An 82,113-nucleotide genomic window follows, 5' to 3' on the forward strand; every position below is an offset into this window, starting at 1 on the left:
TGGCAGGCACTCGAAGACGCGGGACGCGACCCCGCCGCCGAGACCGGGCCGGTCGGGGTGTTCACGGCGACCTCGGTGAACCGCTACTTCCTGTTCCACCTGTTCGGCAACCCGGCGGTGACCGGCGACGTCGACCCGGACGACTGGGAGGGGCGGCTGACCGGCCGCCAGCTCACCGACCACCTGCCCGGCCAGGTCGCCTACCGGCTCGGGCTCACCGGGCCGGCGGTGGCCGTGCAGAGCGCGTGCTCCAGCTCGCTCGCGGCGGTGGCGCTGGCCGCGCAGAGCCTCGCGGACTACCGGTGCGACGTCGCGCTGGCAGGCGGGGTGAGCGTGACGTGGCCGCGGTACCGCGGTGGCGGGCTCGTCTCGCCGGACGGCCGGTGCCGCGCGTTCGACGTCGCCGCGGCGGGCGCCGGGTTCAGCTCGGGCGCCGGGGCGGTCGTGCTGCGGCGGCTGGCGGACGCGATCGCCGACCGCGACCACGTCTACGCCGTGCTGCCCGGCTGGGCGATCACGAACGACGGCCCGGACCGCGCGGGCTACGCCGTGCCGGGACCGGCCGGGCAGGCGGCAGCGGTGGCCGAGGCGCTGGCCGTCGCGGAGGTCGCCCCGGACGAGGTCGCGCTGCTCGAAGCCCACGGCAGCGGCACCCCGCTGGGTGACGCGATCGAGGTGGCCGCGCTGAACCGCGTCTACCGGGACGCGCCTCCGGAATCGTGTGCGCTGGGCTCGGTGAAGACGAACATCGGGCACCTCGACGCGGCGGCCGGTATCGCCGGGCTGATCAAGGCCGTGCTCTCCGTGCGGCACGGCGTCATCCCGCCGAACCCGCATTTCACGGCCCCGCATCCGGAGGTCGACCTGGCGGGCGGTCCCTGGTACGTCCCGGCGAAGGCCGCCGACTGGCCCGCCCGCGAGCGGCGGGTGGCCGGGGTCAGCTCGTTCGGCATGGGCGGCACGAACGTGCACATGATCGTCGAGGAGGCGCCTGCCGCTTCGCCACGGCCCGCGGCGAGCGGCCCCTTCGTCCTGCCGGTGTCCGCGCGTGACCCGGAGGCGTTGCGCGAGGCGGTGTCCCGGCTGCGCGATCGGCTCGCCACGGACACGCCGGACCTCAGGGACGTGGCGTACACGCTGTCGGGCCGAAGGGCGTTCGCCTGCCGGGCCGCCGTGGTGGCGGACTCGGTCGCGGCGGCGGTCGGCGCGCTCGATGCCTTGCTGGCGAACGGAACCGACGTCGAGGGCCCGGCCGGGCAGGAGCGGGAACTCGCTGCCCACTGGACAGGGGGCGCCGACGTCGAGTGGAGCGCGGACGGCGATCCCGGCCGCGTCCCATTGCCGGGCTATCCGTTCCAGCGAGAGCGGTACTGGATCGAACCACCGCACCACACAGCCGACCAGGAGACCCCTCGGTGACCGACACCTTGCCCGTCACGGGCGGCCATGGCCCGCCACTGTCCTATCCGGACACCACGCTCACGGAGCTGATCCTCGCCCAGGCCGCGCGCACCCCGGATGCCGTCGCCGTCCGGCAGGGTGACACCCGGCTCACGTACCGCGAACTGGTCGCTTCGGCGACCGGCGTCGCCCGGCTGCTTCGCGCCCGGGGTGCCGGACCCGGCGTCCGCGTCGGTGTCTGCGCGGACCGGCGGCCGGAGCTGATCTCGACCGTCGTGGGGGTGCTGCTGTCCGGGGCCGCCTACGTGCCCCTCGAACCCGGCGGCCCGAAGGCGCGGCTGGCCGAAATCGCCGCGGACGCCGGGATCTCGCTGGTCGTCGGTGACCGCGCGAAGGCCGAATTCGGGGCAACGGAAGGCATCGAGGCGCTCGACGTGCCCGCACCCGTGGACGGGCCCGTCGAATGCCCCGCCGGGCCGGACGACCTCGTCCACCTCCTCTACACCTCCGGCTCCACCGGACGGCCCAAGGGCGTGCTGACCAGCCACCGCAACGTGGTCGCGTTCGTCACCGGGTTCCCCGCCGCCCTCGGGATCCGGCCGGGCACCCGGACGCTCGGCATCTCGTCGCCCGCCTTCGACGCCTTCACCATGGACGTGTTCGTCCCGCTGGCGCACGGCGGATCGGTCCAGCTCACCAGCGCCGCCGACCGGGCCGACCCCGAACGGCTGCGGCGGTTCCTCGTCGAGCACGACGTCGAGTGGGGCTTCGTCACGCCGACGCTGCTGTCCATGGTGGACCCCGCGGCCGTTCCCGGCTGGCGCGTCATAGCCTGCGGTGGCGAGACGGTGCCCGCGGAGCTCGCCGCGCGCTGGATGCCGGGGCGGCGGTTCTTCAACGCCTACGGCCCGACCGAGAGCACCGTCGTGGTCGTCACCGACGAGGTCACCGGCATCCCGGCCGACCCGCTGCCGCTCGGCCGTCCGACGCCGAACCACCGGGCATTCGTCGTGGACGCCGAACTGCGGCCGGTCGCGCCCGGCGAGATCGGTGAGCTGCTCATCGGCGGCCCGGGCGTCGCGCTCGGCTACCTCGGCAGCCCGGAGTTGACCGCCGCGAAGTTCGTCGACGATCCGACCGCACCGGGGGAACGGCTCTACCGCACCGGCGACCTCGTCCGCGAGCTGCCCGACGGCCGTCTCGAATTCGCCGGTCGCGCCGACCGGCAGGTGAAGGTCCGCGGCCAGCGGATCGAGCTGGGCGAGGTGGAGGCCGCGCTCTCGAGTCACCCGGACGTCGACGCCGCCGCGGTGGTGGCCATCCCCGGGCCGGCGGGCACCCGGCTGGTGGCCTTCCTCGCACCGGCGTCCGCACCGTCCGATGTGGACGAACTCGGCCGGGACCGGCTCACCGCCGCGATGCGCCCGGCCGCGGTCCGGGTACTCGACCGGCTGCCGGTCAACCCGCTCACCGGCAAGATCGACCGGCCGGCGCTGCGCGACCTCGCCGAAGCGGCGCTGGCGGGACAACGGGCGGACCTCGGCCCGCTCGGCACCCCGGCCGAACGCGCGGTCGCGGCCATCTGGCGCCGCGTGCTCGGCTCCGGCGCGGGGACGGATTTCCTGGCCTCTGGCGGGAATTCGATCGCCGCGATGCGGCTGGTCGCGGCACTGCGGGCGGAGCTGGCCGCGGATGTCGCCACGGAGGACGTCTTCACCGGCGGCACGCTCGAAGGGCTCACCCGGCGGGTCGCGTCCGCGCCGCCGTTGACCGGGCCGGGACTGACCACGGGGCACGCGCCCGTCCTGTCCCCGCAGCAACGGCGGCTGTGGTTCCTCGACCAGCTCGCCCCGGACGCCGCGCCGTACAACATCGCGATGGCGTTCCGGCTGACCGGCGCGCTGGACGTCGACGCGCTGCGCCACGCCTTGCGCGCGGTCGCCGAGCGGCACGACGTGCTCCGCTGGCGGATCCGGGCCGTCGACGGAGCGCCGGTGGCGGATCGCCTGCCGCCGTCGGACGTTCCGCTGCCGGTGGCACCGGTGACCGAGGACGGTCTGCGGGCCCGGCTGGCCGCCGACGCCGCGACCCCGGTGCGTCTCGACCGCGAGGCTCCCTGGCGCGTGCGGCTCTACCGGCTCGGTGAGACGGAGCACGTGCTCGGCTTCACGCTGCATCACGCGGTGTTCGACGGCTGGTCGCAGGAGCTGCTGTGCGCCGACCTGTCGGCGGCCTATCGGGACGAGCCGCTGCCGCCGCCGGTGGCGTCCTACGCGGACTACGCGGTGTGGCGGGCCGGACGCGACGAACGCCGTGAGGCCGTGGATGTCGCATGGTGGACAGAACATCTCGCCGGTGCACCGGCCACAGTGGACCTTCCGCGCGACCGGCCGCGCCCGATCGTGCAGACCTACCGTGGTGCGAGCCTGCGTCAGTCCTTTTCGGACAGTGTCGCCGAGTCGGTGCTGGCGGTGGCCGCCCGCACCGGCACGACGCGTGCCGGGGTCCTGCTCGCCGCGTTCGGCCAGCTGCTGCGGCGGCTCACCGGCGCGACCGACCACCTGGTCGCCACGGTCGTCGCGGACCGGCAGCTCGCCGAGTGCCAGGAGGTCGCCGGGTTCTTCGTGGACATCGTGCCGGTGCGGCTGCGGGCCGACGACGCCGCGGACTTCGCCACGCACGTCCGCGACGGCGGCGCGGAACTCCTCGCCGCGACCGCGCATCCGGCCGCGCCGGTCGAGCGGCTCGTCGAGGCGCTCGGCGTGCCCCGCGACCCCGCGCACGCCCCGCTCGTGCAGGTGATGTTCAACGTCCTGAACTTCACCGAGCCTCGGCTCGACCTGCCCGGCGTGGCCTCGGCGTGGTTGCCGGTCGACAAGCCGGGGTCGCCGTTCGACCTCACGGTGTACGTCCACGACGACGGCGTCGAACTGCTGTACAACCCGGACCTGTTCGACCACGCCCGGATGGCCGGGCTCGCCGAGGACTACGTCGCGCTGCTCGGCGCGCTGGCCGCGGCGCCGGACGCGCCGGTCGGGACCAGCGTGCCGGAGCTGCCGCGGGCGGACGTCCGCACCGCCGCGCCGGCCGCGGCGACCCGCGTCCGGGCACGGCCGCCAACGGTGGCCGCGGACCCGGCGGCGCTGGCCGCGACCGAGGCCGTGATCGCGCGTGCCTGGTGCGACGTCCTCGGTGTCACCGAAGTCGGGCACACCGACAATTTCTTCGACGTCGGCGGGAATTCGCTCGCCCTGGCCCGGGTCCACGCCCAGCTCACCGACCGGCTCGCCCGCCGGATCCCGATGGTCGACCTGTTCAGCCATCCCACCGTCCGCGCCCTAGCCGCGCACCTGCACTCCGGTGCCGCCGCCAGCCCCGAACTGGCCCGTGCCGCCGAACGCGTCGCCGCCCGCCGCGGCCGCACCCAGTCCAGAAGACCCCGTCGCACCGCCGGCCCCACCGGCCCTTGATAGGAGCACCACCGTGACCCACCACCCCGAAACCGGTACCGGCGATCCCGGAGCCGAACCGATCGCGATCGTCGGGCTCGACGTGCGCGTGCCCGGCGCGCGAGACGCGCACCAGTTCTGGCGCAATCTCGTCGACGGCGTCGAGTCGATCGTGCCCGCCACCCGCGAGGAGATGATCGCCCGCGGTGCTTCACCGGACACAGTGGACGATCCGAGCTGGGTGAACGCCACCGCCGTGGTCGACGGCTTCGACGAGTTCGACGCCGAACTGTTCGGGATGACCAGCCGTGAGGCCGAGATCACCGATCCGCAGCATCGGCTGTTCCTCCAGTCGTGCCACGCGGCGCTGACCGACGCGGGCTACGACCCGGCCCGGTTCAGCGGCGCGATCGGCGTCTACGGCGGATCCGGGGGCACCGGATACCTGACCGAGAACCTGATGCGCAACGAGCGGCTCCTCGCCTCGCAGCACGGCGGTATCGGCATCTCGACCGGTAACCAGCCGAGCTACCTGACGACCTCGGTGTCGTACAAGCTCAACCTCCGCGGCCCGAGCCTCGCGGTGTTCACCGCCTGCTCGACGTCACTGGTCGCGGTGCACCTGGCCTGCGAGGCGCTGCGCAACGGCGAGTGCGACATGGCGCTGGCCGGCGGGGTCAACGTGGAGATGCCACACGGCGTCGGCTACATGGGCGTCGACGGTTTCACCTCGCCGGACGGCCACGTGCGCGCGTTCGACGCCGGAGCCAACGGCACGGTCTGGAGCAGCGGCGTGGGGGTCGTGCTGGTGAAACGGCTCTCGCAGGCGATCGAGGACGGCGACCACATCCGCGGAGTCGTGCTCGGCAACGCGATCAACAACGACGGCGCCACCAAGGTCGGCTTCTCCGCGCCCAGTATGTCCGGGCAGACCGAGGCGGTCGCGCAGGCCGTCGGCATGGCCGGTGTCGACCCGCGCACCATCGGCTACGTCGAGGCGCACGGCACCGGCACCGCGCTGGGCGACCCGATCGAGATCACCGCACTGTCCACTGTGTACGGGAACGGGACCGAGGACACCGGCTGGTGCGCGATCGGCTCGGTGAAGTCCAACATCGGCCACCTGTCGCAGGCGGCGGGCGTGGTCTCGTTGATCAAGGCCGTGCTCGTGATGGAGCACGGGCTGATCCCGCCGACCATCAACTACCACGAACCCAACCCCGGTATCGACTTCCCGGCGAGCCCGTTCTTCCCGGCGCGTGTGGTGACGAAGTGGGAGGCGGGCCAGGCGCCGCGGCGCGCGGGCGTCAGCTCGTTCGGTGTCGGTGGCACCAACGCGCATGTCGTCCTGGAGGAGGCGCCGGTCCCCGAGCGGTCCCGGACGCCGCACCCGGCGCACCTGCTGCGGTTGTCGGCCAACACCGAGGAGGCGCTCTCGGCCGCGGTCGACCGGCTGGCCGACCGACTGGCCGGGGACGTCGACCTCGATCTCGCCGACGTGGCCCACACCCTGGCCGCCGGGCGCACCGAGTACCCGCATCGCGCGATCGTCGTCGCCCGTGATCTGGAGGACGCGGTCGACGGCCTGCGCGACTCCCGGCGTCTCGTTTCCGGGCAGGCAGGGGAGACGAACGTGGCGTTCCTCTTCCCCGGGCAGGGTTCCCAGTACGCGGGGATGGGCGCCGAGCTCTACGACGCCGAGCCGGTGTTCGCCGCCGCCGTCGACGAGTGCCTGCGGCTGCTCGAATCCGAGCTGCCGGAGCTGCGCGACCTGATCTTCGGGCGCGGCGGCGAGCAGGCGCTGCGGGAAACCCGCGTGACCCAGCCCGCGCTGTTCGTCGTCGAGTACGCGCTGGCGATGCTGTGGCAGAGCTGGGGCGTGCGGCCCGCGGCGATGATCGGTCACTCGGTCGGTGAGTACGTCGCCGCCACCGTCGCCGGGGTCTTCACCCTGCCGGACGCGCTGAACCTGGTCGCCACGCGGGGCCGCCTGATGCAGTCGATGCCGGCCGGGGCGATGCTGGCCGTCCAGCTCGACGAGGAGGGCGTCGCCACGCGGCTGCCGGAAAACCTCGCGATCGCCGGGGTGAACGGGCCCGGCACCTGCGTCGTGGCCGGGCCGTCGGACGAGGTCGCGGAGTTCGCGGGGACACTCAAGGCCAGCGGCGTGCAGTGCCGCGAGCTGGTGACCTCGCACGCGTTCCACTCGCCGATGATGGACCCGATCCTCGCCGAGTTCACCGAGGCCGTCGCCGCCGTCGCCCGCACCGCGCCGGCGCTGCCGTTCCTGTCGAACGTCACCGGCGAGTGGATCACCGACGCCCAGGCCACCGACCCCGCCTACTGGGCGTCTCACCTGCGTCAGGCCGTCCGGTTCGGCGACTGCGTCAAGAACCTGTTCGTGCGTGGCGGCCGCTGGGCGCTCGTCGAATGCGGTCCGGGTCATCAGCTGTCCGGGCTGTCCCGCGGCCAGGTTCCGAAGGGGATGCCCGCGCCGCAGCCGAGCCTGCCTGGCCGCAACGAGCGCATCGGCGACGTCGAAACGCTGTACGGCGCGGCCGGTCTCTTGTGGACGAACGGGGTTTCCCTGGAACCGCGGACGTTCGGCGCGCCCGGCCAGCGGGTGCCGCTGCCCGGCTACCCGTACGCGCGCAAGCGGTATTGGGTCGACCCGGATCCGGTCACGGCGACCCAGCCCGTGCGGCCGAGCGGTCCGCTGCCGCTGTCCGAATGGTTCGCGGTCCCGGCGTGGCGGCAAGCGGAACCGGACCTGAGACGCGAGCCGTTCGCGAACGCGCTCGTCTTCGCCGCCGACGACGTCCTGCCCGGCCTCCTGCGCGACGCGGGTGTGACGGTCACCGAAGTGCGCCCCGGCGACGGATTCGCCGCGACGGAGACCGGATTCACCGTCCGGCCCGGGGTGCGCGAGGACTACGACGCGCTCGTGGCCGCGCTGCCCGCCCGGCCCGAGCGGGTCGTGCACGCCTGGACGCTGGCCGGGGAGGAGCGCGGCATGGCCGCACAGGACCTCGGGTTCTTCAGCGTGCTGAACCTCGTCCAGGCCTGGGGTGAGCCGGTGCGGATCGACGTGCTGAGCACCGGCACCGCCGACGTCACCGGCGCCGACCTGACCCGTCCCGAGCACGCGACCCTCGCCGGTATCGCGCGGGTGGTGCCGCTGGAGATCGCGGGCACGATGGTGCGCCGGATTGACACGGATAATTCCCAGGACGTCGTCGCCGAGCTGTTCCGCCCGGCCGACGCGGCGGCCGAGGTCGCGCTGCGGGCCGGTCGTCGCTGGGTGCTGGACTACACCCAGCTCGAACTGCCCGCGGCCGCCGAGCCGGTGCTTCGTGACGGCGGCCGGTACCTGATCACGGGCGGGACCGGCGGTATCGGCATCACGCTCGCCGAGGACCTCGCCCGCCGGGTGCGGGCGAAGCTCGTGCTGGTCACCCGCGCCGGGCTGCCACCGCGGGCGGAGTGGGACGCACACCTCGCCGCGCACGGCGGCATCGACCGCGCCGGGCGTGCGATGCTCGCCGTCCGGCGGATGGAGGCGGCGGGCGCGGAGGTGCATGTCGCCGCCGCCGACGTCACCGACGCGGCGCGCCTGCGTGAGGTGCGTGAGCTGGCCGAGCGCGAGTTCGGCGGCCTCGACGGGATCGTGCACGCCGCCGGGCTGCCCGGCGGCGGCGTCGCCGAGGTGAAGGAGCGGGCCGCGGCCGAGGCCGTGCTGGCCCCGAAGATCGCCGGGACGCTGGCGCTGGCCGAGGCGTTCGCCGACCTGCCGATGGACTTCGTCGCGCTGTGCTCGTCGATCACCGCGGTGGCAGGCGGCATCGGCCAGGTCGATTACTGCGCCGCCAACAACTTCCTCGACGCCTACGCGCGAGGTGACCACGGCTGGCGAGCTCGGCTCGTCTCGCACGCCTGGGGTGGCTGGGACGAGGTCGGCATGGCCGCGGAGGTGGCCGCGCCGACCACGATCCGCACCGCCCGGTCGCGGGCGCTCGGTCCCGTCGAGCACCCCGTGCTCACCACGCGTTCCGAGGACGGCGCGCACGGCCTCGTCTCGGCGGCCACGCACTGGCTGCTCGACGAGCACCGGATCGCCGGGGTGCCGGTGGTTCCGGGGACGGGACACCTGGAGACCGTCCGCGCGGCGGTGGCCGCGGCGTTGCCGAAACCCGGCGACGGACACGTCGTCGAGCTGCGGGACGTCGCGTTCCTGGAGCCGTTCGGCGTTCCGGACGGCTCGACCGCCGAGTACCGCGTGGAGTTCGACGGCGACGACTTCACCGTGACCAGCCACGTCGCCGGCGCGAGCCGGACCCACGTCCGCGGATCCGCCGGCTGGGTCGCGGCCGGGGCGACGTCCACTGTGGACATCGAAGCGGTGACCGCGCGGACCGAGCCGATCGACGACGGGCACGGCTTCGGTACCGGCCGCACCAGCATGGTCGCCTTCGGCCCGCGCTGGGCGGCGCTGCGCGAACACCGCATCGGCGCACAGGAGGAACTGGCCACGATCACGGCTCCCGACGCGGCGGCGGGCGACATCGGGGCGTGGGGGCTGCATCCGGCGCTGCTGGACGTCGCGACCGCGTTCGGCCGCGGCCGGGGGAGCGGCACCTATCTGCCGATGAGCTACGGCCGGATCGTCGTGCACGACGCGCTCCCGGCGAGTTTCCGCAGCCACCTGCGCTACCGCGACTCCGGCGGCGACCAGGTGGTGGCGGCCGACCTCTCGCTGTGCGACGAGACCGGCCGCGTGCTCGTCACGATCGAGGATTTCGTGCTGCGCCAGGTCGATCAGGAGGCGGTCGGCGGTGGGCTGAATGCCGCGTCCGCTGTGTCCACTGTGGACAAGACGTCGACCGGGATCCGGCCGGTGGACGGCGCCGAGGCGTTCGTCCGGGCGCTGGCCCCCGGCCTCGGCGGGCAGGTGGTGATCAGCACCCTCCCGGTGCGGGAGCTGATCGAGCACCGGGTCACCGCCGAGGAGCTGGACGAACCGGGCGAAGCGCCGGTGATGGTGTCGGAGGACGACTACGTCGCCCCGCGCACCGACCTGGAGGCCGAGATCGCCCGGCAGTGGACCGAGCTGCTCGGCGTGGAGAAGATCGGCGTGCACGACGACTTCTTCGCCCTCGGCGGGAACTCGCTCGTCGCCATCCAGCTCATCGCCCAGGTGCGCAAGGCGACCGGTACGCGGCTGGCGATGAAGACGCTGTTCGAAGCGTCCACAGTGGCCACTCTGGCCGAGCGGATCGAGGAACTGCGCGCCGGCAAGACCGAGGCGCCCGCCGAAGAACCCGCCCGGACCACCATCCCGAAGCTCGAGCGATGAACCGGTGAAGGTTATCGAGGGTAAGGCAAAGGCGGCGTGGGGCGCGGTGCCGGGCCGTGTGGATTTTGGGGCGTTGGATGACCCGAAATCCACACGGTCCGGCGAGACCGTCCCTGTAACGACCGGTTCAGGCGGGGTGTGTGGAAATAGGGACACTCAACGTCCCTATTTCCACTGTGTGGAAATAGGGACACTCAACGTCCCTATTTCCACACACCCCCAACCGGCGCCACCTTTGCCTCCCCTCTCGCGGTCGCGGCTTCCCCAACAGACATTGAGAACAGGAAATCATGAGCGACACGAAGGAATGGACGTTCCCGGCCTCGTTCGGCCAGGAGCGGATCTGGCTGTCCGGCCAGCTCGACCCGGCGTCCCCGGTGTACAACCTGCACTGCCAGGCCCGGCTGGACCGCCCGCTGACCGCGGAGCAGTGGCGTGCCGCGCTCGGCCTCATCGTCGGGCGGCACGAGGCGCTGCGCACGTCCTTCCGCATGGACGGCGGCGCGCTCATGCAGGTGGTGCACGCCGAGGTGCCGATCGAGCCCGAGGTCCACGACCTGCGGGATCTGCCCGCCGGCGCCCGTGAAGACCGGCTCGCCGAACTCGTCGGAGAGGTGTCGCGCGAGGCCATCCCGCTCGACTCGCCGCCGCCGTGGCGGGCCCAGGTGTGCCGGATGGCCGACGACGAGTGGGTGCTCACGTTCGTCGTGCACCACACCGTGTTCGACGCCGGTTCGGTGCTGGTTCTGGGGACCGAGCTGGGCGAGGCGTGCGACGCCGTGTTCGAGGGCCGCGAGCCGAAGCTGCCCGAGCTGGCCATCCAGTACCCGGACTTCTCGGCCTGGCAGCGCGGGCAGCTCGAAGCGTCGAGTGAACAGCTGGACTACTGGCGCAAGCAGCTCGCCGGGCTGCCGCCGGTGCACGGCCTGCCCACCGACCGGCCGCGGCCGTCTGAGCTGACGTTCGCCGGTGACCAGGTGCACTTCACCCTCCCGGACGGACTGATCGACCGGGTCGGCGAGCTGAGCCGGGAGCTGTCGGCGTCGCCGTTCATGGTGCTGCTGGCCGGCTATGCGGCGCTCCTGTCTCGACTGTCCAGAGTGGACGACATCGTCGTCGGCGTCCCGGTCGCCGGCCGCGACCTGCCCGAGCTGGCCGATCTGATCGGCATGTTCGTCAACCAGATGGCCGTGCGCGTCGACTGCTCGGGCGCGCCCGCGTTCACCGAGCTGGTCGGCCGGGTCCGGACCACGCTCCTGGAGGCGATCGACCACAGCCAGGTGCCGTTCCAGGCGGTCGCCGAAGCGGTCGGGGCCGAGCGCGATCCCGGCGTGCAGGCGCTGTACCAGGTGGGGTTCAACTTCCTGCCCGACTCGGGGCTGGAGCCGATCCGCTCGGCCACCGCGAAGGACGACATCGCGATCGACCTGACCGCCGTGGACGGAAGCCTCGTCTACCGTACCGACCTGTTCGACCGCGAGACCGCCGAAGCCGTGGCCGAGCGCTACGTGCGGCTGCTGACCGCGGCGGTCGCCGATCCGGCACAGTCGGTCGCGGATCTGCCGCTGCTGTCGGACGCCGAACGTGAACTGGTACTGACCGGCTGGAACCCGGAAGTGTCCACTTCGGACACGAAGACCGTGCACGCCAGGTTCGAGGACCAGGCGCGGCGAACCCCGGACGCACCCGCCGTCGACTTCGGCGGGGTTCGCCTGACGTACAGCGAGCTGAACGCGCGTGCCAACCGCGTCGCGCACCGGCTGCGCGAGCTGGGCACCGGTCCCGGCTCCGTCGTCGGCGTATGCGTGCCGAACTCGGCGGACCTGCTGACCGGCGTGCTCGGGGTGCTGAAGAGCGGCGCGGCCTACGTCCCGCTGGACCCGGCCAACCCGGCTCCCCGGCAGGCGCTCATCCTCGCCGACGCGGGTGTGCCGTTCGTGCTGGTCGCCGGTGAGTCCTCTTTGGACACCAAGACGCTGGCACTGGACGATCCGGCGGAGTGGTCCGCCGCGGCCACCGAAGACCCGGAACCGGCGGCCGGGCCGGGCGACGTCGCCTATGTGATCTACACGTCGGGCTCGACCGGGCGGCCCAAGGGCGTCGAGGTCGAGCACCGGGCCGTCGACACGTACCTGGCCTGGGCGCGTGAGGCGTACCCCGGCCTGGCCGGGCGGGCGTTGCTGCACACGTCGGCGTCGTTCGACCTCACCGTGACGACGCTGCTCGGCACGCTCACCGCCGGGGGCGCGGTGGTCGACGGCGGCCGCCCGACGTTCGTCAAGGCCACGCCGACACACCTCGCCGTTCTCGCTGAGGACCTCTTTCCCACAGGCGAGCTGGTGCTCGGTGGCGAAGCGCTGATCACCGAGACCGTCCAGCCGTGGCGGGACCGCCACCCCGGCACGCTCGTCGTCAACGAGTACGGCCCGACCGAGGCCACGGTCGGCTGCGTCGTGCACCGGATCGAACCCGGGGACACGCTGCCTTCCGGACCCGTTTCGATCGGTCGTCCGGTGCCCGGCACCCGTGCGTACGTCCTCGACGAGCGGCGGCAGCCGGTGCCGCCGGGCGTCCCGGGCGAGCTGTACGTCGCCGGGCCGCAGCTGGCCCGCGGCTACCTCGGCCTGCCGGATCTGACCGCGGAGAAGTTCACTGACGGTCCGTCCGGCCGGATGTACGCGACCGGCGACCTCGTCCGCTGGCGCCGCGACGGCACGCTCGACTACCTCGGCCGCATCGACGAGCAGGTGAAACTGCGCGGCTACCGCATCGAGCCCGGCGAGGTCGAAGCGGCGCTGCGTGAGCTGCCGGAAGTGCGCGACGCGGCCGTGGCGGTCCGCGGCGACACGCTCGTCGGCTACGTCGTCGGCAGCGCCGGGGGAGTGACCGAGGCACTGCGGAAGACGTTGCCGGAGTACCTGGTGCCGACCAGGTTCGTGACTCTCGACGCGCTGCCGATGGCGGCCAGCGGCAAACTCGACCGGGACGCGCTGCCGGATCCCGAACCCGGCGAGGCACTGGCGTACGTCGCACCCCGGACCGCGGCCGAAGAACTCGTCGCCGAAGTGCTCGGCGAGTTGCTCGGCATCGACGATCTCGGCGCGAACGACGACTTCTTCGCCCGTGGCGGCAACTCGCTGCTGGCGATCCGCGCGATGGCCCGGATCCGCAAGCAGGTCGAGGTCGACATCCCGGTGCGGGGGCTGTTCACCCTCACCACCGTCGCCGGGCTCGCCGCCGAGATCGAGCGGCGGCTCTCCGAAGACCTCGACCAGCTCAGCGACGAAGAGGTCCAGCGCCAGCTGGCCGAAGGCGAGAACTCATGACCGCGATCGACGAGACCAGCGCGGCCGCGCGCCGCGCGCTGCTCGAACGACGGCTGCGACGGCGCACGGAGACGGCCGCGACCATCACACCGCGCCCCGCCGACGCCGCTGTCCCGCTGTCGTATCAGCAGGAACGCGTCTGGTTCATGGAGCAGTTCGCGCCGGGCACCGGGTCGTACCACATCCCGGTGCCGATCCGGCTGACCGGCAGGCTCGACGTCGCCGCGCTTCAGTCCGCTTTGGACTCCCTTCCGGCGCGGCACGAGGCCCTGCGGATGCGGTTCCCGGAAGGGGAGGACGGGCAGCCGACCGTCCACATCGAACCGTCGGTATCGGTCGCTCTGTCCATAGTGGATGCAGGCGGCGAGGAAGCCGCCCGCGCCGCGGTCGACGCCGCCGCGGCCGAGATGTTCGACCTGGCCACGGGTCCACTGCTGCGGGCGACCCTGGCCAGGGTGTCCGACGAGGAACATCTGCTGGTCCTGTGCACGCATCACATCGTGGGCGACGGCTGGTCGGTCGACCTGCTGCTCCGTGACCTCGCCGCGCAGTACCACGCCCTGAGCACCGGCGGCACCGCCGAGCTGCCCGCGCTGAGCATCGGGTACGGCGACTTCGCGCACTGGCAGCGCCGCACGCTCACCGGCGGCGAACTCGACCGGCAGCTCGAGCACTGGAAGGCGCAGCTCGCCGGAGTCGAGCCGCTGGAGCTGCCCACGGACCGGCCCCGGCCCGCCAAGCAGAGTTTCGACGGCGAGATCCACGAGTTCTTCGTCGAACGCGATCTCGCCCGCGCCCTCGGTGAACTGAGCCGCGAGCACGGGGTCACGCTCTTCATGACCCTGCTGGCCGCCTACCAGGTGCTGCTTTCGCGGTACTCGGGCCAGGAGGACTTCGCGATCGGCTCGTCGTCTGCCGGGCGCGGCCTTCCCGAGCTGGAGGGCGTGGCGGGCATGTTCATCAACATGTTGCCGCTGCGTGCCCAGCTCGCGGGCGACCCGACGTTCGCCGAACTGCTCGAACGCACCCGGCGGCACGTGCTGGACGCGTTCGATCACGCCGACGTCCCGTTCGAGCGGCTGGTGAACGCGCTCGGCGTGCCCCGCGACGTCAGCCGCTCGCCGGTGTTCCAGGCGATGTTCGTGCTGCAGAACTACGAGATGGGCCGGATGGGCGCGGCCGGGGAGTCCGCCGTGGACTTCCGCTGGCTGCCGATGGACCTGCCCGCGACCCGGTTCGACTTCGAGTTCCACGCGATCGAGGTCGAACGCGGGCTGATCGGCAAGCTCGTCTACAACACCGCGCTGTTCACCGAGGACACGGTCGCCGGGATGGCCGGGCGGCTGGTCACACTGCTGCGCTCGATCGTCGCCGCCCCGGACCGGCGACTGTCCGAAGTGGACATCCTCGACGACACGCAGCGCGAACTCGTCCTGGAGCGCTGGAACGCCACGACGGCCGAGTTCCCGCAGACCACGCTGCACGCGCTCGTCGAGGAGCAGGCCGCCCGGACGCCGGACGCGCCCGCGGTGACCTTCCGCGGCGCGTCGCTGACCTATCGCGAGCTGGACGAGCGGGCCAACCGGCTCGCGCACCGGCTGCGTGGCCTCGGCGTCGGGCCGGGCGTGCTCACCGGCGTGTTCGCGGAGCGGTCGTTCGAGCTGGTCGTCGCGCTCCTCGGTGTGCTGAAGGCCGGTGGCGCGTACGTCCCGCTCGACCCGGAGTACCCGGCCGACCGGCTGGCGTTCATGCTGCGGGACGCGGCCGCTCCCGTCGTGCTGACGCAGGCGGCGTTGCGCGAAACGCTGCCGCCGGGTGACGCGACCGTCGTTGTCGTAGATGACGCTGCCGATCTCGCCGAGACGACAGAGCCGCCCGAGCCGCTCGCCGGCCCGGAAGACCCGGCGTACGTCATCTACACCTCGGGCTCCACGGGCCAGCCGAAGGGCGTGCCCAACGGTCACCGCGGCATCGTCAACCGGCTCGACTGGATGCAGCGCGCGTACCGCCTCGACGGCACCGATTCGGTCCTGCAGAAGACCCCGGCCGGTTTCGACGTGTCGGTCTGGGAGTTCTTCTGGCCGCTGATCACCGGCGCGCGGCTCGTGCTCGCCGAACCCGGCGGCCACAAGGACGCCGCGTACCTGCGTGAGCTGCTCGCGTCCGAAGGCATCACCACCGCGCACTTCGTGCCGTCGATGCTCACGCTCTTCCTGGCCGAACAAGGCGTCGAGAGCTGCACGGCGCTGCGGCGGGTCGTGTGCAGCGGCGAGGAGCTGCCGCTCGACGCCGCCCGTGAGTTCGTCCGACGGCTGCCGGACTGCGAGCTGCACAATCTCTACGGCCCGACCGAAGCTGCCATCGACGTCACCGCGTGGCACTGCACGCCCGCCGCGCTCGCGGAGGTCGCGTCGGTGCCGATCGGGGCGCCGATCCAGAACATCCGGATCTACGTCCTCGACCGTGCCGGTCGGCCCTGCCCGGTCGGCGTGCCCGGCGAACTGCACATCGCCGGTGTCGGCCTCGCGCTGGGCTACCACAACCGTCCGGAGCTGACGGCCGAGCGGTTCGTGCCCAATCCGTTCCACAGTGGACGGATGTACCGCACCGGTGACCTCGCGCACTGGCGCCCGGACGGGACGATCGCGTTCCTCGGCCGGATCGACCACCAGGTCAAGCTGCGCGGACTCCGTATCGAACTGGGGGAGATCGAGACGACGCTACGCGCCCAGCCGGGCGTGCGCGACGCCGCCGTGATCGTCCGCGAGGACACGCCGGGGGACAAGCGGCTGGTCGGGTACGTCGTCGGCGACGCCGAGCCCGGCGCGTTGCGGACGGCGCTCAAGCAGAGCCTCCCCGACTACATGGTCCCGCCGTCGTTCGTCGCGCTCGACGAGCTGCCGCTCACCCCGAACGGCAAACTCGATCGGAAGGCGCTCCCCGCTCCGGTCGCGTCGCGGGACGCGACCAAGGAACTGGTCGCGCCGTCGACCCCGGTCGAGACCCTGCTGGCCGAGATCTGGCGTGACGTGCTCAAGGTGGACGAGCTGGGCGTCGACGACGACTTCTTCGACCTCGGCGGCCACTCGATGCTGGCCACCCAGGTGGTGGCGCGGATCGGCAAGGCGGGCGCGGGCCAGGTCGGCGTCATGGACCTGTTCCAGCACCGCACGATCCGCGAGCTGGCGTCCTTCATGGACGGTGACGACACCGACCGGCCGCGGCACCTGCTCTACGAGCTGACCAAGCCGGCGAAGCAGCGGACATTGACCTATGTCTGCTTCCCCTACGGCGGCGGCAGCGCGATCGTCTACCAGCCCTTGGCCGACGTGCTCCCGGAGGGCTACTCGCTCTACTCGGTCGCCATCCCCGGCCACGACGTCGGCTTGTCCGAGGAGGCGCTGCCCTTCGACGACCTGGTCGAGCGGCTGGCCGACGAGATCCTCGACCGGATCGACGGCCCGCTGGCCATCTACGGCCACTGCGGTGTCGGCAACGCGCTCGCCGTCGCCGTCGCCCGGATGCTCGAAGAGCGCGGCCGCGAACTGGAGGTCGTCTACATCGGCGCGATTTTCCCGTTCGCCCGCATGAAGGGCGCGGTGGGCACGCTGCGCACCCGGCTGGAGAAGCTGCGCAGCAACCGGTACTACTCGAACTGGCTCAAGGGCATGGGCGTCGACACCGACGACCTCGACCCGGCGCAGGCCGACCGGATCATCACGAACATGCGCGTCGACAGCCGCGCCGCCGAGGAGTACTTCAGCGGCCTGCTCGACGCCCGCGTGGCCAAGCTGCGCGCGCCGATCGTGTCGGTGGTCGGCTCCGAGGACCCGGTCACCGACTTCTACGCCGAGCGGTACCGGGAATGGGAGTTCCTCACCGACACCACCGGGCTCGTCGTACTCGACCAGGCAGGGCACTTCTTCCTGCGCTACCGGGCCGAAGAACTCGCGGAGATCGTCACGCGCGTGCACCCGGCGCTGGACGATCCCGGCGAACTCGACGTCCGGGTCCGCGGCGAGGACGCGGGCTGGGCGGTGCACGAGACCCATAAGGCCACCGTGGACGAAAAGCCCGTGGTGCGGCCGAGCATGGGCCGGTTCGTCACGATCACGATCGGGCAGCTGGTGTCCTCGACCGGTTCGGCGCTGACGTCGTTCGCGGTGCCGATCTGGCTCTACACCCGCACGGGCTCGGTCGCCGACCTCGGCCTGCTGTGGGCGCTCGCGCTGCTGTTCGGCGTGCTGGTCCTGCCGGTGGCGGGCGCGCTGGTCGACCGTGGCGACCGGCGGCGGATCATGATCGCGGCCAGCAGCATCGCGGGCGGGATCCAGCTGATACTGGCGTTGCTGCTGATCACCGGGCACGTCCAGCTGTGGTTGTTCTACGTCCTGATCCCGCTCGGCTCGGTGGCCGCTTCGTTCCAGCGCATCGCCTATCAGTCCTCGGTGGCGCAGCTGGTGCCGAAGCAGTACCTCGGTCACGCGATGGGTCTCGCGCAGCTGTCCACCGGATTCGCCCAGCTGCTGATGCCGGTGATCGCGGCCGGGCTGCTGGCGACGATCCAGCTGTCGGGGATCCTGATCCTGGACATGGCGAGCTACGCGTTCGCGATCGTGGGCCTGCTGCTGGTGCGGTTCCCGGACATGCTGGGCTGGCGCCCGCGCGAACCGCTGCTGACGGCGATCGCGGGCGGGCTGCGGTACTCGTGGAACCACCGCGGTTTCCGCACGATGCTGCTGTACTTCGCGCTGGCGAACGTCTTCCTCGCCCCCGCCCTGGTGCTGCTGTCGCCGCTCGTGCTGTCGTTCGGTTCGGTCACCGACGTGGCGCAGGTGGCGCTCGCCGAGGCCGTCGGCGCGGTCGCGGGCGGCATCGGGATGGCGCTGTGGGGCGGACCGCGGCACCGGCGGATGGTCGGCGTGCTCGTCGGCAACGTCGGGATCGCGCTCGGCAGCCTGGTGATGGGCCTTAGGCCGTCGCTGATCGTCGTCGCGGCCGGGGTGTTCCTCCTCGCCGCCGCGATGTCGGTGTCGCAGGGCATCTACGCGACGCTGGTGCAGGTCAAGGTGCCGCAGCGGTTCCACGGCCGGGTGTTCGCGATCAACCAGACGATCACGTGGTCGACGCTGCCGATCGGGTTCGCCGTGCTGGCGCCGCTGGCCGTCGGCTGGTTCTCGCCGCTGCTGGCGCCGGGCGGCGCGCTGACCGGATCGGTCGGCGCCGTGCTCGGCACCGGCGAGACCCGGGGCATCGGGCTCGCCTACGTCGTCTTCGCGCTGATCCTGCTGCTGATCAACGTGGGCGGGTTCTCGCTGCGGCTGCTGCGCCGGTTCGACACCGAAGTGCCCGATTCGCTGCCTGACGACCTGGTGGGTGCGCAGGAACGGGAGCGCAAGCTCGCCGGGAAGGAAGCCGCATGAGTACGGCAGTGCTGGTCAGGGAGGCCCGCGGGCACTGGGTCGGCGAGGTCGCGCCCGCGATCCGGGCGGCCGGTCACCGCGTCGTGCTGCTCGCCCCGCCGATGGACGCGGCCGAGCGGGCGGCGCTGGACGGCGTGGTGGACGACGTCGTCGCCCTCGACGACGTCCACGATCCGGAGGCCGTCGCGGCCAAGGTCCGGGAGATCGACGGCGGTGCGCTGGCCGGCATCTTCACCGGCTCGGACGGCGCCATCGCGAGTACCGCCCGCGCGGCGGAGCTGCTCGGGGTGGCGCGCTGTCCGGCGTCGGTGTTCGCCTTGTGCGCGAACAAGTTCGCCGTCCGGGAGGCGCTCGCCGCGGCCGGGCTGCCAGGACCCGCGCACGCCCTGATCTCGTCGGCCGGCGAGGCGGCTTCGGTCGCGTCGGCGGTCGGGTTCCCGGCGATCGTCAAACCGGTCAACGGAGCGGGCAGCAACCTCGTCCGTACGGTATCCACTGTGGACGAACTGACGGCCGCGTACGAGCATCTGGCCGCGCGGTTGCCCGAGTCCGCGGATCCGCGTTACCACCGTCCACTGGGGACACTGGACCCTTCGGTGACGTTCCTCGTCGAAGGATTGCTGTCGGGCCCGGAGTACGCGGTGGACGTGCTGGTCCGTGACGGGGTGGCAGAGCCGGTCGAGATCCTCGACAAACCGTTGATCGACGAGCGGAAGTTCGAGCTGGCGCTGTCGTGCCCGCCCGCCGGGCTCACCGCCGGCCGGGCCGAGCTGGTCGCCACGGCGGCGGTCGCCGCCGTTCGCGCGCTGGGGCTCGACAACACCTGCGCCCACGTCGAGCTGATCGACGACGCCGACCGCGGCCCGACGATCGTCGAGGTCAACGCGGGCAGGCCCGCCGGGTCGATCATGCCGCTGCTGGCGAAGCTGCGGACCGGGATCGACGTGTTCGCCGAGCTGGCGGCGCTCGCGGTGGGCGCTCCGCCGCCGGTGCGGGAACCGGCGAAACTGCCGATCCCGCTGGGCATGCTGATCCTCTACGCGGCCGGTTCGGGCCGGTTGACCGGCATCGGCGGGCTCGACGAGATCGCCGAGCTGCCCGAGGTGATCGACGTCGTCACCACCGTCTCTCCGGGGCAGGTGCTCACCGACGAACAGGAGATCTACGCGGTCAACCTCGTCGTGGCCGGGTTCGCCGATCACGACGACCTCGCCGCCCTGCACGCCGAGGCGAGCAAGCTCGTCCGGCTGGAACTGGAGGACGTGTGAACACCGCGTTCGTGGTCTGCGAGACCGCAGGGCAGTGGATCGCCGACTTCGTGGCCGCCGTACGCGCGAGCGGGCCGAGGGTCGAACTGGTCACGCAACCCCTCGAACCGGCCGAGCAGGCACAGGTCGCGGAACTGGTCGACGGCGTCGTCGTGGTCGACGACGTCCGTGACGCCGAAGCCGTGGCCGCGGCGATCCGGGAGCGGACCGCGAGCCCGGCCGGGGTCATGACCGCCGCCGAAGGGATCATCGCGAGCGTCGCCCGTGCGGCCGAGCTGCTCGGTGTCGCGCGCTGCCCGGCGTCGGTGTTCACCGTGACGCACAACAAGTTCGCGGTCCGGCAAGCGCTGGCCGCGGCGGGGTTGCCCGGCCCGCGCTGCGCGCTGATCTCGTCGGCCGCCGAGGCGGTGTCGGTCGCCTCCGCGGTCGGGCTCCCGGCGATCGTCAAGCCGGTGAACGGCGCGGCGAGCAATCTCGTCCGCACGGTGTCCACTGTGGACGAGCTGGCGGCGGCGTACCGGCTGCTGGCCGAGCGGCTACCGCTGTCGGAGGACGCCCGGTACCACCGGCTCGTCGGCGGCGGACCGGATCCGATCGACCCGCTGAAGGTGTTCCTCGTGGAAGGCCTGCTGCGCGGCCCGGAGTACGCTGTCGACGTCCTGGTGCGCGACGGTGTCGCGAAACCGGTGGCCGTGGTGGAGAAGCCGCTGATCGACGAGCGCAAATTCGAACTGGGCATGGTCTGCCCGCCGCTCGAACTGTCCGAAAAGGACACCGAACGGCTGATGGCGGCCGCGACGGCCGCCGCGCTCGCGCTGGGCCTGGACAACACCTGCGCGCATCTCGAGCTGATCGACGACGCCGAGCTGGGCGCGACGATCGTCGAGGTGAACGCGGGCCGCCCGGCCGGCGGCGCCCAGCCGGTGCTGCTGAAACTCGCGACCGGCATCGACGTCATCACCGAAGCCGTGTCGCTGGCACTGGGCACGCCGCCGCCCGCGCGAGGTGCTGGCCTGCCGGTTCCGGTGGGTTACCTGATCTTCTACGCCGAGGGCACCGGGCGGCTGGTCCGCGTCGACGGCACCGACGAGGTCGCCGACCTGCCCGAGGTCCTGGAGGTCGTCACGATCGTGCGCCCCGGCCAGCTGCTCACCGACGACCAGGAGATCTACGCGGTGAACGTGCTCGCCGCGGGGTTCGCCGACACCGAAGACCTCGCCGCGCTGCACGCCGAGGCCGCCAAGCTGATCCGATTCGAACTGGAGGAGTCATGACCGCCGAACTCGCGGCGAACCTCGGCCACATCGAGGGAAACGAACACACGAAGCTCACCGTGTACGCGGCCACGGGCCTGGACTGGGTGCGCGCGCACCGCGAAGTGCTGCAGGACCGGCTGCGCGAGCACGGCGCGATCCTGCTGCGCGGGATGCCGGCCGACCTGACGGTGTTCAACCAGATCACCGAGGAGATCGGCGGCTCGCTGCTGACGTACACGGAACGGTCGACCCCGCGGTCGGCGGTCTCGGGCAACATCTACACCTCGACTGAGTATCCGCCCGCCGAGTCGATCCCGATGCACAACGAGAACTCCTACTCGGCGCACTGGCCGGACCGCCTGTTCTTCCTGTGCGACACGGCGGCCGAAACCGGCGGCGCGACGCCGATCGCCGACAGCCGCGCGATGTACCGCCTGCTGCCGGAGGACCTGCGCGAGCGCTTCGCGGGCGGCGTCACCTACACCAGGGCGTTCCGCGAAGGCCTCGGGCTGACCTGGCAGGAGGCGTTCCAGACCGACGACCGCCAGGTGGTGGAGGACTACTGCGCCGCCAACGGGCAGACGTTCGAGTGGACCGACGAGGGCCTGCGCACGCGGCACGTGCGTCCCTCCTTCGCCGAGGAACCGCACACCGGCGCGATGGTGTGGTTCAACCAGGCCAATCTGTTCCACGTGTCGAGCCTGGGGGAGGAGGTCAGCGAGGCGCTGCTGGAGCTGTATCCCGTGGAAGACCTGCCCCGCAACGCTTTCTTCGCCGACGGCTCGCCGATCCCGCAGGCGGACCTGGACGCGATCAAGGCGGCGTACGACGAGGTCGGCTACGCGTTCACGTGGCAGCCGGGAGACATCATGGTGATCAACAACATGCTGATGGCGCATGGGCGGGAGCCGTTCACGGGCAAGCGGCGGACGTTGGTCGCGATGACGTGACCTTCGGTCTGGGGCGGGGTCGGTGGCCCCGATCGGATGCGCGGCTGCTGTGGTGTCGCGAAAGCCACTTTCGGGACGTGTGATGTCCCGAAAGTGGCTTTCGCGACATGCACAGCCGAGCCTCAAGCCCGGTCGATGACCGCCTTGAGGAACCGCCGCGTCCGGTCGTGCTCCGGATCGTTGAACAGCTTGTCCGGCGTGGCGTCCTCCNGCGAAAGCCACTTTCGGGACGTGTGATGTCCCGAAAGTGGCTTTCGCGACACGCGTCGAGGCCACTCACGTTGCGAACGCCACTTTCCCACCTTCAGTGTCAGGGTCTCGGTGAAGTCGAGATGGTGCAGCCCAAGAGTGTCCACAAGGGACACTTCCTGACGGATGGATATCCGGTTGATGTACATATGCGCTGTTTTGTGAGTGGTAAAGGAGGTTAGAACGACCCAAGACACTCACGACCCCCTCCCCGGGGCGTCAAATCGAGTCCCTTGTGGAAAGTCGAGATCTCCTGGATGAGCCGCTCCTGCCGCCACTGTCGCAGACCGAGTGGCAATGCGACTGCCAACTTCCAATGTCCCGAAAGTGGCTTTCGCGACACGCGCCGAGGCCACTCACGTTGCGAAAGCCACTTCCCCAACCTCCAATGTCCCGAAAGTGGCTTTCGCAACACACCCAGGTGCCTACCCCGCACAACCTCACGCCCGGCGAGCGGGCATCGTGACGACGAATCCCGTGCTGCGCCCCAGATCGTCCAGCAGCCAGCCCATCCGTTTGGCCGTCCGCAGGATCAGGGCCGAGTCGGCGACCGACAACGGGGCCAGGTCCTGTTCCAGATGTTCCTGCATCCGCATCGATTCCTCGATCGAGCGCATCCAGGTGGTCACCAGCAGGTTCGCCGGGCCGGGCAGGCTCGCGATCTGACGGATGGCCGGGTTGGCCCTCAGCCGGTCCACGCAGGTCGGCACATGCGCGACGGGCACCTGGCACCACCAGTTGACGACGATCGGCGACGGGGTGAGCCCTTGCGCGATCTCGCACCGGAAAGTCAGCGCGTCGGCGGCGATCAGGTGACCGAGCTGGCGCCGGACGGTCGACACCGGACGGCCGGTGAGCCGGGCGAGGTCCGCGGCGGTGCGGCGGCCGTCTTCGCCCAGCGCCTCGGTCAGCGCGGCGTACGGCTCGTGCCACGGCTGTAGCGCCGTCTGCCGTCCGCCCGCGCCGCCGGACGACGGCGGCAGCTGCGACAACGCCTGCACGCGCTCCCGGTCCAGCGCGCCCACCCGCCAGGAGCTGCCTTCGACGTGCAACCGCGACACCAGATGCGAACGGATGTTGAGGACGCCGGGAAGCCCGGGGATCGCGTCCAGCAGCAGGGTGGAGAGGTCGTGCATGCCGAGACCGAACACCGTCAGCACCAGGCTGTACTCGCGCGAAGCCTCCTCGATGCTGACGACCGACGGCCAGGTGGACAGTTCGCGGATGAGTTCCCGGATCCGGCCGCTCGCGCAGCGGATCTCGACGTACGCGGCCTGCACCCGGGACCGCCCGGGCACGCGTGGATACGCCGTCACCCAGGCTCCGCCTCCGTCGCGCAGCCGCTCCCATCGCCGCGCCAGCGTCACCGGCGACGAGCCGAGGGCGTCGCCCAGCTGTGCCCAGGTGGCGCGAGGCCGTAGTTGCAGAGCGTGGATGAGCGAAAAGTCCTCCTCATCCAGGGAATCGATCACCATTTGTTCTTCCAGGGGCCGATTGTTGAGCGATTCCGACAATTCTAGCCCGATATCGGACGCGGATTCGCACACTCGACGACCAAGACGCCGACGTCCGACGAAGAGGAGATCGACCGGTGGACCTTCACGACGACGCTCGAAGCCTGCAGGACGAGCTGGTCCGGCTCCGCAGCGACCTGCACCGCGAGCCCGAGGTCGGCCTCGACCTGCCCCGCACCCAGGAGCGGGTCCTGCGTGAACTCGACGGGCTCGGTCTGGAGGTCTCCACCGGGACCGGCACGACCTCGGTGACCGCGGTGCTGCGCGGCGAGGGCACGGCCCGGGATTCCGCCCGGCCGCGCACGGTCTTGCTGCGCGCGGACATGGACGCCCTCCCGGTGGCCGAGGCGACCGGGCTGGACTTCGCCGCCACGAACGGCTCGATGCACGCCTGCGGCCATGATCTGCACACCACGTCGCTGGTCGGCGCGGCCCGGCTCCTGCACACCCACCGAGACCGCATCAACGGCGACGTCGTCCTGATGTTCCAGCCCGGCGAGGAGGGCTGGGACGGCGCCGGCGTGATGCTCCGGGAAGGCGTGCTCGACGCCGCGGGCAGGCGTGCCGACGCGGCCTACGGGCTGCACGTCTTCTCGTCGATGCTGCCCAGCGGACAGTTCGCCGGCCGTCCCGGCACGCTGATGTCCGCGTCGTACCGGCTGCTCGTCACCGTGCACGGCGAAGGCGGCCACGGGTCGATGCCGCACCGCGCCAAGGATCCGATCTCCGCGACCGCGGCGATGATCACCGCGTTGCAGACGATGGTCACCCGGCGGTTCGACATCTTCGACCCGGCCGTGCTCACCGTCGGCGTCATCCGCGGCGGCACCAAACGCAACGTCATCCCCGCCACCGCCGAATTCGAGGCCACCGTCCGCTGTTTCTCGGACGCCGCCGGCGCGCTGCTCGACACGGCGATCCGCGAGACGATCGACGGCGTCGCGCGAGCGCACGCGGTCACCGCCGACGTCGTGTTCGAAAGCGAGTACCCGGTCACCGTCACCGACGTCGACGAGACCGCGTTCGGCGCCGAGGTCGTCCGCGAGACGATCGGCGAGCAGTACTACACCGAACTGCCCAATCCGGTGGCCGGTTCCGAGGACTTCTCCCGGGTACTGGCCGAGGTGCCGGGCACGTTCCTCGGTCTCGGCGCGCTGATGCCCGGGCTCGAGCCGGACACCGCGCCCAACAACCACAGTCCGTACGCCGACTTCGATCCGTCCGTGCTGTCCAGGGCCGCCACCGTCTACGCCGAGCTCGCCGTCCGCCGTCTCGACCGCTTCGCCGAAGGAGCCACCCGATGAGCGCGACCGCGGGCAAGGACCGCCGCCGTACCCTGTTCGGGCTCGGCGCGGGCAACGCGATGGAATGGTTCGACTGGAACATCTACGCGACGTTCGCGTCGTTCTTCGCCGCGCAGTTCTTCAACGCGCAAGACGAGGTTTCGGCGCTGCTGAGCACCTTGGCGGTCTTCGCGGTCGGCTTCGCCGCCCGGCCCCTCGGTGGCTTGGTCTTCGGCTGGATCGCCGACCGCAAGGGCCGTCAGCTGGCGATGACGCTGACGGTCGCGATCGCCGCCGGCGGCAGCCTCGTCATCGGTCTTTCCCCCACCTACGGCCAGATCGGCGTGTGGGCGTCGGTGATCCTCGTGGTGGCACGGCTGGGCCAAGGTCTCGCACACGGCGGTGAGCTGCCTTCGGCGCAGACCTACATCGCCGAGGTCGCCCCCGCCGCCCGCCGCGGGTTGTGGTCGAGCCTGATCTACTTCTCCGGAACCTGCGGCGTGCTCGCCGGAACCCTGCTGGGCGCGGTCCTTTCCGGGGTGCTGAGCCACGATCAGATGCTCTCGTTCGGCTGGCGGATCCCGTTCGTGCTCGGTGGCGTCTTCGGGCTCTACTCGCTCTACATGCGGATGCGCATGCGGGAAACCGGCGTGTTCCTCGCCGAGAATGCCAAGGACGACGCCGCCGGGAAGAAGGCCGAGAAAGGCCGGATCTGGCAGACGATCAAACAGCACCCGAAACTGCTCGTGCAGGTCGTCGGGCTGACCGTCGGCGCCACGGTCATCTACTACATGTGGGCCGTCGCCGCGCCGTCGTACGCGATCACCGTGCGGGGCGTGGACCCGACCGGCGCGCTGTGGGCGGGCGTCTTCGCGAACGTGATCTTCCTGATCGCCTTGCCGCTGTGGGGAAGGCTGTCCGATCGCATCGGCAGGAAACCGGTCCTGTTCATCGCGATCGTCGGACTCCTGGTGCTGAGCTTCCCGCTGAACGCGATGGTCGGTGACCAGGCCTGGCAGCTGTTCGTGGCGATGTCGATCGCGCTGGTCTTCATGGCCGGGTTCTCCTCCATCGGCCCGGCGGTCTACGCGGAGATCTTCCCGACCCGCATCCGCACCATCGGCGTGGGTGTGCCGTACTCGATCGCGGTCGCGGCCTTCGGTGGTACCGCGCCGTACCTGCAGACGCTCCTCGCCAAGAACGGCTATCCGTCGCTGTTCGTCGTCTACGGCATGGTGCTCATGGTCATCAGCGCCCTGGTCGTCTTCACCCTCCCGGAGACCCGCGGCGTCGACCTGCACGAGAAGGCGAAAGCGGAGGCCGAGTCGAAGACCGCCGTCTGAGCGTGGGCGGCGTCGTCCTTGCCGCGAGGCCCGAGTCCACTGGGGCCGTACGAGCGGGCGCCGTGTGCCTCGGGCGAGGTCGCGGCCATCAGGGCGGGAGCAGCGCCGTCTCGACCGTTCCGCCATCGCCTGACTCCCGCTCGACCCCCTGACAGATCGCCCGGCGGCTACAGCCCGGTGGCACGGATCCGATCCGGGGGCCCGCCCACCACGACCACGTCCAGGTCCGGGTTGGCCCGGATGCCGCCGACGACCACCGACGGGTCGATGAGCCCTTCGGTGTGCACGTGGTCGTCGGTCGGCACCCCGGTCACGTCGAAGAACGGCTCGAAGATGTCGGAGGTGAGCAGCCCGAGCAGCTGGGTGTTGTGCGCCGTGACGGCGAAGCTGTGCACGGCCCCGGCCGGCGCGTGCAGGAAGTCGCCGGGGGTCAGCAGGATCTCCTCGCCGTTGACCCACAGCCAGATCCGGCCGGAGAGGCAGAGGAAGTTCTCGGTGTGCCGCCGGTGGAAATGCCGGATGACGTACGGCTGCGGCGCGGCGAGGGTGTTGACCGCGAAATAGCGGCCGCCGGTGTTGCGGCCGCGGGCCAGGAACGAGTTCACCGCGTCCGGCCAGCCCCGCCGTTCTCCGGTGCGGGAGCGCAGGAAGTAGCCCTCGGTTCCCTCTGGCAGGGTGTCGTCCCATTCGGTGCTCGGGGCCACCAGGGGAAGGTCGTGCCGCGTCGCCTTCGACGGCGCTTCGCCGGTGACCGTGGCGCCCGCGGCGTAGAGGTGTCGCTCGACGTTCGCCGCCTCGGACAGCCCGTCCAGTGCGCCGCCGGGGGCGGAGTACTGCAGCACCTTCGTGAGGTGGCTCAGCATGCGGCAGGCCACCGGGGTTCCCGGCGGGACGTGCACGGAGTCACCGGGAACCAGCACCCGGCTCTCGCCCGGCAGCCAGAACTGAGCGCTGCCCTCGAAGACGTAGAAGGAACGCTGGTGCTCGGTGAAGCTGTGGAACGGGATTTCCGCTCCTCGCGGGCCGAGCACGAACGCCGCGTCGAAAAGGCCGCCGGTGTCGCGCGTCCGGGCGATGACCGTCCACAACAGACCGCCGGTCTCGAACCGCTGGCCCTCGCCGCTCGCCAGGTAGTAGGGGACCGGTTCGCCGGGAAGGGCGCCGACCACGGGCGCGATTCCGTGCATGGTCTCCGGATCGGGAGTGGTCACCGGTTTTCTCCTGTCATGAGGTGCTTCCGGAAGAAGTCGTGGACATCGGAGAAGCCGAACGCGGCCTGTTCGCCCTCGGCCGCCAGCCTGCCGTCGTCCATCACCCGGCCGGGTGCGACGTCGAGGCGGCCGGGAGGATTGAGGAAACCGTGCCGGTAGCCGTCGAGGAGGTGCAGTTCGCTCGGCACGCCGGCGGCCACGAGCGCGGCGTGCAGGCGTTCGCTTTGCCGGTGGGACACCAGCACGTCGGCGGTGCCGTGGGAGATTTGGAACGAAGGCGCGCCGGGGCTGATCCAGGTGAGGGGGCTCGCCGGCCGGGCCTGCTCCGGCAGCCGCGCGGGATGCCCGCCGAGCAGCCGTGCCTCCGGAGTGGACTCCGCGTCGAGCCCAGGGCGGGCCGCCTCCGCGTCGGCGACGACCTCGGCGAGATCGACCGGGGGATAGGACACCGCCACCGCTTTCACCGGTACGACACCGCTTTCCCGCTCACCCGGTACCTCGGCGAGGTGCCCGGTGAGCCCGGCGAGCGCGGCCAGATGACCACCGGCCGACGCGCCCCAGAGCCCGACGGCCCCGGGGCGCAGACCGTAGTGCCCCGCGTGCGCGTTGAGAAACCGGACGGCGGCGCGCACGTCGTGCAGCTGGGCGGGGAACAAGGCCTGCGACGAGAGCCGGTATTCGATACTCGCCATCGCGCAGCCGGTGGCCACGGCGTGCCTTGCGAGGTCGGGCGCCAGCGTCCGGTCGCCGGCGAACCAGCCGCCGCCGTGCAGCCACAGCACAACCGGGACCGTGCCGCCGGTGACCGGGCGGTAGAGGTCGAGCAGCAGGTCTCCGGTGTCCCGCCGGGCGAAGACGACGTCGGTGTCCACGCGGATCGCTTCGGACGGGGGCGAGGAGCGAGATGCCATGTCCGCAAGCTTCGTCGGCGGCCCCACGACATACCAGCGCGATCATCCGCACGATCGTTCGGCGGATCCGGATGATCAGCCTGGCGCGTCACCGAGTTCGATGGCGATCCGGACGAAACGCTCCAGCGCGCCGGAGCGGCGTTCCCGGCGCAGGTACAGGTAGGTCGTCGCCGGCGGGGAGTCCGCGATGGGCACGAACGTCAGGCCCGGCCGCGCGTAGGTTTCGGGCGCGGATTCCCCGGCGACGTTGACGCCTTGCCCGGCGCCGCACAATTCGAGCACCTCTTCGAAGTTCCTGGCGATCGGCAGCAATCGAGGCGTGATGCCGGCCTCGGTGAGCGGCGAAGACCAGTGCCGCGCGGCCGTCTCGTCCTCGACGGACACGAAGGTCTCGCCGTCCAGATCGGCCAGCCGTACCGATTCCCGCGCGGCGAGCGGATGCCGGTCGGGCACCACCAGCACGCACCGTTCTTCCCACAACGGCAACGATTCGAACGCGGGCGACGGATTCCGGCCGAGTTCGGCGACGAACGCACAGTCCACCTCGCCACCGGCGAGCGCGTCGTGACAGCCGAGGAAACCGAGCTGCCGGATCTGCCACCGCACCCGCGGCAGTTCGTCCGCGACCGCCGCCATGATCCGGCGGAACCTCGGGCTGGAGACCATCAGGCCCACCCGGACGCCCGGCTCGTCGGTCGTCTTCCGTGCCCAGGCCAGGACCTCGTCCATGGCCGCGATGGCCTCCCGTGCCCGCGGCTCCAGCTCCCGGCCGTGTTCGGTCGGCTCGACGCTGCGGGAAGTGCGCTGGAACAGCGTGCGGGCCAGCCGTCGTTCGAGCGCGGCGATCTGCTCGCTCATCGCGGACGAACTCAGGTGCAGCCGGGCGGCGGCGCGGCCGAAATGACGCTCCTCCGCCACGGCCAGGAAGCACCGGAGGTGATGAATCGTGAGGTCCATGGCTGTCCGCCGGTCAGCAGGCGGTCCTCCCGAAGGTGATCGTAGAGCGGGCGAGGTCACCCACCCGGTGCACGGCAGGTCCTGAGGTAGCTGAGGAACGAAGCCTGCAGGCCGGTCACGTGCGTTTCGCGCAGGACCGCGCTGGTGACGGCTTCGCCGCGTGCGGTGAGGCGGTGCAGGAGAGCGGCCGTGTTCTTCGTGAGGCTCTGGTAGATGGCCAGGTCTCCGAGCAACTCTTGCTCGTTGAGGGTCACGTGGAGCCTGGCGGCCTGCTCACCCAGCGCTTGGAGCTGGGCGAAGACCTGGCTGTCTTCACTGGCGACGCCGGGACTGCCCGCACCGATGCTCTCGAAGAGCGTGCAGCCGGTGAGCCAGGTGTAGAGGCTGAACAGGCCGCCGTAGGAGTAGCCGAAAAGGCCGTGACCGCTCGTGGCGGTGCCGTAGTCGCGTTCGATCCGCGGGTGCAGTTCCGTGGTGAGGAAGCTCAGGAACGCGTCGGCGTGGGTGTCGCGTAGTTCGGCGAGGTAGGCGTCGGATTCCTCACGGGTCCTCGCGCCCATTCGAACCCCCATCTCCACGGCGTCGACGAGCTCCTTGGCGATGGGCTCGCCAGGTGGCACGAGGTCCCTGTTGCGCAGCCGATCCCAGTGCTGTGCTTCCTCGCCCGCGTAGCCGACGCTGACCTGGATGTAGGGCTGGATCCGCTGCATGGGATCCGCCTGGGTGACGATGAGCGGAGCCGTCTGACCCACGGCCCAGTTGCCGTCGAGCACGTACACGGCAGGCGCTCGCGTCGTGGCGGGGTCGTACCCCGGGGGAGTGGTGACCCAGACGCCGTAGTCGTGCCCTCCGCCCGAACGCAGCTCGAAATAGTCGGTATCGGCAAGGCAGCCCTGCCACATGGTGCTCATCGAAGGCCCTTCACATTCAACGCCGACTGCCTGAACGTGTGTGACACGCGGCACGGTACTGTCGGCTCTTCTTTTCCAATGGATAAACTGTGGGAGTGATCTTGTCAAGCGCGGAACGCAAGGGCGACGCACGCGAGCGCCTCCTGGCTCGGCTTCTCGACGCCTTCGGCGAGGCGCTTCCCTCTCCGGAGGTGTCGCTCCGGGAGATCGCCGCCCGGGCCGAGACCAGCCACGCCCTCCTGCGATACCACTTCGGGTCACTCCCGGGAGTCTTGGCGGCGATGCTCAAGGAGCAGCGATCTCGTGACAACGAGGCGCTTTTCGAGGCCGCCCGGCAGGGCACCTTCGACGAGTTCGTCATGGCGATCTGGCGGGCCTACACCAGCCCGGAGCAACTGTCACGAGTCCGCGGCTTCTTTCACGTCGTCGGGCTGGCCGCCTACAGCCCGGGAGACTTCCGTGAGTTCATCGACTCGCTCGACGACCTGGCCAAAATGCTGGCCTCACTCGCGGAACGCGAAGGACTCGACGCCGACGAAGCGCTGACCACGGCCACCGTCACCATCGCCGCGATTCGTGGCCTGCTCCTTCAGGAGGTCCTGGCTCCGCAAGGCCACTCGCGGGACGCGGTCGCCTTGATCCTGCGCATGAGGAAGGGCGAACCCATTCCGCGGACACGCCCTGGACGCCGGGGTATGTCAGAGTGACGGAATGTCCGACCGGTTTGCTGATCGCGATGAGCCGATGTTCTATCTGCGTCCGGGCGAGGTGCTGGTGCGCTGCCCGCGATGTGCCGGCCGGGCGGTGGCCACCGACACGAGGGTGAGTTGCACGGGGTGCGGGTACGCCTCAGTGGACGGACGCGGTGGCGCCGCAGGCGACCGCCTGGAGCTCTTCGCCAACGGCCGCTGTGGGAACTGCGGACGGCCGATGGCGCAACGGCTGCGGCGATGGCGGCGCGCCCGGCCGCGCGCGCTCAGCGTGCTTTGCCGCCACTGCCGGGCCGAGACGGCTATTCCGGTGTCGGCGGTGTGTTCTCCGTCTGTTCCGGTGGTTCCCCGGTATCGCGGTCTTGAGTTGTGGCTACAGGCCCCGTGTAAAGGGGAGACTCTCTGGGCTTACCACGAAGCACACCTGGATTACTTGGAACGGTATGTCGCGGCCGGGATCCGCGAGCGGGTTCCGAACCGCAACGGCAGTCTGGCCAGCCGCCTTCCCTCCTGGATCAAATCGGCGAAGAACCGCGACGACGTTTTGCGGGCTCTGTCTCGAATGCGGGCCTCCCTGCACGATCGCGAAGCGTGATCGGAACGCTCCTGACCCACCGGAACGCCGCCCCGGCGCGGGCTCCGGGGCGGCGGCCGGTCAGGGCAGGATCTTGCCCGCTCCCGCTCCGGCGGTCACGGTGCCCTTCACCGCGCTCGCGGGCTCGAGGCTGTAGGCGTACGGAATCTTGGCCACCGTGCCGCTCGCCTCCGGTGAACCGGATCCGGTGAAGAGGTTCCCGCGCTGCACCAGGGTGCCTGCCGGCGAACCCGCGTAGCCGACCAGCGTCGGCTCGCCGACGTTGTCGAAATGGTTGTTCTCGACCAGTACGCCGGCGTTGCAGGTGGACGCGACACCGTATTCGTTGTCCCGGTAGTAGTTGTTGAACACGTGCACCGGATTGGCGAATCGCACCCGCGGATGCCGCGTCCCCGAGCCGTCGAAGTAATTGTGGTGATAGGTCACCCGCAACTTGCCGGTATCCTGGCTCCCGTTGTCGTCGCTGTGCCCGAGCAGCATCGATTTGCCGTGCCCGTGCACGCGGTTCCAGGACACCGTGATGAAGTCCGAAGCGCGCTTGATGTCGACGGCGCCGTCGTATCCGTTGGTGAACGTGTTGTGGTCGACGACCACGTTGGTCGACGCCTTTTCGATGTTGATCGCGTCGTCGTCCCAGTCCCGGAAGGACAGATTCTGGATCACCACGTTCTTGGATCCGCTCAAGGTCAGGCCGCAGCCGTCGATCGTCGCGCCCGCGTTACCCAGAATGGATTTGTTGGACCCGACCTTGAGCATGCCGGAGCAGGAAATGGTGCCGGAGACCCGCACCACCGCCGCTGTGGTTCCGCTGATCGCCGAACTCAGCGCGGACGCCGAGGTCACGGTGATCGGCGTCGCGCCACCGCCGCCTTGGGTGCCGCCGTTCTGGCTCGCCCAGCCGATCGGTGCCGCCTGCGCGGAGATTTCCGCATTGGCGCCGGTGGTCACCACGGCCGTCGAAGTGATCACGGTCAAAGTCAGAATCGAAAGGAATCGAGAAGGACGCAAATTCATCACGCCGCCTCCTTGCGGTCGATGAAAACGGAATGTCCTAAAAGGATTTATTCGGATCCGATGGCGAAGTGCCGAGAACAGGAGACCAACGAACCGACGTCACGTCAACCCTCGATCGCCGATTCCCGGTTCACACTGATGAATCGTGAGGCCAGCCGCACCGCGATTCACCGATATTGCTCCAGGCGGACGACCCGGGCTTGACGGGAGCGCTCCCAGCTATCACGATGCGTTTACAAGTGTGGATGGCGTTCAGATATGTGAATCGAGATGTGATCATGAACCTCACGCGCCGCAGCTTCGGACTCCTCGCCACCGCTGTGCCGGTGGCCGTCCTCGCGAGTGGAAACCAGGCCGTTCAGGCCGCCGTGCCGGGAATTCCGGAGGCCATGCGCCGGGCCGCGGCGTTCCTCGACGAAGAGCTCTCCTATCGCGGAGCCTATGTCTGGAGCTACCTGCCCGACCGGTCCCAGACCTGGGGCGAGATGGCGGCCAACCGCACCATGTGCTGGGTGCAGCCGCCGGGAACGCCGTCGATCGGGCACAGCCTGCTCGACGCGTACCACGCCACCGGTGACGAATCCTTCTACCGCGCCGCTTCGCGCACCGGCCTCGCCTTGGCGGCCGCCCAGTTACCGGTCGGCGGCTGGAACTACGTGCACGATTTCGCGGGTACGAAGTCGCTGCGCCAGTGGTACGACACCGTCGGCGCGAACGGCTGGCGGCTGGAGGAGTTCCAGCACTATTACGGCAACGCGACTTTCGACGACGCGGGCACGTCCTCCGCGGCTCAGTTCATGCTGCGCCTCTACCTGGAACGCGGCGATCACCGATTCGGCGCGGCGCTGGATCGCGCCCTGCGCTTCGTGGTGAAGGCGCAGATCCGCGGAGGGGTCGCCGATGGTGGCTGGCCGCAGCGTTTCCCGCGGTTCGCGGGGGCGGTGAAGGACACGCCGTGGCCCGAGGTGCTGCCGCCGTGGTTACCCACCGGCATCCGGCACGGCATGGAGGACGGTGACTACACCGGCCACGTCACCTTCAACGACGACGTCCTCGGCGAGAACATCAAGTTCCTGCTGATGTGCATGTCCACTTTGGACAAACCGGGGCTGGCCGAGCCGATCCGGCGTGCGATGGACTGCCTGCGCCGCCTGCAGCAGCCGGGGCCGCAGGCGGGCTGGGCGTTGCAGCACCTGGCCAGGGCGTCGGGTGGCAGGCCGGCAGGGGCTCCGGCGGGTGCGCGATCCTACGAACCCCGCGCCCTGGCCACGCACACCACACAGACCAATGTGCAGCAGCTGTTCCACTACTTCCGGCTCACCGGCGATCGAGGGTTCCTCGACCGTGTTCCCGAAGCCATCGCCTGGCTGGACAGCTGTCCGCTCACCGCGCGGCAGCACGCCGAGAACCCGTTGCTGGCCGGGCGAACCCATCCCACGTTCGTGGATCTGGAGACCAACCGGGCGCGGTTCGTCCACCGCTTCGGCTCGAACGTCCGCAACGGCGCCTACTACACCGACAACGACCATCGCGCGACGCTGAGCCATTATTCCGGCGGCCGCGTGATCGGCACCGCCGCCCTGCGCGCCACCTACGAGCAACTGCGCGCGCTCACCCCGGCGCAGGTCGCCGACCTGAAGGCCCGCTCGCCGCTCGGCGGCGTCCGGGTCCCGCTCCCGCGCTACTTCACCCCGCGCGAGCCTCAGCTCACCGACCTCTTCCTCGGCGCGCCGTCACAGCTGCCGGTCGTGTCGGACGCGGAGGCGAAGGCGCTGGCCGACGGGCTGGGCGGCAACGACTACTGGCTGACCCCGGCCGACGCGATCACCAACCCGTATCGCGGTCCTTCGCCGGCCACGCCTTACGCCGGAAAGGCGTATATGAGCAAGCACGTGGGCGACCTGTACGACACCTCGCCCTTCGATCCGCTCAACCCGCCCGAGGAGCCGCCGTACCGGCCGAAGGAGCGGCCGCCGGTGATCAGCACCGGTACCTATGTGGCCAACATGGGCAAGCTGATCTCCTGGGCCGCCGCCCTAACGTAGTGGGGTCGATCTTTGCCGTCGTACGAGTCCGGGTACACCGCGCCGAGTTCCGTTCCGGTCGGGTGGACCCGGCCCGGGCGAGCATCGCGCGCGTGGCCGGACGGGCCGAAACCGGGGTTGCCGCCCGCAAACCTAGTGCCTGCCGCCGTCGAATATCGATTGCCTCTCGTTCGTCACCCCTGCGAGGGTGGCGGACGTGACACGATCGTTCCTTCCCGGGCTTGAGCTGTCCCGGCTGTTCTATACCGAGGTCGTCGCCCCGATTGTGGCGAAGGCGCTGGACGAGGTGCCGTACTCGGCGGCGCTGATCGGGTGGGGCTCGGAGGTGCAGGGCTTCGACACGGTGCGTTCCACCGACCATGCCTGGGGCCCGCGGATGCAGCTTTTCCTTGGCGGTGACGACTTCCATGCCCGCGTCGACGATCTGGACGCCCTGCTCGATCGCGAGCTGCCGGTCGAGTTCCGCGGCTACCCGGTCCGCTTCGCCTTCCCCTCGGACGCGCCGGCCCGGCACTGGGTGGACATCACGGATCTACAGGGTTTCTTCACCGAGCAACTCGGCGCGGACCCGGACGGCGGCCTGCCGATTTCGGCCTGGTTGACGGTCCCGACCCAAGTACTGCGTGAACTGACCGGTGGTGCGGTCTTCCACGACGGGATCGGCCTGTTGGAGCGCTACCGGGAACACCTCGCCTGGTATCCGGACGACGTGTGGCGTTATGTCCTGGCTTGTCAGTGGATGCGCTTGTCCCAGGAGGAGCCCTTCGTCGGCCGCTGCGGTGAGGTCGGCGACGACCTGGGCTCGGACGTGGTCGCCGCGCGCCAGGTCCGCGACCTGATGAAGCTGTGCCTGATGATGAACCGGGTGTATCCGCCCTACAGCAAGTGGTTGGGCACCGCGTTCGGTGCGCTGCCCTGCGCCAAGGCGCTGACTCCGCACCTGTCCGGCGCTCTGTCCGCACGAAGCTGGCAGGAACGGGAGCAACACCTTTCTCCCGCATACGAGATCGCCGCGGGCCTGCACAACGATCTCGGTCTCACGGAGCCGCTGGAGACGACGGTTCGCTACTTCCACGATCGGCCGTTCCGGGTTCTGGACGCGCACCGGTTCACCGACGCCCTTGTCTCGACGATCGGTGACCCGGCCGTCAGGGCGCTGCCGACGGTCGGGGCGATCGACCAGTACGTCGACAGCACCGCCGTGACCGATCGGGGGTACGCCGAGCTGCGCCGCCGCTACATCGCGGGGCCCAGCCTCTGACCGGCGACTCTCCGCCGTAACGCAGTCGTCCCGCCGAATAGCTCGAACGTCTCCTTCGGGAGAATCCGCCTGCTGGCCGCCGTCACCGGGCCTCCAGTACACAGTGCGTCCCGCGGTAGATCGTCGGTATGCACTTGTTGCAGTGCACGCACAGCGAGCGCGCCCCGGATCGCAGCCGCAGCGGCAGATCGGGTTCGCGCAGCAGTGCCCGCGCCATCGCGACGAACGCGAAGCCCTCCGCCATCGCCTGCTCCATCGTCTCCAGCCGCGTGATCCCGCCGAGCAGGATCAGCGGCAGGTCCAGTGTCCCGCGGAACTGGCGTGCCCGTTCCAGCAGGTACGCCTCCTGAAACGGGTAACTGCGCAGGAAGGCGCCACCCGCCGCCCGGACGCCCCACCGCAACGGCCGCGGGAATCGCGCGGAGAACTCCCGCACCGGCGCGTCACCGGTGAACAGGTACATCGGGTTCAGCAGCGAACTGCCCGCCGTCAGTTCCAGCGCGTCGACGGACCCGTCCGATTCCAGCCATCGCGCGACCCGCACGCTTTCGTCCAGCCAGAACCCACCCGGCACCCCGTCGTCCATGTTGAGCTTCGCGGTCACCGCGATCCGGTCGCCTGCCACGTCCCGGACCGCCCGTGCGATCTCCAGTGCCAGCCGGGCCCGGTTCTCGAGCGATCCGCCGTAGGAGTCACGCCTGCGATTCAACCGGGGACTGAGGAACGAACTGACCAGATAATTGTGTCCGAAGTGGATCTCGACAGCGTCGAAGCCGGCGTCGATCGCCACTCGCGCCGCTGTCGCGTGTGCGCGCACGACCCGGTTCAGATCGTGCTCCGTGGCCGCCTGTGTCATCCGCATCCCCAGCGGATTCGGGAACCGCCCCGGCGCCAGCGCGGGTGACCGGTTCGACGCCGCGTTCGCGACCGGCCCCGCGTGCCCGATCTGCGCGCTCACCGCCGCACCCTCGGCGTGCACCGCGTCGGTGAGGCGACGCAGCCCGGGCACGGCCTCGTCGCGCATCCAGATCTGGTGCCGGTCGGTCCGGCCCTCCGGGGACACGGCGCAGTACGCGACCGTCGTCATCCCCGCGCCACCGCGGGCAACCCGCCGGTGGAACTCGATCAGCCGATCGGTGACGACGGCGTCCGGGGTCGCTCCCTCGAAGGTCGCGGCCTTGATGATCCGGTTGCGCAGCCGCACCGGACCCAGCCGCGCGGGCGCGAAGACGTCGGTCATGACCCCGCCAAGCCCGCGGTGAGGAACGCGCGCAGCGTCCCGATGGGCACCTCGCCTGGCATCTCGTCAGCGAAGAACTGCAGCACCAGGCCGAAGGCGAGCAGCCACCGGTGTGCCGCACCCGCCTTCGACAGCTCCGGCCGCGCGTCCCGCAGCAGCTCGATCCACGGCCCCAGCCCGAACCACCGCGAAGTCCAAGCCTGCTCCCGCCGTCCCAGCACGAACCGCGCCAGCAGCCGCAACCGCAGCCGCCCGACCGGGTCCGCGGCCAGCTCGGCGAGGGGAGTCACGACGAGGTCGACCAGTTCCGCCACCGTGGGCACCCAACCGCCCCGCCGCCGCTCCGTGATCTCGTCGAGCCGCCGCTGCCACACCGGCGCGAGCCTGGCCTCCAGCAGCGCGGCGATCAAGGCGTCCTTCGACCCGAAGTGATAGTGCACGGCCGCCGGATTCATGCCGGCCGCGCTGTTGATCGCGCGGACGGACACCGCGTCGTGCCCGGATTCCAGCAACAGTCGCTCGGCGACGGTCAGCAGTCGTTCCCGGGTGGTGGCGTCGGTGCTGGGCATTCGTGCAGCACACCATATTTCCATCACCAGTTCAATCACTGATTGAACTGGACAGGAACCCCGCCGCCATGTTGGGCTGTGGTCGGCGATTTTCTTCCTGCGACGTCGAGGAGTGCCGCCCTGAGCCTGTCGGAGTACCTCCGGGAGAACTGGATCGACGTCGTGAACGACGCGATCCTGCACGTGGATCTCACCCTGGCGGCGATGGGACTCGCCGTGCTGGTCGGCATGACGATCGGCCTGCTCACCTACCGTCGGCGCTGGCTCGGCGCGATGGCGACCACGACGACGGCGGCGTTCCTGACCGTCCCGTCGATCGCGCTGCTGGGCATCCTGATCGGCCCGTTCGGGCTGGGGCTGACGAATGTCCTGTTCGCGCTGGTGCTCTACGCCCTTCTGCCGATCACGCGCAACACGATCGTCGGGCTTCGCGGCGTCGATCCGGCCGTGGTGGACGCGGCGCGCGGGATGGGTCTCGGCCGCCTGCGGCTGCTGTTCCGTGTGCGGCTGCCGCTCGCCTGGCCGGTGATCCTTTCCGGTATCCGGGTCTCGACGCAGATCACGATCGGCATCGCGGCCATCGGGGCGTATGTCAAGGGCCCCGGCCTCGGCAACCAGATCTTCGACGGGCTCGGCCGGTTCGGCTCGGTCAACTCCCTGAACCAGGTCCTCACCGGAACGCTCGGGATCATGGTGCTGGCGCTGCTGTTCGACCTGGCCTTCGTGGTGGTCGGCAAGCTGACCACACGGCGACGTCCCCGCGCCCTCCGAGAGGTGGCTCCGGCGGCGAAGGGGAGAGCCACCGGAATGGGCGGCGAGACGATCGAGTTGCGGGACATCAGCAAGCACTACCCCGGGCGAGCGGTGCCGGCGGTCGAAAACCTGACGATGCGCATCCCCGCGGGTGAGATCGTCGTGCTGGCCGGTCCTTCGGGATGCGGCAAGACGACGACCATGCGGATGATCAACCGGCTCGTCGAGCCCACCGCGGGCGTCGTCACGATCGGCGGCACCGACGTGTCGGCGCTCGACCTCGACGAACACCGCCGCAACACCGGCTACGTCATCCAGCAGATCGGGCTCTTCCCGCACCTGCGCGTGGACGCCAACATCGGCGTGGTGCCGCGGTTGCTCGGCTGGACCCGGCGACGCGTCGCCGACCGTGTGCGCGAGCTGCTCGACGTCGTCGGCCTGACCCGCGAGCACGGCGTCCGGTACCCGCGTGAGCTTTCCGGCGGTCAGCAGCAGCGCGTCGGGGTGGCGCGGGCGATGGCCGCGGACCCGCCGGTCATGCTGATGGACGAGCCGTTCGGCTCCACCGACCCGATCACACGCGCCCGGTTGCAGGACGAGTTCCTTCGCCTGCAACGGGAAGTGCGCAAGACGATCGTGTTCGTCACGCACGACTTCGACGAGGCGCTGAAGGTCGGCGACCGGATCGCCGTGCTGCGACCTCGATCGGTGATCGCGCAGTACGACACGCCCCAGGCGATCCTCGCCACGCCGGCGGACGATTACGTCGCGAGCTTCGTCGGCCCGAAGCGGAACCTGAAGCGGCTCGCGCTGATCCGGGTGGGTGACCTGGAGCTCCGGCAGGCGGCCGGGTCGGACGGCCTGCCTCCGGTCCGGCCCGACGTCAGCCTGCGGGACGTGCTGGACGTGATGGTGCGGACCGGCAGCACCTCGGTCGTGGTCACCGAGGACAGCACCGCGCGGCCGCTGGGGGTGTGCGACGTGTCCAGCCTCGTCGCGGCGCTCGGCCTGGCTGACGATGCGCCCGCGATCCCGGCCGCCGCGGAGGTGCCTGTCGTGGTTCCGGACACCAAGGAGCCCGCGCGGCCTCGACGGCGGCGGCTCGGGCTTCTGGTGCGCCCGGCTTTGTTGAGCCTCGTCCTGTTGACGCTCTTCCTGATCGTGCGTGCGCATCCGCTCGACTCGATCGAGCAGCGTTTTCTCAACGCCGGCGAGATCTTCACCGAACTGGGCGCGCACCTGCGGCTCACCGCGATCTCGACGGCGTGCACCATCGCGATCGCCCTCCCGCTCGGCATCCTGCTCACCCGCGCCGGCGCCCGCTGGGCCAGGCCGATCGGGCTCGGGCTGGGCAATCTCGGGCAGGCGATCCCGTCGATCGGGCTCGTCGTGCTGCTCGCGCTCTGGATCGGCACGGGCACCGCGACGGCGGTGACGGCGCTCGTCGTCTACGCGACCTTGCCGGTGCTGCGCAACACGATCGTCGGGCTCGACGGCGTCGACCCGACCCTCGTCGACGCCGCGCGAGGCATGGGCATGGGCAGGACGGCCATCCTGTGGCGGATCGAATTGCCGCTCGCGGTCCCGGTGATCCTCGCCGGGATCCGGACCGCGCTGGTGCTCACCGTCGCGAGCGCGACGCTGGCGACGTTCATCGACGGCGGCGGCCTCGGCGGCGGGCTTGTCGCGGGAATCGGGTTGTACCGCCCGATGCTGAGCTTGACCTTCGGCGTCATCGTCGCCGTACTGGCGCTCTTCGTCGACTGGCTGGGGCTGGTCGCCGAGGAGATCCTGCACCCGCGCGGCATGTAGCTCGACCGACCTCAAGGAGGACCAACCCATGCGGATGCTCCAGCGCGCGACCGCCGCGGTGCTCGCGCTCGTCACGGCGGCGGCGCTCTCGGCAGGCTGCACGATCGGCAAGGACGAAACCGGCGCACAGGTGGGCGCGGGATCCATCAAGAAGATCGACGCGCTGAACGGCGCCCAGATCCGCGTCAGCTCCAAGGAATTCGACGAGCAGCTGCTGCTCGGCCAGATCGCCATCGTCGCACTGCGAGCGGCCGGGGCGAGTCCGCAGGACAAGACCAACATCACCGGCTCGAGCAACGTCCGCCAGGCGCTCACCAGCGGCGCGGTCGACCTGTACTGGGAGTACACCGGTACCGCCTGGATCAGCTACCTCAACCAGACCAAGCCGATCAGCGACCCGCAGGCGCAGTACGACGCGGTCAAACAAGCCGACATCGCCAACGGCGTCACCTGGTGGGCACGCTCGCCGGCGAACGATACCTACGCCCTCGCCGGCAACCCGGCGACACTGGCCCGGACCGGCGTCAAGACGCTGTCCGACTACGCGGCCCTGGTGAAACGCGATCCGGCCGCGGCCTCGACCTGTATGGGCCCGGAGTTCAAGAGCCGGGACGACGGATTCCCCGGCCTGGCGAAGACCTACGGGTTCACCCTGCCCGACCCGCAGGTGCACCTGCTCAACGACGCCGTCGTCTACCCGAGCATCGGCAAGGGGGACCCGTGCGGCTTCGGCTCGGTCGCCTCCACCGACGGACGCGTCGCCGCGCAGCAGCTCACCGTGCTCGAGGACGACAAGCACTTCTTCCCGACGTACAACCCCGCCATCACGATCGCCACCCCGCTCGCCCAGAAATACCCGCAGCTGGAGCAGGTCTTCGCGCCGATCGCCGCGAAGCTCGACACCGCGACGCTCACGGACCTGAACAAGAAGGTCAGCGTCGACGGCCAGAAGCCCGCCACGGTCGCCCACGATTGGCTCAAGGCCGGGGGTTTCATCAGCTGAACCGGCGGCAGGATCGCGGCCGGTTTCGGTGTTCACGACTGGTGCAGCAGTTTTTCGAGTGCTTCAGCTGTGGCCTCGATGTCGGACGTGGTGTGGGCTGTGCTGAGGAAGACCTTGCCGGAGGGCATGAACAGGAAACCGTGGTGCAGCATTCCTTTCAGGATGGTGGTCCAGAGTCCGCCGGTGCCGTGGAGTCCGGTGGCCGCGCCCGGTGGGACGTACTGGAGGAGTGAGCCGACGCGGTTGAAGCTGCCGCCGTCGGGAACCGAACCGAGGGTGCCGCCGACGACGGTGTCGAACTCGGAGGAGACTTCTTCGAGTATCCGGTAGATCGCTGGGTCGGTGAGGGCGCGCATTGTCGCTTCGACGGTTGCGAGCGCGATCGGGTTGGCGTTGAAGGTGCCGGCGTGGACGACGCCGGCCGTCACCTGATCGATCAGTTCCGCTCGTCCGACGACGGCGCTCTGGGTGAATCCTCCGGCCATCGGCTTTCCGAAGACGGACAGGTCGGGGAGGACGCCGTACTTTTCGGCCGCACCGCCACGCGCGATGCGGAATCCGGCGATCACCTCGTCGAAGATGAGGACGACGCCGTGCCGGTCGCACAGGGAGGCGAGGACTCGGCGGTCTTGTCGTAGCGGGTGGCGATCTCACACCACACTGTCGCAGATCGGGCGCTGCTCAAAAGCTTCAGGAGTTCTCGCGCCTGCGACGACGGAGCGTTCGCCGGGCAGTGTCTTGCTGCCATTGAAGAAGTCGTTGAACCGGTCCAGCGCCCAGACGGCTCGGATGACGAGCGGCTGCAGCAGCAGTGACATCGACGGCGGGTACTTCGAGGTGTTCGACCAGATGCCGGCGAGGTCGTCCGACATCTCACCGTCGACGATGTAGTCGGCGAGCTGTTGGGTCACGTACGGCACCGGGGATGGAAGAGCTGTGGCCCCCGCCGACCCCCGAAGCCGCCGAGGCGATCCGGTCTGTGTGCCAGCGACTCCTGCCGGACGCGGAAGTACTGGCCGACGCCCTCTCCGCGTCCGCGCGCCGGGTGCAGTACGACTCGGCCGTACTCTCGGGACGCATCGCTGGGCGAGGAGGATCGCGACCTCAACCACTCGGATCTCGTCCAATGGCTGACCTCGAACATCCAGCACCCCGGGCGGCGGGTGGAGCCCTACATCGGCCCGCGGATCACCGCCTACATCGGCGATCTCGTGGCCCGCGGCATCGCATCCGACTTCGCCGCGGGATGGCGGGCGGCGCTGGGGATCGGCTGGCGCCGGTGGCTGGAGGAATGCTCGGCGCACTGCGCGGACCGGGACCTTTCTCGTGGACGTCCTGGACGTGTCGGCGAAGGCGCTGATGCAGTACGCCCTCGACTCGGTCACGACCCTCCGCGAAGTCAGCCTCGCCGCCGCGATGGGCAACGCGGACGCCGAGGCGATCGCCCTGATCCAGATGATCGCCAGCGGGGCGCCGATGGCGGAGGACTTCGCCGAGGAACGCCTGCGCTACCGGATGGCGCGGTGGCACGTGGGTCTCGTGCTGTGGATCGACGATCCCGATCGGCAGGGCGCGCTGGACGAAGCGATCACGGCCCTGCGCTCCACCGAAGAAGGCCGCAGCACGCTGGTCGCCCGTGTCAGCACCACATCGCGCTGGATATGGCTGTCGGGAGCCGACACCCCGGACCTGCACCCGGCCGAAAAGATCGTGGCGACGGCGGACGAGGTTCGCGTAGCGGTGGGAAGGCCTGGACGCGGACTCGACGGGTTCAGGTCCAGCCACCAAGACGCTCTATCGGCCCAGGCGCTGATCGTGCGGCTCCGATCCGACCGGCGATTCACGGCCTACGCCGACGTCGAGCTGATCGACGCCCTCACGAAAGACGCGCCAGCGCGCAGGTTCGTCCTCAAGACCCTGGGGCCGCTGGCCGAAGCCGACGTCGCACTACGGCAGGCACTCCTCACCTATGTGCAGTGCGGCTTCAACACCACCCGGGCGGCCGCCAACCTCTACGCCCACCGCAACACCGTCGAGTCTCGCGCGCCAACGAGCTCTCGGTCGTCAAGGTCGAGAACAACCCCACCCATGTCGCGGCCGCACTGCTGGTACTGGACCTCGCGCCTGAAATCATGATGGCCGGCCCCAGCTGAGCTCGCCTGTGCTTCAGATCCCGGAACGCGTGGCAGGGACGAGCCGGACAGCGCCGCGAACGCGATGACCGGGCGGAATCGGGGCCGGTCCAGGGGATACTCGGCGTTTCGGTGACTCCGCGTCGCGGAGCACCTCGACGTCGGCAACGATTTCAGGCCAGATGGGGGAGAGCTGTTCCGGAGAGCGGGTAGGTGCCGCGTAGTCGGGTGGTCGGCCGTGCGCTGTTCGATGCCGTCGGCCCGGTCTCGACTGCTCGACGCGTCTCTGCTCCCTCGAGATTTCAGCCATGGCACGGGCCGGGCGGGTGCCCGGCCCGTGCGTGCCGTCAGGCCAGGCGGACCTGGAAGACGGCGACCCGGGCGTCATGCCCGTCCACGCGCATGTCCACGGTCTTGGTGTCGATGAACTGCTCCTGGACGACGCCGTTGCCTGCCAGCCAGTTGATGCGGTCGATCCCCGTGCCGAAGCACCGGCGCTCCGCTTCCAGACTGGTGGCCTTGTAGTAGTTCGGGTTGTTGACATCCGCGGTCCAGAAGACCAGGCGCCCGACGTTGTGGTGCGCGAGCACGCGACTGGCGTGGATCCTCTTGTGCTCGTTCCACTCGTCGCGCAGGTCGGCGCGCTGGTCGCCGTTGTAGGCGTTCGCGATGTAATGCGAGTTGATCAGCGCGAACTGGAGTGTCGGGTGGTTCTGGTGACGCACCACGACCTCGTTGATCCAGCGCGGCGGGGTCACCCCGGTGATGCCGCCGTGCACGTACGTGGTCTTCGAGCTCGCCACCTCCCACGGCTGCGGGATCGAGATCGGGATCCGGAACGAAGAGTTGTGACGCAGGAACGCGTTGTTGTAGAGGGGCCCGAAGTAGTGGTCGATCATCGCGGGCTCACCGGTGTCGCCCTCGTTGATCTCCTGCCAGCCGACCAGAGGCCGCACCAGGGGGTCACAGTTGCGGACGGCGTCGATCGCGGCCTCCCGCGCCCCGAGGTTGTCGCGGCCGACGTTGGCGGTGACGATCGGCAGCCGGATCCATCCCGTCGCGGCGGAAGCCGTGCCGGCACCGGCGGCCATGAGGCCGAGCGCGGCACCACCGCCGAGAGCGAGCGCCTTGCGTCTGTTGAGCATTCCGGACAAAGCAGATTCCCTTCTCGCGCTGTCGCTGCGGGACACAGCCCGTCAAAGTGTCACAGAATGCGGAGCGATTGTGACCCCCGCGCGCCAAAACTGCCGCTTGCCGGTCAGTGGCATCGGGCCGGGAAGCGGATCGGCCAGCTGTCCAAGCGCACGGGCGTGAGCCCGCGCTCCCTGCGGTACTACGAAGAGCAAGGCCTGCTGACCAGTTCACGTTCCGGCGCGGGGCAGAGTCACTATTCCGACGCCGAAGTTCAGCGCGTGTCGCTCATCCGGCAACTGTTCGACGCGGGCCTGTCCAGCCAGGTGATCGCGACCGTGCTGCCGTGCGTGGACATCCCCGACGACCTCGGCGTCGCCGAGGAGACGTTCACGGCGATGATGCGCCAGCGCGACCGGATCGACGCCGACATCGCGCACCTGATCGAAACCCGGGACGCCCTCGACCTGCTGATCGAAGCCAACAGCAGGCACCGGGAGAAACTGGCCCGCACCCCCCAGCTGTGACCCGCACCTCAGCCGCTTGCCCCTTACACCGATGTCAGCGGTGAGGATGACGTCAGCGCCCGGGACCACCGGGCCGGTCACCCGGGAGGCGGCGGAAAATGGGAGAGGCATGGGGTTTCGGCAGGTATGGCGGCCCCTAGGTGCAGGAGTTCTTCGATCGTCCCGATCCCGTCCCCGGCCGCGGTGAGGTCCTGATCCGGATCGACGTCGCCGGCGTGAACCCCCTCGATCACGCGGTGCGCTCGGGTCTGGTCCCCGGGCTCGACGGTGGGCGTCCGTTCCCCCGCGTGCTGGGCATGGAGGCGGCCGGAACCGTGCTCGCCCTGTGCGAGGACGTCGACGGGCTCGACGTGGGTGACGCGGTATTCGGCTTCGCTCTCACCGGCGGCGGTACTTACGCCGAGACGACGGTGCTGTCCGCGACCGTGGCGGCGACGCTGCCGGTGGCCGGGACGACCGCGGTGGACGTGCTCGACCAGCTCGGCCTCCCGGCGGGTGCCACGGTCCTGGTCAACGGGGTCGGGGGCGGCGTCGGCCTCGCTGTCGCCCGGCTGGCCATCGGGCGGGAACTGCGGGTGATCGGCACCGGGAGCACCGCGAAACGTGAGCACGCCGAAGCCATCGGGGCGCGGTTCATCGACTACACCGCCGAGGACATCGTCGCGGTGGCCCGCGAGCTGGTTCCGGAGGGCTTCGACGGGATCGTCGACCTGGCCGGGGGCACTTCGCTGCGGACAGTCGCTCCATTGGCACGGGAGCTTCGCAACGTCATTTCCGTGGGGGACATGTCGGTGCCCGATCTCGGTGGCCGATTCGTCGAGAGACGCCTCGACCGCGCGAACCTGGAGCGTGCCGCCCGGCTGGCCCTCGACGGAGAGTCCTCGCACCCGTGATCACCGCGGTCCACCCGCTCTCCGCCGCCCCCGCCACCGTCGAGAACGGTCACGCCTCGGGCAAGGTGGTCATCAAGGTGACATGACAGCGGTCCTGCCGTCAGCGTCCGTCCATAGTGGACTGGCAAGATCGCCTCGCGCCCAACACGGCGAATCTCACGCAATCGCCTGAGCAGCCTGATGTACTGGTCGGGCATGTGCTCACCGCGACTCGACGTCAGGAGAAAACGATGCGCAACAAGACCATGGAACAGCTGGCCATCCTGGTCGGGACGTGGCGGACGACGCTGAGCGACGCCTGGTTCCTGGAACCGGCCGGCCAGGAGGTGCCGGGTTCGGCGACTGTCGAGTGGCTCGGTGACGCCTTCGTGGTTCTACGCTGGACTATGGGCGACGAGAACGGCCAAGCCGGGAGCGAGCTGACCCTCGTTCTCGGCCGCAGCGACAGCCGCGACGCCTACACGGCCCTCTACCACGACGAACGAGGTGTCTGCCGGGTCTTCGCCATGACCTTCGACGGCACACGCTGGATCCTGGATCGCGAAGACCCCGACATGTACCAACGCTTCGTCGCCGACGTCGAACCCGACCGGATCGCCGGACGCTGGGAAGCCTCCGAGGACCGCGGATCGACCTGGCGCAAGGACTACGACCTCGTCTTCGAGCGAATCGGCTGAAGAGGTGGCGTCCGCCCCCGATCCGACAGCAGCGCCCTGGTGGCGAGTCGGCTGTGGCGTCAGCCGGCAAGGAATCGACGGATCTCTGCGCTGAGCGCCGGCCAGTCCTCGCCCAGCCAGATGAAGTGGCTGTCAGCGGCGCTTTCGACGAGCCTGCTGTCGCGGATGGTGGCGGCGAGTGCCTCGGCATGGGTGAAGGGCACTGAACCATCGTTCCGGCTGGCGAGCACCAATGTCGGCTGCGTGACCTCACCGCAGGTTTTCCCGTTTTCACTGAGGTCGTTGAGGAATCCGTGGCCGGACCCCATTCGGGCGAACAGGCTGAGCAACATCTCGCGGTTCGCGGGCGAAAGATTCGTCAAGGCCTGACGGGCCGGTCGTGTGGAGAGGTCGCTCAGCAGGATGCGCAAACCGAGGTCTGGCGCGGTGCGCATGAGTGCGCGCACCGCTGACCACGTAAGGCGTTCGGTGCTGGACGCGAACGCGAGACGAGCGCCGATACGGGTTCGACGGTCCGGCCATGGCAGTGGGCCGACCGCGCTTTGGAGGACGACCCGCTCCACCAGGTCAGGATGGCGCGCGGCCATCGCCATCGCGGTCGGACCGCCGGCCGAGATACCGACGACGGCCACGACGCGGCCGATGCCGAGGTGCGCGCACAACGACCGGGTGACGTCCGCGAACCCGCCGGTCGTCTTGCCGGTCGGGAGCGGAGTACGCCCGTAGCCCGGTCGAGAGGGCACGAGTACCGAGTAATCGTCATCGGCGAAGGTGTCTTCGCCGAGCGCGAGCCCGGCGTTCATGTGGCCGCCGTGGAATATCACCACCGCGGGACCGGTCCGACGATCGAATCTGTACTCGACCACTCCGCCGCGCAACTCGGCGATGGTCGTGTGAAGGTGAACCTCGGTCATGCAGGCATGATGGCTCATCCGTACTCGGCGATACGATCAGGCGACTCCTGTCACGGCAGGGGCACTCCGGTCAGCCTGCCTCGTGGCGTATTCCCGGCAGCAGAAACCCGATGACGACGCCGCCGAGCGTTCGGGTGTCCGCCATGGACGACGGTCGTGGCCCACGGTGTTCTGTTCGGGCGCCGCGATCGGCCTGCTCGGCGGGATGATCGGTCTCGGCGGCGCGGAGTTCCGGCTGCCCGTGCTGATCAGCGTCTTCGGGTTCGTCGCCTCACGTGGTGATCTTGAACAAGGCGATGAGCCTGATCGTGGTGATCACCGCGTTACCGGGCTCGGCTGGTGGCCGTGTCATCGCCGAGGCGGTGGCGTGGAATCACCTCGGCGAGGTGGGCACGGTGTCGCTGCCGACGATCGTTTTGCTTCCGCTGTCTGCGATCAAGGTATGGCGTCACGACTGACGCCGACACGGGTTCCGGTCAGTTTCCGCAGGACGTAGCGGGCGTCGCGGCCGACGCCGCGCAGCGTGGCGGAGGCGAAGCTGCGCTGCCATTCCAGCCCGACGTAGCCCAGTCCCGGATGAGTGGTGGAGAGGCCACGATCCTGCAGCGGGCGCCCGTCGGAGGCCAACGCGCCGAGAGTGTCCAGATAGGACAGGCCGGGTCTGAAGCCGGTGGCGAGAAGGATGGTGTCGACGTGTTCACGGGTTCCGTCCGGCCACTGCACGGTATCGCCGTCGATAATGGTGAACATGCGCCGCTGGTCCGGTTTTCCATTGTGGATCGCGGCTTTGTAGCTGCCGGGATCGTTCACCGCGGTGGTCGGCGGGCTCTTCAGCAGGTGCCCGATCGGCAGGTGATCGAAGCCGACGGCGGCGGACCAGAAGTGCACGTCCTTCCCGAACGGTCGTTGCGGCGCGAACTTCACCGGTGCCCGGTTGGCGAGGGTGACGTGGGCATGGCCGGCGAGTTCGGTGGCGATCTGGACGGCGGAGTTTCCCGCGCCGACGACGATCACGCGCTGCCCGGCGAACGGTGCCGGGTTTCGATATTCGCCACTGTGCAGGACGTGTCCGGTGAAGGTGTCCAAATCGGACAGTGCCGGTCGGTAGGGGCGGGAGAAGCCACCGGACGCGGCGATGACGATGGGTGCGGTCAACGCGGTTTCCCCGGCGGCGTGCACGGTGAACGCGCCGTTGTCCTGGGTCACTGAGTCGACCCGGTGATCGGTACGGATCTCGGCGCCGAGACGACCGGCGTAGCGGCGCAGGTAGTCGACGACTTCGTCGCGGTGCGGGTAATGCTCGGGGTCGCCGGGGAAGGACAGGCCGGGGAGGCTGCTGTAGCGGGCGGGGGAGAAGAGGGTCAGTGAGTCGTAGTAGCGGGGCCAGGATCCGACCGGTTCGGCTCCGGCTTCGAGGATCACCGGTGTCAGGCCTTGTGCGCGGGCGGCGTAGGCGGCGGCGAGACCGGCCTGGCCGCCGCCTACGATGATCACGTCGTGGTCGATCATGGGTCCTTCCGGAATCAGGTGTCGCGGCGTGCTCGCGATAGCTGCGCCCGCCCAGGGGCGAGTGCGACGGCGCTGGTAGCGGGTCAGCGCGCCGCGGCCGATGGCGCGGACAGGGTCAGGATTTCCGGCTCCGGTGTCGCGCAGCAGCCACCTGTGGCCGGTGCGTCGTCCGGTTCGTCGAACAGGCCTGCGCCGCCGCAGACGCCGGTCTCGGCCATGCGCAGTTCGACCCGCCCGGCCGCTTCATGGTCTCCGGCGAGCTGGGCGGCGATGCTGCGAACCTGTTCGTACCCGGTCATGGCGAGGAAGGTCGGCGCGCGGCCGTAGCTTTTCATCCCGGCCAGGTAGAAGTCTTTCTCCGGATGCGCGAGTTCCTTGGCGCCGTGGGGATACACGGTTCCGCAGGAGTGGACGTTCGGGTCGATCAGCGGCGCGAGCGCGACTGGTGCCTGCAGGGTCGGGTCCAGGTCCAGCCGGATCTCCGACAGCCAGGTGAGGTCGGGCCGGAAACCGGACAAGGTCACGACCTCGTCGACCTGCTCGATCCGCTGCCCGCCGGCGGAGATCAGGGTCAGCCGTCCCTCGGTGTCGCGTTCGACCGCCTCGGTGCGGAAGCCGCTCACCACCGTGATCAGTCCGGATTCCACCGCTTCCCGGGCACGCAGGCCGAGAGCGCCCCGCGCGGGAAGCTGGTCGGCCTCGCCGCCGCCGAAGGTGTTGCCGACCGCGCCGCGGCGCAGCACCCAGCTGATCCGCGTGCCGTCCTTCGCGAGGCCGGACAAGGCGACCAGCGCGGTCAGCGCCGAATGCCCGCTCCCGGCGACCAGCACGTGCTTGCCCGCATACCGCGCCCGCACCGTTTCGTCGCCCAGATTCGGGACGCGGTAAGCGATCCGCTCCGCCGCCGCACGCTCTCCGACGGCGGGGAGACCTTCGCCGCCGAGCGGGTTGGGCGTCGACCACGTGCCGGACGCGTCGATCACGGCCCGCGCCGCGATCCGCTGCTCCACGCCGTCGGCGGCGTGGACGTGCACGGTGAACGGCTCGTCGTCGCGGCCGCTGTCCACGACCCGGTCCCGCCCCCGGCGGGCGACGCCGATCGCCTCGGCGCCGAAGCGGACCCGGTCACCGAGCGCCGCCGCCAGCGGTCGCAGGTATAGCTCGGCCCAGTCCGATCCTGTTGGGTACGCCTCGCTGTCGGGCCGGGTCCAGCCGGTCGCCTCCAGCAGCCGTCCGGCCGCGGGGGCGACGAGTTCGGACCACGGCGAGAACAACCGCACGTGATGCCACGCCGCCACGTCCGCACCCGCTTGCGCGCCACGTTCCAGCACCAGCGGCTCGAAACCCCGCTCCACCAGCTCGGCGGCGGCCGCCAGCCCCACCGGCCCGGCCCCGATCACCACGACGGGCAGCTCGTTCATCCCCATGCACCTTTCATCGATACGGCTCGATTGAAGCGATGCGAGGGACTGTATCGACGGGAGTCGATTGACGCAACCATCGATTCTGGTCGATACTGGGTGGCATGACGACGGTCGTTCCCCTCGCCGGTCTCCTGCCCGAGCGCGAAGCCACGACGTATGCCGGCTGGTTCGCCTGCTTGGCCGAGCCGATGCGGGTGAAGCTGCTGCACGCGGTCGCGACCGCGCCGCGCGGTCTCACCGTGGGTGCGCTGACCGAGATCCTCGGGACCAGCCAGTCCACCTGCTCCCACCATGTGCGGAAGCTGGCCGATGTGGGTTTCGTGCACCTGCGCAAAGAGGGCACCGCGACGGTCGTGACGATCAACCAGGCGTGCTGCAGCGGACTCCCGCACGCGGCCGACGCGGTCATGGGCCTGCTCGCCCCGCGACCCTGCTGCCCGGACAACCTGCCCGACGACGTGCTCCTTCGCGCCCAACGCGATGACGACTGGACCGCGGTGCGCAGGATCTACGCCGAAGGTATCGCCACCGGCCTCGCCACCTTCGAAACCGAAGTCCCGGCTCGGAAGACTCTCGACGCGAAATGGCTGACCGGGCATCGCTGGGTCGCCGAGATCGACGGCGAGGTCGTCGGCTGGACCGCCGCCACCCCGGTCTCATCGCGCGAGTGCTACCAGGGTGTCGCCGAGACCTCCGTCTATGTCGCTGAATCCCACCGCGGCCGCGGCGTGGGGAAAGCGCTGCTCTTCAAACAGGTCACCGAAGCCGACGCCGCCGGGCTCTGGACCCTGCAGACCTCGATCTTCACCGACAACCGCGCCAGCATCGCCTTGCACCACAGCGCCGGCTACCGCACCGTCGGCATCCGCGAACGCATCGCCCAACGCGACGGCATCTGGCACGACACCGTCTTCCTCGAACGCCGCAGCCCGCTAACGAGGGCTGAGGCATGACTGACGGTTCTGGCGGCCCGTGAAGCGGTCGAGGTTGTCGGATATCGACGACGATCCACTGCCGGAAGCGCCAACGTCCGACCTCGGCGGAGAGTTTGATGCGGATCTTCGGCCTGGGAGCAGAACGCTCGCGCCTGATGATGCGGACCGTCCGTGCCCGCTGGGAGAGTCCGCTGTTTCTGGCGGCTCCCGGCAAAGCCCCGGCCATCCGCGCCGCTGGAACGCCAGCGGCGAACGCGAAAGCAGGCATGGTGGCCCCTCGTGCTCAGCTCTATGCCACCACCTGGCATATCCATGGGTCACCGTGAAAGCGGCCTTCCGGCAGGAGGGGGTCTCTGGCAGCATTCCGGGGCAGGGGCAAGCTAATCTGGGAGGTTCCGGGATGGTCGTCCGCCATGTTCTGTCCGGTGTGGGCGCGCTGGGCGTGTCCGCCGTATTGCTGACCGCCACGGCAGGCAGCGCGAACGCGCATCCGGCCGCCGACCGTGCCATCTGGTCGGCACCGACGGTGCCGATCCCGGTCACCATCCACGATCTGAAACCCCGTGTTTGTTACAACGTCCATGGCCTGCTCGGGGAGAAGGCCAACTACCTGGCGAACCGGACCAAGTCGTCGGTGCTCAACCTGTTCTCCGAACCCGACTGCGGTGGCGGCCTGTTCATTGACGCCATCTTCCCGCCGGACAATTCCGGGAGCCGGTCGGAGTCTCACAAGAACTACTTCAGCTTCAACGTGTCCCCGCTCTCGGGCGGCGGCGGAGTTTGATCGCGCGACGGCGCCGCACAACTGGTTCAAGATGCCGGCGGAGCCAGAGCAAGCCGGGCGGTGATCGCCCGCGGCAAATGAGGCCCTTGGCATCGACGGCCGTGGCGGAATGAACCGACCACACTGTTGCCGATCTCCATGCCTGCAACTCACCGTCGCGTACGTTGCCCGATATCTCCGACCTCGTGTGGTTTCAACGTCGAGCGGCCTGAGGTCCTGCCGCTCAGTCCACTAAGGACGGGACGCCTCCGAGGTAGGCGCGGATACCGGCGAGCGGGTACAGGCAGGCCGGGTCGGTGAGCACGCAGACCTCTTCGGCGGCGCCGCGCGCCGGATCCGCACTCTCACGGCACAGAGCGGTCACGGGGCGCTCCTCAGACGGCAGTTCCCAAGGCCAAAGTGGCGATGGCCAGGAGGAGGAACGGGTATTGCAGACCAAAGGAGTAGTCGCGTGCTCTCAAGTGGGTCACGATGGCCGCGACGAAGAAGAGAACGAGACCGGCCGCGGCGGCGATGGCGATCATCGGTATCCAGAAACCGATGAGCAGTCCCAGCGCGGCCACAGCCTTGGGGACTCCCAGCCAGGGCATCCACCGCCGAGGTACGCCGACCGTGTCCATGGCGACGCCGACACGTTCCCACCGCACGAAGTCGGCACCGGCCGAAAACAGGCAGTACGCGACGGTCGTTACGGCGACGATGACGTAGGCAATAGTCATAGGGCCACGGCTCCAGGGGTCTCAGCCAATAGGGCGCTTCCGCCTCTATGACGGATGAGCCGGTTCAGAGGTAACGGCGACGACGATCGACTTCAAGACTTCTTGAGTGCACAGGGAAGTCCTCGGTGTGCCGGGTGAAGAAAGGGCCGGGCGAAGACCCCGGCTGGTACGCGGAGCGTGGAGTTGCCGCCGAGCATCGCGGTCTTCTGCGAAGAGTTGATCGACGGTCACAGCTTCCCGTTCGTGCTCCGCAGCGCTGGGGGCACCGTTGCGGCGGTCGAACTTCCGTAACCGCGCTGAACACGCGCGGTCGGCGGAAGCGGCGCAGTCGCAGCACCTGGCTGGCCGAGGACGGCTTCCCCGAAGTCGCGCGGCCGGCACGGCTAGGTCAAAAAGATGAAAGGCACCGCGAGGGTCTACGACAGTCGTCGGTCGCGCTCGGCCCGAGCGAGCGGACGAAGCTGGGGAGTGGTTCCCCGCACCTGCACGCACGTTCCGTGATGGCCAGTTGGAGACGGCCCCGAAGGCCATCGCCATTGAACGACTGAAGCCCCGTCCCTCCGAGGAGGAGCAGGTCTTCTGACCTGCGAAAACAGCTGGTGCGCGATACTGGGATTGAACCAGTGACCTCTTCCGTGTCAGGGAAGATCGAACCAGTTCCTGACCAGGCATTTCCTCTGTTTTTGCAGGTCCGCGGTTTCTCGTTCCTCCTCGTTGGGGTGGCTTCGGACGCGTTGCGGCGCGTTCCGGTCGCCTGAATATCGCCAGTTGATCTTGGGATGCTGGTTACGAGGAGTTACTTCGTGTCTGCCAAAGCAGTTGGTTTTCCGGTTGAGCGTGACGCTGTGCTGCAGCTGGTCACGGTCATTGTCGGCGTGATCGTGGGGCTGACGTTCCTGTTCGGGTTCGGCAACGTTTTGGCCTTCGGGCTTCGGGTCGGAGTATCCAGCTGGGTCGCCCCGCTGGTCGCCCTGCCGTGGACCTGTCAGTGCTGGCGCTGCTGATCGCCATCCGGCAGCTGTCGCTGCGTGGAGCCTCAGCCGAGGTGATCCGGTCGGCGCAACGGCTCCTGCTCGTTTCGAGCGTCGTCACGCTGGCATGATCTGGAATGAGACCCACCTTCGGCACGCGTTGCGCGAGTGCGAGCAGCACTACAACCAGCATCGAACCCACCGATCATGGCCGCCGCGGCGCCCCTGCGAGCCCGGCCTCAAGCCCTTGAAACTGACCGGATCGAACGCCTCGTGATACGCCGACAGGACCGACTCGGCGGAGTCCTCCATGAGTACCGACATGCCGCTTGATGTGCATGGACGTAATTTTCGGCACCCACAACGCCACGTTTGGCGAGGGGTGCGAGGCCGCTAGCGCTTCGGAAGCCGGTTCAGCACGGAGCCGGCGACGGCGCGTACCCGCTCGCAGGCCCGTTCACCGCTGTATCCCTGCAGCCACACGGAAATGTACTCGGCATCACCGTCCGGGAGGGTGCGGTGCGGCCAGGAGAGCTGACAGGAGGACTCGGAGTCACCGGTTACGTAACCGGTGACTCCGTTGCCGAGATCGACGGGGTCACCGTTGTCGTCGTCGATGTACAGGCTCCGCTGGACTCTCACGTCCAGCCGTTCGTCTTCCCGCTGCCACCGGCAGTTCCGCAGGCCCGCGGTGACCGCCCGGACGTCGGTCATGGTTTGGGCGACCACGGTGGCGTCAGGGAGAGCGCACGGGTTGAGGGGGAGTACACCGGCCGCGTCGTCCTGACGATCGACTTCGTGGGTGCGCAGGCGGGCGAGCACGACGGTGAGCGCGCTGTCCGCGACCGCACATTTGTCGCCCACGTTAGTGTCGTTGTAAAGCATCACGTAAAGCGCCGGCTCGTCGGTGATCGGAATCAGCGAGTGGCAGCCCCCGCTGAAGGAGGCGCGCAGCAGCGGTAGTCCTTCGGCGGTGCGGTTCGTCGTGCCGATGCCGCCGTTGACCACGGGTTCTCCGAGCCGGAGATCGAGATAGCGGCCCTTGGGTCTCTTGTACATGCAGCTGTCCGGTGACATCGGGTTCGAGTCCGGCTCCAGCGAGCCGAGGTCCTCGGCGTACCGACCGTCGAGCACCTTGCACGGGTCGACACGGCGGAGCCGGTCCAGGGTCAGCGCCTCGGCCACCGGCATGGCCGCGGTGCCGATATCCGGTGGTGAGGTGATCGCCTGGATGACGACGATCAGGGTGCCGATCAGGGCCGCGACCACCACCAGCGCCACGGTGAGGGGCAATCCCGGCCGGCGCTTCTTGACCGGCAAAGGTCTCGGGGGTGGCTGCCACGCCGGAATCGGCAACGAGAGCACCGAGCGCACTTCGGCTTCTTGATGCCGGATGCGGGCGTGTACGGCCTCGGGCCAGGGTTCGGTGTCCGACGGAACAGGACCGAGGAAGTCCTGTAGCTGCCCGGGGGTGGGCCTCCGGGCCGGGTCCTTGGCAAGGCACGGTTCGGCGATACGCCGAATTTCTGTTGGCACGGTGGAAAGATCGGGTTCCGTGTCGACCACGTCGTAGAGCGTCTGTGGCGCCGACGCGCCGCTGAAGGGGCCACGTCCGGTGGCTGCCATGACCAGGATGGAGCCGAGCGAGAACATGTCGGTGGCCGGGGTGATCGGGCCGCCTCCGGCTTGTTCGGGCGACATGAACGCGGGCGAGCCGATGATGGCGCCCGTGTGGGTGAGGTTCTGCGCTTCTTCGGTGGCACGGGCGATGCCGAAGTCGATGACGCGGAGCCCGTCGCCGGAGAGGATGACGTTGCTGGGCTTGAGATCGCGATGGATCAGTCCGGCACGGTGAATGTCCGTGAGTGCGGCGGCGAGTCCGGAGGCGAGCCGGCGAACGGCTTCCACGGGGAGCGGGCCGGTCGCCTCCACGGCCGTGCGCAGATCGGGTCCGGTGACGAAGACCGAGGCGAGCCAAGGGGATTCGGCTTCGTGGTCGGCGCCCATGACGGCGGCGGTGTAGGCGCCGGAGACCAGGCGTGAGGCGGCGATCTCCCGGCGGAAACGTTCCCGGAAGCCGGGGTCGTGGGCGAACTCGGCGTGGATCTGCTTGACGGCCACGAGCCGGCCGTCGGGGGCGAGTCCGAGTAGGACCCTGCCCATGCCCCCTTCGCCGAGTTCGGCGATGATCCGGTGGGGACCGACCTGCCGGGATTCACCGGCACGCAAGGGTTTCACAGACTGGTCCTAGGGTTTCGGCAACCAGGTGAGCAGCGCACTGACGACCTCCTCGGCCTTGGCGCAGGCCTGTTGCATGGTCTTGCGGCTTCCACGCTCGTACGTCACCTTGACGTTCTCACCGAGGCGCTCGCTCATCGGCCGGTGCTGCCAGGTCAGGACACAGGCCGGAGGCCCCTGCGGTGGACGCTCGTCGCGATACACCGTCGTACCGCCGACGTCTACCGGCACGACGCCGCCGGCGGCGGCCTGCTCCGGTCCGTGTGGCGGATACCCCTGCTCCACGGTCAGCCGGAATATGTCGTCGCCGTGGTAGACGCACTGGTGCAGATCCTCGAGGACGGTGGCCCGCACGGGGCCGATCAACCGGGCGACCCTTTCGGGCCAGAGCAGCGTGCAGGGGTCCAGCCCGATCAGCGACTGGGGGGCCATATCGCGTCCGTGACCACCCGCGCGGATCCGCCGCACCGCCTCGCCGAGGCCGGCCTTCACCACAGTGCACTTCTCGTCCGAGGAGAGAGAGCCGCGGATCTCGGTGAGGAGCACGACGCTCTGGAGACCGGCGACCGGAACGGCGGCCGCGCACGAATCGCTGAAGGTGCTGGTGTACAACGGCAGCCCTTCCAGCTCCCCCGCTGGAACACCCTCGAGCAACCTGGGGCCGATATCGAGTTTCAGGGCACCGTAAAGGCAGTCCAGTCTTCGCCCGGGCGAAGACGCCGCCAGCGCACCGAGCATGGGCGCCTCCCAGCCCGCCAGCACCTTGCACAGGTCGACCCGGCGCAGGTTGTCCGGACCGAGCGGATCCGGGTTGACCGGCGTGGTCACCGCCGCTCCGGGTGGCGGCGCCGACGCGGCCGTGGGTGCCGGCCCGGGCCGTTGCGGCAGGTTCACCGCCACGACGACGGAGGCGACCACCAGCACCGCCGCGGCCGCGGCCAAAGTGGTGTAGAGCCCGCGTCGGGAGCGCTTCGGCGAGGGCGGGTTCAGCAGTTCCCGCACCTCGGCCTGCTGCGCGTCGATCAGCTGGGGCACCGGCGTCGGCCACGGGGCAGCCGTCGGCGCGATGGGACCGAGCTGACGCAGCACCCAGGCCGAGTCCGGCCGGTCGCCGGGACTCTTCGCCAGACAGGGTTCGACGACCTGGCGCAGGTCCTCCGGCACCCGGCTCAGATCGGGCCGGGTGTGCACGACGTTGTAGAGGGTGTGCGGAGTGGACGATCCGGTGAACGGGCCCTCCCCGGTCGCGGCCATCACCAGCAGGGACCCGAACGAGAACAGGTCGCTCGCCGGGCCGATCTCCTGTCCGCGTGCCTGCTCCGGCGACATGAACCCGGGCGAACCGATGATCGCTCCGGTATGGGTGAGTTCGGAATCGCCCTCGATGGCACGGGCGATGCCGAAGTCGATCACCCGCGGACCGTCGCCGGTGAGAATGACGTTACCGGGCTTGAGATCGCGGTGGACCAGCCCGGCACGGTGGATCTCCCCCAGCGCCAGCGCCAGCCCGGCGGCCAAGTACCGCAGCGAAGACGGCGGCAACGGCCCACCGGCCGCCACCGCCTCCGAGAGCGAGGGACCCGGTACGAACATCGACGCCAGCCAGGGCGTCGGCGCGTCGGGATCGGCGTCCATCACCGCGGCGGTGAAGGCGCCGGACACCTTCCGCGAAGCAGCGACCTCCCGGCGGAACCGCTCACGGAAACCGGCATCGTGGGCGAAGCCCGGATGTACTTGTTTGACGGCGACCAGCCGCCCGTCGGGCGAACGGCCCAGTAGTACCCGGCCCATTCCGCCCTGGCCGAGCACGGCGAACACCCGGTGCCGACCCACCTCGGTGGGTTCCCCAGCGTTCAGAGATCTCACGACGCCCCCTCGATAGAGAGCGATGATACAAAAGTCGACGTGCTCATCGGCGACAACCATGGAAAGGCGCGGTGCGTTCGTCTCGGTATTCACCTCAACGGGTTTGAGTTGAATCGAGGCGTTTGCGGAGCCTGGCCCGGCGGGCAGGTTCGAGGAACAACGTGGTAGAGCCCCGAGCGACCCGGCTGGTGGCGGCGATGCCGCCGAGTGTCACGGATTCAGGCGGTGTCGATTCAGTTGGCATGCATCCATGCATCGCCGACGCTCCGCCTGTCCTAGCTCGGACTTGTGAATGTCACTTCGCGGCTCGGCTGCTGCGGTACCGGCGCGACATCTGGGCCGCGACGGCACCGCAGTCACTTCGTCATTTCTCCGGGGTGTTGGTGACTTCGACGCCGCCGAAGATCGCGGTCCCGTTCATGGCGAGTACCGGGGCGTCCGCCGGGAGGTCACCGGCGCTGTCGGTCTTGTCCTCGAGACCGCCCATGAACGGCAGGCCGCCGAGTGAGATCCGCCAGCCCCGCGGTACCAGGACTTTGACGCCACCGAATTAGGCGAAGGCGTCCACGGTCGCGCCCTCGTCGATCCGGGCTTGACGAAGGTCGAGCGTCGAACCGCCGAAGATCGCCGAGACGTCGGTGTGTCGCAGGTGGCGGGACTGTTCCCTGGTGGTCGCTCCACCGAACATCACGAGCGGTGTCCTGGTGCTGTGCTCCCGGCGCAGTCCTGCGAGCACGGCGAATCCCGCCACCGCCAGCAGGGCCGGCCACCACAGGCCACCTTCCGCCAGGTCCAGGGTGCCCGCGAGGAGGATGAGCCCGATCACGGTCACGGCGGCCGGTCCGATCGACATTCGCCGCTGGGACAGCATCGCGACGATGCCGAGGCCGACCAAGGAGGCCGGCCACCACGCGCTGAGCAGGCCGCCGGTCTCGAGGGCGCCGGTCGCGTCGAGGATCCCCAACACGCCCAGGGCGACCAAGACCAGCCCGACCCAGAAGCGAACGGGTTTCACGACGGCTTCTCTTCCGGCGCCGGGTCGCCGCGGCGTTCGACCGCGATGGACCAGGGGCCCGCGACCGCGGTGATCGCGCCGGCCGCGGTCACGACCGGTGCGAAAACCGCGGCGACCAGGCCGGCGTTCACAGGGACATCGAGGATCACCCGCTCCCGGGTGTCCTTGACGACGATGCGCCGGACGTTGCCCTCGCGGACGAGCCGTTGCACCTTCTCGGTGAACACTTCGCTCGGCTTCTTCGGCGCCGCGGATTCGGTCACTTGCCGGTCTTCCTTCTGCACGGTCATGGTTTCTCTCCCTTCCGCTTCCACAGTGAGGCTTCGGCTCGCCGCGCGGCAGTGACCTTCGGTCCTTCCCCGTGGCCGAAAGGCGCACGATGCTGAACGGAGGACTTCCCGACGTAGGAGGGCGTTCGTGAAGATGCGCGCATGGCGGGTCGCCCGGCCCGGGCCGATGGCTTCGAGTCCGCTTGACTGGGCGGAAATCCCGGTTTCGCGACCGGCCGCCGGGGAGGTGCTGGTCAAGGTGCTGGTGTGCGGGGTCTGCCGCACCGATCTGCATGTCGCCGAGGGTGACCTGCCGGTCCATCGGGCAGGGGTGATTCCGGGCCACGAGGTGGTCGGCGAGGTGGTCGCTGTGGGGGACGGCGTCTCCGGCTTCGGTACAGGCGACCGGGTCGGAATCGCTTGGCTACGTGAAACCTGCGGCCGGTGCCGATACTGCCTTCGCGGCCGGGAGAACCTGTGTCCGGAGTCGCGCTACACCGGTTGGGACGAAGACGGGGGATACGCCGAATTCGCTGTCGTACCGGCCGCTTACGCTCTTCCGCTGCCCGAGGGATACACCGACGACGAGCTCGCGCCCTTGTTGTGCGCCGGCCTGATCGGTTACCACGCGCTGGAGCGGGCGCAAGTGCCCGAGGGCGGTCGGCTGGGGATCTACGGGTTCGGCGGAAGTGCCCACCTGACCGCCCAGGTGGCGATCGCCCGTGGCGCCACCGTGCACGTGATGACCCGCAGCGAGGAAGCCCGGAAGCTGGCTCTGGCCCTCGGAGCGGCCTCGGCTGTCGCGGCCGCCGAGGCGCCGCCGGAGCCCCTGGACTCGGCGATCCTGTTCGCGCCTGTCGGAGAACTGGTCCCACCCGCCCTCGAGGCTCTCGATCGAGGCGGGACACTGGCGCTCGCCGGGATCCATCTCTCCGACATCCCGCCACTGAACTATCAGCGGCACCTCTTCCAGGAACGTCAGGTGCGCAGCGTCACGGCGAACACGCGCGCCGAGGCGCGGGATTTCCTGGCGTTCGCGGGTACCCACCACCTCGAGGTGAGTACGGTGCCGTACCCACTGGACGGGGCGGATCGGGCGCTCGCGGATCTTGCGGCGGACCGGGTCAACGGCGCGGCCGTGCTGCGGGTCGGCTGACCGCCGCGCCGGTCACGCCGGAACGAGCAGAATCCACAAAGGACCATCGGACACCGGAAGTGGCTGGCCGGACGTGGTCGTGAACCGGGTCGGAGCCGTTGCCGTCGTACGGCTCCAGGTACCCGCGAACCGCTGCCCGTCCCGCCACATCGTCGCCTTCCCGGTGCCGACCGTCTGGGCGATGGGGGGAGTTGGGCACCGTGCCGGTCTCCCCGCGTTCGCCGAGCCGCACGGCGACCCGTTGTTCGACGATCGTCGCCGCGCCGACCTTGCCGCCGTCCACCGAGGTGAGTGGCGAGCCGTCCAGACCGATCAGGTATCGACCGATTTCCACCGACCAGGTGAACGTGAAAGCGGCCGCCGGATAGCGGATCGCCGCGGTGGCGGCCGCCGTGCCGGGTCCGGGTGCGGCGCCTGCGGTGGGAAACGCGCCCTGCGGCGCGACCTCGCCGTCGGGGACCTGTTGCGGGCGAAGGTAGAGATTGTGCGGTGACGGCCGGGAGTCGTCGCGGAAGTACGCGTTCGGGATTTCCGTGGGCGAAGCGCTCGTGAGTGATGCCGAACGCAGAGCTGGCAACAGCTCCGGCGCGGCGCCGGAATAGGCGAGCGCGGGGCGTCCGAATTGGGCCAGCAGGCCGAGGTCGGTGGCTCGCGCGCTCCGCACAGGGCCGATCACCGCCGGCGGGCGGCCCCGGTAGAGCGCGAGCAGCCGGGTCAGGCCGCCCTCGACAGGTTCCACGTACACGAGATCCGCGGCTCCCAGCCCGGTCTGCGGGCGGGCGGCCGCCACGTTGTCGATCTTGACGGCCAGTACCGCCCGGCGATCAGGCGCGGCGGCTTCGCTGGACGCCGGAGCCGGGTCGGTCCCGTTCGTCGGACCGGACAGTTCTCGCACGACCAGGACCGCTGCGACGACGAGCACCACTGCCCCCGCCGTCGACGCGATCCACCAGGACTTCTTCACGAGGAGCTGCCTCTTCCCTTCGTCCGGCTCGACGCCGGCGCCTGACGATCGACCAGTGTTCCCCGATGGGAGCCGCATGGCCTCATCGAGAACCAGCACATCAGCGCGGCCACCGGCCCGCAACCGGGCCGATACCCGGCCGTGTCATCGCGGCGGCAGGCTGCGTGCGATCAGCTCGACCAGTTCCACCGTGCGGGTGGCGTAGCCCCATTCGTTGTCGTACCAGCCGAAGACCTTCGCCAGATGGGAGTCGGCCTTGGTCAGCTGGGCGTCGAATACGCAGGATGCGGGGTCGCCGATGATGTCGCGCGACACCACCGGTGCTTCCGTGTAACGCAGGATCCCCTTGAGAGCACCATCCGAAGCCTCGGCGAACACGTGGTTGACCTGCTCCGCGGTCACCGGACGCTCGAGTTCGACGGTCAGGTCGGTCAGCGAGCCGTCCTCGACCGGCACGCGCACGGCGACCCCGTCGAGTTTGCCCGCCAGTTCCGGGATCACCAGTCCGATGGCCTTGGCGGCGCCGGTGCTGGTGGGCACCACGTTGACCGCCGCAGAGCGGGCCCGGCGCGGGTCCTTGTGCGGACGGTCCAGCAGGGCTTGATCGCCGGTGTAGCTGTGGATGGTGGTGAGCAGTCCGCGCCGGATGCCGAAAGCGGAGTGCAGCACCTTCACCATCGGCGCGACACAGTTGGTCGTGCACGACGCGTTGGAAACGATGTGGTGGTTTTCGGCGTCGTAGTCGTCTTCGTTGATGCCCAGCACGATCGTCGCGTCGACGTCCTTGCCCGGCGCGGAGATCACGACCTTCCTGGCGCCGGCGGCCAGGTGCGTACCCGCGGCTTCCCGAGTCCGGAACTTGCCGGTGGACTCGACGACCACGTCGACGCCGTACTCGCCCCACGGCAGCCGGGCCGGATCGGCCTCCGCGGTGACCTGGACGAGGTGGTCGCCAACGCGGAGAGCCCCGCCGTCGACGATCTCGACAGGCGTGCGGAGTTTGCCGTAGGTGGAGTCGTGGACCAGCAGATGCGCCAGCATCTCGGGCGAGGTGATGTCGTTGACCGCCACCACTTCGATCGGGCTTTCCGGCGACTCCAGCACACAGCGGAGGATGTCCCGCCCGATTCTGCCGAAGCCGTTGATCCCGAGCCGTACCGTCATGATCGTCTCCCTTGTCGTCCTTCGGTCCACCGATGATCTGCTCGGGATCGAGGCGCGTCGTAGAGACGAAGGTCCTTCACTGCCGGGCCAACGACCGCCGGGACTTCGGTCGCTGCGCGTGGAGCCTCACCAGTCGCGTCTCACCAGCGGTGCCGAAGGTCCCGGCACACCGGGCCCACAGCCACTGCCGTCTTGGTCCGCCACGCGCGACGCTGAGATCATCGAAAGGCAGGTGTAGCAAGATGGTCCTCGCTCGTTCGCCGGTCGTCGCGGAAGGGTTGCGCGCCGCGGTGCGCGCGCCGTCACCGCACAACTCCCAGCCGTGGATCTTCGAGCTGGCCCCGGACACGATCGACGTCGTACTCGACGAAAGCCGGATCCTCGACGCCTGCGATCCGGAGGCGCGTGAGGCGCGGTTGGCTTGCGGCGCTGCATTGCTGAACCTGCGGCTCGCCATCGCCGCGGCCGGCTGCGCCAGCGAAGTCGAGGTCGCGCCTGAACGGGCGAGGCCTTCCTTGCTGGCGAGAACTACGCTTGGTCCCCGTCACCGTCCGACCGCGACCGAACGACGCCTCGCTGCCGCGATTCCTCGGCGATACAGCAACCGCCGCCCCCTCACGGACGAGCCGGTGCCACTTCGCGTGCGGACCGCCGTGCGCGAGGCGGCCCGTGCAGAGGGGGCACGGCTGGTCCTGCTCGACGAGGCCGGTCTGCTGGAGGCGACCGCGGGACTCATCCGCCGAGCCGACCACGTCCAGAGCCTGGACGCGGCCTTCCAGCGAGAACTCCGAGCGTGGACCCGGCAAACCGCCGAAGATGACGGTGTTCCCACCTACGCGGGCGGGCCTCGTTCGGCGGGTGGGCTGCTTCCGGGGCGGTACGTCGACGAGGGCGCCGCTCCCCGTGTCTTCGAGCAGGACCCGCTGGTCGCGGTGCTGACCATGCCGAACGACGCGCCGGTCTCGCAGGTCCGCGCGGGGTGCGCGATGCAGCGAGTCCTGCTCACCGCCACGGACGCCGGACTGAGCGCTTCGTTCTATTCCCAGCCGATCGAGATCGCCGCCGTCCGCGCGGAACTGCGTGACCTGCTCGGTGGCACCGGCCATCCCCAGACGGTATTCAGGCTCGGTTACGGCTATCCGGGCGTGAAGACGCCACGCCGTCCGATCGAGGAGGTCTCCCGCGACAGGAACGCGGGGGATCGGCCATGACGACGTTCACCGGGATCCCCGCACATGTCTGGTCGACGGAGGAGAAGCGGATCCTCGTGGCGGCCGCACGCCAGGTCCCGAAGCGATGGATCGACGATGTCTGGACACTGGCGGTCCATAAGGACTCGCTCGACTTGTACGAACGTCTCGCGAACAACCACTGGGTGCGGGACCGGGGTGGGCGTGCGCGGCTGATCGTCTGCGGGGCGGTGCTGGCGAATCTCGATCGTGCGATCAGGATACTGGGCTGGGTACCGCTCGCCGACCTGACTTGCGACGTGGTCGCTCTGGATCGGGTCGCCAGAGTCACAGCGCGGCGTCGTGTCCGTCCCGTGGCGGCCGATTTCGCCCGTTTCGCCGCTCTGTCCGGGCGAAGGACCAAGCCGGCTCCGACCTCGATGGCGACGTGGGGACGAGACGTCGCCGAGGCGAACGAGGGCGACGGCATCCGGGTCCTGGTGCTCTCGCCGTCCCGTGTCCGTGATCTGCCCAAGGTGGGCGGGCAGATCAGCAGGAAGGCCACGTCGGAAGCCTCCTGGATCGCGTTCGTCGTCGCCACCGTGACGGAATCCCGGGAGCAGCTCGTCCGGGCCGGCGTGGTCGCACAGCGGTTGTTGCTCGCGTCCACCGAGTACGGCCTGGCGGGCACTGCTTTCACTGAGCCTTTCGACGCGCCCGCAGTTCGCGGGGCGCTCGTCGGTATCGACGATGTCCCCGGATTCCCTCAGGCGGTCGTCGTGGTCGAAGAACCTCGGAAAACACCGGCACAGAAGGGACGGACACGATGACGGAAAGTGCGACGGAGAACCGGATCGTCGTCGGCATGGACGGTTCGGCGGGTTCTGCCGCGGCGGTGCGCTGGGCAGCCGACCAAGCGATCAGGCAGGGCGCCGCCCTGCAGGTGATCACCGTGTGGGTCCACGACGCGATGCTGGACGACGCGTCGGCAGGCCGGACCGTGGCGGAGGCGAGAGACGCCCATTTGAAGGCGCTGGAAGCCGCTACCGCCAAAGTGCTCGATGCCCATGAAGCGCTCGACATCACCTACGACGTCCCCCAGGGGGATCCCGGCGAAACGCTGGTCGAGCGTTCGAAAGGCGCCGCGCTCCTCGTGCTGGGCAGCCATGGCACGGGCAAGATCCGTGAACTGCTGGTCGGCTCGGTGTGCAAGACGGCCCTGCGGCACGCGACCTGCCCGGTGGTGGTGATCCCGCCGCCCGCCTCGGCTCCGGAAGGCAGACTCGGCAGGCTGCTGAACTCCGTCGCGTACGAGCCCGGCCCGATCCTCTGAGCAAAGCCGGAAAACAGGAGACAGCCATGAAAGCGCGGCCCGGAATCGTCACCGTGATCACGCGGCGGAATCCACTCGTCCGGCGGTCCGACCGGCTCGAAGCCGCGCTGATGATCGGCGCCGTTCTGCTGGCATTGCTGGCGATCCCGTTCGCCGCGGCCGCCGGATCCGTGGCCTACGCGGAAGGACGGGAGCGCGCGGCGGAACAGGCGGCGAATCGTCAGGAGACGACCGCCGTCCTGCTCGCCGACGCCTCACCCGTGCGTGTGCGCCTCGACGGTGTGCCGCTTGACGAGAAGGTCGAGGTCACCGCCCGTTGGACGGGGCCTGGCGGGCTGATTCGTGAAGGCGTGGTGACCGTCGATGCCGGGATGGTGACCGGGAACGAGGTGCGGATCTGGCTCGACGCGCGCGGGCACCCCGTCGAGCCGCCGGTCACCGATACCGATGCCTTGAGCCAGGGCGTCGGAGTCGGTACGGGGCTGTGGCTTGGATGGCTCGCTCTGGTCGCGACGCTCTTCCTGTCGTGCCGGGCGGCGCTCGGGCGCGGCCGTGCCGCCGAGTGGACGCGCGAATGGCAACGGATGGCCTGAAAGGAGAACGAGATGAGAATCCTGCTGACGGAGTCCACTTTCGACGAGTCCCGTGAGATCGCGGTCGCGTTGCGGGACCTGGGTTGCCGGGTCAGCCCGTGTCATGTCCGGTCCGGAGTGTGCCGAGCCCTCGCACCGGGCGGGATGTGCCCGCTGGACGAGGAGGACCGGCCGGATCTCGCCGTCGACGTCCGCGGTACCGAGCCCGGCTTGACCTCACGGGAGTTCGGTGTGGTGTGCGCGCTCCGGAAGAGGGTACCGGTCGTGATGACCGCGGCAGGGGACCCGAGTGGCCCCACGGTCCCACCGGGCTTCGAAGACCGCGTCACGGCCTGTCCGCCGGAAGACCTCTTCGAAGCGTGCAGGGGATTCCTGCGCTCACGTGCTTGACCGAGAACGATCACAAGGAGGCTCCGATGCGTGCTTCGGAGATCATGACCAGCCCAGCGGTGGCGACCACACCCGCGACGTCTCTCCGCGAGGCGGTGGCGGTGCTGACCGAGAAGGGATTCGCCGGTCTTCCGGTCGTCGACCACGAAGGCCGGGTGCTGGGGACGTTCACCGAATTCGACGCGCTGCGGGGAATCCGCGCGGGCGGTGACGGGATCACGGTCGGCGCGTTGATGTCCACGCCGGTCGAGGTGATCTCACCGTCCACCGACGTCACGGAGATCGGCAGGCGGATGCTGGCCGACCGGCTGCGTTGCCTGCCGGTCGTCGAGGAGAGCGTCCTGATCGGTGTGGTGAGCAGGCGCGATCTGCTCCGCCCGCTCGTCCGGCCCGACGACGCGATCGCGGCACAGGTGCACGGCTTGGTCAGTGACTACGCCGGGCACCGTCCGAAATGGACTGTCGAGGTCGACGGCGGTCACGTGCAGATCGCCGGTGAGTTCCGGGACGAAGCCGAACGGCGGGTGCTCGACGCGCTCGCCCGGACGGTGCCGGGCGTGGTCGCCGTCGTACTGGTCACCCGGAATCCGGCGGCGACATGACGGCCGGGACGAGCGCCTTGCTGGCGGACGGCGACATGGTCACCGTTCGCCGGTTGCTTGCGGAGGACTTCGACGCTGTCCTGGCCCTGCATCAGCGGCTGGACGAGCGTGACCGCTATCTGCGCTTCTTCACCGCTCATCCGGGGAGGCTGGATCTGCTGAGCCGGTTGGCGATCGACGGCCCGGGGATCGGGGCGTTCCGAGGGGAAGACCTCATCGGGATCGCCCACTATCGCCCATGGTCCGCGGACGACGCTGACCACGCCGCCGAAGTCGCCCTGGTCGTGGACCGCGAGGTCCAGGCACACGGGGTTGGCACTCTGTTGCTCGAACACCTCGTGTCCTTGGCCCTGGCCCAGGGAATCCACCGGTTCGTCGCACTGGTGCTCGCGGAGAACACCCGGATGATCAAGGTGTTCTCCGACCTCGGCCTCCCGTACGTCATCGGAAGGGGAGGACCGGAGCTCGACGTCGAGATCGAGCTCGGCGAGCCCGACCGATACCTCGAGCGCGTCGAGGAGCGGGAACGGCTCGCCGACGTGGCGAGTCTTCGCACGGTGCTGGCCCCGGCCTCGGTGGCCGTCGTGGGGGCCGGCAGGCGTGACGACTCAGTGGGCAGGGCGATCCTGCGGAACCTTCTCGACGCCGGATACACGGGGCAGGCGTACGCCGTGAACCCGAACGCCACGGAGATCCTTGGCGTCCCCTGTGTGCCCTCGGTGTCCTCTTTGGACGCCACGGTCGAGCTCGTCGTGGTCTGTGTACCCGCGGAATCGGTTCCCGGCGTCGTCGAAGAGTGCGGACGGGCGGGTGTGCGCTCGATCGTGCTCGTCACGGCGGGGCTGACCGGGACGCCGCTGGAACATCGTGTCCGCGAACTCGTCGCCAGGTACGGAATCCGGCTGGTCGGGCCCAACTGCTTCGGTGTCGTCAACAGCGCTCCGGCGACCCGTCTCGACACGACGTTCGCTCGCCGCGTCGCCCGGCGAGGCCGGATCGGGGTGGTGACCCAGTCCGGTGGTTTCGGCATCGCGCTGATGGACGCGCTCGCCGGGCTTGAGCTCGGTTTGTCCACTTTGGTGTCCGCCGGTGACAAGTACGACGTGAGCGGCAATGATCTCCTGCGGTGGTGGCGCGGCGACGGGGAAACCGACATCGCCGTGCTGTATCTGGAGTCCTTCGGCAACCCGCGAAAGTTCAGCAGGCTCGCCCGCGCTCTCGCGAGGGAGAAGCCGGTCGTGGCCATCCGCGGGGCATCCGCCCCGGCGGCACAGCGGGCCGCGGCCGCGCACACCGCCGCGCGAGCGGTCCCGGCCGCGACCAAACTCGCGTTGTTCGGCCAGGCGGGTGTCCTCGTCGTCGACACGGTGACCGAAGTCCTCGGCCTGCTCGCCGCGCTCTCGTGGCAGCCGCTGCCGTCCGGCTCACGGGTGGTCGTCGTGAGCAACGCCGGGGGCGCCGCCGTCCTGGGGGCGGAGGCCTGCGTTCGCAACGGTCTGGTTCTGCCCGAGTTGAGCCGGAAGACCCAGGACGCACTCCGGCGGCTGTTGCCCGAGCACGCGAGCGTGGGCAATCCGCTCGACACGAGTGCCACGATCACGGCCGATGCCTTCGCCTCGTGCGTGACCGAGGTCCTGGCCGACGAAGGTGTGGACGCGGTGATCGCCGCCGGCGTACCCACCGGTGTCGGCGATCCGCTGGCCGGGCTGGTCGCGGTGCCGGAGAGCAAGACCGTCCTCGCCGTGCGGCTCGGCCAACTGGAGTCGGTCGCCCCGCACCACGGGATTCCCTGCTACGCCGATGTCGAGGAAGCCGCGGCCGTCATGGCGAAGTTGTCCGAGCGAAGCCGCTGGCTCGAGGCAGGGGACGGTGACAGGCCCGATCTCTCCGATGTCGATCTCGCGACGGCGACCCGGCTGGTGGGGGAGTACCTCTCCGCGCATCCAGGCGGTGGGTGGCTGTCCCGGAAGGACAGTGAGGACCTGCTCGCCAGTTTCGGTATCCGGGTCACCCGGCGCCGATTCGGTGATCGCGAGCTGCTGGTACGCGGCCAGTCCGACGACGTGTTCGGTCCGGTCGTCGTTCTGGGCCTCGGCGGTATCGACGGAGCCTTGCTCGACGAGAGAACGACCGGCCTGGGGCCGCTCAGCATCAACGACGCCCAAACGCTCATCGACAGCCTGCGCGCGAGCAAGGCGTTGTTCGGTGGGAACAGCGCTCTCGACAGGTCCGCCCTCGCGGAGTTGCTCCTGCGAACGGACCGGATCATGGAGCTGGTACCGGAGGTCGTCGACGTCGACCTCGACCCGGTCTTCGTGTCGACGGAAGGGGCATCCGCGGGCGCTGTCCGGGTGCTCGTCCGGCCGCGACGATGGGCCGATCACTACCTTCGCCGGCTGTGAGGAGGACGACGTCCCGGCACCGGGGAACGGTGCCGGGACGTCGACGACCGTGACCGAGGACGTCAGATGCCGAGGGAGGCGGGCCGGATGACGTCGTCGTCCCAGACGAAGTCGAGCCGGTTCCGAACGTCGACCACGCCGGGGACCTCGCTCGACAGGGCGCCCGCGCGTTCGACTGCGCCGCGGTTGTCCAGCCTGCCGAGAAGCGTCACCACGCCGTCGGCGACCGTGACGGACGCCTGTCCGGGCGTCACCCACAGGGCGCCGGCGAGGATGTCGCGTTCGATCTCGCCACGGATCTCCTCATCGGGACGCCGGAACGAGGACAGCAGGTCCCGGCGCGACACGACACCGACCAGCTTCGCCTCGTCGACCACGAACAGTCGTCGCACGTCTTTCCTGGCCAGCCGGATCGCCGCGGCGGACAGGGAGGCGCCGGCTTCGATCGTTACGACGGGTGTGGTCATCAGGTCCCTGGCGAGCAAGGCTTTCGCTTTGCGTGTTTCGTCCTTGGCATGGTGACCGGCGAACAAGGCAGGCCGGGGATCGCGGAACCGGGCGAGGAGGTCAGCCTCGGAGACCACGCCGATCGGCGCTCCGGAGTCGTCGATGACCGGCACCGCGCTGATTCGCTGCCTCGCCATCAGCGCGGCGATCTGCTTGTAGCCGGTGTCCGGCGCGACCGCGATCGGGTCGACGGTCATGACCTCGGAAACGGTGGTGCACATGGGATCGCTCCTTCGTTCTCAGGAATCCGCGGTGCGGGAGATCAGCACCGGGCAGGCGGCGTGATGGATCAGGCTCTGTCCGGTCGAGCCGAGCAGGAGACCACGGAACCCGCCGAGGCCCCGGCAGCCGACCACGATCAGTTGCGCTTTGACGCTCCAGCGCAGCAGTTCCTGGCGGGGTTCGTCGTTCACGACCACCTGGTGAACCTCGACGTCGGGGTAGCTGTCGCGGAACTTCGACACCTGCTCGGTGAGCATCCGTTGAGCTGACTCGGTGAAGGCACTCCAGCCGTAGTTGCCCGCGGGGTCACCGAAGGAACGGGAAGCCGAGACGTACTCCCAGGCGTGCACCGCGACCAGGTCCGCGCCCCGTGCGCGAGCCTCGTCGAAGGCGGAGGCGATCGCGATCTCGGCGGCGGGGCTTCCGTCGACGCCGACCACGATCGGTTGTTTCCACGCCGCGGGGAGGTCCCAGGTGCGGCCTCGTACCGACACGACGGGACAGTGCGCGTGCCCGGCGAGTGCGGTCGTCACCGATCCGCCGAACAGGTCGGTGAAACGGCTGTGCTCGGTGGACCCCAGGACGATCAGCCGGGCGGTGCAGGAAGCTTCGATCAGCGCCTGGGCCGCGGAGTCGTCGGCGATGTGGGTCGTTATGGCGGGGCCGTAGGCGTGGCCCACGGTGTCCGCTGCTTCGCGAAGGATCGTTTCGGCGCGGTTCTTGACCTTGCGCAGGAGCTCATCGGACGGCGGCACACTACCGAGGTAGGAGTCCGGGATTCCGAGGGCGTGCCAGAGTTCGAGGGAGGTCTCGTGGCGGTCGGCGGCCTGCATGCCCCACGTGGCGGCGGCACGGGCGCCGGTGGATCCGTCGGCGCCGACCACGATCGGCCCGGTCGACCGGAGGGTTCGGTTCATCGTCGGCCCTTTCCGCTCGCTTCGGCCCTACTAGTCGACGCTAGGCGGGCGCACGTCTCCGGTCCGGTGCCGTTGGTCCTGGATTCGCGGGACCTCGGGAGCGCCTCTGGTCACTGGTGCCCGCCGGTATGAGGCTGTGCACTCGATCGATGACGATCCTCATCGCCGGCGGAGGCCTCAGCGGCCTCAGCCTCGTGGCTCATCTGGTGGCGCGACCGGAACACCTGGGGCCGATCGCCGTCGTGGACGACGGTCGCCGTCAGCTCGCGACCGCGGGATGGGCATCCTGGTCCGCCGAGCCGGGGCTCCTCGACGAGGCGGTGTCGCGCACGTTCGATCGGTTCCGCGTGTACGCGGCCGGGCGTGGCCGGATCGTCGGCCTCGGCCGGTACGACTACCGCTTCGTCCGTGGCGACGATCTGGCGGCGGCGGTCGGCAAGGCCGCGGAGAGACGCGGTGATGTCGTCTTCCGCCGTGGGCGGATCACCGGGATCCGGCAGGCGGGCCGAGGAGCGGAAGTCCTTGTGGACGGCGAAGCCCTCCGTGCGGATTGGGTGTTCGACAGCGTTTTCGGGCCCGGCCCGGCCCAGGTGGACGGCTGGCTGATCTTCCGCGGCTGGCACGTCCGCACGGCCGTTCCGGCGTTCGACTCGGCCGCGCCCACCTTCTTCGACTTCCGTACGTACCAGGGCCGCGCCGCCAGCTTCATCTACGTCCTGCCGCGTGGTCCGCAAGAAGCGCTGGTCGAGTACACGTCCTTCGCGCCACCTCGCTCACGGGGTGTGGCGTATCCCAAGGAGCAACGAAACGCTTTACGTGAATACCTCGCCACGATTCTCGGCGTGCGGGAGTACACGGTCACTCTTGAGGAGTCCGCTTCCCTGCCGCTCTCGGCTTCGGCCGTCGATCGCAGGCGCGGCTCGATCCTCGCCATCGGAACCAAAGCCGGGTTGGTCAAGGCGTCGACCGGCTACGCGTACCAACGCATCCAAGCCGACAGCGCGGCGATCGCGAGGTCGTTGGCGGTCCACGGTCATCCTTTCGAACTGCCGAAACCCAAAGCGAGGCATCTGTTGTTCGACGCCACGCTCCTCGACGTCGTGGCCCGTGACCCGGCTCAGCTCGAACGGGTCTTCGCGGCGTTGTTCGACCGGGCCTCGGCCGAGCCGGTACTGCGCTTCCTCGACGAGGAAAGGTCTCTCCCCCAGGAAGGAAAGCTCTTCGCGCGCCTGCCGCCTTCGTTGTACTCCGCGGTCACCCGGAGGCATCGATGAAGTCCTCCTTCACGCGCTATCGGCGTTCTTGGCTACGAGGTGATCTCTTGGCCGGGGTGACCGTCGCTGCCTATCTCGTGCCGCAGGTGATGGCATACGCGGAGGTCGCAGGACTACCGCCGGAAGCCGGCCTGTGGGCGGTGATCGGGCCTTTGACGGTCTACGCGGTGCTGGGCTCGTCGAAGCTGCTTTCGGTGGGCCCGGAGTCGACGACCGCCTTGATGACGGCCGTCGCGCTCGGTCCGCTCGCCGCGGGAGATCCGGCCCGCTACGGAGCGCTCGCGGCGGTGCTGGCGCGCCGAAGCCAACGTCGAACTCGACATCACGGCGGCCGACGCCTTGCGGGGATCTGCGACGAGTTGCGCCACCGAGGGATCACGTTCGCCCTCGCCAGGGTGAAACTGGAGCTCCGCGAGGATCTGGAGGCCGCGGGCCTTCTTCGGCTCATCGGTTCCGGCTCGCTGTATCCGACGCTGCCCAGCGTCGTCGACGCGTTCCGGGCGAGGGGAAAGGCACCTGCCGAACCCGGATGAACGAATGGGCCGCGTGCCGATCGGACGATCTACGGGTGAGTCGCGGGGTCCACCGGTCGTCTTCCCCAGGTGAGGTAGGCGATCGGGCCGGCGAAGTTGATGGCGATGATCAGCGCCCATCGCCGCTTGGAACCGCGGATCTCGGCGGCCGGACGAAGTGCGAGATCAGTCCAGGCGACAGTGGCCAGAGCCAACTGGACCCCGGTGAGAAATCCGAGAAGTCCTGGATTGGTCGTGTGACGAAGTCCGGATCGCTTCGACATGGTGATCTCCTTTCGATACCGACGTGTTCAGGGCACCACGAAGACCGCGGGAACCACCCAGTGCCGCCGGCCCGAGGGGCCAGGCGGGCGGACCGGGCTTGGCCGTCCGTGACACCACTCGTCCCTTCGTGCGCGGGTCTGGTCACCCGCGGAGCACGGCACGCCGTGTCTCGAACTCGTCCTTGTCGATCTCCCCACGCGCGAACCGTTCGTTCAGGATCCTGACCGCGTCGTCGTGCCCGGTCGAGGTCTTGGTGGTGCGGCGCAACACGATCACCGAGACGGTGATGAGGCCGCCGACCAGGATGAGCACGGTGATCAGCATGAGCAGCATGCTGACCCAGCCGCCGTTGGAGTAGTGCCAGTAAGGCATGGCCGTTCCTTTCGGTTCAGTGGCTCTGGTAGCGCACTTCGCGGAGCACCGGCGTCCCGAGCGGTGCGAGGACCTCGTCGAGGTTCCGGCGCGGGGTCGCGGGCAGGGGATCGGCGTTGACCGGTGCCCAGCCGGTCCGCAGCACCATCTGCGGGAAGGTGCCGCCGGTGACCAGGTCGCGCACCTTCGTCCTGGTGTCCGCGACTTCCAGCGGTTCGGTGAGCGGAGAGGTGGCCAGGCCCAGGCTGGTCGCGGCGAGCAGCACCGCGCTGGTGGCCTCGCCGGCGCGGAGGCGCGACATGGCGTCGTCCGAAGCCGTGCTCAGCACGAGGAGCGCGGTTTCGTCCGCTTCGCCGGTCGCGCCTTCGGGCTGTCCGAGCAGGGGGTCGGCGAACGCACGCGCGGGCAGGGCGCCGGGGGTGTCGTCCTGTGCGGGTGCGTTCGCCGACGGGACGCCGTCGGGAGCGGTGTGCCTGCCGCTCCAGGCGGCGAGCTCGGTGCGGTACGCCGGGTCCGCCGCGTGGACTTCGGCGGCTTCGGAAATGGCGCGCGCGAGGTGGTAGCGGGCGGCGTCGAGAGCGGGGCGCAGGATGGACCCTTCGTCCGCCGCGTGCCGGGCGAGGGTTTCGAGGTGCCCGGTGGGTACGGTCCAGGAGCTGTGCCGGCGCCGGTCGGTCCGGCGCCGGGGAATGGCGGCGGCGAGCGTGATGTCCTCCTGGGTGGGCTCGTGCCGGTGCAGCTCGATGGACGCCAGGTGGTCCGGCTCCGCCGGGTTGGGCAGCCGGTGCACCTCGGCCCGCCAGCCCAAGGCCGCGAAGCCGACCCGGAGATGGTGCAGCGCCGCTCCGCAGCCGAGCATCAGGTCCCGGCCGTCGGGATCGGTCCCGGCCAGCTGCCGGGTCCGGTCGGCGTAGAGGTGGACGGTGCGATCTCCGACGCGCCATTGCCAGGGCTGGGAATTGTGCACCGAGGGGGCGCGGCAGGCCAGGGCCACCGCGGTTTCGACCGTGTAGTCGTCGGGAAGGCCGTGGTCCATCGGAAACCTGCCTCTGCTCAGTGGGTGAAGGGTTCGTGTTTCATGGTTCTCCGGACGCCGCGGGTCGTGGAGGGCCAGAGGGCCTGGTTCGCCGGGCCGTTCGTTCCTGTTCTCCCGTGGGGCCGCGCAGGATGCGGGTGCTCATGGTGTTCGAGTCGATGGCCGGCAACACCTCGGTCGTCGCCAGGGCGATCGGCAAGGGCTTGACGGCTTCTGCGAGGTTGACGTCGACGACGCCCCTGCCCAGTGAGACAACCTCGGCTTGCTCGTCGTCGGAAGGAGGCGTTCGCGCTTGGCCAGGTATAAGGGCTCCCTTCACCGCATCAGAAGCGGCGAAGAAGCCTTCATCTCACCCGACCCGCCCCCGAACACGAACGTCCGACTTTCGGCTCAGCTCCGCCAACAGGCTCTGAGACTCGAGGACCTTCGGCACTCCACCGACGACGGCGTGAGGAGGACGGTGAACGACGTGCGACCGAGAGAGTCGTGACCGGACACATCGGGCGGCGAGGCGGAAGGCGGAAACCCATGCGTGCGCAGCGAGGAGACTGGCTGGTCATCAAAGGGCCGGCGATCGGGAAACCGGACCAGCGTGCCCTGATCATCGAGGTTCGCAATCCGGACGGAACACCGCCCTATGTCGTGCGCTGGCCACAGGATGACCATGTGTCCACGGTCTTTCCCGGCCCTGACGCCGTTGTCGTGTCGGAGGCGGAGCAGAACGCCGCAGACGAGGCGGAGCGCGCCCGGCTCGCGGCCGTGCGGGAGGCCATCGCCGTGCGGCACTGGTCGTGACCACTTCGACGGTTCACGGTCCGCGGCGGGATTCGGAACCAGCACTCCATGGAAGGAAAAAGAACATGAACGATGTCGAGAACGCGCGTGCGGCCAAGGAAGCACGGGACGCGATCGCCGCCGGGGCCGGCCCGTCCCGTTCTTCTGGTGAATTGGCGGAGGCGGCGATGCGGAGATACTTCGCCGCGGAGTCCTATCGCGCGCAGAAGCGCGAGGAACCGTCCGAAGAGGACGAAGAGCGTCCGTCATGACCGGAACGGCCGTCCGCGAGGTCATGACCCGGGAGGTCTACTCGGTGCGGAAGGGCACTCCGATCGCGGATATCGCCGGCATCCTCGCGGGCCGCGGGATCAGCGCCGTTCCCGTCGTGGACGACGATCGCGATGTCATCGGTGTCGTCTCGGAGGCCGACCTGCTGCTCAAACACGTCGAGTCGGTCAGCGCACCGCGCCCGAGGGTGCCGGGTATCCGCTCCAAATCGGACGCACGTACGGCGGCGGACGTGATGAGCACCCCCGCGATCACCGTCGAAGCCGACCTACCGGTAGCGGAGGCGGCCCGGTTGATGGTGGGCAATCGGGTCAAGCGACTGCCCGTGGTCGACCGCTACGGGAAGCTGACCGGCATCGTCAGCCGGGCCGACCTCGTGCACGCCTTCGTCCGGACGGACGCGGAGATTCGGGACGAGGTCCTGCGGGACATCTCGGAACAGATCCGGCGCCCGTCGCGGGGCGAGGTGCGGGCTGATGTGGGCAACGGGATCGTGACCCTGCGAGGTGAGGTCGAACGGCGGAGCCAGGCCATCCTGCTGTCGGCGCTGGTGCACCGGATCACGGGAGTCGTCGACGTTGTCGGTCTGGTCCGGTTCGGGTGGGACGACGAGGCGAACAGGCCAACCGGATGACCGAGTCCCCGATGGCAGGGCGCCCGCGGCGTGAGGACGAAGTCCCGGCGCGCCGGGACCTTGGACAGCAGTGCGGCGACCGCACCTCCGGTGAGCATGGATTCCATGGAAGGCCAACGTCCGGAGGGAAAGCGATGAGCTACGTACGCGACTTGTCGACGGTCAGCCTCGCCGACGCCGAATCGGCGGGCGGCAAAGGCGCGAATCTCGGTGAGCTGATCACCGCCGGGTTCTCCGTCCCTCCAGGGTTCGTCGTGCTTCGCGAGGCGTACCTCGCTTCGCTCGACGAAGCGGGTGTGCGTGATGAGATCGCGGAGCTGCACGAGAAGGCGCTCGCGTCCGCGGACGCGCCTGAGCAGCTGTCCGGGCTGTGCGACCAATTGCGCGTTTTGGTCCACCGGGCGGGGATGACGGCTGGTGTCCTTACCGACGTGATCGATGCCTATCACGGGGTCGGGCAGTCGACACCGATCGCGGTCCGCTCCTCGGCGACGGGGGAGGACGGCGCGGAAGCCTCGTTCGCCGGGATGAACGCCAGTTTCACGAACGTGTGGGGGGACAACGCCGTCCGGGAGCGGATCGTCGACTGCTGGGCGTCGTTGTTCTCGCCCCGGGTGATCGGGTACCGGGCCGGCCGTGGTTTCACCGGGGAACCCGCCATCGCCGTGGTGGTGCAGAGGATGATCACCGCTGATCGTTCCGGTGTCATCTTCACCGCGGATCCGCGTTCCGGCGATCGGGATCGCTTGGTGATCGAGGCGGTCTTCGGTCAAGGCGAAGCGATCGTTTCCGGGGCGGTCGAACCGGATACCTATCTGGTGGCGAAGGAAGGTCTGCGGCTGGTGTCGGCCCGGGTCGGCAGCAAGTCCCACAAGATCATCGCCGAGGTGGGCGGGGGAGATGTCAAGGTCGAGCTTCCCGCGCATACGGCGGGCCGCCGGGTCCTCGACGACGCGACCGTACTCGAGCTGGCACGGCTCGCGACCCGGATCGAAGACCACTACGAAACGCCCCAGGACATCGAATTCGCCATGACGGGCAAGGAGATCTGGGTCGTCCAATCCCGGCCGGTCACGACTCTTCCGCCCGGCCGCGAACCGGCACCGGACGTTCTCGTCACCGGGCTGGCCGCGTCGCCGGGCATCGGCGGTGGAGCGGTACGGGTGCTGCGTGATCCGGCCGAAGGCGGACAGTTGCGGGACGGCGAGGTGCTGGTCGCCCCGATGACCAACCCCGACTGGGTACCCGCCATCCGGCGAGCCTCGGCGCTGGTGACCGACGGAGGAGGGATGACCTGTCACGCCGCGGTCGTCGCGCGGGAGCTACGGGTTCCCTGTGTGGTCGGCACCGGCGACGCGACCCGGGTTCTCGCGGGACGTGGACCCGTGACGGTCGACGGCACGACCGGCGAGGTGCGGTCCGGCTACGTCCGGCCGCCGGCACGCACCGAACCCGCGGTGGCGCCCGCCGCGCCGGAGACGATCGGAACCAGGCTGTACGTCAACCTCGCCATGCCCGAACACGCCGAAGAGGTCGCCGCGCGGCAGGTCGACGGGGTCGGACTGCTTCGGGCGGAGTTCCTGCTGACCGAGGCGCTCGGCGGACGTCATCCCCGTGACCTCATCGCCAAGGGCGAACAGGAGTCTTTTGTGGACTCGATGGCCGAGTCCCTGCTGCGGATCACGCGACCCTTCGGCACGCGCCCGGTCGTCTATCGGACGACCGACCTGCGCAGCAACGAATTCCGCGGGCTCGCCGGGGGCGAGGCCTACGAAGCCGTCGAGAGCAATCCGATGATCGGCTACCGCGGCTGCTTCCGCTACGTGCGGGAGAAGGACCTGTTCGACCTCGAACTCCGCACGCTCGCCCGGGTCCGCGAGCAGACGCCGAACCTGCATCTCATGATCCCGTTCGTCCGCACGAAATGGGAGCTGGAGGCCTGTCTCGACCTGATCGACGCGAGCCCGCTCGGACGGCAACGTGGACTGCGTCGCTGGATCATGGCGGAGGTCCCGTCCGTGGTGCACTGGCTTCCCGAGTACGCCGGGATGGGCATCGACGGTGTGTCCATCGGCAGCAACGACCTCACCCAGCTGGTTCTCGGGGTGGACCGGGACTCGGCGGTCTGCGCGGAACTGTTCGACGAAGCCGACCCCGCCGTGCTCGATACCATCGGACGTATCGTCGGCACCGCGCGAGACGCTGGAATCACTTCCTCGCTGTGCGGACAGGCGCCTTCTGCGAAGCCGGGCTTCGCGGAGCATCTCGTGCGGTTCGGGATCACCTCGATCTCCGTCAACCCCGACGCGGTCGACGCGTCCAGGAGCGCGATCGCGGCCGCGGAACGCCGGGTCCTGCTGGACGCCGCCCGATGAACGCGATCGAGATCCGCGGCCTGCGGAAGAGTTTCGGCCGCACCAAGGCGTTGGACGGACTGGACCTGACCGTGCGGACCGGCGAAGTCCACGGTTTCCTGGGGCCGAACGGTGCGGGCAAGACGACGACTTTGCGTCTCTTGCTGGGGCTGCTTCGGGCCGATGCCGGTGAGATGCGGCTGCTGGGCGGGGACCCGTGGCGTGACGCCGTGTCGCTTCACCGGCGGCTCGCCTATGTGCCCGGTGAGGTGTCGCTCTGGCCGACGCTCACCGGGGGAGAGGTGATCGACCTGCTCGGCAGGCTTCGCGGTGGCATCGACGAACGACGGCGAGATCGCTATCTGGACCTGTTCGACCTCGATCCGACCCGCAAGGGACGCACCTACTCCAAGGGGAACCGCCAGAAGGTGGCCGTCGTGGCGGCGTTGGCGTCGGACGCCGAACTGCTGCTGCTCGACGAGCCGACCGCCGGGCTCGACCCGCTGATGGAAGACGCCTTCCGCGGCTGCATCCGGGAGGAACGTGACCGCGGCCGGACCGTTCTGTTGTCCAGCCACATCCTCTCCGAGGCCGAGGCGTTGTCCGACCGCGTCAGCATCATCCGGGGCGGTCGCGTGGTCGACACCGGGAGCCTCGACGAACTCCGGCACCTGACGCGGACGTCGCTCACCGTGCGGCTGGCCGGGCCGCCGGACGGACTCGCGGCCTTGCCGGGCGTCCATGAGTTCGCCCACGACCGGGACACCTTCCGGATGACCGTCGACAACTCCGAACTCAGTGCGGTCCTCGCCGCGCTCAGCCGCCTCAGGGTGCTGGAGCTGACGAGTCAGGCCCCCACGCTCGAAGAGCTTTTCCTGCGCCACTACCGCGAGCCGGTCCTGGAGTCCCGATGAGTACCGTGACCGGGACCGGTGTCCTGTTCCGTCTCGCTCTGCGCCGTGAACGCCTGCGTGTTCCTTTGTGGACACTGGCCTGCGCGGTGACCACCGCGGGTGCGGCCGCCGCCACGGCGGACCTCTATCCCTCACAACGGGAACTGACCGTTCTCGCCGAGGCGGTCAACGCGGTGCCCGCGCTGGTCGCCTTCTACGGCCGCATTTACGACCCCACTTCGCTGGGTGCCGCCTCGGTGCTCAAACTGACCGGTTTCGGCGCCGCGCTGATTGCGTTGCTGATCATCATCACGGTGATCCGGCACACCAGGGCGGAGGAGGAGTCAGGCAGGCTGGACTTGCTCGGCTCCGGCGTTCTGGGCAGGCACGCGCCGCTCGCCGCGGCGTTCGCGGTCACCGCCGTCACCGGACTGGCCGTCGCGATCCTGACCGCCGGTGGACTCGTCGCCGCGGGGTTGCCCCTGGCGGGTTCGGTGGCATTGGGGGCAGGCTGGATGACGGTGGGCTGGGCCTTCGGTGCCATCGCGGCGGTGACGGCGCAGTTGTGCCGGTCCACGCGGCTGGCGACCGGTATCGCCGGTGCAGCCCTCGGGTTCGCCTACCTGCTGCGTGCCATTGGGGACTCCGGACCGGAATGGCTGTCCTGGCTGTCCCCGATCGGCTGGGCGCAGCAGATCCGGCCGTTCGCCGGGGATCGCTGGTGGGTCATGGCGCTTCCCGTCGCGTTCGCCGCCGTGCTGGTGCTGATCGCGGTCAGGCTGAGCGATCGCCGTGACGTCGGTGCCGGCCTGCTGGCCGACCGCGCCGGCCCCGCCCGCGCCGGTCGTGGCCTGCGAAGCAGCGGTGGTCTGCTCTGGCGGCTCAACCGCGCCGGTCTGCTCGCCTGGACGGCGGTCTACCTGGTGTTGGGCCTTGTCATCGGCAACCTGGCCAACGGCATCGGCAAATTCCTCGACAATCCCAGGGCTGAGCAACTCATTCTCGCGCTTGGTGGGGAGAAGGCCCTGTCGGACGCGTTCTTCGCCCTGGAGTTCGGCATCGCCGGGGTCGTCGCCGCGGTCTACGCGATGTCCGCTTTAACCCACCTGCGCACCGAAGAAGAGGCACTCCGCGTCGATCCGCTCCTCATCTCGTCGGTCTCACGAACCCGGTTGTTGACCGGCTACCTGGTTCTCGCGATCGCCGGAAGCGCGCTCCCGATGCTCGCGGCGGGCCTGGGCGCGGGAATCGCCGCCGGCCTGCAGACCGGGCGCCCCGGCGCCGAGATCGGCAGGCTGACGGCCGCCGCGCTGGTGCAGCTGCCCGCGGTGTGGGTACTGGCCGGGCTGGCCTGCGCCTTGTTCGGACTGTTTCCGCGCAAGCTCGGCCTGATCTGGGTGGTGCTCGTGGCGATCGTCGTCGTCGGCGAGTTCGGTGTGCTCTTCGGCGTCCCGCAAGTGGTCCTGAACCTCTCGCCGTTCACCCACCTGCCGAACCTGCCGGGTTCGACGGAGGGCATGACGTCCATCCCCTGGCTCGTCTTGGTCGCCTGCGCGTTGCTCGCGGCCGGTGTGGCGGGCTTCAGGCGCCGGGACATCGCTGCTTGACACTTTCGGAAAGGAGATCGAGATGAGCAAACGTCGTCGAGTGCGCGAGGTGATGCGCGGCCAGGTGCTCACCGTGCGGCCGGAGACCCCGTTCAAGGCGATCACCGTCCTGCTCACGTCGTGGGGAGTGGGCGGCGCGCCCGTGGTGGACGACGAAGGCAGGGTCGTCGGCGTCGTCTCCCAGCGTGATCTGCTGGAACGGGAGATCCAGCACCGCCTGCTGCGGTTCCGGCCCCGGTTACGGCGCAAGGTGGAGGGAAGCCGAGCCGACGAGTTGATGACCGGGCCCGCGATCACGGTGACACAGGATGCCGGGGTGGACGAAGCGATCCGGCTGATGGAGAACCATCGGGTGCATCGGCTGCCGGTTCTCGACGACGACGCGAAACTGGTGGGCATCGTCGGGAGAGCGGACCTTCTGCGCGGCTTTCTGCGATCCGATTCGGATCTGCGTGAGGAGGTTCACACCGAGGTCGTCAAGCGGGCGATGGCGATCGATCCGGACACCCTGTCGGTCTCCGTGCACAACGGCGTCGTCACGGTGCGCGGTCAGGTCGAACGTACCGGCATGATCCCGGTGATCGTGGCGTTGATCCGGCGGCTCGACGGTGTGGTGGACGTCCGCGAACACCTCACCGCCGAGCTGGACGACAGCCACTTGCCGATCGAGGAACCGGTCGGGACCGGTGTCATCGAGGCGCTGAAGCGTCATTAGTGACCAAACGCGGCCCGCTTACGTCCCCTGGTGGGGGACGGTGGTGGGGTGATGGCTCCCATCGCCGCGTCTAATGCGGTGAAGGGAGCCTTCGGCCCGGCTAGCGTCCGAAACGAGGCGTGGGGGGGGGGGCCCG

General features: G+C 69.6%; 69 protein-coding genes (1 of these 69 running past the window's edge). 41 read left to right on the top strand and 28 right to left on the bottom strand.

The window, feature by feature from the left end; all coding sequences use genetic code 11:
* The 8 genes from ACXIZN_RS09195 to ACXIZN_RS09230 all read left to right on the top strand — a co-directional run.
* Nucleotides 1-1,419, top strand: the 3' end of a protein-coding gene (locus ACXIZN_RS09195; protein ID WP_457953637.1) for a beta-ketoacyl synthase N-terminal-like domain-containing protein. 2,007 nt of this gene lie to the left of the window's left edge; the window shows 1,419 of its 3,426 coding nt (coding positions 2,008-3,426); its start codon lies beyond the left edge, outside the window; it ends in the stop codon at nt 1,417-1,419.
* Entirely contained in the window at nt 1,416-4,871 is a 3,456-nt protein-coding gene (locus tag ACXIZN_RS09200) for an amino acid adenylation domain-containing protein (protein WP_457953638.1), read from the top strand. Before ACXIZN_RS09195 ends, ACXIZN_RS09200 begins: the two co-directional genes overlap by 4 nt.
* A 13-nt stretch (nt 4,872-4,884) precedes the next feature.
* Nucleotides 4,885-10,203, top strand: coding sequence for an SDR family NAD(P)-dependent oxidoreductase (locus ACXIZN_RS09205; protein WP_457953640.1), 5,319 nt, complete (start codon nt 4,885-4,887; stop codon nt 10,201-10,203).
* Between the two features lie 290 nt (nt 10,204-10,493).
* Nucleotides 10,494-13,529, top strand: a complete 3,036-nt coding sequence (locus tag ACXIZN_RS09210) for a non-ribosomal peptide synthetase (protein WP_457953641.1) — start codon at nt 10,494-10,496, stop codon at nt 13,527-13,529.
* Nucleotides 13,526-18,952, top strand: a complete 5,427-nt coding sequence (locus ACXIZN_RS09215; RefSeq protein WP_457953643.1) for an amino acid adenylation domain-containing protein — start codon at nt 13,526-13,528, stop codon at nt 18,950-18,952. The genes ACXIZN_RS09210 and ACXIZN_RS09215 overlap by 4 nt, the downstream gene beginning before the upstream one ends.
* Nucleotides 18,949-20,220 (top strand): ATP-grasp domain-containing protein, encoded by a 1,272-nt coding sequence (locus tag ACXIZN_RS09220; protein ID WP_457953645.1) that lies wholly within the window; start codon nt 18,949-18,951, stop codon nt 20,218-20,220. The genes ACXIZN_RS09215 and ACXIZN_RS09220 overlap by 4 nt, the downstream gene beginning before the upstream one ends.
* Complete coding sequence (locus tag ACXIZN_RS09225; protein ID WP_457953647.1) at nt 20,217-21,494, top strand: ATP-grasp domain-containing protein; 1,278 nt, start codon at nt 20,217-20,219, stop codon at nt 21,492-21,494. Before ACXIZN_RS09220 ends, ACXIZN_RS09225 begins: the two co-directional genes overlap by 4 nt.
* Nucleotides 21,491-22,426 carry a TauD/TfdA family dioxygenase gene (locus ACXIZN_RS09230; protein WP_457953649.1) on the top strand — a complete coding sequence of 312 codons (936 nt, stop codon included), beginning with the start codon at nt 21,491-21,493 and terminating at the stop codon, nt 22,424-22,426. The genes ACXIZN_RS09225 and ACXIZN_RS09230 overlap by 4 nt, the downstream gene beginning before the upstream one ends.
* Nucleotides 22,427-23,115: 689 nt before the next feature.
* On the opposite strand, the gene ACXIZN_RS09235 is transcribed toward ACXIZN_RS09230, so the two are convergent.
* Entirely contained in the window at nt 23,116-24,150 is a 1,035-nt protein-coding gene (locus ACXIZN_RS09235; protein WP_457953650.1) for an AsnC family transcriptional regulator, read from the bottom strand.
* A gap of 116 nt (nt 24,151-24,266) precedes the next feature.
* On the opposite strand from ACXIZN_RS09235, the gene ACXIZN_RS09240 reads away from it, so the two are divergent.
* The gene (locus ACXIZN_RS09240) at nt 24,267-25,493 is read left to right on the top strand and encodes a M20 metallopeptidase family protein (protein ID WP_457953652.1); all 1,227 of its coding nucleotides are present in this window, start codon (nt 24,267-24,269) and stop codon (nt 25,491-25,493) included.
* Entirely contained in the window at nt 25,490-26,815 is a 1,326-nt protein-coding gene (locus ACXIZN_RS09245; protein ID WP_457953654.1) for an MFS transporter, read from the top strand. The genes ACXIZN_RS09240 and ACXIZN_RS09245 overlap by 4 nt, the downstream gene beginning before the upstream one ends.
* 167 nt (nt 26,816-26,982) lie before the next feature.
* Here the strand turns inward: ACXIZN_RS09245 and ACXIZN_RS09250 are convergent, their stop codons facing one another.
* From ACXIZN_RS09250 to ACXIZN_RS09265, 4 genes are all read right to left on the bottom strand, one after another.
* Nucleotides 26,983-28,026, bottom strand: a complete 1,044-nt coding sequence (locus tag ACXIZN_RS09250; protein ID WP_457953656.1) for a quercetin 2,3-dioxygenase — start codon at nt 28,024-28,026, stop codon at nt 26,983-26,985.
* Nucleotides 28,023-28,937: an alpha/beta hydrolase fold domain-containing protein gene (locus tag ACXIZN_RS09255; RefSeq protein WP_457953658.1), complete on the bottom strand. Its 915-nt coding sequence runs from the start codon at nt 28,935-28,937 to the stop codon at nt 28,023-28,025. Before ACXIZN_RS09255 ends, ACXIZN_RS09250 begins: the two co-directional genes overlap by 4 nt.
* 75 nt (nt 28,938-29,012) lie before the next feature.
* Complete coding sequence (locus ACXIZN_RS09260; RefSeq protein ID WP_457953660.1) at nt 29,013-29,894, bottom strand: LysR family transcriptional regulator; 882 nt, start codon at nt 29,892-29,894, stop codon at nt 29,013-29,015.
* 56 nt (nt 29,895-29,950) lie between these two features.
* Nucleotides 29,951-30,805 (bottom strand): alpha/beta hydrolase, encoded by an 855-nt coding sequence (locus ACXIZN_RS09265; RefSeq protein WP_457953662.1) that lies wholly within the window; start codon nt 30,803-30,805, stop codon nt 29,951-29,953.
* Between the two features lie 95 nt (nt 30,806-30,900).
* Between ACXIZN_RS09265 and ACXIZN_RS09270 the strand changes: the two genes are divergently transcribed.
* Together ACXIZN_RS09270 and ACXIZN_RS09275 are read left to right on the top strand one after the other, a co-directional pair.
* Complete coding sequence (locus tag ACXIZN_RS09270) at nt 30,901-31,512, top strand: TetR/AcrR family transcriptional regulator (protein WP_457953663.1); 612 nt, start codon at nt 30,901-30,903, stop codon at nt 31,510-31,512.
* A gap of 4 nt (nt 31,513-31,516) precedes the next feature.
* Nucleotides 31,517-32,110: a hypothetical protein gene (locus ACXIZN_RS09275; RefSeq protein WP_457953665.1), complete on the top strand. Its 594-nt coding sequence runs from the start codon at nt 31,517-31,519 to the stop codon at nt 32,108-32,110.
* A gap of 60 nt (nt 32,111-32,170) precedes the next feature.
* Here the strand turns inward: ACXIZN_RS09275 and ACXIZN_RS09280 are convergent, their stop codons facing one another.
* On the bottom strand, nt 32,171-33,079 hold the full coding sequence (locus ACXIZN_RS09280; protein ID WP_457953667.1) for a pectate lyase family protein: 909 nt from the start codon (nt 33,077-33,079) through the stop codon (nt 32,171-32,173).
* Nucleotides 33,080-33,402: 323 nt separating this feature from the next.
* Here ACXIZN_RS09280 and ACXIZN_RS09285 point away from each other — a divergent pair, with 323 nt between their 5' ends.
* Both ACXIZN_RS09285 and ACXIZN_RS09290 read left to right on the top strand, forming a co-directional pair.
* On the top strand, nt 33,403-35,169 hold the full coding sequence (locus ACXIZN_RS09285) for a pectate lyase (protein WP_457953669.1): 1,767 nt from the start codon (nt 33,403-33,405) through the stop codon (nt 35,167-35,169).
* 196 nt (nt 35,170-35,365) lie between these two features.
* Nucleotides 35,366-36,430 carry a DUF4037 domain-containing protein gene (locus ACXIZN_RS09290; protein ID WP_457953671.1) on the top strand — a complete coding sequence of 355 codons (1,065 nt, stop codon included), beginning with the start codon at nt 35,366-35,368 and terminating at the stop codon, nt 36,428-36,430.
* 82 nt (nt 36,431-36,512) lie between these two features.
* Here ACXIZN_RS09290 and ACXIZN_RS09295 read toward each other — a convergent pair whose 3' ends face one another.
* Both ACXIZN_RS09295 and ACXIZN_RS09300 read right to left on the bottom strand, forming a co-directional pair.
* On the bottom strand, nt 36,513-37,670 hold the full coding sequence (locus tag ACXIZN_RS09295) for an NADH:flavin oxidoreductase (protein WP_457953673.1): 1,158 nt from the start codon (nt 37,668-37,670) through the stop codon (nt 36,513-36,515).
* A complete protein-coding gene (locus ACXIZN_RS09300; protein WP_457953675.1) occupies nt 37,667-38,239 on the bottom strand; it encodes a TetR/AcrR family transcriptional regulator in 573 nt (190 codons plus the stop codon). The genes ACXIZN_RS09295 and ACXIZN_RS09300 overlap by 4 nt, the downstream gene beginning before the upstream one ends.
* Nucleotides 38,240-38,401: 162 nt before the next feature.
* On the opposite strand from ACXIZN_RS09300, the gene ACXIZN_RS09305 reads away from it, so the two are divergent.
* Together ACXIZN_RS09305 and ACXIZN_RS09310 are read left to right on the top strand one after the other, a co-directional pair.
* Nucleotides 38,402-40,804 carry an ABC transporter permease subunit gene (locus tag ACXIZN_RS09305; protein ID WP_457953677.1) on the top strand — a complete coding sequence of 801 codons (2,403 nt, stop codon included), beginning with the start codon at nt 38,402-38,404 and terminating at the stop codon, nt 40,802-40,804.
* Nucleotides 40,805-40,832: 28 nt separating this feature from the next.
* Nucleotides 40,833-41,807: a glycine betaine ABC transporter substrate-binding protein gene (locus ACXIZN_RS09310; RefSeq protein WP_457953679.1), complete on the top strand. Its 975-nt coding sequence runs from the start codon at nt 40,833-40,835 to the stop codon at nt 41,805-41,807.
* Between the two features lie 32 nt (nt 41,808-41,839).
* Here ACXIZN_RS09310 and ACXIZN_RS09315 read toward each other — a convergent pair whose 3' ends face one another.
* Nucleotides 41,840-42,376 carry an aminotransferase class III-fold pyridoxal phosphate-dependent enzyme gene (locus ACXIZN_RS09315; protein WP_457953681.1) on the bottom strand — a complete coding sequence of 179 codons (537 nt, stop codon included), beginning with the start codon at nt 42,374-42,376 and terminating at the stop codon, nt 41,840-41,842.
* Nucleotides 42,377-42,457: 81 nt separating this feature from the next.
* Nucleotides 42,458-42,718, bottom strand: coding sequence for a hypothetical protein (locus ACXIZN_RS09320; protein WP_457953683.1), 261 nt, complete (start codon nt 42,716-42,718; stop codon nt 42,458-42,460).
* 415 nt (nt 42,719-43,133) lie between these two features.
* Here ACXIZN_RS09320 and ACXIZN_RS09325 point away from each other — a divergent pair, with 415 nt between their 5' ends.
* Complete coding sequence (locus ACXIZN_RS09325; protein WP_457953685.1) at nt 43,134-43,943, top strand: PucR family transcriptional regulator; 810 nt, start codon at nt 43,134-43,136, stop codon at nt 43,941-43,943.
* A 343-nt stretch (nt 43,944-44,286) separates the two neighbouring features.
* Here the strand turns inward: ACXIZN_RS09325 and ACXIZN_RS09330 are convergent, their stop codons facing one another.
* Nucleotides 44,287-45,084, bottom strand: a complete 798-nt coding sequence (locus ACXIZN_RS09330) for a hypothetical protein (RefSeq protein WP_457953687.1) — start codon at nt 45,082-45,084, stop codon at nt 44,287-44,289.
* A gap of 66 nt (nt 45,085-45,150) precedes the next feature.
* Here ACXIZN_RS09330 and ACXIZN_RS09335 point away from each other — a divergent pair, with 66 nt between their 5' ends.
* From ACXIZN_RS09335 to ACXIZN_RS09345, 3 genes are all read left to right on the top strand, one after another.
* Nucleotides 45,151-45,597, top strand: a complete 447-nt coding sequence (locus tag ACXIZN_RS09335; protein WP_457953689.1) for a MerR family transcriptional regulator — start codon at nt 45,151-45,153, stop codon at nt 45,595-45,597.
* 140 nt (nt 45,598-45,737) lie between these two features.
* Nucleotides 45,738-46,490 carry an alcohol dehydrogenase catalytic domain-containing protein gene (locus ACXIZN_RS09340; protein WP_457953691.1) on the top strand — a complete coding sequence of 251 codons (753 nt, stop codon included), beginning with the start codon at nt 45,738-45,740 and terminating at the stop codon, nt 46,488-46,490.
* Nucleotides 46,491-46,720: 230 nt separating this feature from the next.
* Nucleotides 46,721-47,167 (top strand): hypothetical protein, encoded by a 447-nt coding sequence (locus tag ACXIZN_RS09345; protein WP_457953693.1) that lies wholly within the window; start codon nt 46,721-46,723, stop codon nt 47,165-47,167.
* 59 nt (nt 47,168-47,226) lie between these two features.
* Here the strand turns inward: ACXIZN_RS09345 and ACXIZN_RS09350 are convergent, their stop codons facing one another.
* Nucleotides 47,227-48,081: an alpha/beta fold hydrolase gene (locus tag ACXIZN_RS09350; RefSeq protein WP_457953694.1), complete on the bottom strand. Its 855-nt coding sequence runs from the start codon at nt 48,079-48,081 to the stop codon at nt 47,227-47,229.
* 278 nt (nt 48,082-48,359) lie between these two features.
* On the opposite strand from ACXIZN_RS09350, the gene ACXIZN_RS09355 reads away from it, so the two are divergent.
* Nucleotides 48,360-48,539: a hypothetical protein gene (locus ACXIZN_RS09355; RefSeq protein ID WP_457953696.1), complete on the top strand. Its 180-nt coding sequence runs from the start codon at nt 48,360-48,362 to the stop codon at nt 48,537-48,539.
* On the opposite strand, the gene ACXIZN_RS09360 is transcribed toward ACXIZN_RS09355, so the two are convergent.
* Complete coding sequence (locus tag ACXIZN_RS09360) at nt 48,517-49,590, bottom strand: flavin-containing monooxygenase (protein WP_457953698.1); 1,074 nt, start codon at nt 49,588-49,590, stop codon at nt 48,517-48,519. The genes ACXIZN_RS09355 and ACXIZN_RS09360 overlap by 23 nt on opposite strands.
* A gap of 83 nt (nt 49,591-49,673) precedes the next feature.
* Entirely contained in the window at nt 49,674-51,011 is a 1,338-nt protein-coding gene (locus ACXIZN_RS09365; RefSeq protein ID WP_457953700.1) for an FAD-dependent oxidoreductase, read from the bottom strand.
* A gap of 104 nt (nt 51,012-51,115) precedes the next feature.
* Here ACXIZN_RS09365 and ACXIZN_RS09370 point away from each other — a divergent pair, with 104 nt between their 5' ends.
* Together ACXIZN_RS09370 and ACXIZN_RS09375 are read left to right on the top strand one after the other, a co-directional pair.
* Entirely contained in the window at nt 51,116-51,967 is an 852-nt protein-coding gene (locus tag ACXIZN_RS09370) for a helix-turn-helix domain-containing GNAT family N-acetyltransferase (RefSeq protein ID WP_457953701.1), read from the top strand.
* A 382-nt stretch (nt 51,968-52,349) separates the two neighbouring features.
* Complete coding sequence (locus ACXIZN_RS09375) at nt 52,350-52,733, top strand: hypothetical protein (protein WP_457953703.1); 384 nt, start codon at nt 52,350-52,352, stop codon at nt 52,731-52,733.
* 223 nt (nt 52,734-52,956) lie between these two features.
* Here ACXIZN_RS09375 and ACXIZN_RS09380 read toward each other — a convergent pair whose 3' ends face one another.
* Together ACXIZN_RS09380 and ACXIZN_RS09385 are read right to left on the bottom strand one after the other, a co-directional pair.
* Nucleotides 52,957-53,097 carry a hypothetical protein gene (locus tag ACXIZN_RS09380; protein ID WP_457953704.1) on the bottom strand — a complete coding sequence of 47 codons (141 nt, stop codon included), beginning with the start codon at nt 53,095-53,097 and terminating at the stop codon, nt 52,957-52,959.
* Nucleotides 53,098-53,107: 10 nt separating this feature from the next.
* On the bottom strand, nt 53,108-53,452 hold the full coding sequence (locus ACXIZN_RS09385; protein WP_457953705.1) for a DoxX family protein: 345 nt from the start codon (nt 53,450-53,452) through the stop codon (nt 53,108-53,110).
* Nucleotides 53,453-54,297: 845 nt separating this feature from the next.
* On the opposite strand from ACXIZN_RS09385, the gene ACXIZN_RS09390 reads away from it, so the two are divergent.
* A complete protein-coding gene (locus ACXIZN_RS09390) occupies nt 54,298-54,456 on the top strand; it encodes a hypothetical protein (protein WP_457953707.1) in 159 nt (52 codons plus the stop codon).
* A gap of 360 nt (nt 54,457-54,816) precedes the next feature.
* Here the strand turns inward: ACXIZN_RS09390 and ACXIZN_RS09395 are convergent, their stop codons facing one another.
* The 5 genes from ACXIZN_RS09395 to ACXIZN_RS09415 form a co-directional block, all read right to left on the bottom strand.
* On the bottom strand, nt 54,817-56,661 hold the full coding sequence (locus ACXIZN_RS09395; protein WP_457953708.1) for a serine/threonine-protein kinase: 1,845 nt from the start codon (nt 56,659-56,661) through the stop codon (nt 54,817-54,819).
* Nucleotides 56,662-56,670: 9 nt separating this feature from the next.
* A complete protein-coding gene (locus tag ACXIZN_RS09400; RefSeq protein WP_457953710.1) occupies nt 56,671-58,527 on the bottom strand; it encodes a serine/threonine-protein kinase in 1,857 nt (618 codons plus the stop codon).
* 364 nt (nt 58,528-58,891) lie between these two features.
* Nucleotides 58,892-59,014, bottom strand: a complete 123-nt coding sequence (locus tag ACXIZN_RS09405) for a hypothetical protein (RefSeq protein WP_457953711.1) — start codon at nt 59,012-59,014, stop codon at nt 58,892-58,894.
* Between the two features lie 63 nt (nt 59,015-59,077).
* Complete coding sequence (locus ACXIZN_RS09410; protein ID WP_457953712.1) at nt 59,078-59,542, bottom strand: LiaF transmembrane domain-containing protein; 465 nt, start codon at nt 59,540-59,542, stop codon at nt 59,078-59,080.
* Nucleotides 59,539-59,832 carry a DUF4342 domain-containing protein gene (locus ACXIZN_RS09415; RefSeq protein WP_457953714.1) on the bottom strand — a complete coding sequence of 98 codons (294 nt, stop codon included), beginning with the start codon at nt 59,830-59,832 and terminating at the stop codon, nt 59,539-59,541. Before ACXIZN_RS09415 ends, ACXIZN_RS09410 begins: the two co-directional genes overlap by 4 nt.
* A gap of 133 nt (nt 59,833-59,965) precedes the next feature.
* Here ACXIZN_RS09415 and ACXIZN_RS09420 point away from each other — a divergent pair, with 133 nt between their 5' ends.
* Nucleotides 59,966-60,967, top strand: a complete 1,002-nt coding sequence (locus ACXIZN_RS09420; RefSeq protein WP_457960490.1) for a zinc-binding alcohol dehydrogenase family protein — start codon at nt 59,966-59,968, stop codon at nt 60,965-60,967.
* Here the strand turns inward: ACXIZN_RS09420 and ACXIZN_RS09425 are convergent.
* Together ACXIZN_RS09425 and gap are read right to left on the bottom strand one after the other, a co-directional pair.
* The gene (locus ACXIZN_RS09425; RefSeq protein WP_457953715.1) at nt 60,936-61,931 is read right to left on the bottom strand and encodes a DUF3048 N-terminal domain-containing protein; all 996 of its coding nucleotides are present in this window, start codon (nt 61,929-61,931) and stop codon (nt 60,936-60,938) included. The two genes, ACXIZN_RS09420 and ACXIZN_RS09425, sit on opposite strands and share 32 nt — an antisense overlap.
* 144 nt (nt 61,932-62,075) lie before the next feature.
* Entirely contained in the window at nt 62,076-63,095 is a 1,020-nt protein-coding gene (gene gap / locus ACXIZN_RS09430) for a type I glyceraldehyde-3-phosphate dehydrogenase (protein ID WP_457953716.1), read from the bottom strand.
* 242 nt (nt 63,096-63,337) lie between these two features.
* Between gap and ACXIZN_RS09435 the strand changes: the two genes are divergently transcribed.
* From ACXIZN_RS09435 to ACXIZN_RS09465, 7 genes are read left to right on the top strand one after another with little or no spacing between them, the layout of a single operon-like run.
* Nucleotides 63,338-64,306 (top strand): Acg family FMN-binding oxidoreductase, encoded by a 969-nt coding sequence (locus ACXIZN_RS09435; protein ID WP_457953717.1) that lies wholly within the window; start codon nt 63,338-63,340, stop codon nt 64,304-64,306.
* Nucleotides 64,303-65,094 (top strand): hypothetical protein, encoded by a 792-nt coding sequence (locus ACXIZN_RS09440; protein ID WP_457953718.1) that lies wholly within the window; start codon nt 64,303-64,305, stop codon nt 65,092-65,094. The genes ACXIZN_RS09435 and ACXIZN_RS09440 overlap by 4 nt, the downstream gene beginning before the upstream one ends.
* Nucleotides 65,091-65,597, top strand: coding sequence for a universal stress protein (locus ACXIZN_RS09445; RefSeq protein ID WP_350573765.1), 507 nt, complete (start codon nt 65,091-65,093; stop codon nt 65,595-65,597). The genes ACXIZN_RS09440 and ACXIZN_RS09445 overlap by 4 nt, the downstream gene beginning before the upstream one ends.
* Nucleotides 65,598-65,623: 26 nt before the next feature.
* Nucleotides 65,624-66,190 (top strand): Rv1733c family protein, encoded by a 567-nt coding sequence (locus ACXIZN_RS09450; RefSeq protein WP_457953720.1) that lies wholly within the window; start codon nt 65,624-65,626, stop codon nt 66,188-66,190.
* A gap of 12 nt (nt 66,191-66,202) precedes the next feature.
* The gene (locus ACXIZN_RS09455) at nt 66,203-66,580 is read left to right on the top strand and encodes a hypothetical protein (RefSeq protein WP_457953722.1); all 378 of its coding nucleotides are present in this window, start codon (nt 66,203-66,205) and stop codon (nt 66,578-66,580) included.
* A 26-nt stretch (nt 66,581-66,606) separates the two neighbouring features.
* Nucleotides 66,607-67,182 carry a CBS domain-containing protein gene (locus tag ACXIZN_RS09460; RefSeq protein WP_457953724.1) on the top strand — a complete coding sequence of 192 codons (576 nt, stop codon included), beginning with the start codon at nt 66,607-66,609 and terminating at the stop codon, nt 67,180-67,182.
* Nucleotides 67,179-69,584, top strand: coding sequence for a bifunctional acetate--CoA ligase family protein/GNAT family N-acetyltransferase (locus ACXIZN_RS09465; RefSeq protein WP_457953726.1), 2,406 nt, complete (start codon nt 67,179-67,181; stop codon nt 69,582-69,584). The genes ACXIZN_RS09460 and ACXIZN_RS09465 overlap by 4 nt, the downstream gene beginning before the upstream one ends.
* Before the next feature lie 62 nt (nt 69,585-69,646).
* Here ACXIZN_RS09465 and ACXIZN_RS09470 read toward each other — a convergent pair whose 3' ends face one another.
* Together ACXIZN_RS09470 and ACXIZN_RS09475 are read right to left on the bottom strand one after the other, a co-directional pair.
* Entirely contained in the window at nt 69,647-70,312 is a 666-nt protein-coding gene (locus ACXIZN_RS09470; RefSeq protein WP_457953728.1) for a CBS domain-containing protein, read from the bottom strand.
* A gap of 18 nt (nt 70,313-70,330) precedes the next feature.
* Nucleotides 70,331-71,230 carry a universal stress protein gene (locus ACXIZN_RS09475; RefSeq protein ID WP_457953730.1) on the bottom strand — a complete coding sequence of 300 codons (900 nt, stop codon included), beginning with the start codon at nt 71,228-71,230 and terminating at the stop codon, nt 70,331-70,333.
* Nucleotides 71,231-71,379: 149 nt separating this feature from the next.
* Here ACXIZN_RS09475 and ACXIZN_RS09480 point away from each other — a divergent pair, with 149 nt between their 5' ends.
* Nucleotides 71,380-72,504, top strand: coding sequence for a lycopene cyclase family protein (locus tag ACXIZN_RS09480; RefSeq protein WP_457953732.1), 1,125 nt, complete (start codon nt 71,380-71,382; stop codon nt 72,502-72,504).
* Nucleotides 72,501-73,037, top strand: a complete 537-nt coding sequence (locus ACXIZN_RS09485) for a SulP family inorganic anion transporter (protein ID WP_457953734.1) — start codon at nt 72,501-72,503, stop codon at nt 73,035-73,037. Before ACXIZN_RS09480 ends, ACXIZN_RS09485 begins: the two co-directional genes overlap by 4 nt.
* 29 nt (nt 73,038-73,066) lie before the next feature.
* Here ACXIZN_RS09485 and ACXIZN_RS09490 read toward each other — a convergent pair whose 3' ends face one another.
* The 3 genes from ACXIZN_RS09490 to ACXIZN_RS09500 form a co-directional block, all read right to left on the bottom strand.
* A complete protein-coding gene (locus ACXIZN_RS09490; protein ID WP_457953736.1) occupies nt 73,067-73,300 on the bottom strand; it encodes a PLDc N-terminal domain-containing protein in 234 nt (77 codons plus the stop codon).
* Nucleotides 73,301-73,442: 142 nt separating this feature from the next.
* Nucleotides 73,443-73,673 (bottom strand): SHOCT domain-containing protein, encoded by a 231-nt coding sequence (locus ACXIZN_RS09495; RefSeq protein WP_457953738.1) that lies wholly within the window; start codon nt 73,671-73,673, stop codon nt 73,443-73,445.
* A gap of 16 nt (nt 73,674-73,689) precedes the next feature.
* Nucleotides 73,690-74,709 (bottom strand): Acg family FMN-binding oxidoreductase, encoded by a 1,020-nt coding sequence (locus ACXIZN_RS09500; protein WP_457953740.1) that lies wholly within the window; start codon nt 74,707-74,709, stop codon nt 73,690-73,692.
* A 528-nt stretch (nt 74,710-75,237) separates the two neighbouring features.
* On the opposite strand from ACXIZN_RS09500, the gene ACXIZN_RS09505 reads away from it, so the two are divergent.
* From ACXIZN_RS09505 to ACXIZN_RS09535, 7 genes are all read left to right on the top strand, one after another.
* Entirely contained in the window at nt 75,238-75,504 is a 267-nt protein-coding gene (locus ACXIZN_RS09505; protein ID WP_457953742.1) for a DUF1918 domain-containing protein, read from the top strand.
* Nucleotides 75,505-75,569: 65 nt separating this feature from the next.
* Nucleotides 75,570-75,755 (top strand): hypothetical protein, encoded by a 186-nt coding sequence (locus tag ACXIZN_RS09510; protein WP_063274772.1) that lies wholly within the window; start codon nt 75,570-75,572, stop codon nt 75,753-75,755.
* Entirely contained in the window at nt 75,752-76,408 is a 657-nt protein-coding gene (locus ACXIZN_RS09515) for a CBS domain-containing protein (protein ID WP_457953743.1), read from the top strand. Before ACXIZN_RS09510 ends, ACXIZN_RS09515 begins: the two co-directional genes overlap by 4 nt.
* A 134-nt stretch (nt 76,409-76,542) precedes the next feature.
* On the top strand, nt 76,543-78,783 hold the full coding sequence (gene ppsA / locus ACXIZN_RS09520) for a phosphoenolpyruvate synthase (protein WP_457953744.1): 2,241 nt from the start codon (nt 76,543-76,545) through the stop codon (nt 78,781-78,783).
* Nucleotides 78,780-79,676, top strand: a complete 897-nt coding sequence (locus ACXIZN_RS09525) for an ABC transporter ATP-binding protein (RefSeq protein ID WP_457953746.1) — start codon at nt 78,780-78,782, stop codon at nt 79,674-79,676. The genes ppsA and ACXIZN_RS09525 overlap by 4 nt, the downstream gene beginning before the upstream one ends.
* Complete coding sequence (locus ACXIZN_RS09530; protein WP_457953748.1) at nt 79,673-81,262, top strand: ABC transporter permease; 1,590 nt, start codon at nt 79,673-79,675, stop codon at nt 81,260-81,262. Before ACXIZN_RS09525 ends, ACXIZN_RS09530 begins: the two co-directional genes overlap by 4 nt.
* 22 nt (nt 81,263-81,284) lie before the next feature.
* Complete coding sequence (locus ACXIZN_RS09535; protein ID WP_457953750.1) at nt 81,285-81,977, top strand: CBS domain-containing protein; 693 nt, start codon at nt 81,285-81,287, stop codon at nt 81,975-81,977.
* The last annotated feature ends 136 nt before the right edge of the window (nt 81,978-82,113 follow it).

The organism is Amycolatopsis sp. TRM77291, from assembly GCF_054166285.1.

Excerpts from the sequence above, each read along its gene's own strand:
- ACXIZN_RS09210 (WP_457953641.1), top strand. The coding sequence starts at position 10,494 with ATGAGCGACACGAAGGAATGGACGTTCCCGGCCTCGTTCGGCCAGGAG.
- ACXIZN_RS09215 (WP_457953643.1), top strand. The coding sequence starts at position 13,526 with ATGACCGCGATCGACGAGACCAGCGCGGCCGCGCGCCGCGCGCTGCTC.
- ACXIZN_RS09220 (WP_457953645.1), top strand. The coding sequence starts at position 18,949 with ATGAGTACGGCAGTGCTGGTCAGGGAGGCCCGCGGGCACTGGGTCGGC.
- ACXIZN_RS09230 (WP_457953649.1), top strand. The coding sequence starts at position 21,491 with ATGACCGCCGAACTCGCGGCGAACCTCGGCCACATCGAGGGAAACGAA.
- ACXIZN_RS09235 (WP_457953650.1), bottom strand. The coding sequence starts at position 24,150 with ATGGTGATCGATTCCCTGGATGAGGAGGACTTTTCGCTCATCCACGCT.
- ACXIZN_RS09245 (WP_457953654.1), top strand. The coding sequence starts at position 25,490 with ATGAGCGCGACCGCGGGCAAGGACCGCCGCCGTACCCTGTTCGGGCTC.
- ACXIZN_RS09255 (WP_457953658.1), bottom strand. The coding sequence starts at position 28,937 with ATGGCATCTCGCTCCTCGCCCCCGTCCGAAGCGATCCGCGTGGACACC.
- ACXIZN_RS09260 (WP_457953660.1), bottom strand. The coding sequence starts at position 29,894 with ATGGACCTCACGATTCATCACCTCCGGTGCTTCCTGGCCGTGGCGGAG.
- ACXIZN_RS09265 (WP_457953662.1), bottom strand. The coding sequence starts at position 30,805 with ATGAGCACCATGTGGCAGGGCTGCCTTGCCGATACCGACTATTTCGAG.
- ACXIZN_RS09275 (WP_457953665.1), top strand. The coding sequence starts at position 31,517 with ATGTCCGACCGGTTTGCTGATCGCGATGAGCCGATGTTCTATCTGCGT.
- ACXIZN_RS09285 (WP_457953669.1), top strand. The coding sequence starts at position 33,403 with ATGAACCTCACGCGCCGCAGCTTCGGACTCCTCGCCACCGCTGTGCCG.
- ACXIZN_RS09295 (WP_457953673.1), bottom strand. The coding sequence starts at position 37,670 with ATGACCGACGTCTTCGCGCCCGCGCGGCTGGGTCCGGTGCGGCTGCGC.
- ACXIZN_RS09300 (WP_457953675.1), bottom strand. The coding sequence starts at position 38,239 with ATGCCCAGCACCGACGCCACCACCCGGGAACGACTGCTGACCGTCGCC.
- ACXIZN_RS09310 (WP_457953679.1), top strand. The coding sequence starts at position 40,833 with ATGCGGATGCTCCAGCGCGCGACCGCCGCGGTGCTCGCGCTCGTCACG.
- ACXIZN_RS09330 (WP_457953687.1), bottom strand. The coding sequence starts at position 45,084 with ATGCTCAACAGACGCAAGGCGCTCGCTCTCGGCGGTGGTGCCGCGCTC.
- ACXIZN_RS09335 (WP_457953689.1), top strand. The coding sequence starts at position 45,151 with ATGCGGAGCGATTGTGACCCCCGCGCGCCAAAACTGCCGCTTGCCGGT.
- ACXIZN_RS09345 (WP_457953693.1), top strand. The coding sequence starts at position 46,721 with ATGCGCAACAAGACCATGGAACAGCTGGCCATCCTGGTCGGGACGTGG.
- ACXIZN_RS09350 (WP_457953694.1), bottom strand. The coding sequence starts at position 48,081 with ATGACCGAGGTTCACCTTCACACGACCATCGCCGAGTTGCGCGGCGGA.
- ACXIZN_RS09360 (WP_457953698.1), bottom strand. The coding sequence starts at position 49,590 with ATGATCGACCACGACGTGATCATCGTAGGCGGCGGCCAGGCCGGTCTC.
- ACXIZN_RS09365 (WP_457953700.1), bottom strand. The coding sequence starts at position 51,011 with ATGAACGAGCTGCCCGTCGTGGTGATCGGGGCCGGGCCGGTGGGGCTG.
- ACXIZN_RS09370 (WP_457953701.1), top strand. The coding sequence starts at position 51,116 with ATGACGACGGTCGTTCCCCTCGCCGGTCTCCTGCCCGAGCGCGAAGCC.
- ACXIZN_RS09375 (WP_457953703.1), top strand. The coding sequence starts at position 52,350 with ATGGTCGTCCGCCATGTTCTGTCCGGTGTGGGCGCGCTGGGCGTGTCC.
- ACXIZN_RS09385 (WP_457953705.1), bottom strand. The coding sequence starts at position 53,452 with ATGACTATTGCCTACGTCATCGTCGCCGTAACGACCGTCGCGTACTGC.
- ACXIZN_RS09405 (WP_457953711.1), bottom strand. The coding sequence starts at position 59,014 with ATGGGCGGTCTCGAGGACAAGACCGACAGCGCCGGTGACCTCCCGGCG.
- ACXIZN_RS09415 (WP_457953714.1), bottom strand. The coding sequence starts at position 59,832 with ATGACCGTGCAGAAGGAAGACCGGCAAGTGACCGAATCCGCGGCGCCG.
- ACXIZN_RS09420 (WP_457960490.1), top strand. The coding sequence starts at position 59,966 with ATGCGCGCATGGCGGGTCGCCCGGCCCGGGCCGATGGCTTCGAGTCCG.
- gap (WP_457953716.1), bottom strand. The coding sequence starts at position 63,095 with ATGACGGTACGGCTCGGGATCAACGGCTTCGGCAGAATCGGGCGGGAC.
- ACXIZN_RS09435 (WP_457953717.1), top strand. The coding sequence starts at position 63,338 with ATGGTCCTCGCTCGTTCGCCGGTCGTCGCGGAAGGGTTGCGCGCCGCG.
- ACXIZN_RS09440 (WP_457953718.1), top strand. The coding sequence starts at position 64,303 with ATGACGACGTTCACCGGGATCCCCGCACATGTCTGGTCGACGGAGGAG.
- ACXIZN_RS09445 (WP_350573765.1), top strand. The coding sequence starts at position 65,091 with ATGACGGAAAGTGCGACGGAGAACCGGATCGTCGTCGGCATGGACGGT.
- ACXIZN_RS09450 (WP_457953720.1), top strand. The coding sequence starts at position 65,624 with ATGAAAGCGCGGCCCGGAATCGTCACCGTGATCACGCGGCGGAATCCA.
- ACXIZN_RS09455 (WP_457953722.1), top strand. The coding sequence starts at position 66,203 with ATGAGAATCCTGCTGACGGAGTCCACTTTCGACGAGTCCCGTGAGATC.
- ACXIZN_RS09460 (WP_457953724.1), top strand. The coding sequence starts at position 66,607 with ATGCGTGCTTCGGAGATCATGACCAGCCCAGCGGTGGCGACCACACCC.
- ACXIZN_RS09465 (WP_457953726.1), top strand. The coding sequence starts at position 67,179 with ATGACGGCCGGGACGAGCGCCTTGCTGGCGGACGGCGACATGGTCACC.
- ACXIZN_RS09470 (WP_457953728.1), bottom strand. The coding sequence starts at position 70,312 with ATGTGCACCACCGTTTCCGAGGTCATGACCGTCGACCCGATCGCGGTC.
- ACXIZN_RS09475 (WP_457953730.1), bottom strand. The coding sequence starts at position 71,230 with ATGAACCGAACCCTCCGGTCGACCGGGCCGATCGTGGTCGGCGCCGAC.
- ACXIZN_RS09480 (WP_457953732.1), top strand. The coding sequence starts at position 71,380 with ATGACGATCCTCATCGCCGGCGGAGGCCTCAGCGGCCTCAGCCTCGTG.
- ACXIZN_RS09485 (WP_457953734.1), top strand. The coding sequence starts at position 72,501 with ATGAAGTCCTCCTTCACGCGCTATCGGCGTTCTTGGCTACGAGGTGAT.
- ACXIZN_RS09490 (WP_457953736.1), bottom strand. The coding sequence starts at position 73,300 with ATGTCGAAGCGATCCGGACTTCGTCACACGACCAATCCAGGACTTCTC.
- ACXIZN_RS09495 (WP_457953738.1), bottom strand. The coding sequence starts at position 73,673 with ATGCCTTACTGGCACTACTCCAACGGCGGCTGGGTCAGCATGCTGCTC.
- ACXIZN_RS09500 (WP_457953740.1), bottom strand. The coding sequence starts at position 74,709 with ATGGACCACGGCCTTCCCGACGACTACACGGTCGAAACCGCGGTGGCC.
- ACXIZN_RS09505 (WP_457953742.1), top strand. The coding sequence starts at position 75,238 with ATGCGTGCGCAGCGAGGAGACTGGCTGGTCATCAAAGGGCCGGCGATC.
- ACXIZN_RS09510 (WP_063274772.1), top strand. The coding sequence starts at position 75,570 with ATGAACGATGTCGAGAACGCGCGTGCGGCCAAGGAAGCACGGGACGCG.
- ACXIZN_RS09515 (WP_457953743.1), top strand. The coding sequence starts at position 75,752 with ATGACCGGAACGGCCGTCCGCGAGGTCATGACCCGGGAGGTCTACTCG.
- ppsA (WP_457953744.1), top strand. The coding sequence starts at position 76,543 with ATGAGCTACGTACGCGACTTGTCGACGGTCAGCCTCGCCGACGCCGAA.
- ACXIZN_RS09525 (WP_457953746.1), top strand. The coding sequence starts at position 78,780 with ATGAACGCGATCGAGATCCGCGGCCTGCGGAAGAGTTTCGGCCGCACC.
- ACXIZN_RS09530 (WP_457953748.1), top strand. The coding sequence starts at position 79,673 with ATGAGTACCGTGACCGGGACCGGTGTCCTGTTCCGTCTCGCTCTGCGC.
- ACXIZN_RS09535 (WP_457953750.1), top strand. The coding sequence starts at position 81,285 with ATGAGCAAACGTCGTCGAGTGCGCGAGGTGATGCGCGGCCAGGTGCTC.